This window comes from Streptomyces sp. NPDC056527 (assembly GCF_042794475.1).
Classification (GTDB): Bacteria; Actinomycetota; Actinomycetes; order Streptomycetales; family Streptomycetaceae; genus Streptomyces.
The window spans coordinates 1-110,278 of record NZ_JBHTTQ010000013.1 but is presented as its reverse complement, the minus strand read 5'-3'; the positions used below and the strand labels follow the sequence as shown (position 1 = coordinate 110,278).

108 protein-coding genes, 1 pseudogene and 1 riboswitch (1 of these 110 cut by a window edge) are annotated in these 110,278 nt (G+C 72.0%); of the genes and pseudogenes, 56 read left to right on the top strand and 53 right to left on the bottom strand.

Annotated elements, in window-relative coordinates; all coding sequences use genetic code 11:
* The 3 genes in view from zwf to tkt are tightly spaced (at most 32 nt apart) and all read right to left on the bottom strand, a layout consistent with a single transcriptional unit that may run on beyond the window.
* A protein-coding gene (zwf, locus tag ACFQ7Q_RS10340) for a glucose-6-phosphate dehydrogenase (protein WP_383552037.1) crosses the window boundary here: on the bottom strand, nt 1–87 show its 5' portion. Its footprint begins 1,446 nt before the window's first position; the window shows 87 of its 1,533 coding nt (coding positions 1–87); its start codon is at nt 85–87; its stop codon lies beyond the left edge, outside the window.
* A gap of 5 nt (nt 88–92) precedes the next feature.
* Nucleotides 93–1,211, bottom strand: coding sequence for a transaldolase (gene tal, locus ACFQ7Q_RS10335; RefSeq protein ID WP_383552035.1), 1,119 nt, complete (start codon nt 1,209–1,211; stop codon nt 93–95).
* Between the two features lie 32 nt (nt 1,212–1,243).
* On the bottom strand, nt 1,244–3,331 hold the full coding sequence (gene tkt, locus ACFQ7Q_RS10330) for a transketolase (protein WP_383552033.1): 2,088 nt from the start codon (nt 3,329–3,331) through the stop codon (nt 1,244–1,246).
* 317 nt (nt 3,332–3,648) lie between these two features.
* On the opposite strand from tkt, the gene ACFQ7Q_RS10325 reads away from it, so the two are divergent.
* From ACFQ7Q_RS10325 to ACFQ7Q_RS10315, 3 genes are all read left to right on the top strand, one after another.
* Nucleotides 3,649–4,596 carry a heme o synthase gene (locus ACFQ7Q_RS10325; RefSeq protein ID WP_383552030.1) on the top strand — a complete coding sequence of 316 codons (948 nt, stop codon included), beginning with the start codon at nt 3,649–3,651 and terminating at the stop codon, nt 4,594–4,596.
* A gap of 93 nt (nt 4,597–4,689) precedes the next feature.
* Nucleotides 4,690–5,022, top strand: a complete 333-nt coding sequence (locus ACFQ7Q_RS10320; RefSeq protein ID WP_383552028.1) for a hypothetical protein — start codon at nt 4,690–4,692, stop codon at nt 5,020–5,022.
* Nucleotides 5,023–5,091: 69 nt separating this feature from the next.
* Nucleotides 5,092–6,171: an amidohydrolase family protein gene (locus ACFQ7Q_RS10315; RefSeq protein ID WP_383552026.1), complete on the top strand. Its 1,080-nt coding sequence runs from the start codon at nt 5,092–5,094 to the stop codon at nt 6,169–6,171.
* A 46-nt stretch (nt 6,172–6,217) separates the two neighbouring features.
* On the opposite strand, the gene ACFQ7Q_RS10310 is transcribed toward ACFQ7Q_RS10315, so the two are convergent.
* From ACFQ7Q_RS10310 to ACFQ7Q_RS10300, 3 genes are all read right to left on the bottom strand, one after another.
* The gene (locus tag ACFQ7Q_RS10310) at nt 6,218–7,177 is read right to left on the bottom strand and encodes a heme A synthase (protein WP_383552024.1); all 960 of its coding nucleotides are present in this window, start codon (nt 7,175–7,177) and stop codon (nt 6,218–6,220) included.
* 84 nt (nt 7,178–7,261) lie between these two features.
* A complete protein-coding gene (locus tag ACFQ7Q_RS10305; RefSeq protein ID WP_383552022.1) occupies nt 7,262–8,029 on the bottom strand; it encodes an ABC transporter permease in 768 nt (255 codons plus the stop codon).
* Nucleotides 8,030–8,117: 88 nt separating this feature from the next.
* A complete protein-coding gene (locus tag ACFQ7Q_RS10300; protein WP_383552020.1) occupies nt 8,118–9,044 on the bottom strand; it encodes an ABC transporter ATP-binding protein in 927 nt (308 codons plus the stop codon).
* Nucleotides 9,045–9,224: 180 nt separating this feature from the next.
* Between ACFQ7Q_RS10300 and ACFQ7Q_RS10295 the strand changes: the two genes are divergently transcribed.
* The 9 genes from ACFQ7Q_RS10295 (at nt 9,225) to ACFQ7Q_RS10255 (ending at nt 16,345) form a co-directional block, all read left to right on the top strand.
* Nucleotides 9,225–9,953 (top strand): helix-turn-helix transcriptional regulator, encoded by a 729-nt coding sequence (locus ACFQ7Q_RS10295; protein WP_383552018.1) that lies wholly within the window; start codon nt 9,225–9,227, stop codon nt 9,951–9,953.
* Complete coding sequence (sufB, locus tag ACFQ7Q_RS10290) at nt 9,950–11,365, top strand: Fe-S cluster assembly protein SufB (protein WP_383552016.1); 1,416 nt, start codon at nt 9,950–9,952, stop codon at nt 11,363–11,365. The genes ACFQ7Q_RS10295 and sufB overlap by 4 nt, the downstream gene beginning before the upstream one ends.
* Before the next feature lie 225 nt (nt 11,366–11,590).
* Nucleotides 11,591–12,772, top strand: coding sequence for a Fe-S cluster assembly protein SufD (gene sufD / locus ACFQ7Q_RS10285; RefSeq protein ID WP_383552014.1), 1,182 nt, complete (start codon nt 11,591–11,593; stop codon nt 12,770–12,772).
* Entirely contained in the window at nt 12,772–13,089 is a 318-nt protein-coding gene (locus ACFQ7Q_RS10280; RefSeq protein ID WP_329121971.1) for a bifunctional 3-phenylpropionate/cinnamic acid dioxygenase ferredoxin subunit, read from the top strand. Before sufD ends, ACFQ7Q_RS10280 begins: the two co-directional genes overlap by 1 nt.
* Before the next feature lie 7 nt (nt 13,090–13,096).
* Complete coding sequence (gene sufC / locus ACFQ7Q_RS10275) at nt 13,097–13,861, top strand: Fe-S cluster assembly ATPase SufC (protein ID WP_383552011.1); 765 nt, start codon at nt 13,097–13,099, stop codon at nt 13,859–13,861.
* Nucleotides 13,858–15,126, top strand: a complete 1,269-nt coding sequence (locus tag ACFQ7Q_RS10270; protein WP_329121975.1) for a cysteine desulfurase — start codon at nt 13,858–13,860, stop codon at nt 15,124–15,126. Before sufC ends, ACFQ7Q_RS10270 begins: the two co-directional genes overlap by 4 nt.
* An 8-nt stretch (nt 15,127–15,134) precedes the next feature.
* Nucleotides 15,135–15,596 (top strand): Fe-S cluster assembly sulfur transfer protein SufU, encoded by a 462-nt coding sequence (gene sufU / locus ACFQ7Q_RS10265; protein ID WP_017238621.1) that lies wholly within the window; start codon nt 15,135–15,137, stop codon nt 15,594–15,596.
* On the top strand, nt 15,593–15,931 hold the full coding sequence (locus ACFQ7Q_RS10260) for a metal-sulfur cluster assembly factor (RefSeq protein WP_362367104.1): 339 nt from the start codon (nt 15,593–15,595) through the stop codon (nt 15,929–15,931). Before sufU ends, ACFQ7Q_RS10260 begins: the two co-directional genes overlap by 4 nt.
* Before the next feature lie 48 nt (nt 15,932–15,979).
* A complete protein-coding gene (locus ACFQ7Q_RS10255) occupies nt 15,980–16,345 on the top strand; it encodes a VOC family protein (RefSeq protein WP_383552008.1) in 366 nt (121 codons plus the stop codon).
* Here the strand turns inward: ACFQ7Q_RS10255 and ACFQ7Q_RS10250 are convergent.
* A complete protein-coding gene (locus ACFQ7Q_RS10250; RefSeq protein WP_383552006.1) occupies nt 16,335–17,399 on the bottom strand; it encodes an oxidoreductase in 1,065 nt (354 codons plus the stop codon). The genes ACFQ7Q_RS10255 and ACFQ7Q_RS10250 overlap by 11 nt on opposite strands.
* Before the next feature lie 63 nt (nt 17,400–17,462).
* On the opposite strand from ACFQ7Q_RS10250, the gene ACFQ7Q_RS10245 reads away from it, so the two are divergent.
* The 4 genes from ACFQ7Q_RS10245 (at nt 17,463) to ACFQ7Q_RS10230 (ending at nt 19,807) form a co-directional block, all read left to right on the top strand.
* Complete coding sequence (locus ACFQ7Q_RS10245) at nt 17,463–17,783, top strand: DMT family transporter (protein ID WP_383552004.1); 321 nt, start codon at nt 17,463–17,465, stop codon at nt 17,781–17,783.
* A complete protein-coding gene (locus ACFQ7Q_RS10240; protein ID WP_383552002.1) occupies nt 17,783–18,376 on the top strand; it encodes a TetR/AcrR family transcriptional regulator in 594 nt (197 codons plus the stop codon). Before ACFQ7Q_RS10245 ends, ACFQ7Q_RS10240 begins: the two co-directional genes overlap by 1 nt.
* Before the next feature lie 152 nt (nt 18,377–18,528).
* The gene (dapD, locus tag ACFQ7Q_RS10235; protein ID WP_352186255.1) at nt 18,529–19,512 is read left to right on the top strand and encodes a 2,3,4,5-tetrahydropyridine-2,6-dicarboxylate N-succinyltransferase; all 984 of its coding nucleotides are present in this window, start codon (nt 18,529–18,531) and stop codon (nt 19,510–19,512) included.
* A 76-nt stretch (nt 19,513–19,588) separates the two neighbouring features.
* Complete coding sequence (locus ACFQ7Q_RS10230; protein ID WP_383552000.1) at nt 19,589–19,807, top strand: hypothetical protein; 219 nt, start codon at nt 19,589–19,591, stop codon at nt 19,805–19,807.
* On the opposite strand, the gene dapA is transcribed toward ACFQ7Q_RS10230, so the two are convergent.
* The gene (gene dapA, locus ACFQ7Q_RS10225) at nt 19,792–20,670 is read right to left on the bottom strand and encodes a 4-hydroxy-tetrahydrodipicolinate synthase (RefSeq protein WP_383551998.1); all 879 of its coding nucleotides are present in this window, start codon (nt 20,668–20,670) and stop codon (nt 19,792–19,794) included. The two genes, ACFQ7Q_RS10230 and dapA, sit on opposite strands and share 16 nt — an antisense overlap.
* A 131-nt stretch (nt 20,671–20,801) precedes the next feature.
* Here dapA and ACFQ7Q_RS10220 point away from each other — a divergent pair, with 131 nt between their 5' ends.
* A complete protein-coding gene (locus ACFQ7Q_RS10220) occupies nt 20,802–21,542 on the top strand; it encodes an SDR family NAD(P)-dependent oxidoreductase (RefSeq protein WP_383551996.1) in 741 nt (246 codons plus the stop codon).
* On the opposite strand, the gene ACFQ7Q_RS10215 is transcribed toward ACFQ7Q_RS10220, so the two are convergent.
* Both ACFQ7Q_RS10215 and ACFQ7Q_RS10210 read right to left on the bottom strand, forming a co-directional pair.
* Nucleotides 21,539–21,982, bottom strand: coding sequence for a GNAT family N-acetyltransferase (locus ACFQ7Q_RS10215; protein ID WP_383551994.1), 444 nt, complete (start codon nt 21,980–21,982; stop codon nt 21,539–21,541). The two genes, ACFQ7Q_RS10220 and ACFQ7Q_RS10215, sit on opposite strands and share 4 nt — an antisense overlap.
* 104 nt (nt 21,983–22,086) lie before the next feature.
* Entirely contained in the window at nt 22,087–23,931 is a 1,845-nt protein-coding gene (locus ACFQ7Q_RS10210; protein ID WP_383551992.1) for an endonuclease/exonuclease/phosphatase family protein, read from the bottom strand.
* Nucleotides 23,932–24,138: 207 nt separating this feature from the next.
* On the opposite strand from ACFQ7Q_RS10210, the gene ACFQ7Q_RS10205 reads away from it, so the two are divergent.
* Entirely contained in the window at nt 24,139–25,590 is a 1,452-nt protein-coding gene (locus ACFQ7Q_RS10205; protein ID WP_383551990.1) for a hypothetical protein, read from the top strand.
* Between the two features lie 251 nt (nt 25,591–25,841).
* On the opposite strand, the pseudogene ACFQ7Q_RS10200 reads toward ACFQ7Q_RS10205, so the two are convergent.
* Nucleotides 25,842–26,608: pseudogene (locus ACFQ7Q_RS10200) on the bottom strand (SDR family NAD(P)-dependent oxidoreductase).
* Nucleotides 26,609–26,696: 88 nt separating this feature from the next.
* Here ACFQ7Q_RS10200 and ACFQ7Q_RS10195 point away from each other — a divergent pair.
* Both ACFQ7Q_RS10195 and ACFQ7Q_RS10190 read left to right on the top strand, forming a co-directional pair.
* On the top strand, nt 26,697–28,112 hold the full coding sequence (locus tag ACFQ7Q_RS10195) for an alkaline phosphatase PhoX (protein ID WP_383551987.1): 1,416 nt from the start codon (nt 26,697–26,699) through the stop codon (nt 28,110–28,112).
* 352 nt (nt 28,113–28,464) lie between these two features.
* A complete protein-coding gene (locus tag ACFQ7Q_RS10190; protein WP_383551985.1) occupies nt 28,465–30,042 on the top strand; it encodes a TROVE domain-containing protein in 1,578 nt (525 codons plus the stop codon).
* Between the two features lie 49 nt (nt 30,043–30,091).
* Here the strand turns inward: ACFQ7Q_RS10190 and ACFQ7Q_RS10185 are convergent, their stop codons facing one another.
* Nucleotides 30,092–31,315 (bottom strand): TerD family protein, encoded by a 1,224-nt coding sequence (locus ACFQ7Q_RS10185; RefSeq protein WP_383551983.1) that lies wholly within the window; start codon nt 31,313–31,315, stop codon nt 30,092–30,094.
* A gap of 45 nt (nt 31,316–31,360) precedes the next feature.
* Entirely contained in the window at nt 31,361–31,591 is a 231-nt protein-coding gene (locus ACFQ7Q_RS10180; protein ID WP_383551981.1) for a hypothetical protein, read from the bottom strand.
* 100 nt (nt 31,592–31,691) lie between these two features.
* On the opposite strand from ACFQ7Q_RS10180, the gene ACFQ7Q_RS10175 reads away from it, so the two are divergent.
* Nucleotides 31,692–32,630, top strand: coding sequence for an AraC family transcriptional regulator (locus ACFQ7Q_RS10175; protein ID WP_383551980.1), 939 nt, complete (start codon nt 31,692–31,694; stop codon nt 32,628–32,630).
* A 201-nt stretch (nt 32,631–32,831) separates the two neighbouring features.
* On the opposite strand, the gene ACFQ7Q_RS10170 is transcribed toward ACFQ7Q_RS10175, so the two are convergent.
* On the bottom strand, nt 32,832–33,641 hold the full coding sequence (locus tag ACFQ7Q_RS10170) for an NAD-dependent epimerase/dehydratase family protein (RefSeq protein WP_383551978.1): 810 nt from the start codon (nt 33,639–33,641) through the stop codon (nt 32,832–32,834).
* Nucleotides 33,642–33,864: 223 nt separating this feature from the next.
* On the opposite strand from ACFQ7Q_RS10170, the gene ACFQ7Q_RS10165 reads away from it, so the two are divergent.
* On the top strand, nt 33,865–34,794 hold the full coding sequence (locus ACFQ7Q_RS10165) for a 5-dehydro-4-deoxyglucarate dehydratase (protein WP_383551976.1): 930 nt from the start codon (nt 33,865–33,867) through the stop codon (nt 34,792–34,794).
* Nucleotides 34,791–35,921 carry a hypothetical protein gene (locus ACFQ7Q_RS10160; RefSeq protein WP_383551974.1) on the top strand — a complete coding sequence of 377 codons (1,131 nt, stop codon included), beginning with the start codon at nt 34,791–34,793 and terminating at the stop codon, nt 35,919–35,921. The genes ACFQ7Q_RS10165 and ACFQ7Q_RS10160 overlap by 4 nt, the downstream gene beginning before the upstream one ends.
* 16 nt (nt 35,922–35,937) lie before the next feature.
* Here the strand turns inward: ACFQ7Q_RS10160 and ACFQ7Q_RS10155 are convergent, their stop codons facing one another.
* A complete protein-coding gene (locus ACFQ7Q_RS10155) occupies nt 35,938–37,170 on the bottom strand; it encodes an MFS transporter (RefSeq protein WP_383551972.1) in 1,233 nt (410 codons plus the stop codon).
* Between the two features lie 160 nt (nt 37,171–37,330).
* Between ACFQ7Q_RS10155 and ACFQ7Q_RS10150 the strand changes: the two genes are divergently transcribed.
* On the top strand, nt 37,331–38,749 hold the full coding sequence (locus ACFQ7Q_RS10150; protein ID WP_383551970.1) for an NCS2 family permease: 1,419 nt from the start codon (nt 37,331–37,333) through the stop codon (nt 38,747–38,749).
* On the opposite strand, the gene ACFQ7Q_RS10145 is transcribed toward ACFQ7Q_RS10150, so the two are convergent.
* The 3 genes from ACFQ7Q_RS10145 to ACFQ7Q_RS10135 are packed head-to-tail and all read right to left on the bottom strand — an operon-like array spanning nt 38,742 to nt 41,820.
* A complete protein-coding gene (locus tag ACFQ7Q_RS10145) occupies nt 38,742–40,742 on the bottom strand; it encodes a hypothetical protein (RefSeq protein ID WP_383551968.1) in 2,001 nt (666 codons plus the stop codon). The two genes, ACFQ7Q_RS10150 and ACFQ7Q_RS10145, sit on opposite strands and share 8 nt — an antisense overlap.
* The gene (locus ACFQ7Q_RS10140; RefSeq protein ID WP_383551966.1) at nt 40,742–41,434 is read right to left on the bottom strand and encodes a hypothetical protein; all 693 of its coding nucleotides are present in this window, start codon (nt 41,432–41,434) and stop codon (nt 40,742–40,744) included. Before ACFQ7Q_RS10140 ends, ACFQ7Q_RS10145 begins: the two co-directional genes overlap by 1 nt.
* A complete protein-coding gene (locus ACFQ7Q_RS10135) occupies nt 41,431–41,820 on the bottom strand; it encodes a hypothetical protein (RefSeq protein ID WP_383552063.1) in 390 nt (129 codons plus the stop codon). Before ACFQ7Q_RS10135 ends, ACFQ7Q_RS10140 begins: the two co-directional genes overlap by 4 nt.
* Nucleotides 41,821–41,889: 69 nt before the next feature.
* Here ACFQ7Q_RS10135 and ACFQ7Q_RS10130 point away from each other — a divergent pair, with 69 nt between their 5' ends.
* Nucleotides 41,890–42,441, top strand: a complete 552-nt coding sequence (locus ACFQ7Q_RS10130) for a GNAT family N-acetyltransferase (protein WP_383551964.1) — start codon at nt 41,890–41,892, stop codon at nt 42,439–42,441.
* 1 nt (nt 42,442) lies between these two features.
* On the opposite strand, the gene ACFQ7Q_RS10125 is transcribed toward ACFQ7Q_RS10130, so the two are convergent.
* The 4 genes from ACFQ7Q_RS10125 to ACFQ7Q_RS10110 form a co-directional block, all read right to left on the bottom strand.
* Nucleotides 42,443–43,891 carry a peptidoglycan D,D-transpeptidase FtsI family protein gene (locus tag ACFQ7Q_RS10125; RefSeq protein ID WP_383551962.1) on the bottom strand — a complete coding sequence of 483 codons (1,449 nt, stop codon included), beginning with the start codon at nt 43,889–43,891 and terminating at the stop codon, nt 42,443–42,445.
* A gap of 173 nt (nt 43,892–44,064) precedes the next feature.
* A complete protein-coding gene (locus tag ACFQ7Q_RS10120; RefSeq protein ID WP_383552061.1) occupies nt 44,065–44,682 on the bottom strand; it encodes a response regulator in 618 nt (205 codons plus the stop codon).
* Between the two features lie 29 nt (nt 44,683–44,711).
* Nucleotides 44,712–45,953, bottom strand: a complete 1,242-nt coding sequence (locus ACFQ7Q_RS10115) for a sensor histidine kinase (RefSeq protein WP_383551960.1) — start codon at nt 45,951–45,953, stop codon at nt 44,712–44,714.
* Nucleotides 45,950–46,936 carry a hypothetical protein gene (locus ACFQ7Q_RS10110; protein ID WP_383551958.1) on the bottom strand — a complete coding sequence of 329 codons (987 nt, stop codon included), beginning with the start codon at nt 46,934–46,936 and terminating at the stop codon, nt 45,950–45,952. The genes ACFQ7Q_RS10115 and ACFQ7Q_RS10110 overlap by 4 nt, the downstream gene beginning before the upstream one ends.
* A gap of 163 nt (nt 46,937–47,099) precedes the next feature.
* On the opposite strand from ACFQ7Q_RS10110, the gene ACFQ7Q_RS10105 reads away from it, so the two are divergent.
* Nucleotides 47,100–47,597: a cupin domain-containing protein gene (locus tag ACFQ7Q_RS10105; RefSeq protein ID WP_383551956.1), complete on the top strand. Its 498-nt coding sequence runs from the start codon at nt 47,100–47,102 to the stop codon at nt 47,595–47,597.
* Here ACFQ7Q_RS10105 and ACFQ7Q_RS10100 read toward each other — a convergent pair whose 3' ends face one another.
* Nucleotides 47,598–48,368, bottom strand: coding sequence for an IclR family transcriptional regulator (locus tag ACFQ7Q_RS10100; RefSeq protein WP_329122037.1), 771 nt, complete (start codon nt 48,366–48,368; stop codon nt 47,598–47,600).
* A gap of 120 nt (nt 48,369–48,488) precedes the next feature.
* On the opposite strand from ACFQ7Q_RS10100, the gene ACFQ7Q_RS10095 reads away from it, so the two are divergent.
* On the top strand, nt 48,489–49,982 hold the full coding sequence (locus tag ACFQ7Q_RS10095) for an aldehyde dehydrogenase (NADP(+)) (protein WP_383551954.1): 1,494 nt from the start codon (nt 48,489–48,491) through the stop codon (nt 49,980–49,982).
* Nucleotides 49,983–49,997: 15 nt separating this feature from the next.
* Here the strand turns inward: ACFQ7Q_RS10095 and ACFQ7Q_RS10090 are convergent, their stop codons facing one another.
* Nucleotides 49,998–51,020 (bottom strand): zinc-dependent alcohol dehydrogenase family protein, encoded by a 1,023-nt coding sequence (locus tag ACFQ7Q_RS10090; RefSeq protein ID WP_383551952.1) that lies wholly within the window; start codon nt 51,018–51,020, stop codon nt 49,998–50,000.
* Nucleotides 51,021–51,107: 87 nt separating this feature from the next.
* On the opposite strand from ACFQ7Q_RS10090, the gene ACFQ7Q_RS10085 reads away from it, so the two are divergent.
* Nucleotides 51,108–52,022 (top strand): AraC family transcriptional regulator, encoded by a 915-nt coding sequence (locus ACFQ7Q_RS10085; RefSeq protein ID WP_383551950.1) that lies wholly within the window; start codon nt 51,108–51,110, stop codon nt 52,020–52,022.
* Between the two features lie 43 nt (nt 52,023–52,065).
* Here ACFQ7Q_RS10085 and ACFQ7Q_RS10080 read toward each other — a convergent pair whose 3' ends face one another.
* The gene (locus ACFQ7Q_RS10080; RefSeq protein WP_383551948.1) at nt 52,066–53,436 is read right to left on the bottom strand and encodes a (2,3-dihydroxybenzoyl)adenylate synthase; all 1,371 of its coding nucleotides are present in this window, start codon (nt 53,434–53,436) and stop codon (nt 52,066–52,068) included.
* A 227-nt stretch (nt 53,437–53,663) separates the two neighbouring features.
* Here ACFQ7Q_RS10080 and ACFQ7Q_RS10075 point away from each other — a divergent pair, with 227 nt between their 5' ends.
* The 3 genes from ACFQ7Q_RS10075 to ACFQ7Q_RS10065 all read left to right on the top strand — a co-directional run bounded on the left by ACFQ7Q_RS10075 (nt 53,664) and on the right by ACFQ7Q_RS10065 (nt 56,182).
* The gene (locus tag ACFQ7Q_RS10075) at nt 53,664–54,140 is read left to right on the top strand and encodes a GNAT family N-acetyltransferase (RefSeq protein WP_383551946.1); all 477 of its coding nucleotides are present in this window, start codon (nt 53,664–53,666) and stop codon (nt 54,138–54,140) included.
* 61 nt (nt 54,141–54,201) lie between these two features.
* Nucleotides 54,202–54,900 (top strand): DsbA family oxidoreductase, encoded by a 699-nt coding sequence (locus ACFQ7Q_RS10070; protein ID WP_383551944.1) that lies wholly within the window; start codon nt 54,202–54,204, stop codon nt 54,898–54,900.
* Nucleotides 54,901–55,126: 226 nt separating this feature from the next.
* Nucleotides 55,127–56,182 (top strand): aminotransferase class V-fold PLP-dependent enzyme, encoded by a 1,056-nt coding sequence (locus tag ACFQ7Q_RS10065; protein WP_383551942.1) that lies wholly within the window; start codon nt 55,127–55,129, stop codon nt 56,180–56,182.
* A gap of 85 nt (nt 56,183–56,267) precedes the next feature.
* On the opposite strand, the gene ACFQ7Q_RS10060 is transcribed toward ACFQ7Q_RS10065, so the two are convergent.
* The gene (locus tag ACFQ7Q_RS10060) at nt 56,268–56,807 is read right to left on the bottom strand and encodes a MarR family winged helix-turn-helix transcriptional regulator (RefSeq protein ID WP_383551940.1); all 540 of its coding nucleotides are present in this window, start codon (nt 56,805–56,807) and stop codon (nt 56,268–56,270) included.
* A 126-nt stretch (nt 56,808–56,933) separates the two neighbouring features.
* On the opposite strand from ACFQ7Q_RS10060, the gene ACFQ7Q_RS10055 reads away from it, so the two are divergent.
* Nucleotides 56,934–58,001: an alkene reductase gene (locus ACFQ7Q_RS10055; protein ID WP_383551938.1), complete on the top strand. Its 1,068-nt coding sequence runs from the start codon at nt 56,934–56,936 to the stop codon at nt 57,999–58,001.
* Nucleotides 58,002–58,058: 57 nt separating this feature from the next.
* Here the strand turns inward: ACFQ7Q_RS10055 and thpD are convergent, their stop codons facing one another.
* From thpD to ACFQ7Q_RS10030, 5 genes are all read right to left on the bottom strand, one after another.
* Nucleotides 58,059–58,931 (bottom strand): ectoine hydroxylase, encoded by an 873-nt coding sequence (gene thpD / locus ACFQ7Q_RS10050; protein WP_383551936.1) that lies wholly within the window; start codon nt 58,929–58,931, stop codon nt 58,059–58,061.
* Nucleotides 58,932–58,934: 3 nt separating this feature from the next.
* A complete protein-coding gene (locus ACFQ7Q_RS10045; protein ID WP_362366991.1) occupies nt 58,935–59,333 on the bottom strand; it encodes an ectoine synthase in 399 nt (132 codons plus the stop codon).
* Between the two features lie 41 nt (nt 59,334–59,374).
* Nucleotides 59,375–60,643 (bottom strand): diaminobutyrate--2-oxoglutarate transaminase, encoded by a 1,269-nt coding sequence (gene ectB / locus ACFQ7Q_RS10040; RefSeq protein ID WP_383551934.1) that lies wholly within the window; start codon nt 60,641–60,643, stop codon nt 59,375–59,377.
* The gene (ectA, locus tag ACFQ7Q_RS10035) at nt 60,640–61,167 is read right to left on the bottom strand and encodes a diaminobutyrate acetyltransferase (RefSeq protein ID WP_383551932.1); all 528 of its coding nucleotides are present in this window, start codon (nt 61,165–61,167) and stop codon (nt 60,640–60,642) included. The genes ectB and ectA overlap by 4 nt, the downstream gene beginning before the upstream one ends.
* 423 nt (nt 61,168–61,590) lie before the next feature.
* Nucleotides 61,591–62,697 (bottom strand): pyridoxal-phosphate-dependent aminotransferase family protein, encoded by a 1,107-nt coding sequence (locus ACFQ7Q_RS10030; RefSeq protein ID WP_383552059.1) that lies wholly within the window; start codon nt 62,695–62,697, stop codon nt 61,591–61,593.
* Nucleotides 62,698–62,851: 154 nt separating this feature from the next.
* Between ACFQ7Q_RS10030 and ACFQ7Q_RS10025 the strand changes: the two genes are divergently transcribed.
* On the top strand, nt 62,852–63,937 hold the full coding sequence (locus ACFQ7Q_RS10025; protein ID WP_383551930.1) for an amidohydrolase family protein: 1,086 nt from the start codon (nt 62,852–62,854) through the stop codon (nt 63,935–63,937).
* A gap of 58 nt (nt 63,938–63,995) precedes the next feature.
* On the opposite strand, the gene ACFQ7Q_RS10020 is transcribed toward ACFQ7Q_RS10025, so the two are convergent.
* Nucleotides 63,996–64,580 carry a GNAT family N-acetyltransferase gene (locus tag ACFQ7Q_RS10020; RefSeq protein ID WP_383551928.1) on the bottom strand — a complete coding sequence of 195 codons (585 nt, stop codon included), beginning with the start codon at nt 64,578–64,580 and terminating at the stop codon, nt 63,996–63,998.
* A complete protein-coding gene (locus tag ACFQ7Q_RS10015) occupies nt 64,567–66,807 on the bottom strand; it encodes a penicillin acylase family protein (protein ID WP_383551926.1) in 2,241 nt (746 codons plus the stop codon). Before ACFQ7Q_RS10015 ends, ACFQ7Q_RS10020 begins: the two co-directional genes overlap by 14 nt.
* A 79-nt stretch (nt 66,808–66,886) precedes the next feature.
* On the opposite strand from ACFQ7Q_RS10015, the gene ACFQ7Q_RS10010 reads away from it, so the two are divergent.
* Nucleotides 66,887–67,606 (top strand): siderophore-interacting protein, encoded by a 720-nt coding sequence (locus ACFQ7Q_RS10010; protein WP_383551925.1) that lies wholly within the window; start codon nt 66,887–66,889, stop codon nt 67,604–67,606.
* Between the two features lie 301 nt (nt 67,607–67,907).
* Nucleotides 67,908–68,891: an SCO1860 family LAETG-anchored protein gene (locus ACFQ7Q_RS10005; protein WP_383551923.1), complete on the top strand. Its 984-nt coding sequence runs from the start codon at nt 67,908–67,910 to the stop codon at nt 68,889–68,891.
* A 70-nt stretch (nt 68,892–68,961) separates the two neighbouring features.
* Here ACFQ7Q_RS10005 and cobC read toward each other — a convergent pair whose 3' ends face one another.
* Nucleotides 68,962–70,509 carry an Rv2231c family pyridoxal phosphate-dependent protein CobC gene (gene cobC, locus ACFQ7Q_RS10000; RefSeq protein WP_383551921.1) on the bottom strand — a complete coding sequence of 516 codons (1,548 nt, stop codon included), beginning with the start codon at nt 70,507–70,509 and terminating at the stop codon, nt 68,962–68,964.
* Nucleotides 70,506–71,687 (bottom strand): precorrin-6Y C5,15-methyltransferase (decarboxylating) subunit CbiT, encoded by a 1,182-nt coding sequence (locus ACFQ7Q_RS09995; RefSeq protein WP_383551918.1) that lies wholly within the window; start codon nt 71,685–71,687, stop codon nt 70,506–70,508. Before ACFQ7Q_RS09995 ends, cobC begins: the two co-directional genes overlap by 4 nt.
* A gap of 68 nt (nt 71,688–71,755) precedes the next feature.
* Here ACFQ7Q_RS09995 and ACFQ7Q_RS09990 point away from each other — a divergent pair, with 68 nt between their 5' ends.
* On the top strand, nt 71,756–72,484 hold the full coding sequence (locus ACFQ7Q_RS09990) for a ZIP family metal transporter (RefSeq protein ID WP_383551916.1): 729 nt from the start codon (nt 71,756–71,758) through the stop codon (nt 72,482–72,484).
* Nucleotides 72,485–72,486: 2 nt separating this feature from the next.
* Here the strand turns inward: ACFQ7Q_RS09990 and ACFQ7Q_RS09985 are convergent, their stop codons facing one another.
* The 7 genes from ACFQ7Q_RS09985 to ACFQ7Q_RS09955 all read right to left on the bottom strand — a co-directional run bounded on the left by ACFQ7Q_RS09985 (nt 72,487) and on the right by ACFQ7Q_RS09955 (nt 80,873).
* Nucleotides 72,487–73,920 (bottom strand): cobyrinate a,c-diamide synthase, encoded by a 1,434-nt coding sequence (locus ACFQ7Q_RS09985; protein WP_383551914.1) that lies wholly within the window; start codon nt 73,918–73,920, stop codon nt 72,487–72,489.
* Nucleotides 73,914–74,522: a cob(I)yrinic acid a,c-diamide adenosyltransferase gene (gene cobO, locus ACFQ7Q_RS09980; protein ID WP_158986079.1), complete on the bottom strand. Its 609-nt coding sequence runs from the start codon at nt 74,520–74,522 to the stop codon at nt 73,914–73,916. Before cobO ends, ACFQ7Q_RS09985 begins: the two co-directional genes overlap by 7 nt.
* Nucleotides 74,522–76,558 (bottom strand): putative cobaltochelatase, encoded by a 2,037-nt coding sequence (locus ACFQ7Q_RS09975; RefSeq protein WP_383551912.1) that lies wholly within the window; start codon nt 76,556–76,558, stop codon nt 74,522–74,524. Before ACFQ7Q_RS09975 ends, cobO begins: the two co-directional genes overlap by 1 nt.
* Before the next feature lie 58 nt (nt 76,559–76,616).
* Nucleotides 76,617–78,125, bottom strand: coding sequence for a cobyric acid synthase (locus tag ACFQ7Q_RS09970; protein ID WP_383551910.1), 1,509 nt, complete (start codon nt 78,123–78,125; stop codon nt 76,617–76,619).
* Nucleotides 78,122–79,084: a cobalamin biosynthesis protein gene (locus tag ACFQ7Q_RS09965; protein ID WP_383551908.1), complete on the bottom strand. Its 963-nt coding sequence runs from the start codon at nt 79,082–79,084 to the stop codon at nt 78,122–78,124. Before ACFQ7Q_RS09965 ends, ACFQ7Q_RS09970 begins: the two co-directional genes overlap by 4 nt.
* 31 nt (nt 79,085–79,115) lie before the next feature.
* Nucleotides 79,116–79,260: riboswitch (cobalamin riboswitch) on the bottom strand.
* 113 nt (nt 79,261–79,373) lie between these two features.
* Complete coding sequence (locus ACFQ7Q_RS09960) at nt 79,374–79,595, bottom strand: hypothetical protein (RefSeq protein ID WP_383551906.1); 222 nt, start codon at nt 79,593–79,595, stop codon at nt 79,374–79,376.
* A gap of 12 nt (nt 79,596–79,607) precedes the next feature.
* Nucleotides 79,608–80,873 carry an anion permease gene (locus tag ACFQ7Q_RS09955; protein WP_383551904.1) on the bottom strand — a complete coding sequence of 422 codons (1,266 nt, stop codon included), beginning with the start codon at nt 80,871–80,873 and terminating at the stop codon, nt 79,608–79,610.
* 396 nt (nt 80,874–81,269) lie between these two features.
* Here ACFQ7Q_RS09955 and ACFQ7Q_RS09950 point away from each other — a divergent pair, with 396 nt between their 5' ends.
* Nucleotides 81,270–82,394 (top strand): alpha/beta hydrolase, encoded by a 1,125-nt coding sequence (locus tag ACFQ7Q_RS09950; RefSeq protein WP_383551902.1) that lies wholly within the window; start codon nt 81,270–81,272, stop codon nt 82,392–82,394.
* A 77-nt stretch (nt 82,395–82,471) separates the two neighbouring features.
* Complete coding sequence (locus ACFQ7Q_RS09945; protein WP_383551900.1) at nt 82,472–83,890, top strand: hypothetical protein; 1,419 nt, start codon at nt 82,472–82,474, stop codon at nt 83,888–83,890.
* Nucleotides 83,891–83,908: 18 nt separating this feature from the next.
* On the opposite strand, the gene ACFQ7Q_RS09940 is transcribed toward ACFQ7Q_RS09945, so the two are convergent.
* Both ACFQ7Q_RS09940 and ACFQ7Q_RS09935 read right to left on the bottom strand, forming a co-directional pair.
* Nucleotides 83,909–84,307, bottom strand: coding sequence for a VOC family protein (locus ACFQ7Q_RS09940; RefSeq protein WP_383551898.1), 399 nt, complete (start codon nt 84,305–84,307; stop codon nt 83,909–83,911).
* 90 nt (nt 84,308–84,397) lie between these two features.
* Nucleotides 84,398–85,288, bottom strand: a complete 891-nt coding sequence (locus ACFQ7Q_RS09935; RefSeq protein ID WP_383551896.1) for a neutral zinc metallopeptidase — start codon at nt 85,286–85,288, stop codon at nt 84,398–84,400.
* A 253-nt stretch (nt 85,289–85,541) separates the two neighbouring features.
* Here ACFQ7Q_RS09935 and ACFQ7Q_RS09930 point away from each other — a divergent pair, with 253 nt between their 5' ends.
* From ACFQ7Q_RS09930 to ACFQ7Q_RS09920, 3 genes are all read left to right on the top strand, one after another.
* Nucleotides 85,542–87,140, top strand: coding sequence for an ABC-F family ATP-binding cassette domain-containing protein (locus ACFQ7Q_RS09930; RefSeq protein WP_383551894.1), 1,599 nt, complete (start codon nt 85,542–85,544; stop codon nt 87,138–87,140).
* 323 nt (nt 87,141–87,463) lie between these two features.
* A complete protein-coding gene (locus tag ACFQ7Q_RS09925) occupies nt 87,464–87,685 on the top strand; it encodes a helix-turn-helix domain-containing protein (protein WP_006123601.1) in 222 nt (73 codons plus the stop codon).
* Nucleotides 87,686–87,821: 136 nt separating this feature from the next.
* Nucleotides 87,822–88,619, top strand: a complete 798-nt coding sequence (locus tag ACFQ7Q_RS09920) for an enoyl-CoA hydratase/isomerase family protein (protein WP_383551892.1) — start codon at nt 87,822–87,824, stop codon at nt 88,617–88,619.
* A 30-nt stretch (nt 88,620–88,649) separates the two neighbouring features.
* Here the strand turns inward: ACFQ7Q_RS09920 and ACFQ7Q_RS09915 are convergent, their stop codons facing one another.
* On the bottom strand, nt 88,650–89,345 hold the full coding sequence (locus tag ACFQ7Q_RS09915) for a hypothetical protein (RefSeq protein WP_383551890.1): 696 nt from the start codon (nt 89,343–89,345) through the stop codon (nt 88,650–88,652).
* A gap of 93 nt (nt 89,346–89,438) precedes the next feature.
* Here ACFQ7Q_RS09915 and ACFQ7Q_RS09910 point away from each other — a divergent pair, with 93 nt between their 5' ends.
* From ACFQ7Q_RS09910 to amaP, 5 genes are read left to right on the top strand one after another with little or no spacing between them, the layout of a single operon-like run.
* Nucleotides 89,439–89,891 (top strand): Asp23/Gls24 family envelope stress response protein, encoded by a 453-nt coding sequence (locus tag ACFQ7Q_RS09910; protein WP_383551888.1) that lies wholly within the window; start codon nt 89,439–89,441, stop codon nt 89,889–89,891.
* Nucleotides 89,892–89,921: 30 nt separating this feature from the next.
* Entirely contained in the window at nt 89,922–90,113 is a 192-nt protein-coding gene (locus ACFQ7Q_RS09905; RefSeq protein WP_383551886.1) for a hypothetical protein, read from the top strand.
* Between the two features lie 6 nt (nt 90,114–90,119).
* Nucleotides 90,120–90,470 carry an Asp23/Gls24 family envelope stress response protein gene (locus tag ACFQ7Q_RS09900; protein WP_383551884.1) on the top strand — a complete coding sequence of 117 codons (351 nt, stop codon included), beginning with the start codon at nt 90,120–90,122 and terminating at the stop codon, nt 90,468–90,470.
* Nucleotides 90,467–91,069 carry a DUF6286 domain-containing protein gene (locus tag ACFQ7Q_RS09895; RefSeq protein WP_383551882.1) on the top strand — a complete coding sequence of 201 codons (603 nt, stop codon included), beginning with the start codon at nt 90,467–90,469 and terminating at the stop codon, nt 91,067–91,069. Before ACFQ7Q_RS09900 ends, ACFQ7Q_RS09895 begins: the two co-directional genes overlap by 4 nt.
* 4 nt (nt 91,070–91,073) lie before the next feature.
* Complete coding sequence (amaP, locus tag ACFQ7Q_RS09890; protein ID WP_383551880.1) at nt 91,074–91,661, top strand: alkaline shock response membrane anchor protein AmaP; 588 nt, start codon at nt 91,074–91,076, stop codon at nt 91,659–91,661.
* A gap of 37 nt (nt 91,662–91,698) precedes the next feature.
* Here the strand turns inward: amaP and ACFQ7Q_RS09885 are convergent, their stop codons facing one another.
* From ACFQ7Q_RS09885 to ACFQ7Q_RS09860, 6 genes are all read right to left on the bottom strand, one after another.
* Nucleotides 91,699–92,454 (bottom strand): SDR family oxidoreductase, encoded by a 756-nt coding sequence (locus ACFQ7Q_RS09885; protein ID WP_383551878.1) that lies wholly within the window; start codon nt 92,452–92,454, stop codon nt 91,699–91,701.
* 4 nt (nt 92,455–92,458) lie between these two features.
* Complete coding sequence (locus tag ACFQ7Q_RS09880) at nt 92,459–94,243, bottom strand: glycoside hydrolase family 15 protein (RefSeq protein WP_383551876.1); 1,785 nt, start codon at nt 94,241–94,243, stop codon at nt 92,459–92,461.
* 86 nt (nt 94,244–94,329) lie between these two features.
* Entirely contained in the window at nt 94,330–95,130 is an 801-nt protein-coding gene (locus ACFQ7Q_RS09875) for an SURF1 family protein (RefSeq protein ID WP_383551874.1), read from the bottom strand.
* A gap of 69 nt (nt 95,131–95,199) precedes the next feature.
* Nucleotides 95,200–95,433: a hypothetical protein gene (locus tag ACFQ7Q_RS09870; RefSeq protein WP_383551872.1), complete on the bottom strand. Its 234-nt coding sequence runs from the start codon at nt 95,431–95,433 to the stop codon at nt 95,200–95,202.
* A gap of 54 nt (nt 95,434–95,487) precedes the next feature.
* Nucleotides 95,488–96,462, bottom strand: coding sequence for a DEDDh family exonuclease (locus ACFQ7Q_RS09865; RefSeq protein ID WP_383551870.1), 975 nt, complete (start codon nt 96,460–96,462; stop codon nt 95,488–95,490).
* A 62-nt stretch (nt 96,463–96,524) separates the two neighbouring features.
* Entirely contained in the window at nt 96,525–97,202 is a 678-nt protein-coding gene (locus tag ACFQ7Q_RS09860) for a TetR/AcrR family transcriptional regulator (RefSeq protein WP_383551868.1), read from the bottom strand.
* A gap of 98 nt (nt 97,203–97,300) precedes the next feature.
* Between ACFQ7Q_RS09860 and ACFQ7Q_RS09855 the strand changes: the two genes are divergently transcribed.
* The 8 genes from ACFQ7Q_RS09855 (at nt 97,301) to ACFQ7Q_RS09820 (ending at nt 104,982) form a co-directional block, all read left to right on the top strand.
* Nucleotides 97,301–98,098: an acetoacetate decarboxylase family protein gene (locus ACFQ7Q_RS09855; protein ID WP_383551866.1), complete on the top strand. Its 798-nt coding sequence runs from the start codon at nt 97,301–97,303 to the stop codon at nt 98,096–98,098.
* Entirely contained in the window at nt 98,098–98,982 is an 885-nt protein-coding gene (locus tag ACFQ7Q_RS09850; RefSeq protein WP_383551864.1) for an SDR family NAD(P)-dependent oxidoreductase, read from the top strand. The genes ACFQ7Q_RS09855 and ACFQ7Q_RS09850 overlap by 1 nt, the downstream gene beginning before the upstream one ends.
* A gap of 10 nt (nt 98,983–98,992) precedes the next feature.
* A complete protein-coding gene (locus tag ACFQ7Q_RS09845) occupies nt 98,993–100,273 on the top strand; it encodes an amidohydrolase family protein (protein WP_383551862.1) in 1,281 nt (426 codons plus the stop codon).
* Nucleotides 100,273–101,496: an amidohydrolase family protein gene (locus ACFQ7Q_RS09840; RefSeq protein ID WP_383551860.1), complete on the top strand. Its 1,224-nt coding sequence runs from the start codon at nt 100,273–100,275 to the stop codon at nt 101,494–101,496. Before ACFQ7Q_RS09845 ends, ACFQ7Q_RS09840 begins: the two co-directional genes overlap by 1 nt.
* A gap of 24 nt (nt 101,497–101,520) precedes the next feature.
* Nucleotides 101,521–102,234 carry a VIT family protein gene (locus ACFQ7Q_RS09835; RefSeq protein ID WP_383551858.1) on the top strand — a complete coding sequence of 238 codons (714 nt, stop codon included), beginning with the start codon at nt 101,521–101,523 and terminating at the stop codon, nt 102,232–102,234.
* 118 nt (nt 102,235–102,352) lie between these two features.
* Nucleotides 102,353–103,243: a sterol desaturase family protein gene (locus tag ACFQ7Q_RS09830; RefSeq protein WP_383551856.1), complete on the top strand. Its 891-nt coding sequence runs from the start codon at nt 102,353–102,355 to the stop codon at nt 103,241–103,243.
* Nucleotides 103,240–103,920 carry a lysoplasmalogenase gene (locus ACFQ7Q_RS09825; RefSeq protein ID WP_383551854.1) on the top strand — a complete coding sequence of 227 codons (681 nt, stop codon included), beginning with the start codon at nt 103,240–103,242 and terminating at the stop codon, nt 103,918–103,920. Before ACFQ7Q_RS09830 ends, ACFQ7Q_RS09825 begins: the two co-directional genes overlap by 4 nt.
* A gap of 18 nt (nt 103,921–103,938) precedes the next feature.
* Nucleotides 103,939–104,982, top strand: a complete 1,044-nt coding sequence (locus tag ACFQ7Q_RS09820; RefSeq protein WP_383551852.1) for a zinc-dependent alcohol dehydrogenase family protein — start codon at nt 103,939–103,941, stop codon at nt 104,980–104,982.
* A 15-nt stretch (nt 104,983–104,997) separates the two neighbouring features.
* Here the strand turns inward: ACFQ7Q_RS09820 and ACFQ7Q_RS09815 are convergent, their stop codons facing one another.
* Nucleotides 104,998–106,299, bottom strand: a complete 1,302-nt coding sequence (locus ACFQ7Q_RS09815; protein ID WP_383551850.1) for a CoA transferase — start codon at nt 106,297–106,299, stop codon at nt 104,998–105,000.
* 93 nt (nt 106,300–106,392) lie between these two features.
* Nucleotides 106,393–107,934 carry a S8 family serine peptidase gene (locus ACFQ7Q_RS09810; RefSeq protein WP_383551848.1) on the bottom strand — a complete coding sequence of 514 codons (1,542 nt, stop codon included), beginning with the start codon at nt 107,932–107,934 and terminating at the stop codon, nt 106,393–106,395.
* 286 nt (nt 107,935–108,220) lie between these two features.
* On the opposite strand from ACFQ7Q_RS09810, the gene ACFQ7Q_RS09805 reads away from it, so the two are divergent.
* Together ACFQ7Q_RS09805 and ACFQ7Q_RS09800 are read left to right on the top strand one after the other, a co-directional pair.
* Entirely contained in the window at nt 108,221–108,604 is a 384-nt protein-coding gene (locus ACFQ7Q_RS09805; protein ID WP_383551846.1) for a DUF485 domain-containing protein, read from the top strand.
* The gene (locus tag ACFQ7Q_RS09800) at nt 108,601–110,226 is read left to right on the top strand and encodes a cation acetate symporter (protein WP_383551844.1); all 1,626 of its coding nucleotides are present in this window, start codon (nt 108,601–108,603) and stop codon (nt 110,224–110,226) included. The genes ACFQ7Q_RS09805 and ACFQ7Q_RS09800 overlap by 4 nt, the downstream gene beginning before the upstream one ends.
* Nucleotides 110,227–110,278 lie beyond the last annotated feature (52 nt).

The window sequence follows — 110,278 nt, the reverse complement described above, 5'->3', positions numbered from 1 at the left end:
GATCACCAGACCCGACGGCCCCGCGATACGCGGGAGCCGTCGGTCTGCGGCGTCACGGAGCGGGTTGGCTCCGTGGACTGCGCTCAAGGTGGTTACGCCTCCGAAGGTGCGAGGCGCTCAAGCTCCGCCTCGGTCGACTTGAGCAGGTCGTTCCAGGACGCCTCGAACTTCTCGACGCCCTCGTCCTCGAGCAGCTGCACCACGTCGTCGTACGAGATGCCGAGCTTCTCGACGGCGTCCAGTTCGGCGCGGGACTGCTCGTAGGTGCCGCGCACGGTGTCACCGGAGACCTCGCCGTGGTCGGCGGTGGCCTCCAGGGTGGCCTCCGGCATCGTGTTGACCGTGCCGGGGGCGACCAGGTCCACGACGTACAGGGTGTCCTTGTACGCCGGGTCCTTCACGCCGGTCGAGGCCCACAGCGGACGCTGCTTGTTGGCCTGCGCCTTGTCGAGGGCGGCCCAGCGGTCCGAGGAGAAGACCTCCTCGAACGCCTCGTAGGCCAGACGGGCGTTGGCCAGGGCGGCCTTGCCCTTGAGTGCCTTGGCCTCGTCCGTGCCGATGGCGGTCAGGCGCTTGTCGATCTCCGAGTCCACGCGGGAGACGAAGAAGGAGGCCACGGAGTGGATCAGGGAGATGTCCAGGCCGCGCTCGCGGGCCTTCTCCAGACCGGCCAGGTAGGCGTCCATGACCGCGCGGTAGCGCTCCAGCGAGAAGATCAGCGTCACGTTGACGCTGATGCCGAGGCCGATGACCTCGGTGATCGCCGGCAGACCCGCCTTGGTGGCCGGGATCTTGATGAGCGTGTTGGGACGGTCCACCAGCCAGGCCAGCTGCTTGGCCTCGGCGATCGTGGCCGCCGTGTTGTGGGCCAGACGGGGGTCCACCTCGATGGAGACCCGGCCGTCCTGGCCGTCGGTCGCGTCGAAGACCGGGCGCAGGATGTCGGCGGCGTCCCTCACGTCAGCCGTCGTGATCATGCGGATGGCCTCGTCCACGGTGACCTTCCGGGCGGCGAGGTCGGCGAGCTGCTGGTCGTAACCGTGGCCCTCCGAGATCGCCTTCTGGAAGATGGACGGGTTGGTGGTGACACCGACCACGTGCTGCTGGTCGATCAGCTCGGCCAGGTTTCCGGATGTGATCCGCTGACGCGAGAGGTCGTCCAGCCAGATCGCGACGCCTTCGTCGGAGAGGCGCTTGAGAGCGTCTGTCATGAGAGGTTCTCCAAAAGTCGTGTCTAAGGGCGTCAGCGCGCCGCGGCGGCGAGAGATTCCCGCGCGGCGGCGGCGACGGCTTCCGGCGTGAAGCCGAACTCGCGGAAGAGGACCTTCGCGTCGGCCGAGGCACCGAAGTGCTCCAGCGAGACGATCCGGCCGGCGTCGCCGACGTACTTGTGCCAGGTCAGACCGATACCGGCCTCGACCGCGACCCGAGCCTTCACCGACGGCGGCAGGACGGAGTCCTTGTACGCCTGGTCCTGCTCCTCGAACCACTCGACGGACGGCATCGAGACCACACGGGTCGGGACACCGGCGGCCTGGAGCTGCTCACGGGCCTCGACGGCCAGGTGCACCTCGGAGCCCGTGCCGATCAGCACGACCTGGGCGTCACCGCCCTCGGCGTCGGCCAGAACGTAGCCACCCTTGGCGGCGTCCTCGTTCCAGTCGTACGTCGGCACACCCTGACGGGTCAGGGCAAGACCGTGCGGGGCGCCCTTCCCGAACTCGCGGGTGTGACGCCTGACGATCTCGCGCCAGGCGATGGAGGTCTCGTTGGCGTCCGCGGGGCGGACGACGTTCAGACCGGGGATCGCGCGCAGCGACGCCAGGTGCTCCACCGGCTGGTGGGTCGGGCCGTCCTCGCCCAGACCGATCGAGTCGTGGGTCCAGACGTACGTCACCGGCAGGTGCATCAGGGCGGACAGACGGACCGCGTTGCGCATGTAGTCGGAGAACACCAGGAAGGTGCCGCCGTAGATGCGGGTGTTGCCGTGCAGCGCGATGCCGTTCATCTCCGCGGCCATGGAGTGCTCGCGGATGCCGAAGTGGATCGTGCGGCCGTACTTGTCGGCCTCCGGCAGCGGGTTGCCCTCGGGCAGGAACGACGAGGTCTTGTCGATCGTCGTGTTGTTCGAGCCGGCGAGGTCGGCCGAGCCGCCCCACAGCTCGGGGATGACCGCGCCGAGCGACTGCAGGACCTTGCCGGACGCCGCGCGGGTGGCGATGCCCCCGCCCGCTTCGAACACCGGGAGCTTCGACTCCCAGCCCTCGGGCAGCTCGTTCGCCTGGATGCGGTCGAACTCCGCGGCCCGCTCCGGGTTGGCCGTACGCCACTCGGCGAGCGACTTCTCCCACGCGGCGCGAGCCTCGCGGCCACGGTCGCCCAGGGCGCGCGTGTGGGCGATGACCTCGTCGGTGACCTCGAAGGTCTGCTCCGGGTCGAAGCCGAGGACACGCTTGGTGGCCGCGATCTCCTCGTCACCCAGCGCCGAGCCGTGCGCGGCCTCGGTGTTCTGGGCGTTCGGGGCGGGCCAGGCGATGATCGAGCGCATCGCGATGAACGACGGACGCTCGGTCTCGGCCTCGGCGGCCTTGATCGCCGCGAACAGGGCGGCCGGGTCCAGGTCGCCGTTGGCCTGCGGCTCGACGCGCTGGACGTGCCAGCCGTACGCCTCGTACCGCTTCATCGTGTCCTCGGACACGGCGGTCTCGGTGTCGCCCTCGATCGAGATGTGGTTGTCGTCCCACAGCAGGACGAGGTTGCCCAGCTTCTGGTGACCCGCCAGGGAGGACGCCTCGGCGGAGATGCCCTCCTGGAGGCAGCCGTCACCGGCGATCACGTAGATGTTGTGGTCGAACGGGGAGGTGCCGGGGGCCGCCTCCGGGTCGAACAGGCCGCGCTCGTAGCGGGCGGCCATCGCCATGCCCACGGCGTTGGCGACGCCCTGGCCCAGCGGGCCGGTCGTCGTCTCCACACCCGCGGTGTGCCCGTACTCCGGGTGACCCGGGGTCTTCGAGCCCCAGGTGCGGAATGCCTTCAGGTCGTCCAGCTCGAGCCCGAAGCCACCCAGGTACAGCTGGGTGTAGAGCGTGAGGGACGAGTGGCCGGCAGAGAGCACGAAACGGTCGCGCCCCACCCACTCCGGATCGGCCGGGTCGTGTCGCATCACCTTCTGGAAGAGGGTGTACGCGGCGGGCGCCAGGCTCATGGCCGTACCGGGATGGCCGTTGCCGACCTTCTGTACGGCGTCCGCGGCCAGGACGCGGGCGGTGTCAACGGCCCGCTGGTCCGATTCGGTCCACTCGAGGTCTGTGGTGGTCGGCTTAGTGCTCACCCTGAGTCAGGGCTCCTCTCCACATGTACTGGAAAGCCGGTGACTGAGGGTGTACCGGCGGTGTCGAGCCTACCCCCGACAACACGCCCATCCTTTCGAGTCCGCAGGCCTCACATGAGCGGATACGGCAAGAGTGCCGCTCACTGTGTCACTTCGCCTCCCGAGCGGCGTCCAACCCTTGGGACAAGCCCCCTCAACACGACCCCACCCCCGCGAAGATCGGCGTATGGGCAACGTCTACAGTGGCGTGGTACGCGCAAGTCTTCACCCCGTCTTCATCCGGGGAGCTTGCTGGGATTTCTCTGTCAGGGGTGTGCGTGACGGCCGTCGAGTCCCGACCCGCAGGGGTCGTCTTGACTCCCAGCCCGGGGGGCCATCGGCCGTTCGGGGCCCGCGTCAAGGCATACGTGGCGCTGACGAAGCCGCGGATCATCGAGCTTCTGCTCATCACCACCGTTCCGGTGATGTTCCTCGCCGAGCAGGGCGTGCCGAACATGTGGCTGGTACTCGCCACCTGCTTCGGCGGCTATCTGTCGGCGGGCGGCGCGAACGCGCTGAACATGTACATCGACCGCGACATCGACGCCCTGATGGACCGCACGTCCCAGCGCCCGCTGGTCACCGGAGTGCTCACCCCGCGTGAGGGCCTGGTCTTCGGCCTCACCCTCGCCGTGGTCTCCACGCTCTGGTTCGGCTTCCTGGTCAACTGGCTGTCCGCCGCGCTCTCGCTCGGCGCGCTCCTCTTCTACGTCGTGGTCTACACGATGATCCTCAAGAGGCGGACCGCGCAGAACATCGTCTGGGGCGGCATCGCCGGCTGTCTGCCCGTGCTGATCGGCTGGTCGGCCGTCACCAACTCGATGTCCTGGGCCGCGATCATCCTCTTCATGGTCATCTTCTTCTGGACGCCGCCGCACTACTGGCCGCTGTCGATGAAGGTGAAGGACGACTACGCCCGCGCGGGCGTCCCCATGCTGCCGGTCCTCGCCTCCAACAAGGTCGTCGCCAAGCAGATCGTCGCGTACAGCTGGGTGATGGTCGCCGTCTCCCTGCTGCTGACCCCGCTCGGCTACACCGGCTGGTTCTACACCGCCGTGGCGCTGCTCACCGGCGGCTGGTGGCTCTGGGAGGCGCATGCGCTGCTCAACCGCGCGAAGAACGGCGCGACCGGCGCGAAGCTCAAGGAGATGCGCCTCTTCCACTGGTCGATCACCTATGTCTCGCTGCTCTTCGTGGCGGTCGCGGTCGACCCCTTCCTGAGGTAGCTCCTCGGACTCCGATCAACGGCCGGGATACGTGGGCAAGACCACGTACCCCGGCCGTCGCCAGTCGATCTACCTGTCAGTAGCATCCTTGGCATGGCAGACACCAAGCAGGCGGACACCAAGGCGGAGCGCAAGGCGGCCAAGCTCGCCAAGCAGATCCAGGCGTTCTCCAAGAAGCACGGCGGCGCCGAGGGGCAGCTCGCCTACATCGGTCAGATGGGCACCCGTATCGTCCTCGTCGGCGAGGACGGCGGCTGGGGCGACCTGGTGGCCCCGACGTTCCCCGTCGCCCAGCAGGCCGCGGAGAAGGCCGGGCTGACCCTCCACGACGAGTTCGACGGCGAGTTCGCCGCCAAGGTCGTGACCGGCCCGTACGAGTGGACCCGGATGGCCGGTATCCAGATCGGCGGCCCGTCGAACGGCTGAGGCAACAACCTCGGGTGGGGCTCACCCGTTAGGACGGGTGGAAGCACGTCCACGCAGGGAGCCCCCCGAATGATCGAGACCCCGAGCCTGGTGGACCAGTACTGCCACGGGGTGCTCCGCAAGGAGCTCGGCCTCGGCACCTTTGAGGCACACCTCGGCAGAACAGGCGGGCCGCCCGCGCCCGGCACCACCTTCTTCGACACCCAGACCGGCTTCGCGGTGCGCCGCTGGTGCCCGCCGCTGCTCGGCCTGGAACCGCACTGCCCACCGGCCCGCTATCTCGCCCGCCGCAGGGAACTGGGCGTCCTGGAGTCGGGGCGCAGGCTGCTCCGGGCCTCCGGGATCTCCACCTACCTGGTGGACACGGGACTGCCCGGCGACCTGACGGGCCCCGCCGAGATCGCGTCCGCCGGGGCCGCCGACGCCCACGAGATCGTCCGTCTGGAGCTGCTCGCCGAGCAGGTCGCCGACACCTCGGGGACGGTCGAGGGGCTCCTGGCCAACCTCTCGGAGGCCGTCCACGGCGCCGCCGCGACCGCCGTCGCCTTCACCTCCGTGGCGGGGGTGTCCCGGGGGCTCGCCTACGCGCCCGAACCACCGGGCCCCGGCGAGGTGCGCGGGGCCGCCGACCGCTGGCTGGCCGGGCGGGCGGCCGGCGGCCGGCTCACCGACCCCGTCCTGCTGCGCCATCTCCTGTGGATCGCCGTCGCCTCAGGGCGGCCGCTCCAGCTGCACGTGGGGACCGAGGACCCGGACGGACTGGCCGGCTTCGCCGCCTCCACCAGCGGGCTCGGCGTCGACCTGGTGCTCCTGCACGGCTACCCGTACCACCGGCAGACGGCCCAGCTGACCGCTGTCTTCCCGCATGTGTACGCCGACCTCGGCTCCGTCCTCGGCAGGACCGGCGCCCGGGCCGCGGCCGTCCTCGCCGAACTCCTGGAGCTGGCCCCCTTCGGCAAGCTGCTCTTCTCCAGCGGAGCCCACGCGCTGCCCGAGCTGCACGTCGTCGCGGCCAGCGTCTTCCGCGGCGCGCTCGGCCGTGTGCTGGGCGAATGGGTGGGCGACGGCGCCTGGTCCCTCAACGACGCGCAGCGCGTCGCCACGATGATCGCGGCGGGCAATGCGCGGCGGGTCTACGAGCTCATCTGAGCGCGTACCCGATTTCGGATATCGCGCGGATTCGTTCCGCGCGGCCCTACGCCGTGGCCAGCGCGGAGTCGGCCTGGGCCGGGATCTCCGGGCCGGCCACGGGGCGCTCGCGCAGGCTCAGGGCGAGGCGCAGGACCGCGATCCACATCAGCGCGGAGCCGAGCATGTGCGCCCCGACCAGAAGCTCGGGGACCCCGGTGAAGTACTGGACGTACCCGATCCCGCCCTGTGCGAGCAGCACGATCAGCAGGTCGCGGGCGCGGGCCCGGGTGTCGTCGGGAGCGTCCACGACCCGCAGCACCAGCCACATGGCGAGCGCCAGCGCGCAGACGACCCACGCGGCGATGGCGTGGAGGTGGGCGGCGGCGGTCCAGTCCCACGGCATCCGCGGGACGTCGCTGCTGTCACCGGCATGCTTGCCCGAACCGGTCACCCCGGTACCGAGGACGATCAGCAGCACCGAGGCGGTGACGATGGCCCAGGACAGCTTGCGGACCGGGCCGGGGACGCGCGGCCGGGGCGTCGTGTCGCCCTCGCGGGCGCGCTGCCAGGTGATCACGGCGACGGTGAGGAGCGCGTTGGCGGCGATGAAGTGGCCGGCGACCGTCCACGGGTTCAGGCCCATCCACACGGTGATGCCGCCCAGGACCGCGTTGCTCGCGACGATCCAGAACTGCAGCCAGCCGAGCCGGGTCAGCCCGCGGCGCCACGGCTTGGTGGACCGCGCGGCGATGATGGCCCAGCCGACCGCTGCCGACAGGACGTACGTCAGCATCCGGTTGCCGAACTCGATCGCCCCGCGATAGCCCTGCTCGGGCGTCACGATGAGGCTGTCGTCCGTGCACTTGGGCCACGTGTCGCAGCCGAGGCCGGAGCCGGTCAGCCGGACCGCGCCTCCCGTGACGATGATGAGGACGCTCATCACGACGGCGGAGAGCGCGGCGCGCCGGAGGGTCCGGGGGGACGGGGTCCAGCGCTTGGCGATGAGGGCGAGGGGGGTCAACACGCGCCCTATCGTAGGACGGGGCTTGTGCACGCTTTCACGAGGGGTGCGTTACGGGTGAAGTCACCCCGGAACGTCACCCTTCCGCTACTCCCAGCGGAAGAACCTCGCCGCCGCCCCGAGCCCGAGGACCGCCCACACGGCGAGCGTGAGCGCCTGTCCCCACGGCATTCCGGCGCCGCCCTGGAGCACGTCCCGCAGCCCGTCCGAGAGCGCCGAGATCGGCAGCAGATCCAGGACGCCGCGGGCCGCGTCCGGGAACTTGTCGAGGGGCACGATCACCCCGCCGCCGACCAGGAGCAGCAGGAAGACCAGGTTCGCGGCCGCCAGCGTCGCCTCCGCCCGCAGCGTGCCGGCCATGAGCAGGCCGAGGCCCGAGAAGGCGGCCGTGCCGAGGACGAGCAGCAGCAGGACGGAGAACGGATCGCCCTGGGGCGACCAGCCGAGCCCCAGCGCGATCGCCGTCAGGAGCGCGACCTGGAGCACCTCGGTGACCAGGACGGAGAGCGTCTTGGCGGTCATCAGCGCCCAGCGGGGCAGCGGTGACGCGCCGAGCCGCTTGAGCACCCCGTAGCGGCGCTCGAAGCCGGTCGCGATGGCCTGGCCGGTGAAGGCGGTGGACATCACGGCGAGCGCGAGGACGCCGGGGGCGAGGAAGTCGACGGCCTTGTCCGTGCCCGTGTCGATGATGTCGACGGTGGAGAAGAGCACGAGAAGCAGCGACGGGATGATCACCGTCAGGAGCAGCTGCTCGCCGTTGCGCAGCAGCATCTTCGTCTCCAGGACGGTCTGCGCCGCGATCATCCGGCCGACGGGCGCGGCTCCCGGCTTCGGGGTGTACGTACCGGCGCTCATGACCGCAGCTCCTTGCCCGTCAGCTCCAGGCTGTGCCTGCCCGGGGGGCGACCCCCGGACCCCCGGCTGATCTTGGTGTCGACGTGCATCATGACCGCAGCTCCTTGCCCGTCAGCTCCAGGAAGACGTCTTCGAGGGTGTGGCGCTCCACCGAGATGCCGGACGGCATCACGCCGTGCTGGGCGCACCAGCTGGTGACCGTGGCGAGCAGTTGCGGGCCCACCTCGCCGCTGATCCGGTACGCGCCGGGGGTGAGTTCCGCGGCCGCCGTGCCGTCCGGCAGGGCCTTGAGCAGCGACCCGAGGTCGAGCCCGGGGCGGCCGGTGAAGCGCAGGGTGTTCTCGGCGCCGCCGCGGCAGAGCTGATCGGGGCTGCCCTGGGCGGCGACCCGGCCGCCGTCGATGATGGCGACGTCGTCCGCGAGCTCCTCGGCCTCGTTCATGAAGTGCGTGGTGAGCACGACGGTGGCGCCGTCGGCGCGCAGCTCGCGGACGAGGTCCCAGGTGGCGTGGCGGGCCTGCGGATCGAGTCCGGCGGTCGGCTCGTCGAGGAAGACCAGCTCGGGGCGGCCGACGACGGCCATGGCGAGCGCGAGGCGCTGCTGCTGGCCGCCGGAGAGCCGGCGGTAGGCGGTCCGGCCGCAGGAGCCGAGCCCGAGGCGCTCGATCACCGCGTCCACGTCCAGCGGGTGGGCATGGAGCTTCGCCATGTGGCGGAGCATCTCGTCGGCGCGTGCGCCGGAGTAGACGCCACCCGATTGGAGCATCACGCCGATCCGGGGACGCAGCAGGCCCGCGTCGGTGACCGGGTCGAGGCCGAGAACCCGGACGGTGCCCGCGTCGGCCTTCCGATAGCCCTCGCAGGTCTCGATCGTGGTGGTCTTCCCGGCCCCGTTGGGGCCGAGGACGGCGGTCACGGTGCCGGCCCGGACGTCGAGGTCGAGGCCGTCGACGGCGGTCTTCGTCCCGTACCGCTTGACCAGGCCGCGGACCTGGACGACGGACTCGTTTCGCATGGCGGGAAGTCTAGAGAGGTCGCCGGGGTGCATCCGGCGCGGGGCCCGAATCCAGCCCGTATTCGTCCTACGAATGATCATTTTCGCAGGTCAGGTAAGCCTTACCTGAGTGATGCACGGCACCGTCGTCCGCGCGGGCGGCGCTTGTCACTCTCGAAGGAATTACGCAACAATGGCGTTGTGAAAAACGTCGACGAGGCTCCCGTGGAGGAACTCGCGACCGGTGAGCGCTCCACACGCAACCGGGTCGCGCGGTCCATCCTGGACCACGGGCCGTCGACGGTCTCCGACCTCGCGCAGCGCCTCCGCCTCACCCAGGCGGCCGTGCGCCGCCATCTCGACTCCCTCGTCGCCGACAATGTCGTCGAGGCCCGCGAGAAGCGCGTGTACGGAGCCCGCACCCGCGGCCGCCCCGCCAAGGTCTTCGCGCTCACCGACTGCGGCCGGGACGCCTTCGACCAGTCGTACGACTCGCTGGCCGTCGACGCCCTGCGCTGGATCGAGAAGAACGCCGGTGGAGAGGCCGCCGTGGCGGCGTTCGCCCGCGACCGTCTCGAGCACCAGGCCGAGGCGTACCGCGAGGCCGTCGAGTCGGCGGACCCCGAGCAGCGCACCGAGGCGCTTGCCAAGGCGCTGAGCGCGGACGGGTACGCTGCCACTGCGCGGAACGCGCCGGTCGGCGAGCAGCTCTGCCAGCACCACTGCCCGGTCGCCCATGTCGCCGAGCAGTACCCCCAGCTGTGCGAGGCGGAGACGGAGATCTTCTCCCGCCTCTTGGGAACGCACGTCCAGCGTCTCGCCACCATCGCGCATGGTGACGGCGTCTGCACGACGTTCATCCCGCACAGCGCCCCACAGACCACCCCATCAGAAGCATCCGCAAGCACGGCCGGGAGGAACCCCGCATGACCACCGAGATCAGCCACCCCGAGCTCGAGGGCCTGGGTCGGTACGAGTACGGCTGGGCCGACTCCGACGCCGCCGGTGCCACCGCGAAGCGCGGTCTGAACGAGGACGTCGTCCGCGACATCTCCGCGAAGAAGAACGAGCCCGAGTGGATGCTGAAGCTGCGGCTCAAGGGTCTGCGCCTCTTCGACAAGAAGCCCATGCCGAGCTGGGGCTCCGACCTGTCGGGCATCGACTTCGACAACATCAAGTACTTCGTCCGGTCCACCGAGAAGCAGGCCGAGTCCTGGGAGGACCTGCCGGAGGACATCAAGAACACGTACGACAAGCTCGGCATCCCCGAGGCGGAGAAGCAGCGCCTCGTCGCCGGTGTCGCGGCCCAGTACGAGTCCGAGGTCGTCTACCACCAGATCCGTGAGGACCTGGAGGAGCAGGGCGTCGTCTTCGTCGACACCGACACCGCGCTGAAGGAGCACGAGGAGCTCTTCCGCGAGTACTTCGGCACGGTCATCCCGGTCGGCGACAACAAGTTCGCCTCGCTGAACACGGCCGTCTGGTCCGGCGGATCGTTCATCTACGTGCCGAAGGGCGTGCACGTCGAGATCCCGCTGCAGGCCTACTTCCGTATCAACACGGAGAACATGGGCCAGTTCGAGCGGACGCTGATCGTCGTCGACGAGGACGCCTACGTCCACTACGTCGAGGGCTGCACCGCCCCGATCTACTCCTCCGACTCGCTGCACTCCGCGGTCGTCGAGATCATCGTGAAGAAGGGCGGCCGCTGCCGCTACACGACGATCCAGAACTGGTCGAACAACGTCTACAACCTGGTCACCAAGCGCGCCGTGGCCTACGAGGGCGCGACCATGGAGTGGGTCGACGGCAACATCGGCTCCAAGGTCACCATGAAGTACCCGGCCGTCTACCTGATGGGCGAGCACGCCAAGGGCGAGACCCTGTCCATCGCCTTCGCGGGCGAGGGCCAGCACCAGGACGCCGGCGCCAAGATGGTCCACATGGCCCCGAACACCTCCTCCAACATCGTCTCCAAGTCGGTGGCGCGAGGCGGCGGCCGCACCTCCTACCGCGGTCTCATCGAGATCGGCGAGGGTGCCCCGGGCGCCAAGTCGAACGTGCTCTGCGACGCGCTGCTCGTCGACACGATCTCCCGCTCGGACACGTACCCCTACGTGGACGTCCGCGAGGACGACGTCTCCATGGGCCACGAGGCCACCGTCTCCAAGGTCTCCGAGGACCAGCTCTTCTACCTGATGAGCCGCGGTCTGACCGAGTTCGAGGCGATGGCGATGATCGTGCGCGGCTTCGTCGAGCCCATCGCCAAGGAGCTGCCGATGGAGTACGCCCTCGAGCTCAACCGGCTGATCGAGCTGCAGATGGAAGGCGCGGTGGGCTAAGGCGCCCCGCGGACCGGCCGGGCGCGTCCCGGCCGGATCGGCCCCGTCCGGACGACCCGTCCGGACACGGACCGGCAAACGACGACCCCCGGGCTCAGCCGCTGAGCCCCGCGAGCACGCCGCTGGGCGGCGCGGCCGCGGACGGTGCCCCAGGCGCCGCCGCCACCGGCCGCCCGGCACAGGCGGGCAAGCACGACGAGGCAGGAAGAGAGCAAGACGACAGCCATGGCTGAGGCTCAGAACATCCCGGCGGGCTCCACCACCGCCGGCTCGATCGCGGTGGCCGCCGAGTCCACCGTCGCCACGCGCATGAGCGCGCCCCCGTCCTTCGACGTCGCGGACTTCCCCGTCCCGCACGGTCGCGAGGAGGAGTGGCGGTTCACGCCGCTGGAGCGGCTGCGCGGTCTGCACGACGGCACCGCGATCGCGTCCGGCGAGGGCGTCAAGGTCGAGATCGAGGCCCCCGAGGGCGTCACCGTGGAGACCGTCGGCCGTGACGACGCGCGGCTCGGCAAGGCCGGCACGCCCGTCGACCGTGTCGCCGCCCAGGCGTACACCTCCTTCGAGAAGGCCTCGGTCGTCACCGTCGCCAAGGAGGCCGTCCTCAGCGAGCCGATCCGGATCGCCGTGCACGGCGAGGGCGGCGTCGCCTTCGGACACCAGGTGATCGAGCTCGGCGCGTTCGCCGAGGCCGTCGTGGTCATCGACCACACCGGCGACGCGGTGCTCGCCGCCAACGTCGACTACCTCCTCGGCGACGGCGCCAAGCTCACCGTCGTCTCCGTCCAGGACTGGGACGAGAAGGCCGTCCACGTCGCCCAGCACAACGCGCTGGTCGGCCGTGACGCCTCCTTCAAGTCCGTCGTGGTCACCTTCGGCGGCGACGTCGTCCGTATCCACCCGCGCGTGCAGTACGCGGCCCCGGGCGGCGAGGCCGAGCTCTTCGGTCTGTACTTCACCGACGCCGGCCAGCACCAGGAGCACCGCCTCCTGGTCGACCACAACACGCCGCACTGCAAGTCCAACGTGGCCTACAAGGGCGCGCTGCAGGGCCAGGACGCCCACGCCGTCTGGATCGGTGACGTCCTCATCCAGGCCGCCGCAGAGGGCACCGACACGTACGAGCTCAACCGGAACCTGGTCCTGACGGACGGCGCCCGCGTCGACTCCGTGCCGAACCTGGAGATCGAGACCGGCGAGATCGCCGGCGCCGGTCACGCCTCGGCCACCGGTCGCTTCGACGACGAGCAGCTCTTCTACCTGATGTCCCGCGGCATCCCGGAGACCGAGGCCCGCCGCCTCGTCGTCCGCGGCTTCTTCGCCGAGCTGGTCCAGCAGATCGGTCTGCCGGACGTCCAGGAGCGCCTCATCACCAAGATCGAGGCCGAGCTGGAGGCGTCCGTCTGATGGCCTTCGTCCGAGTCTGCGCGCTGAGCGAGCTGGAGACCGACACCCCGAAGCGGGTCGAGGTCGACGGCACGCCGGTGTCGGTCGTGCACACCGAGGGCGAGGTGTTCGCGATCAACGACATCTGCTCGCACGCCAACGTCTCCCTCTCGGAGGGCGAGGTCGAGGACTGCTCCATCGAGTGCTGGCTGCACGGCTCCAGCTTCGACCTCCGCACCGGCAAGCCGTCCGGCCTTCCCGCGACGCGCCCCGTCCCCGTATACCCCGTAAAGATCGAAGGGGACGATGTGCTCGTCTCCGTCACCCAGGAGTCCTGAGTCACCCATGGCAACGCTTGAAATCCGCGACCTGCACGTCTCCGTCGAGGCCGAGAACGGCCCCCGTGAGATCCTCAAGGGCGTCGACCTGACCGTGAAGCAGGGCGAGACCCACGCCATCATGGGCCCCAACGGCTCCGGCAAGTCGACCCTGGCGTACTCCCTCGCCGGCCACCCGAAGTACACGATCACCGGTGGCAGCGTGACCCTGGACGGCGAGGACGTCCTGGAGATGTCGGTCGACGAGCGCGCCCGCGCCGGTGTCTTCCTGGCCATGCAGTACCCGGTCGAGGTCCCCGGTGTCTCGGTCTCCAACTTCCTGCGCACCTCCGCCACCGCCGTCCGCGGCGAGGCCCCCAAGCTGCGTACCTGGGTGAAGGAGGTCAAGGAGGCCATGGAGAAGCTCCAGATGGACCCGGCCTTCGCCGAGCGCAACGTCAACGAGGGCTTCTCCGGCGGTGAGAAGAAGCGCCACGAGATCCTGCAGCTGGAGCTTCTGAAGCCGAAGATCGCGATCCTCGACGAGACCGACTCCGGCCTCGACGTCGACGCGCTCCGCATCGTCTCCGAGGGCGTCAACCGGGTCCGTGAGTCCGGCGAGGTCGGCACCCTGCTCATCACCCACTACACGCGCATCCTGCGCTACATCAAGCCCGACTTCGTGCACGTGTTCGCGAACGGCCGCATCGCCGAGTCCGGCGGCGCCGAGCTCGCCGACCAGCTGGAGGCCGAGGGCTACGACAAGTACGTGAAGGGTGGCGCATCCGCGTGACATCTGCCCATCAGGGGCTCTCCGGCCTCCTCGACACCGAGGCGATCCGCAAGGACTTCCCGCTCCTGGATCGCGTGGTCCACGACGGCAAGAAGATCGTGTACCTGGACTCCGCGGCGACCTCGCAGAAGCCGCGCCAGGTGCTCGACGCGCTCAACACCTACTACGAGCGCCACAACGCCAATGTCCACCGCGGCGTCTACACGGTCGCCGAGGAGGCGACGGCGCTGTACGAGGGCGCCCGTGACAAGGTCGCGGCCTTCATCAACGCGCCGAGCCGCGACGAGGTGATCTTCACCAAGAACGCCTCCGAGTCGCTCAACCTCGTGGCCAACATGCTGGGCTGGGCCGACGAGCCCTACCGCGTGGACCACGAGACCGAGATCGCCATCACGGAGATGGAGCACCACTCCAACATCGTGCCGTGGCAGCTGCTCTCGCAGCGCACCGGCGCGAAGCTGAAGTGGTTCGGCCTCACCGACGACGGTCGTCTCGACCTCTCGAACATCGAAGAGGTCATCACCGAGAAGACCAAGATCGTCTCGTTCACGCTGGTCTCGAACCTGCTGGGCACGATCAACCCGGTCGAGACGATCATCCGGCGTGCGCAGGAGGTCGGTGCGCTGGTCTGCATCGACGCCTCGCAGGCGGCCCCGCACATGGTTCTCGACGTGCAGGCGCTGCAGGCCGACTTCGTGGCCTTCACCGGCCACAAGATGGTCGGCCCGACCGGCATCGGCGTGCTGTGGGGACGGCAGGAGCTCCTGGAGGACCTGCCTCCGTTCCTCGGCGGCGGCGAGATGATCGAGACCGTCTCGATGCACTCGTCGACGTACGCGCCGGCTCCGCACAAGTTCGAGGCGGGTACGCCCCCGATCGCCCAGGCCGTCGGCCTCGGCGCGGCCGTGGACTACCTGTCGGCGATCGGCATGGAGAACATCGCGCGCCACGAGCACGCGATCACCGAGTACGCCGTCCGTCGCCTCCAGGAGGTTCCGGACCTGCGGATCATCGGCCCCACCACGGCCGAGGACCGCGGCGCGGCGATCTCCTTCGTGCTCGGCGACATCCACCCGCACGACGTGGGCCAGGTTCTCGACGAGCAGGGCATCGCGGTCCGTGTCGGCCACCACTGCGCGCGGCCGGTCTGCCTGCGGTACGGAATTCCTGCGACCACGCGGGCGTCGTTCTATCTGTACTCCACCCCGGCCGAGGTCGACGCCCTGGTCGAGGGTCTGGAGCACGTACGGAACTTCTTCGGCTAGGGGATCTCGTGAAGCTCGATTCGATGTACCAGGACGTCATCCTGGACCATTACAAGCACCCGCACGGGCGCGGTCTTCGGGACGGCGACGCCGAGGTGCACCACGTGAACCCGACGTGCGGCGACGAGATCACGCTCCGGGTGAAGTACGACGGCTCGCGCATCGAGGACGTCTCGTACGAGGGTCAGGGCTGCTCGATCAGCCAGGCTTCGGCCTCGGTCCTGAACGAGCTGCTCGTCGGCAAGGAGCTGGCCGAGGCGCAGAAGATCCAGGGCACGTTCCTGGAGCTGATGCAGTCCAAGGGCCAGATCGAGCCGGACGACGCGATGGAGGAGATCCTGGAGGACGCGGTCGCGTTCGCGGGTGTCTCCAAGTACCCGGCCCGGGTGAAGTGCGCGCTGCTCAGCTGGATGGCGTGGAAGGACGCGACGGCCCAGGCTCTGGGTGACGCGGAGAGGAAGTCGGCATGACCGAGAACGCCGAGGCCACGATGAAGCCGGCCTCCGAAGAAGAGATCCGCGAGGCGCTGTACGACGTCGTCGACCCCGAGCTGGGCATCGACGTGGTCAACCTCGGCCTGATCTACGGCATCCACATCGACGACACCAACGTCGTCACGCTGGACATGACCCTGACGTCGGCGGCCTGTCCGCTGACCGATGTGATCGAGGACCAGGCGAAGGCCGCCACCGACGGCATCGCCAGCGAGCTGAAGATCAACTGGGTCTGGATGCCGCCGTGGGGTCCGGACAAGATCACGGACGACGGTCGCGAGCAGCTGCGCGCTCTCGGTTTCAACGTCTGACCGTTTCGCGCTTTCGAACGGCCATGCCTGCCAGGCAGACTGGCGGGCATGGCCGTTCGCATGTATCAGCTCGCCGTCGACGCCCACGACCTGCCGGCCCAGGCCCGGTTCTGGTCGCGGGTGCTGGACTGGAAGATCCTCTTCGAGGCCGAGGACGAGATCGTCATCGGTGCCGACGCCTCCGCCCTGCCGGGGATGTGCTTCCTTCCCGTCCCCGAGTCCAAGACCGTCAAGAACCGGCTGCACATCGATCTGACGCCCGACGACCAGGACGCCGAGGTCGAGAGGATCCTGGCCCTCGGGGCCCGGCGGATCGACGTGGGTCAGGGCGAGGACGCGACCTGGGTCACGCTCGCCGACCCCGAGGGGAACGAGTTCTGCGTGCTGCGTCCGAAGCGGTCTCTCACCGACTGAACGGAGGCGCCTCGGCCGCCGCCTCGACGAGGGCCGGGGCGAGGTTCTCCTTGCGGATGCGCTGGTCGACGTAGACGAGGCCGGTGACCAGGGGCGGGAAGACCGAGCAGACGGCCTGCGCCACCATCGAGCCGAGGACGGCGAACACCGCGAGCGGTACGAAGGCCAGCATCACCTCGCTCGCGGACTCGGTGCCGGACGGTTCCGTGAACGAGGCCGGGAGCGAGATCAGCACGCTGAGGACCTGCTGGATCAGCCAGTTCGCCATCGCGGCCATGAGGCCCGCGACCAGCAGCGCGCCGAAGACCCGCCACCACGAGCCGCTGACCAGCCGGCTGGAGCGGCGCATCGAGGCCGTCGCGCCCTGCCCCTCGAACACGGCCGCCGGCGCCGCCAGGCTGAACTTCACCCAGAGCCACGCGGCGAGCGGGGCGGTCAGCAGGGTGGCCAGCATGGCGCCCCCGAACGACAGGAACACCCAAGCCACCGGGCCCGACCCTTCGAGGGCCACCATCAGACCGGCGAACGCCGCCACGAACACGATGAGCGGGACCGGTACGGTCAGCAGCATCGTCAGGAAGACCGTGCCCACGACCGCGGGCATCCGCGACCAGGCACGGCGCCAGACCGCGCCGAAGGTCGTCCGGCGGCCGAGGACGGCCTCCTGGAGGACCACGGGGCATGCCGCGTAGACGACGGCGCTCGCGAGCAGCATCCCGACCATGGCGATCAGCCACACACAGCCGAAGGCGATGAGCAGCGGCCGGCCGTCCTCCCAGCTGGGCTCCTGCCCGCGGGGCAGATCGAAGACTCCGGGCAGATGGTCGGAGACCAGGGCGTACGCGATGCCGAGGGCCGCGGCGGCCAGCAGCGTCGCCCCGCCGAACGCGGCCGCGGCGACTCCGAACAGCTGCTTCCAGTAGCGGCCGATGGTGGTGAAGGCGCCGGTCAGGAGCTGGCTGAGACCCAGCGGCGCCAGGGGTATCACGCCGGGCTGCGGCGGAGGTGGCGGGGGAGCGTAGCCGTAGCCGTACGGCCCCGAGGGATGCGTCATGCGGGACACCGTATCGGCAGGCGTTGTGTACGGCCGTACATATCGTTGTGTACGCTTGTACGCATGGGATACGGACTGCTGGCGGGGGCCATCACCGCGGAGATCGTGGCCACGATCTCCATGAAGTACAGCGAGGGCTTCTCGAAGACCTGGCCGTCGATCGTCACGGCCACCGGCTATGTGATCGCCTTCGCGTTGCTCGCTCAGGCGCTCAAGACCCTCCAGGTCGGCACGGCGTACGCGATCTGGTCCGGCGTGGGCACCGCGGCGGTCGCCGTCATCGGCATCCTCTTCATGAACGAGACCTTCAGCGTCGCCAAGGTCGCCGGGGTGCTCCTGATCATCGCGGGGGTCCTCGTGCTCAACATGGGCGGAGCGCACTGATGGCCCGCCCCCGCCGCCACGACCCCGAGCGGCGGCAGCGGATCGTCGACGCCGCGCTGCGCGTGGTGGGCACCCGGGGCATCGAGGGGCTGAGCCACCGGACGGTCGCCGCGGAGGCCGACGTCCCGCTCGGCTCCACGACGTACCACTTCGCCTCCCTCGACGAACTGCTCGTCGCCGCGCTCCGCCAGGCCAACGAGGGGTTCGGGCGGGAGCTGCGCGAGAGCGGCGCGCTCGCCGACCCCGGGACCGATCTCGCGGCCGAGCTCGCCCGGCACATGGGGGAGTGGATCGCGGGCGAGCGGACCGGGGTGGAGCTGGAGTACGAGCTCTACCTCGCCGCCCTGCGCCGACCCGCGCTGCGACCGGTCGCGGCGGAGTGGACGGACGCCGTCGCCGAGGTCCTCTCCCGGCGCACGGACCCGGTCACCGCCCGGGCCCTGGTCGCCCTCATGGACGGCATCTGCCTCCAGGTCCTGCTGACCGGCACGGAGTACGACGAGGGGTACGCCCGCGAGATGCTGTCGCGCGTCCTCGCGGTACGACCCGAACCGGGCGCCGCGCCCGGCGGCGAAGCCCGGGGAGTCGGCTGACGGCGAGGCCCGGGGTGCGCCGGACGGTCTCCGACCCGGCCCGGGCGATCCGACGAGCGCCCCGGCGTGGCGGTTGTCGCTTCCGCCAGGCGGCTCGACCGACACCTGAGACCGGTTGGCCCGGGCGGGGCCCCGACCGTTAGGTTTTCCGCATGACCACTGCTCCTCGCACCACCGGCGCCGTCGCCGCCGGCCTCGCCACCATCGCCGGTGACGGCACCGTTCTCGACACCTGGTTCCCCGCCCCCGAGCTGACCGACGCGCCCGGGCCCGCCGGAACCGAGCGGCTCACCCCCGACGCCGCCGTCAACGCGCTCGGTGAGGGCGCGGCCAAGGCCCTCGGCGTGGACGCCCGTCGTGGCGTCGAGGTGGTCGCCGTCCGCACCGTCATCTCCTCGCTCGACGACAAGCCGCTCGACGCCCACGACGCGTACCTGCGCCTGCACCTGCTGAGCCACCGGCTGGTCAAGCCGCACGGCCAGAGCCTCGACGGCGTCTTCGGCCTGCTGGCCAACGTCGCGTGGACCTCGCTCGGCCCGGTGGCCGTCGACGACATCGAGAAGGTGCGCCTCAACGCGCGCGCCGAGGGCCTGCACCTCCAGGTGACCTCGATCGACAAGTTCCCGCGGATGACCGACTACGTCGTCCCCGCCGGCGTCCGCATCGCCGACGCCGACCGCGTCCGGCTCGGCGCGCACCTCGCCGCCGGTACGACCGTCATGCACGAGGGCTTCGTCAACTTCAACGCCGGCACGCTGGGCACCTCGATGGTCGAGGGCCGCATCTCCGCGGGCGTCGTCGTCGGCGACGGCTCCGACATCGGCGGCGGCGCCTCCACCATGGGCACCCTCTCGGGCGGTGGCAACGTCATCATCTCCATCGGCGAGCGCTGCCTGATCGGTGCCGAGGCGGGCGTCGGCATCGCGCTCGGCGACGAGTGCGTCGTCGAGGCCGGTCTGTACGTCACCGCCGGCACCCGCGTCACGATGCCCGACGGCGAGATCGTCAAGGCCCGCGACCTCTCCGGGGGCGACAACATCCTCTTCCGCCGCAACTCGGTGACCGGAGCCGTCGAGGCCCGCCCGAACAACGCGGTGTGGGGCGGGCTCAACGAGATCCTCCACAGCCACAACTGAGCCGTGACCTGCTCGTGTGACTCTCCGTTAACGGTACGACGTTGAGTCACACGAGCAGACAAGGCGAGGAGTCGACATGAGGACGAGGCCCACCATCGTCGGAGCGCTGACCGTGGCGGCGGTGCTCCTTCCGGCCACGGCCGCCTCCGCGGACGAGACGCACACCCGGACCCACAACGGTCCGTACGTCTCGAACGGACCCAGCCTCACCCTCCACACCGGTCAGATCGACGACCCGCTGGAGGACGTCCTGGAGCACGCCGCGCTCTTCGGTACGACCTACGTGTTCGACTGAACCAGATCCTCGTACGCCGCCCGCAGCCCGTCGACCGTCTCCAGGTCGGCGGGCTGCAGCGGTTCCCGGACGAAGTCGCCGAGGAGCGCCTTCGCGGTCACCGTGCCCGGCAGGCCGGAGGCCATCATCAGCTCCGAGAGCGGCATGGTCAGCGCGTTGAGCCGGGTGGCCCCGGCCGTGTCCCCCGCGTCGAAGGCGTCGAGGACGGCGCGCATCTGACGCGGCGCCACGTTGGCCACCGTGCTGACGAAGCCGGCGCCGCCCACCGCGTACAGCGGGAGGTTCAGCTCCTCGGAGCCGGAGTAGTACGCCAGCGAGGTGCGGGCGATCACCTTGGTGGAGCCGAGCAGGTCGTAGGAGCAGTCCTTGACCGCGACGATCCTCGGGTGCGCGGCGAGCCGCAGCATCGTCTCGGGCTCGATCCGGGTGCCGGTGCGGCCGGGGATGTCGTACAGCATCACCGGCAGACCGGTCGCGTCCGCGACCTTGCGGAAGTGCGCCTCGACGGCGTCCTGCGGGGGCCGGCTGTAGTACGGGGTGACGACCAGCAGCCCGTCCGCGCCCGCCTTCTCGGCCTGGCGTGCCAGCTCGACCGTGTGCCGGGTGTCGGAGGTGCCGACGCCCGCGAGGACCGAGGGGCCGGGGCCGACGGCCTCGCGTACGGCCTCGATCAGGGCCGCCTTCTCGGCGTCGGTGGTGGTCGGGGACTCGCCGGTGGTGCCGTTGAGGACGAGACCGTCGCAGCCCTCGGACACCAGATGGGCGGCGTGCTCGCGGGCGACGTCGAGATCCAGCTCGCCGGAGGCGGTGAAGGGCGTGATCATCGCGCAGAGGGCCCGGCCGAAGGGGCGTTCAGTGCTCATCGGGAAAGTCTGTGGGGCGCAATGCTGAAGGTCCACTTAGTTCTTCTTGGGGTGAGGGGTAAGCATCCCTGAAGCATGGGGGCTCTGGCATGATCTCTCTGCGCGACAGGAGGACATGGAGAGAGAACCGCATGAGCGAACAACGTGTCGCCCTGGTCACCGGCTCGTCCTCGGGCATCGGCGCCGCAGTCGCCCGCCGCCTCGCCGCCGCGGGCATCCGGGTCGTCGTCAACTCCGCGCGGTCCGTGGAGGCGGGCAAGGCCCTCGCCGCCGAACTGCCGGACGCCGTCTACGTCCAGGCCGACGTCTCCGACGAGGCCCAGGCGACGGCCCTCGTCGCCGCGGCGGTGGAGGCGTACGGGCGCCTGGACATCCTGGTCAACTGCGCGGGCACCACGCGGTTCATCCCGCACGACGACCTCGACGCGGCCTCGCCCGACGTCTGGCGGCACCTCTACGACGTCAACGTCATCGGCGTCTGGCAGACCATCACCGCCGCCGTCCCGCACCTGCGGGCGCACGGCGCGGGCAGCGTCGTGACGATCTCCTCGCAGGCCGGTGTCCGCCCCGGCGGCAGCTCCATCCCGTACGCGGTCTCCAAGGCGGCCGTCAACCACATGACGAAGCTGCTGGCCAAGACCCTCGGCCCGGAGGTCCGGGTCAACGCGGTCGCACCGGGCTTCATCGACACCCCCTGGTTCGACGGGGTCGAGGGCGCGGACGAGGCCAAGGCCCATGTGGCGGGGGCGGTACCGCTCCGCAGGGTGGGACGCCCCGAGGACATCGCCGGGGCCGTCTTCGACCTCACCCACGCCTCGTACATCACGGGCGAGGTCCTGCTCGTCGACGGCGGAGGGCACCTGCTCGGCTAGAGCACGAGCTTGAACCCGTCGTGGCTGCGCGCGAAGCCCAGCGAGGCGTAGAAACGGTGGGCATCGGTCCGCTGCTTGTCGCTGGTCAGCCGGACGAGCGCGCAGCCGCGTGCGCGCGCACGCTCCACCGCCCGCGCCATCAGCTCCCGGCCGAGCCCACCGCCACGCCGGTCCGCCCGGACCCGCACGGCTTCGATCAGGGCCCGCTCGGCCCCGCCCTTGCCGAGACCGGGGATGTACGTCGCCTGCAGACACCCCACGACCAGCTCCCCGTCGACCAGCACCAGCATCTCGTTGCGCGGATCGCCCTCGATGTCCGCGAAGGCCCGCTCGTACGCCGGTGTGACGACGACCGATCCGGGGTCCACGACCTTCTCCTCGTCGGCGAGGAGCGCGAGGACGGCGGGCAGTTCGGCGCGGGTGGCGGGGCGAAGGATCACGCGGCGGAGTCTCCCACGGGCCGCCGGGCCGCTGTCGACGGAGGGGCCGACCACGACGGCGCACGCCCGCGCCGGGTCTCGGCGCGGGCGTGCGGCGTGCGGTGCTACGGGCGGAAGCGCAGCACCTGCGGGTCGTGGTCGCTGTTCTGGTCCGCGAACTCCGCGTTGATGTGGACGCTGTCGTACTCGAAGTGACGGATCCCCGGGCTGGTCAGGATCTGGTCGAGAACCTGGCTGTTGCCCTGGAAGACGTACGAGTAGCGCTCGCTGCGCGGCAGCGACTTCACGGCCGGGTAGAGCGCCCCGCCGTCCGTCAGTGCCTTCGTCGTCTCCGAGAACTCGAAGTCGTTGATGTCGCCGAGGACGACGACATCGGCGTTCTTCTCGATGGCGAGGACGTCCTTGACGAAGGCGTTGACGGCCTGCGCCTGGAGGAGCCGCTTGGCCTCGGAGGAACGGTTCGGCGGCTGGCGGTGCGCGACCAGCGACTCGTCACCGCCCTTGGAGCCGAAGTGGTTGGCGATCACGAAGACCGTGCGGCCACGGAAGGTGAACTCGCCCGCCAGCGGCTTGCGGCTGTTCTCCCAGGCGGTGTTCGCCGGGTCGATACGGCCGGGGGAGCGGGTCAGCGCGGCGCGGTCCTTGTCGGCGCGGACCACGTCCGTCGCGGTCGCCGCGTCGCCGCCCGCGCGGTCGGTGAAGGAGACCCGCTCCGGGTTGAAGAGGAAGGCCTGACGGATGTTTCCGCCGGGCTCGCCGCCGTCCTTGTTGTTCTCCGGGTCGACCGAGCGCCACTCGTACGCCGGACCGCCCGCGGCCACGATCGCGTCCGTGAACTTCTTCAGCGTCTGGTCGGCCGCGACCGTGCCGTCGTTCTTGGCGCCGTTGTTGTCCTGGATCTCCTCCAGGGCCAGGATGTCGGGCGAGGCGAGGTTCTCCACCACGGCCGCGGCCAGCGCGTCGAACTTCTCCTGCGGGTCGGACGGGTCGAGGTTCTCGACGTTGTACGTCGCGACCGCCAGCTCGTTCTTGTGCTGCTTCTCCGTGATCTCGCGCTCCAGGCCGCGGTCGACGACCGTGCCCAGGGTGCGCGCGGTCAGCGTGTAGCCGCCGAACTGGTTGAAGTCCAGCGGGCCCTCGGTCGTGCCGGAGAGCACGTCGCCGACGTTCGCCTTGGGGAAGGGCTGCTGGGCGATCGGCGTCAGCGACTGGATCTGGAGCCGGCCGGTGTTCTGCGAGGTGTACGAGCCGTAGACCGTACCGCCGCGCCAGTTGGGGTTCTCCCAGGGCTTCACCGTGACCCACAGCTCGGAGTACGGGTCGGTGGCGCCCACGACGCGCGAGGCGCCTACGCGGACGTTGGTGCCCTCCAGGGACTCGTAGTAGTCCAGGGCGTACCGCTTGGGCTCCAGAGTGAGGCCGTTGACGGAGCCGCCGGCCGCCGGGTCGCCCTCGGGGGCGTACGCGGAGGGCACGGACCAGGCCGAGATCGTCACGGGGGCCGGGACGGGGTTGCCCGTCGAGACCACGGTGACGGTGGGCTTGGAGAGCTGCGTCAGCGACTGGTTGCCGGAGTTCAGGCCGCCGGGGACGTACTCGCCGACCGTACCGTTCACGCTGACCGCGTCGCCGACGGCGACGGTCGGGACGGAGCTCGTGAAGACGAAGAGACCCTCGCTGGTGGCCGGGTTGTCGTCGGCCTGCGGGTCCTGGATCCAGAAGCCGCGCGAACCGTAGGTCCGGACGCCGGTCACGATGCCCGTGACGCCGGTGACCTGCTGGCCGACGAGGGGCGAGACCCGGGTGGTGCCCTGGATGTCGTGGACGCGGACGGCGGCTGTGTCCGCGGTGGTCTCCGCCGAGGCGGAGGAGCCCGCGAGGAGTCCGGCCGCGAGCGCGGCCGTTACGACGGCGGCCACAGCCGCGGATCTCGGTATGGAGGAAGGCATCAAGGAACTCCGGAGATGCTTGGAGAAACGGTCGAATTATCTACGCGCGTCAATCTCTTGGCTGAGCGGTGGACTTGTCAAGGGTCGACGGGTGTACGAAGGCTGACGGCTCCGTGAACCGGCGGCCCGCCCGGGAAATACGTCTACCCTGAAGGCCGTTCGCCAGCACCGTCGACCCCGACGCGCCCTTCGAGGAGAAGACCCCAGATGGCACCGGACCGTCCCACCCTGCCCCCCGTTCAGCTGCACTCGGACGCGGAGCTGGCACGGGCCGCCCTGGCCGCCCCCCTCCTGGCCCGGGCCGCGCGCCTCGCCCGCTGGGCGGGTCCGGAGACCCTGGTCGGCGCGGGCGGGGAACTCGTCGACGAGCAACTGCCGTCCGCCGCCGAGGTGCTGGGGCTGGAAGCGGACGAGGACGGCGCCGCGTACGCGAGCGAGGCGTGGCGGCTGGCCGTCGACACGGGACTCGTGGACGTCGAGGACGGCGACGACGACACCCCCGGCACCGTGAGCACCGGAGCGAACCTCGCCGTCCTCACCGGCGGTGCGCCGCTCGACATCCTGGGGATCTGGCTCGACGGTCTGGACGTGGTGTTCGCCGACGCCACCGCGCCCGTGCTCGACGACCTGGCGGAGGTCATCGGCGAGGACGGCGAGATCGACTTCGAGCTCCTCGACTGGAACCCGGAGGAGGAGGCGGAGTTCCTGGAGGGCGTGCTCGGCAATCTGTACCTGCTGACGGTCGGCGAGGGCGGACCGGGCGAGGGCGCGGTGCCGCTGCCGGCGCTCGCCGCGTCGATGATCGTCCCGGAGGACATGGGCGAGCCCACCGACGACGTACTGGAGCAGGTCTCCGAGGCGATGATGCGTCTCGACGACCAGTTCCGGCTGCTCGAGCCGATCGGGCTCGTCGAGTACCAGCCCGTCGACGAGGCGCTGATGGTCGAGGAGGGCGAGGAGCCCGCCCCGCAGATCGACGAGGCCGACGACGAGGACGTCACCCGGTACGGGATGGTCAGGCTGACCCCGCTCGGGCTCTACGGCGTACGGGCCCGGATGCTGGAGGCGGGCGTGGACGCGCCGGCCGTCGGCGAACTGGCCGACAAGGGTGCGGACGTGCTCCTCGACGGACTGGCCGTGTACCCCGAGGCCGCGGCGCGCGCCGAGACGGTGGGCTGGCTGGCCGGCCGGGACGAGGTGACCGCCGCACGCGAGCTGCTCGGCGCGGCGCGCGGCGTGGACGCCGCTTCGCCGCTGCGCCGCCTCCACTGCCAGCAGGCGCTCTCGCTGGTGGGCGTCGCGGCGGAGCCCGCGGTACGCGAGGTGCTGGACGACGCGGAGCTGGGCGGGCTCGCCCGGGTGTGGCTGGCGGAGCGCGGCGCGACGGACATCCCGGCGCCGCCGGAGTCGATGATCTTCTGGCTGGCGATCGACACGATCGCGGCGCAGCTGGACGCGGAAGGCGACCTGGAGGAGCTCCGGGACCTGATCGAGGGCCTGACGGGCCGGCACAGCGGCTTCTTCGACGCGGCGTGGCGGGTCGAGCACCCGGCGACGGCCGAGGTCCTGGAGGCGATGGGCCGTCTGCACCGCGACAAGAGCGCGGCGAAGGAGGCCCGCAAGGCGGCGTTCAAGGCGAGGTCGCGGGCGGGCGGCTGACCCAGGGGAGCGCGGCCCGTCGCCCGGGGGCGGTCGGCTACGCCCTGGGCGCGGTCCGGGTCTTCCCCGGCCCCGCCCGCCCCGACACCCTCACGGGTCGGGGGGCCTGGAGCCAGTGAGCGTCGGCATGCACCGCCGCACGGGGGATCAGCTCCGACCGGTCCCTTCCCGGAACCCCGACGGGATCGGGGGCTCGGCCCTCCGGCGCGGCGCCCATGTGCGGTGGGTCCGGCCCGCCGCAGCCGGCGGTCTCATGTGCGCAGGTAGGAGGCGCCGTTGAGGTCCAGGATCGTGCCCGAGGACCATTCGGCCTCCGGGGAGGCGAGCCAGAGGACCGCCTTCGCGATCTCCTCGGGGGTGGCCACGCGCTGAAACGGGCTCTGCGCGCGGATCGCGTCCCCCTCGGGGCCCGTGAGACGCGGAGCCACCCGTTCGGTGGCGAAGAAGCCCGGGGCCACCGAGGCCACCCCGATGCCGTGCGGCGCCAGGGAGACCGCCAGGGACTGGCCCAGCGCGTGGACGGCTGCCTTCGTCGCCCCGTAGGCCGGGTGGTCCGGCTCGCCGCGGAACGCGCCTCGCGAGCCGATGTTGACGATCCTTCCGCCCCCGCCCTGGTCGATCATCCGCCGCGCGGCCAGATGGCTCAGGTTCGCCGTCGCCAGCAGATTGACCGCCACATGGCGCTGCCACACCGCCACCCACTCCTCGTAGGGGGTTTCCGGCAGCGGGTGGCGGACGTTGACCGCCGCGTTGTTCACCAGCACGTCGATCCCGCCCAGCGCGTCCGCCGCCGCGTCCGCCACGCCCGCCGCGCCCGCCGGATCCGCGAGGTCGCCGCCGGTCAGGGCATGGCCGGAGCCGGCGAGGGAGTCCAGGTCTCGCGGGCCTCGTCGGCCCGGGAGCCGTAATGGACCGCGACCCGGTCGCCGTTGGCGGCGAACGCCTGGGCGACGGCGCGGCCGAGCCCTCGGGAGGCACCGCTGACGAGGACGCGCCGCCCTGTGGTCGGCAGGTTCATGGAAGACCGCCTCTCTGTTCAACTCTCGTTTATACGCGGGCGAGAACGTGTGCCCCGACACCGGGTGACCGCAGGGAGACGAATCGCCATGCCGCTCGACCGCAGAGAGTTCGCCAAGAAGTCCGCCGCCACCGGCGCCGGGCTCGTCCTGACCGGCGCCGTCGGCGCGCTGGCCACCGCGCCCGAGGCGCTGGCGGCCTCGGAGGAGCCGGAGACGTGGGGCCACGGGCACCGCCTCGGATACGGCCCCCTCGTCGAGGACCCCGCCGGCGTCCTGGCCCTGCCCGCCGGGTTCTCGTACCGCGTCATCACCCACAGCGGCCGCACCAAGCTGGAGTCCGGCGAGTTCACGCCGGAGAAGCACGACGGCACCGCCACGTTCGCCGGCCCCCGCGGCACCACGCTCCTGGTGAACAACCACGAGCTCAAGGGCCCCCGGTCCAAATGGGACCACCCCGTCCCGCTCACCGAGGGCCTCGTCTACGACCCCGCCGCGGCCGGCGGCTGCACGGTCGTCGAGATCCACCGCGACGGCACCGTCGCCGAGTGGGTCGGCATCGCCGGCACCTCCACCAACTGCGCGGGCGGCCGTACCTCCTGGGGCACGTGGCTCACCTGCGAGGAGAACTCCGACCTCGCCGGCGAGAACGGCATGACCAAGGACCACGGCTACGTCTTCGAGGTCGACCCGCGCGACCGCCGCGCCAACCGCGACCCCAAGCCCATCAAGGCGTTCGGCCGCTACGACCACGAGGCCGTCGTCATCGACCCCAAGCGCGGCCACGCCTACCTCACCGAGGACGCCTCCGAGCCCAACGGCCTCTTCTTCCGCTGGGTGCCGCCGCACGGCTTCCAGCACGGCCGGGGCAAGCTCCGCACCCTCGCCGACGACGCCGGTGTGCTCCAGGCGCCCCGCTGCATCGACTCGGGCGGCCGGTTCGTCGACGACCTCTCGCGTGCCACCCGGATCGGCACGGTCTACGGCGTCGACTGGCTGGACGTCCCCGACCGCGACGGCCGCGAGGTCGAGGTCCGCGAGCAGTTCGGCCCCGACGAGGTCACCCGCGCCCGCAAGCTGGAGGGCATGTGGTGGGCCGACGGAGGCGCCTACATCGTCTCCTCCTACGCCCGCGAGGAGAGCCCCGGCGCCCCGCACGACGGCCAGGTCTGGTTCTACGACCCCAAGCGGCGCACCCTCACCCTCCAGGTCCTCCTCGGCGTCAACGCCGACCCGGACAAGGACGGTGCCTACGACGGTCCGGACAACATCACGGTCTCCCCGTACGGCGGCCTCGTCATCGCCGAGGACGGCGAGGGCGTCCAGCACCTCTTTGGAGCGACCGAGCGCGGCCGTACATACCCCATCGCGCGCAACGACCTGAACGACAGCGAGTTCACCGGCGTCGTCTTCTCGCCCGACGGCGACACCCTCTACGCCAACATCCAGGAGCCGGGCATCATGGTCGCCATCACCGGTCCGTGGCGCCGCCAGCCCCGCCGCTGACCCTCCCCCGACGACACCCGAAAACCCTTGGCGGGTGGGCGTGCCACCCGCCTAAGGTCTTCCTCATGCACCTCCCGGTGCGCCGGCCGCGGCTACTTCCTCCACGAAATCACGCCGCTGCCCCTCTTGATCTCGGGAGGCACAGCATGGACACGAGGGTGCCCGGTGCGCAGGCGACGGATACTTCCTTGGATCAGCAGGTTGCGGGTTCGAGTCCCGTCGCCCTCCTCGGGGGGTGTAGCTCAATCGGATAGAGCGGCCGACTAGCACCGTCGCCGACTCCTGATCTCGGGCGCCCTCGTCGTCCCTGAGCCTGTGTCTCTCCCGCACGCTCGAATTCGGGGGAATTCACATGGCACGGTTCAACATCCGTACCACCAAGGCCCGCACGACCTCGCCGGTGGTCTCCACCGCCCCCGCCCGCACCCATCAGGGCGGCGCCGGAGTCCTGCGCGAGCCCAAGTCGGAGCTCTTCCTGCTCGCGGTCGCCAACTTCGTCACGCAGCAGACCTTCTACGAGAGCGGCGAGGACCGCGACGACCGCTTCACCGCCCTGGTGCGGAAGCTCGCCGTCGAGGACCCGGAGTGGACCGCCGCCCTGCTCGGCTGGCTGCGCCGCGACGCCCACATGCGCACGGCCTCCCTCGTCGGCGCCGCCGAGTACGTCAAGGCGCGCCTCGACGCGGGCGTGGAGACCGGTCCCGCCAACCGGCAGGTCGTCGCCTCCGTCCTGCTCCGCGCGGACGAGCCCGGCGAACTGCTCGGCTACTGGACCTCGGCGTACGGCCGGAACATCCCGAAGCCCGTCAAGCGCGGTGTCGCCGATGCCGTACGCCGGCTGTACTCCGCGAAGTCCCTGCTGAAGTACGACACCGACTCCAAGGGCTTCCGCTTCGGCGACGTCCTCAACCTGGTGCATGCCACTCCCGACCCGGCGAAGCCGTGGCAGGGCGAGCTGTTCCGGTACGCGCTCGACCGGCGCCACCACCCCGAGACCGCCGTCCCGCCCGCGTCGAGCAGCACCCTCACCGCACACCGGGCGCTCATGGCGCTGCCGGTCGAGGAGCGGCGTGCCGTGGTCGTCGGGCCCGACGGGGCGCGGCGGCTGGCCGAGGCCGGGATGACGTGGGAGGCGCTGGCGGGCTGGTTGCAGGGGCCGATGGACGCGGCGGCCTGGGAGGCCGTCATTCCGTCCATGGGCGCCATGGCGCTGCTCCGGAACCTGCGGAACTTCGACCAGGCCGGGGTCTCCGACGAGGTCGCCGCCCGGGTGGCGGCGGGGATCTCGGACCCCGAGGTGGTCGCGGCCGCGCGCCAGTTCCCGTTCCGCTATCTCGCCGCGTACCGGCACGCGCCGTCCCTGCGCTGGGCGTACCCGCTGGAGCAGGCGCTCGGCCACTCGCTGGCGAACGTGCCCGCGCTGCCCGGCCGGACGCTGATCCTGGTCGACCGTTCGGGATCCATGTGGTCGCGGCTCTCGGACCGCTCCGAGCTCAACCGGGCCGACGCGGCGGCCGTGTTCGGCACGGCCGTGGCGATGCGGGCCGCGGACGCGGACCTGGTGGAGTTCGGCACGGGCAGCGCCCCGATCACGTACCAGGCGGGCGAGTCCGTGCTGAAGGTCCTCGGCCGCTTCGGAAGTCTCGGCGGCACCGACACCACCGAGGCCGTGCGCAGGCACTACCGGGGTCACGACCGGGTCCTGATCGTCACCGACGAGCAGGCGGCGTACAGCCACCAGGGGGACCCGACGCAGCAGGTTCCGGACCGGATCCCGGTCTACACCTGGAACCTGGCGGGCTACCGGGTCGGCCACGCGCCGTCGGGAACCGGTCGGCGCCACACCTTCGCCGGGCTCACCGACGCCGCGTTCCGGATGGTGCCGCTGCTGGAAGCCGGCCGGAACGCCGACTGGCCGTGGACGGAGTGACGAAGGGGCCCGCCGGTGCGTGACCGGCGGGCCCCCTCCGTACGATCGGTCAGAGGGCCTGGGCGGCCGGCTTCACCATGCCGCGGACCGTCCGTGACTTCACGAAGTCGCCCATCGCCGTCATCTCCCACTCACCGGTGAACTGCTTGATGAGCTTGGCCATCATCACGCCGGTCTGCGGCTCGGCGGTGGTCAGGTCGAAGCGGACCAGCTCCTCACCGGTCGCCGCGTCCATCAGCCGGCAGTACGCCTTGGCGACCTCGGTGAACTTCTGGCCGGAGAAGGAGTTGACCGTGAAGACCAGCCCCGTGGCGTCGGCGGGGAGGCGGCCGAGGTCGACGACGATGACCTCGTCGTCGCCCGCGCCCTCACCGGTCAGGTTGTCGCCGGAGTGCTTGATGGCGCCGTTGAGGATGGAGAGCTTGCCGAAGTAGCAGCTGTCCAGGTGGTTGCGCTGGGGGCCGTACGCGATGACCGAGGCGTCGAGGTCGATGTCCTTGCCGCGGTACGCGGGCTCCCAGCCGAGGCCCATCTTGACCTGGGAGAGCAGCGGACGGCCGCCCTTGACCAGGGACACGGTCTGGTTCTTCTGGAGGCTGACGCGTCCCTTGTCCAGGTTGATCTTTCCGGTGGAGACCGGGGCGGCGGCCGGGGGAGCGGGCGGGGCGGCCGGCGGGGGAGGCGTCTGCGCGGTGATCCGCGGGTCCACGGGGGCTGCCACCGGGGGCGCGGCCGGCGCGACGGGCGTCGGGGGCGCCGCGGCGGCGGGTTCCTCGTCGACCGAGACGCCGAAGTCGGTGGCGATGCCGGCGAGGCCGTTCGCGTACCCCTGGCCGACGGCGCGAGCCTTCCAGGCGCCGTTGCGGAGATAGATCTCCACGATCACCAGCGCCGTCTCCGTGCCGAGCTGCGGCGGGGTGAACGTGGCGAGGACGCTGCCGTCGTCCGCGTTGCGGATCGTCGCCGTGGGTTCGATGCCCTGGAAGGTCTGGCCCGCGGCGTCGGGGCTCGCCGTGACCACGATCTTCTCGATGCCGGGCGGCACCGCGCCGGTGTCCACCAGGATCGCGTCCGGGGCCGAGCCGCCGCCGGAGCGGTAGGTCACGCCGGGGCCGGACGGCTGGTTGTAGAAGATGAAGTCGTCGTCCGAGCGCACCTTGCCGTCGGCGCTGAGCAGGAGGCCCGAGACGTCGAGCCGCACCGGGGCGGCCACGTCCACCGCCACGCGCGCGGCGGAGAGAGGGATGTTCGAGCCGGGGGTCATAGCGGTCATGCCAGGGGTAACGAGCGAGAACGCTTTGCCGTTCCCTTACCTTCGCTACCTTCGGCCACCCTGATTACGCGGGTGGCTCCGGGCCATGCGCTCGTTGCCGAACTTGTACGCGCCCGTCCAGCGGGCCATGACGAGCTGGGCGTCCCCCGACACCACCTCCGCCAGGAACTTCTCCGCGCGTCCCCCGCGCAGGGTGGAGGCGGTGCGTCCGTGGTGGGTGATGACGACAGAGCCGTCGGCACGCTGCTCGTAGCTGAATCCATGAGGCTGTGGCATGACGGGCATACTGCCGTTCCCGGGCAGGTCCGTCATACGGATTTTCGAGCGGCTCGTATCCTTTTCGCTCGTGGGTGGGAGCTCTTTCAGAACGCGGGACGTGGACGAGGCGCGGCAGGAGATCGACGCGCGGTACTACGCCAACTTCATGGACGTCATCGAGCCGGGGGAGCGTCCCTTCGCCGCCCGGTTCGACACCGTCGACCTGGGGGACCTGGTCATCGGCGACCTGGCCTGCGGGGCCGATGTGCGGATGCGCTTCGGCGAGCTCGGAGCCTTCCACGTCAACGCCCCGCTGAGCGGCAGCATGGAGATGCGCCAGGGCGGCCGGGCGCCGGTGGTCGCGACGTCGACCGACGCGGTGGTGCTCGACCCCTCGGGGGACACCTTCCTCGACCGCTGGAGCGGGGACTGTCGGACCGTCTCGGTCAAGATCGGAGCGGCCGCGCTGCACGACCGGCTGGAGCGGCTCCTCGGGCGTCCGCCGCGGGGCGCCCTGGCCTTCGAGCCGCGTCTGGACATCTCGCGCGGTCCCGGGCTGAGCTGGGCGCGCTTCGCCCGGCAGGTGGCGAGCGAGGCGCTCGCCGGGGACAGCCTGGCCCATCACGCGCTGGTCGCCGCGCCCCTTCAGGAGGCGCTGCTGAACGGACTGCTGCTGGCCGCCGAGCATCCCTGGCGCGAGGAGCTGGACCGCCCCGCGGGGCCGCTGCGGCCGGCACCCGTCAAGCGCGCGATGGACGCCGTACGGGACCGTCCCGAGCACCCCTTCACCACCACCGAACTGGCCGGCCTGGCCAGGGTCGGGGTGCGCCGGCTCCAGGAGTCGTTCCGGGAGTACGTGGGCATGTCGCCGATGGCGTACGTCCGCGAGGTGCGGCTGGAGCGGGTCCACGAGGAGCTGCGGGGCGCGGAGCCGGGTGAGCTGAGCGTGAGCGAGGTGGCCTGGCGCTGGGGCTTCGCCCACCACGGGCGGTTCGCGGCGCAGTACCGGGCCCGGTTCGGCGAGACGCCCTCGCAGACCCTGCGCGGGGAGAGGTGACCGGCCTTCGCGGTCGGAGGGCGACGGCGGGCTCGCCGCGTTCCGCGGACAGTCGCCGCGCTGAGCGGATCGCGAGGGTCCGTATCGCCGCCGTAACGTTCCTTCTGTCGCGTGTGCCAACGCACGCCGTGACCCGGGCCCCGGCCGGCGCCCCCGCATAAGTCCGGCCGGGCCTGAGATCTTCCGTCGGCGCTCGCGCCCCTAGTAGGGCCAGCGCGGCGGGTCGGTGCAGAAGTGCCCGCCCAGATTCACCTCCGCCGGATCACCCTCCACGGGCAGTCCCTGCTCGGCGATGATCCGTTCCGCGAACAGCTCCGAGTCGTCCTGAGGCTCGTAACCGAGCGCCCTGGCCGAGGAGAGGTCCCACCACAGCCGGGTGTTGGCGGACGATCCGTACACCACGGTGTGGCCCACGTGCTCGGCGGTGAGCGCCGCGTGGAACAGGCGCGCGCAGTCGGCGGGGCTCAGCCACGTCGACAGGCTCCGCACCGAGGTCGGCTCGGGGAAGCACGATCCGATCCGTACGGAGACGGTCTCCAGACCGTGCAGGTCCCAGTGGAACTGGGCGAGGTCCTCGCCGAAGCACTTGGACAGTCCGTAGAAGGTGTCCGGCCGGTGCGGGGTGTCGACGGGGACCAGCGGCTCGTCCCCGCGCGGGTGCGGGGTGAAGCCGACGGCGTGGTTGCTGGAGGCGAAGACGATCCGTCCCACGCCCTCCTCGCGCGCGGCCTCGTAGAGGTGGTGCAGGCCGGTGATGTTCGCGGCGAGGATCTTCTCGAAGGTCGACTCCAGGGAGATGCCCGCGAGATGGATGATCGCGTCGACCCCTCGGACGGCCTCGCGCAGGGCCTTGCGGTCCGTCACATCGGCGACGATCGCGTCCGGTGCGCCGTCGACGGGCGCCAGGTCGAGCAGGCGGAGCTCGTAACCGTACGCGGGCAGCAGCTCGCGCATCAGCGTGCCGACGCCCCCGGCGGCGCCGGTGAGCAGGACGGTACGGGGTGTGGGCATCGAAGAGGTCTCCGTCCGTGGATCAGATTCACAAACGTGGACACGGTAGGGAGAGGGCTCGTCAAGCGTCAAGAGTGCACACGGACCGTCAAGACTGAACGCCGGAGAGGTGTTTGTGCCTTGACCGCCCCTTCGGGGCTGCTCTAGCGTGAGTCGTTCAAGAATATGGACAGTAATCAGAACTGTGCACGACGGTGCACGACGGACTTCTCTGGGAGCGCCCGTGACCTCAGCCCCGCTCGCCGCCCGGCTGGACGGCCTGCTGTTCTTCCCCGTCACCGCCTTCGGACCGGACGGCACCGTCGACCTCGACACCTTCCGCGCCCATGTCCGCGAGGGCATCGAGGCGGGCGCGGGCGCTGTCTTCGCCTGCTGCGGCACCGGTGAGTTCCACGCCCTCACCCCCGAGGAGTTCGGCGCCTGTGTCGCCGCCGCCGTCGAGGAGTCCGCCGGCCGGGTCCCCGTCCTCGCCGGCGCCGGCTACGGCACCGCGCTCGCGATCCGGTACGCGCGGATCGCCGAGGAGGCGGGCGCCGACGGGCTCCTCGCCATGCCCCCGTACCTCGTCGTCGCCGACCAGGCGGGGCTCCTGCGCCACTACACCGAACTCGCGGCCGCCACCTCGCTCGACGTCATCGTCTACCAGCGTGACAACGCGATCCTCACCCCCGAGACCGCCGTGGCTCTCGCCCGCGCCGAGGGGATCATCGGCCTCAAGGACGGCCTGGGCGACCTCGACCTGATGCAGCGGATCGTCAGCGCCGTCCGCGCCGAGGGCCTCGACCTGCTCTACTTCAACGGCCTGCCCACCGCCGAACTCACCGGTCTCGCCTACCGGGGCATCGGCGTCACGCTCTACTCCTCCGCCGTCTTCTGCTTCGCCCCCGACATCGCCCTCGCCTTCCACCAGGCCCTCACGACCGGCGACGACGCGACCGTGGAGCGCCTCATCGACGGCTTCTACCGGCCCCTCGTCGAACTGCGGGCGAAGGGACGGGGGTACGCCGTCTCCCTGGTCAAGGCCGCGGTCCGCATGGGCGGACTGGACGTCGGCGAGGTGCGGCCGCCGCTGAGCGAGCCCGCGCCCGAGCATCTGAAGGAACTCGCCACGATCGTCGAGCGCGGGCGGGCGCTGCTGGGGAGCGACGCGTGAGGGCCGGGACCTTCGTCTACCCCTGGGACGTCGTCGGCGACCCGGCCGCGCCGGGCCGCCTCGCGGACCTCGGCGTCGCGAGCGTCACGCTGGCCTCCGCGTACCACTCCACCCGGGCCCTGACCCCCCGGCACCCGAGGCACCGGATCGTCACCGCGGAGCATGCCGCCGTGCTCTACCCGCCGGACGGAGCCCGCTGGTCGGGGCGCCCCCTGCGGCCGTACGAGGCGGGGGAGTGGGCGCCCGGCGACGCGTACGGCGAGGCGGCGGGCGTGCTCGCGGACGCGGGCCTGGAGGTGCACAGCTGGGTGGTCCTCGCCCACAACTCCCGCCTGGGGGCCGGTCATCCGGCGACCTCGGTCGTCAACGCCCACGGCGACCGCTACCCCTGGGCGCCCTGCATCGCCCGGCCGGACGTGCGCGCCTACCTGGTGGACCTGGCCGTGGAGGCGGCGGTACGGCCCGGAGCGGCCGGCACCGAGCTGGAGTCCTGCGGCTGGTACGGCTTCGCGCATCTGCACGCCCACGACAAGACCGCCGGGGTCGCGCTCGGCGACCGGGAGCAGTACCTGATGTCCCTCTGCTTCTGCCCCTCCTGCCGTGAGGGGTACGGGGAGGAGGGCGTCGACCCCGACGCGCTGGCGGCCGCCGTGCGGGGCGCGCTGGAGCCGGTGTGGACCGGGGGCGCCTGCGGGCCGCTGGACGGCTTCGAGGCACCGGTCCTGGCATGGCGGACACGGACCGCCCGCACACTCCAGGAGTCCGCGGTGGCCGCGGTCCGGGCGGCCGCCCCGTCCGGCTTCCGTGTCCTGCTCCACGCGGACCCGCACCCGTACCGCTGCGGCGCGAACGTCGGCACCGACCCGGCCCGCGTTCTCACGGTCGCGGACGGTGTCGTCACCCCGTCCGCGACCGTGGCACCCTTCGCGCCCCACGCGGCCCCGGACACCGTCCTCGCGGCCAACTTCGGTGTGGTCACCGGCATGGGCGGCTCGCCCGCCACGCTCGCCGAGGACGCGCGGCGGGTGGCGGCCGAAGGCGCCACCGAACTCCGCCTCTACCACGCGGGTCTGGCCTCCGACGCCGACCTGGCCCTGGTGGCGGAGGCACTGCGGAAGCTCGGCTGAGCGGCGGGCGGACGTCTCACGCGTCCGCCCTCGCCGGGGCCCCGACGCGCGAGCGCGCGCGCCGGGTGGCCAGCACGATCGCCCCGGCCAGGCCGGCGACGGTCAGCAGCGGCAGCAGCAGCCGGATGTCGACGACGGCCACCAGGCCCGCGCCCGCCGCCAGGGCGACGGCGTTCGGGACGAAGACCAGGGTGTGGGCCGCCGCCGCCGCGCGACCCACCGCGGCCGGCGGGGCCTCCCGCTGGACCGCCGTCATCGCGGCGACCAGGACGCAGGGCAGCCCCACCCCGATCAGCGCGCTCGCCACCAGCGCCACCCCGTCGTGGGGGACGGCCCGGGCGCCCACGGCCACCGCGAACAGGGCCAGTCCGGCCGCGGACAGCAGCCGTTCGGGAACCCGGCGCAGCAGCGGTCCGGCCGCCAGGCCCGCGACGACCGAGCCCGCGCCCTGGACGGCGTACAGCACGCCCGCGTACGCGGGTGAGTGGCCGAGCCCCTGGTCCACGACCGCGTAGATCGCCGCCCCGTTGACCCCGGCGAGCAGCATCGTGAACGAGCCCGCCAGGACCAGTGGACGCAGCCCGGGCGACGAGCGGAGCGAGAGGGGGGTCTCCCCGGCCGGAGGCTGGGAGAGGACCGTCCGCAGGCCCTCCGTCGTGTCCCGCAGCCAGTGCGCCGACGCCGGGCGCACCGGCTTCTCCTCCCGTACCCGCATCAGCGCGAACACGCCCGCGGCCAGGGCGAACGTCGCCGCGTCGAGCAGCGCCACCGGGCCGCCGCCGTACCGGGCGAAGAGACCGGCCGCCGCGAGCGGGGCGATGAGCTTCACGCTCTCGTTCACCGTCATCCGCAGCCCGTTGAAGTCCCCGAGCAGCCGTCGGTCGAGCGCGCTCGCGGCCAGCGCGACCTCCGCGGCCTCATGGACGGTGCCCTGGATCCCGTACAGCACGAGCACGGCGAAGAGCAGCCACACCCGGTCCGCGCCGTCGACCCACAGCAGGGTCGGCAGCAGCGCCGCCATGGCCAGGTTCGACCACACCATCAGCGGTCGCCGTCGCACCCGGTCGACGACCGTGCCGAGCAGCGGACCGACGAGGGCCGGGGCCCACAGGGCGAACACCGTCAGCGCCGCCAGACTGTCCGAGCCGGTCAGGGACTTGACCCAGATCCCTGACGCCAGCCACAGCGCGGTCGTGCCGAACCCGGACACCAGGACGCCGGTCAGATAGAGACCGGCCGTGCCTCTCACGCTCGTTGTTCCTCCCATCCCGGCAGCGTGGCCTCTGAGGTGGCCGACGCGGATCGGGCAGATGCCCTAGAGGGGGCGCGGGGACCGACGCCGTTACACCGGGGACACCTGAAAGGGCGCTCGGCTGGGCACAATCCAGCCAGCCGTCCCGAGGAGAGTCATGTTCGACATCAGAACCAGCCCGGTCGACCGGTACTTCGAGATCAGCGCCAGGGGATCGACCCTCGGCCGGGAGATACGCGGCGGCCTCGCCACGTTCTTCACCATGGCCTACATCCTCGTGCTCAACCCGATCATCCTGGGCAGCGCGGAGGACAAGTTCGGCCACCAGCTCAGCGGAGCCCAACTGGCGACCGTCACCGCCCTGGTGGCCGCCGTCATGACCGTCGTGATGGGCGTCGGCGGGAACCTGCCGCTCGCCGTCGCCGCCGGACTCGGACTGAACGCCGTCGTCGCCTTCCAGCTCGCACCCCTCATGAGCTGGCCGGACGCGATGGGGCTCGTCGTCCTCGAAGGCATCCTGATCTGCGTCCTGGTCGTCACCGGGCTCCGCGAAGCCGTCATGCACGCCATCCCGCAGGCGCTCAAACAGGCCATCAGCGTCGGCATCGGTCTCTTCATCGCCTTCATCGGCTTCATCGATGCCGGCTTCGTGACCCGCATCCCCGGCGAGACCGGCACCGTCCCCGTCCAACTCGGCGCCGGCGGGCACCTCTCGGGCTGGCCGATGCTCGTCTTCTGTCTCGGCGTCCTGCTCACCGTCGCGCTCATGGCCCGCAAGGTGAAGGGCGCGATCCTCCTCTCCATCGTGGCCATGACCCTCGTCGCGATCGTGATCAACGAGATCGCCGACATCCCGGCGGCCGCCTGGGGCCTGACCGTCCCCGCGGTTCCCGAGGACATCGTCGCCGCGCCCGACTTCGGGCTCGTCGGCTCGTTCAGCCTCCTCGGCGCCTTCGAGCAGATCGGTGTCGTCACCCTCGTCCTGCTCGTCTTCACGCTGCTGCTCAGCGACTTCTTCGACACCATGGGCACCGTCGTCGGAGTCTCCAGCGAGGCCGGGCTCCTCGACGAGAACGGCAAGGTCCCGCACCTCGGCCGCGTCCTGCTCATCGACGGTGTCGCCGCCGCCGCGGGCGGCGCCGCCTCCGCCTCCTCGAACACCTCCTACATCGAGTCGGCGGCCGGCGTCGGCGAGGGCGCCCGCACCGGCTTCGCCTCGGTGGTCACCGGCGGCCTGTTCGCCCTCGCCCTCTTCCTCACCCCACTGGCCACCGTCGTCCCCGCCCAGGCCGCCGCGCCCGCCCTGGTCGCCGTCGGCTTCCTGCTGATGGCCCAGGTCCGGCACATCGACTGGACCAGCTACGAGATCGCCATCCCGGCCTTCCTGACGATCGCCGTCATGCCCTTCACCTACTCGATCACCAACGGCATCGGCGCCGGATTCCTCGCCTACGTCGTCATCAAGGCCGTCCTCGGCAAGGCGCGCGAGGTGCACTGGCTGCTGTGGGGGACGGCCGCGCTGTTCGCCGTCTACTTCGCGATCGACCCGATCGAGCAGCTGCTCGGCGTCAGGTAGCGCCTTCCGTGCGGGAGACGGCGAGCAGCGCGGCGCACGCGGCGTCGCGCAGCTCGTCGTCGTCCGGCACCGAGCGCCATGTCCCGTGCTTGACCGGACGCTCGTCGGCGTCGAGGAACCGGCGCAGGAAGGGTGCGGCCTCGGCGGCGGGCGGGCCGATCTCGCCGAGCAGCCTGATGGTCTCGGTGACCGCGCGGGTGGCTTTCCCGCTCTCCCCGGCGAAGGGCTCGATCGCCGCGACGAGAACGGGGACGACCTCGTCCGTCTCTCCGGTGATCCGCCACAGCGCCGCGCCGACGCGCAGCGGTAGCCAGCTCGTCCTGTGCCGGGTGAGGAGTGCCTGCAGCTGCTGGACGTACGGCGCTCCCGAGGGCCCCAGTTCCCCGAGCAGCGTGACGGCGTTGTCCCGGCCGTAAGGCTCGCCCATCTGGGGAAGCAGCAGGGCGAGCGCCGGCTCCCGGTCGCCGGTGAGCCGTCCGTACGCGAGCGCGAGGGCGGGTCCCGCGAACGACCAGCCCTCGGAAGGGGCTGGGAGCAGAGCCCGCAGTCGCTCCCGGGGCACGGCCTCCGCAGCCCTGGGGCCGATCGCGGCGAGCGCGTCCAGAGCCCACACGGCGCAGTCGGTGTCCAGGAGAGGCAGCAGTTCGGGGATCGCGGGAACCGCCGCGGGACCCCAGCGCTCCAGGAGTCGGCAGAGCGCCCGGCGCTCGCCGAGGGTCGAGGCGGCCGCGAGCCGGGATCGCAGGGGCGGCAGCAGGACGTCGGCGTGGGCGGCGAGACCGCCCGCGGTCTCGACCAGGCTCAGCTCGTACGTCCACCAGCCGTCGGCATGGGTCTCGTGATCCGCGAATCCCAGCCGCTGCCCGGCGAGACGCTCCACGAGCGGGGGTACGCACCGGGCGTCCCCGAGCCGGGACAGGGCCCAGACGGCGTGGTCCTGAGCGGGCAGGTGAGGCTCGCCCTCGTCCGTGACCATGACCGCCAGCGCGTCGGCCCAGGGGCGGGCCGAGCGACCGCACATGCCGAGGACCCGGGCGGCGAAGAGACGGTGGCCGGGCTCGGGGTCGGACAGCAGAGGGGCGACGGTCGGCAGCAGCGCGGGTACTGCGGAGCGCCGCCGGGCCATCGCGTCGGCCGCCGCTTTCAGCGCACCTGTCCGCACGGCCGCGTCCGGATGTGCCAGCAGGCTCCGGATCGCGGTGATCTGCTCCGTCGGGTCGGTGTCCAGCAGGCCGATCGTGCGCGCCACGGTCCACTCGACGTGCGCGGTGTCCGGCTGCCAGGTGGCCGGATCGCCGCCCAGCAGGACCTCGGACACGGTCCGCGCGTACGCGTCGTCGACCTGCCCCCGCAGCGCGGTGTGCAGCGCCTTCACGGCGGCGAGGCGGACACCCGCCGGCTCGCCGCCGTCCGTCAGCCCGCGCAGCCAGCCGAGGGACGCGTCCCGCTGCTCCTCGGAGTGAGGCGTCAACGAGCCTACGGAGTCGACGAGTTGGTTCCGGGCGTCCGCGTCCGGCTCCGCGGCCCACCGGGTCCGCAACGCCGTGAGCACCTCGTCGGCCCGGTGACGGGCCTCGGCGAGGGCGTCCGCCGCCGCCAGGCGGATCGCGGCCTCCGGCGCGTCGAGCAGAGGGAGGAGTCCCGTCACCGCCAAGTCCCAGGCGGCGGGCCAGGCCCGGTCGACGAACCGGGCCTGGGCGGTGTTGCCCGAGTAGGCGATGGCGCCGAGCAGTTCGACCAGCTCCTGGCGGACCGCCGGCTCGATGCCCGGTTCGGCCGCGGCCCGGAGCACGTACGGCACGGCAGGCGCGGCGGAGGTCTCGACGCAGCCGCCCTGGTGGTGGACATGGGTCAACAGGTCGTCGGAGGCCCGGGCCGCCTTCTCCGGCAGGTACAGGTCCCGCAGCATTCCGGGCACGTCCTCGGCCGATCCGTAGGCGTGCCGCAGCCCCGCCCAGCCGATGGCGTCCAGCCCCGCGAGTGGATCGCGCATCAGTACCTCTCCTCGACCTGGTCCGACACTGTGAACTCGCCCTCGCAGTCCGGGCAGACGGCCCGTCCGAAGAGATGGGTCAGTCCTCGTGCCACCTCCTCGTGGCCCGCTTCCAGAGCCATGTGGCGCAGGCGCGCGGGGAGCGGGTCGAGGTCGGCCGGGGCCGTGGGCAGCAGGTCGGACGTGACCGGGTCCGCACTCACGTAGTCGCCGGCCGAGGCGAAGGTGCCGTGCTCGCCGAAGGCGATGAAGAGGTCCGAGGAGCAGTGCGGGCAGTCCACCTCGTACTCCTCCTCCATCAGCCCCTCCAGGCGCGCCGCGCTCCACACCCGCTCGCCCTCGAGGGCCAGCACGCACTGGAGCATGTACACGAAGGCGGAGACGTCGTCCGTCGCGTCGAGCAGGCCGCGGGACACGGGGAGGAGTTCGGCGATCTCCCGCGCGTACCGATCCGTGTGCTCCTCGTCCGCCGCCGAGACGATCAGGCCCGCCATCAGCACGGCCTCCGTCGGCTCACCGGCAGCGCGGCCCGTCGCGATCGCCGTCAGGAACGGCAGGGCGGGGAAGCTGTCCTCGTAGACGGACCCCTGGTGACACAGGTCGTCCCACAGCTCGCTCCAGACCTTTTGGTCCTCCTCGCCGCCGAGTCGGGCGAAGGTCGCGGTCAGATCGTCGGAAGAGCGCGGGTTCACGCCACCGCGCTCTTCCCGGCCCGGTTCTCGTACCGCAGGGCGGCCCCCGTCACCAGTGCGCCCAGACCCTCCCACAGACCGACGCCGAGGAAGCCGGCCGGTGCGCGGCCGGTGACGACCGCGAGGGTGAAGACGGCGCAGGTGAGGAGCCGGAACGGGACCGTCCATCGGAAGAAGGGCTTCCAGTCCGCGAGCGCGGCCAGGACGTAGTAGACGCCCATGTTGAGCGCGGCCATCGAGGACGCGGTGAGGAAGACGAGCGTGTGATCCCCGTCCGCGCGGCTCGCGTCGGGTACGGGCTCGAAGCCCATGACGGTGAGCAGGGCGTCGGGGGCCACGAGGCCCACCACTCCCAGCGTCGCGGCGAGGAGTCCGAAGACGGCCATGGTCCAGCCGGACAGGGAACGGGGCAATCGCACGGCGGTCCTCCGCGAGGTCGAAACTATGCTCGGTTCATGAATGACCTTGCATACCGTGTCGCGGGGCCCGCCGACCAATCGGCCCTCGCCGTCCTCGACGACTCCTTCACCACGGAGCACGTCTACGAAGTCGCGGCCGGGGACGTCGGTTTCGGGCTGCGGCTCGTCGCCGTCGAACCGCCGCTCGTCAAGGTCTTCCCGGTGGAGGACGAGGAGGGCCCGGGCGAGGAGGGCGCGGAGGCGGACGTGCACGAGATCGTGGCCGTCGACGCCGCCGGGACGCCCGTCGGCTTCATCGCCGTCGGTGTGGAGGAGTGGAACCGGCGCCTCGTCGTCCACCAGGTCACCGTCGACCCCGCCCACCGCGGCCGGGGGATCGGCGGCGAGCTGATGCGCCGCGCCCTGGACCACGGCCGCGAGCGCGGCGCCCGTACCGCCTGGCTGGAGGTCACCAGCGTCAACGTCCCGGCGGTACGGGCCTACCGGCGCATGGGGTTCCGGCTCTGCGGCCTGGACACCACGCTCTACACCGGCACTGAGTCCGAGGGCGAGACCGCCCTGTTCATGGCGAGGCCCCTGGACCGGTAGGTCACTTCAGCGCGGCCTTCATCATCTTCTGCGCCACCGGGGCCGCGAGCCTGTTGCCGCTGACCTCCGAGCGTGCGGCCCCGGCGTCCTCGATCAGTACGGCGACCGCGACCTCCTTGCCGGTGTCCGAGTCCTTGGCGTAGGAGGTGAACCAGGCGTACGGCGTCTTGCTGTTGTTCTCGCCGTGCTGGGCGGTGCCCGTCTTGCCGCCCACCTCGGCGCCGGGGATCGCCGCGTTCGTGCCGGTGCCCTTGTCGACCACGGTCACCATCGCGCTGCGCAGCTGTTGTGCCGTCTCGGACGAGACGATCCGCTCGGTGTCCCCGTCCTCGAAGGACTCCAGGGTGTCGCCGTCGGAGTCGACGACCTTCGACACCATGTGGGGCGCCGCCATGAGCCCGTCGTTGGCGATCGCCGCGGACACCATGGCGATCTGGAGCGGCGTCGCCGTCACATCGAACTGGCCGATGCCGGTGAGCGCGGTCTGCGGCTTGTCCATGCCGGACGGGTACACGCTCGCGTAGGCACGGACGGGCACGTCCTGCTCGGCGTCGTTGAAGCCGAACTTCTCCGCCATCGCCTTCACCTCGTCCTGGCCGAGATCGACGGCGATCTTGGCGAAGACGTTGTTGCAGGAGTACTGGAGCGCGGTGCGGATCGTGGCGTTCTCGCAGGGAGCGGAGGGGTTCTCGTTCTCCAGGTAGCGGGTGGAATCGGGCAGCTTGTACGGGTTGGGGCTGTCGGTCGGTGTGTCCACGGAACCGTAGAGACCGTTCTCCAGCGCGGCCGCCGCCACGACCAGCTTGAAGGTGGAGCCCGGCGGCAGCGGCTGCCGCAGCGCCCGGTTGACGAGCGGCTTGTCCTTGTCCGTGGTCAGCTCCTGCCAGGTGGAGCCGTCGGTCAGGCCGGCGATCTTCGAGGGGTCGTACGAGGGTGTGGAGACCATGCCCAGGATCCGGCCGGTCTTCGGGTCGATGGCGACGGCCGCGCCCTTCTTGTCGCCGAGCGCCTCGTAGGCGGCCTTCTGCACGGCCGGGTCGATGGTCGTGAGCACATCACCGGGCTCCTGCTGCTTGCCGGTGAGGGCGTCCAGCGGATTCTTCAGCCGGGTGTCGGTGCCGTCCAGGACATCGGAGTAGATGCCCTCCAGCTGGGTGGCGCCGTAGGCCTGCGAGCTGTAGCCGGTGACGGCCGAGTAGAGCTCGCCGTCGGTGTAGCTGCGCTTGTACGCGAGATCGCTGCCCTCCGTCTCCTTCGATCCGGTGACCGGCGAACCGGCCACGATGATGTTCCCGAGCGGCTGCGCGTACTGCGCCATCACGTTCCGCCGGTTCTTCTTGTCGTCCGCGAGGGCCTTGGCTTCGTACGCCTGCACCCAGGTCGCCCGCCCCAGCAGGGCGAGCACCAGGAGCAGCGAGAAGACCGAGGCGCGCCTGATCGTCTTGTTCATCCCATATGCGGGACGAGTGGGAGGGGGCGCGGCGTTCCGGATGTGTCCCGTTTCTCAGGAAACGTTCATGCGCGCCGAGACTCTGTCCAGGCCCGACGACCGGCCTCGGCCCCGGCGACCGGGCCGGCCCGCCCCACCCGGCCCCGCCCGGTCGGCCGGGCCCGTAGGTGTCGTCAGCCCGGGCTGATGAATCCCGATTCGTACGCCAGGATCACCGCCTGGGTTCGGTCCCGGGCGCCCGTCTTCGCCAGGACCGCCGCCACGTGGGACTTCACCGTCGCCGGGCCCACGCCCATCCGGCCGGCGATCTCCGCGTTCGTCAGGCCCTTCGCCACCTGGCGCAGCACCTCCGCCTCCCGCTCGGTCAGCCGGGCCACCCAGGGCGGTGCCGCCGGGGGACGGCGGCGGGCGTGTTCGGCGGCGAGGCCGCGGACCGCCGCCGGGTAGAGCAGGGAGTCGCTGCGCGCGACCAGCCGGACCGCGTCCACCAGCTCCTCGGCCGCCGCCCGCTTCAGCAGGAACCCCGCCGCGCCCACCCGCAGCGCGTCGTACACGTACGAGTCGTTCTCGAAGGTCGTCACCACCACGATCCGCGGCGGCTCCGCCATCCCCGCGAGGATCTTCTCGGTCGCCCGGATCCCGTCGATCTCCGGCATCCGCACATCCATCAGGACCACGTCCGGCCGCCGCTCACGCACCACCGACACCGCCTCGGCGCCCGTCGACGCCTCGCCCACCACCTCCAGGTCGGGCTCCGCGTCGAGGATCACCCGCAGCGCGGTCCGAACCATCCGCTCGTCGTCCGCCAGCACCACGCTGATCACCGGCCACCTCCGAGCGGCAGCCGCACCGCGAGGCGCCAGGCGTCCTCCACCGGGCCGGCCTCCGACGTACCGCCCAGGAGGCGGGCACGCTCCCCGATGCCGAGGAGACCGCGGCCGCCGTCGGGGCGGGCGATCGGCGCGTGGGCGGGCAGGGGGTTCTCCATCGTGATCTCCAACTCGTCGTCGTGCAGGGCGAGCCGCGCGGTCACGCGCCCGCCGCCCGCGTACCGTGCCGCGTTCGTCAGCCCCTCCTGGACGATCCGGTACGCCTCCCTCGACACCGCCTCCGGCACCCGGTCGAGGTCTCCGGACACCGACAGCTCCACCCCCGGCCCCGCGCCCTTCACCAGCGAGTCCAGGGCGTCGAGCGGCAGCCCGGGCAACTCCCCGTCGTCCTCGCCCTGACGCAGCAGCCCGAGGACGGAGTCCAGCTCGCCGACCGTGCGCCGGGTGGTCTCCTCGATCGCCGCGAGCGCCTCCCGTACGAACTCCGGATCGCTGTCCAGCACCCGCCGCGCCGCCCCCGCCTGGAGCGTCACGGCGCTCAGGGCGTGGCCGACCGAGTCGTGCAGCTCGCGGGCGAGCCGGTTGCGCACGGCCAGCTCCGCGGCGCGCCGCTCGGCCGCCGCGAGCCGGTCCGCCGGGCTGGGCCCGAGCAGCCTCGGGGCCTGCCGTGCCAGCAACTCCCCGACGGCCGCCACGACGGCGGCGAGCGCGATGAGCATCGCGAGTCCGGCCGGGAAACCGAACCACTGCACCCACGGCCGGTCCAGACCCCAGAGCGTGGTCAGCTCCGACTCCCGCAGCGACGCCGAGAACGACAGCGCCATCACCGAGACCGCGAACGGCGGCAGGGCCAGCGTCGCCCCGCTGATCAGCGCGCCCACTCCCAGATGGAGCGTGAACCAGCCCGCCGTCCGTGCCTTGGCGCTCCGGCCGCGCGCCGGACCGTCCGCGAGCCGGTCCGCCGGGATCCCGCACAGCGCCCGCGCCGCCGCCACCGACATCGGCCGGGTCAGCGGGAAGAGCGAGGTGACCGCGGCGAGCGGCAGACCGACCCCGTACGCCCCGAACTGCATGCTCAGGCTCGCCGTGAACATCGAGCCCCCGTCGCCGAACCAGCCCACGACCACGGTGCCGACGAGCCAGTACGGCATGAACACGGCGCCGCCCAGGATCAGATGGACCCAGCGGAACCTGGCCCGCTGCCCCAGGAGCAGCCCGAACGGACGTCTCACGCGCTCGTACTCCGCTGCCGGAGGAAGACGGCCAGGCAGCCGGCCAGCAGGAACCCGGTGATCATTTCCCCAGCGTAGGTCAGCTGTGCGAGGCGGGTGAACGGATCGGCCGGATCGGTGCTCGGCATGAGCGACACCAGGGTCATGTACGCGCCCCAGCACCCCACGCCGCCCGAGCCGACCCAGGCCAGGCCGAGGGTCGTACGGACGGACAGCGACCGGGCCCACCGAAGGACCAGCAGCAGCACGGCGACGACGGCGACCGCGATGAACAGTGCCCGCATCCACTCCAGGACGTAGAAGTCGCCGGTGCGCCGGGCGATCTGCGCCGGCGAGAGACCCCGGGTCGAGCCGAGCCCCCACATCAGATGGACGGCGACCGGTGCCAGGGCGAGCAGCGAGGCGACGACGGCCGTGGCGCGGGTGCCGGTGCCGCAGAGCCGGTCGGGCAGCTCGCCCAGGGCGCCGCGCCAGACGTGCGCCCAGCGGTCCCGTACGTACAGGACGAAGAGGATGCCGAGCGCGAGCCCCTGGGCGATGAAGCCGCCGTAGACGACCCCGAAGACCCACTCGTCGAGGAACGGTTCGCGGGACCCGGTCCGCTGCGGCCCGGTGAGGAGGGAGACCACGATCTGCGCGGGGAAGCCGATCATGATCGGGGCCAGCAGCCCGGTCGCGGCCCACAGCGGGAACGCGAGCAGCCAGGCGCGCACCCGCAGGCCCCACGGCCGGGTGAGCAGCAGGGCGAGGACGACCACCACGGCGTCCATCGCCACGGTGACCGCGTTGGCGACGATCAACAGCGTCCGGTGCTCCAGGAGCACGCTGCCGGCCGGGATGCCGACCTCGCTGCCCGCGATCCAGGCGATCTTGAGCGAGATGTACGGGAGGCAGGCGACGACGGCGAGGGCGCGCAGGATCCGGCGGGCGGTGCCCGGTCGGGAGGCCGGTGCGGGGGCAGGGAGGGAAGCGGTCCGTGTCATGGCCTCACGCTCTCCCGCGGGCCGGGCCCGCCACGTCCTTCCCACCGACGAACCGCCTCCGCCGCGCGGGGGAGACGATCTTCGGCCCATCTTGAATTGACCCATGATTTCTTGGCGGAAATGCACCCCTCACCCGGTCATCGGCCATCGTAAAGTGATCTTCATGAACACGACGCAGACCTTCGCCCCGCTCCTCACCCGCGCCGCCACCGCCGAGACCACCGCGGACCCGAGCAGCGTGATGACCCTCCTCGCCGACTCCGACACCACCGGCGGGCAGCTCACCAGCTACCGCTCGACCTTCGCGAAGGGTGCCGTCGGCGCCCCGGCGCACTTCCACACCAAGGCGTCGGAGATGTTCTACGTGCTCGGCGGCTCGCTCCAGGTGCTGCTCGGCGAGGAGCTGACAGTCCTGGAGCAGGGCGACTTCCTGCTCGTGCCGCCGCACACCCCGCATGCCTTCGCCGCGGCGCCGGGGGCCGAGGCCGACGTCCTGTTCGTCTTCACGCCCGGCATGGCCCGCTTCGACTACCTGCGGCTGCTCGGGCGCGTGATGCGCGGCGAGGCGAGCTTCGAGGAGATCAAGGAGTCCTCCGAGCGGTACGACAACCACTACGTCGACAGCCCGGTGTGGCAGCAGGCGCTCGCCGCCCGTTCCTGATCAGAGGCGGCGGGTCGCCAGCGTCAGCCGGTCGCGCGCGTCGAAGAGCGCGTCCTTGATCATCTGCTCGTGTCCGGGGGTCAGCCGGGCGACCGGCACCGAGCAGCTGATCGCGTCCCGCGCCGGGGTCCGGTAGGGGATCGCGATGCCGAAGCAGCGCAGCCCGAGGGTGTTCTCCTCGCGGTCCACGGCGTACCCCTGCTCGCGGATGAGGTGCAGCTCCTCGATGAGCTTCTCGCGGTCGGTGATCGTGTGCTCGGTCAGCGCCGGCAGCGTCTCCGGGAGCAGCTTGCGGACCTGTTCGTCGCTGTGGGTGGCGAGCAGGGCCTTGCCGAGCGAGGTCGAATGGGCGGGCAGCCGGCGCCCGACGCGGGTGAACGGCCGCAGGTAGTGCTGGGACTGACGGGTCGCCAGATAGACCACGTTGGTGCCGTCGAGTCGCGCCAGGTGGATGGTCTCGGTGGTGTCGTCGGAGAGTCGGTCCAGGGTGGGCCGGGCGGCGGCCACGACCTCGTCGCCGTCGATGTAAGAGGTGCCGACCAGCAGGGCCCGTACGCCGATGCCGTACCGCGTGCCCGTCGCGTCCGTCTCCACCCAGCCCAGCTCGACCAGGGTGCGCAGCAGCATGTACAGACTGGACTTGGGGTAGCCGACCGCCTCCTGGACGGCGGCGAGCGAGTGCATCCCAGGACGCCCGGCGAAGTACTCCAGCAGCTCCACCGTACGCACCGCGGACTTGACCTGGGCCCCACCCGTGTCGGCTGTCGACATTGCCCTCGCCCCTCTTGTTTGTGCCTCTTGTGGAGACGGCACGCCCGTCAATAGAGTCCTGATTCATCTACAGGAACTCTGTTCAGAATAGCGAACGGGGTGCGAGCGAGGGGCGTTGCGGTGGCAGCTCAACCAGTGTGGAGTGTGGACCCCCGGACGGGGAAGCCGCGTGAACAGGTTGCGGTGGAGGCCACGGCGGAGGAGATCGACCGGGCCGTCCGCGCCGCGGCGGCCACCCGCGAGGCGCTCGCCGACCGTACGACGCGGGCCGCCCTGCTCCGTACCGCCGCGGACCTCCTCGACGAGACCGGGCCGAACGTCATCGAGGCCGCCGACGCCGAGACCGCACTCGGCCCGGTCCGTCTCACCGGCGAACTCGCCCGCACCACCGCCCAGTTGCGGTCGTTCGCCGACGTCGTCGACGAGGGCTCCTTCCTCGACGTACGGATCGACCTGCCCGACCCGACGACGACCCCGCCCCGGCCCGACCTGCGCCGCTGGAAGATCCCGCTCGGGGTCGTCGCCGTCTACGCGGCCAGCAACTTCCCGCTCGCCTTCTCCGTCCCCGGCGGCGACACCGCCAGCGCCCTCGCGGCCGGCTGCCCCGTCGTGATCAAGGCCCACCCCGACCACCCGGCCACCTCCGAGCTCTGCGCCTCCATCCTGCGCCGGGCCGCGGTCAAGGTCGGGCTCCCGGAGGACGTGGTCGTCCTGGTCCACGGCTTCGACGCGGGCGTCGAGCTGGTGCGCCACCCGCTGGTCGCGGCGGCCGGCTTCACCGGTTCCGTACGGGGAGGGCGGGCGCTGTTCGACGCGGCGGCGGCCCGGCCCGTCCCCATCCCCTTCCACGGCGAGCTCGGCTCGATCAACCCGGTCGTGATCACCGCGGCCGCCGCCGAGGAGCGGGCCGCCGAGATCGGGGCAGGACTCGCGGCCTCCGTGACCATGGGCCAGGGGCAGTTCTGCACCAAGCCCGGCTTCGTCCTGGCGCCCACGGGCGAGGCGGGCGACCGCTTCGTGTCCGCCCTCACGGACGCCATCAGCGAGTCCGAGCCCGGAGTGATGCTCGACCACCGGATGCGGGGCCACTTCCTCACCGGAACCTACGAGCTCGCCCAGATCGCCGGCGTCACCGCGCCCGTCCACCCCGGCCCCGGCGGGCCGCACACCGTCAACGCGGGCTTCCTGACCTTCGACGCCGAGATCCTGCTCGGGGGCGACCACCGGGCGGTCCTGAACGAGTACTTCGGCCCGGTGACCCTGGTCGCCCGCTACACCACGCGGGAGGAGATCACCGCGGTCCTCGGCCTGCTCCCCGGCAACCTCACGGCCACGCTCCAGATGGCCGAGGAGGACCCGGAGGCCGCCTCCCTGCTCGCCGAACTGACCCCGCTGGCGGGCCGCGTGCTCGTCAACGGCTGGCCGACCGGCGTCGCGGTGGCGGGCGCCCAGCACCACGGCGGGCCCTACCCGGCCACCACCTCCACCTCCACCTCGGTCGGCGCGACGGCGATCGAGCGCTGGCTGCGTCCGGTCACCTACCAGTCGACGCCGCAGCACCTGCTCCCGCCGGAGCTGCGCGACGACAACCCGCTCGGCCTGCCGCGCCGCTGACCCGGCCCGGCACGGTCAGACACGCACGACGATCTTTCCGATGTGCGTGTCCGACTCCATCAGCCGATGGGCGTCGGTGATCCGCTCCAACCCCTCGAAGGTCCGGGCGATCACCGGCGCCAGCGAGCCGTCGCGCAGTCCGGAGCCGATGAACCCGGCGATCCGGCGCCGCCCCTCCTCGTCGCGCACCACCGCACCGTTGGCGTAACCCCGCACGGTGAGCGGCCAGTTCATCGGCATCGTGGCCGGCCGGGGATCAAGCCAGCCGTACAGCACCGCCGTGCCGCCCGGCCCCAGGGCGTTCCCGAGCTCCGCGAACCCCGGCCCGCCGACGGCGTCGAACACCAGACGCGCGCCCCGGCCCCCGGTGAACCGCCGCACCTCCTTCACCACGGACTCGCTCTCGGTCGTGATCACCCGTGCCGCGCCCAGGTCGAGCAGCCTCTGCCGCTTCCCCTCGCCCCGCGTCGTGGCGATCGGCACCGCGCCGATCCGCAGCGCCACCTGGATCGCGGCCGTCCCCACCCCGCTGGACGCCCCCGTGATCACCACCGGGTCGCCCGGGCGCAGCCCGCCCGCCTCCACCATGCCGCCGTACGCGGTCGAGTACGTCAGCCACGAAGCGGCAGCGGTCACCGCGTCCACGCCCTCGGGCCTGCGCACCACGTACTCCTCGGGCAGCACCACCCGCTCCGCGTAGACCCCGTGCACCCCGAAGTCGAAGTTGGCGGCCGCCATCACCGGATCGCCGACGGCGTACGCCGTGACGCCCGCGCCGACCGCCTCGACCACCCCCGCCGCCTCGTAGCCGAGCCGGGATCCGGGGAGCGTGGCCGGGTAGTAGTACGTGCCCGCGCGGAACAGGGCCTCGGCGCGGTTCAGGCCGATCGCCTCGACGCGGAGGAGCACCTCGCCGGGGCCGGGCGCGGGGAGCGGAACCTCCTCCACGGTCAGCACCTCGGGTCCCCCGAGCTCGTGGAACAGCACCGCGCGTGTCGTCTGCCGAGTCGTCGTGTCAGTCGTGATGTCGGTCGTCATGTCCTCGACCGTAGGCAGGCGCGGAGAGACGTTCCATGTTCCAGGACCTCCCCACCATGTCCGTCCGTCTCGCGGTACCGTGCGGCCATGGACGTACTGAGCGATGCCGTCGCGGCCATGCGCACCGGGCGCCCGCACTCCTCCCGTACCGTCAACTCCGGCTCCTGGGGCCTGCGTTTCCCGCCGAGCAAGGGCGCCGGCTTCCATGTGGTGGTCCAGGGCGCGGCCTGGCTCAGGCCGCCGGGCGACGGCGAGCCCGTCGAACTCCGCCCCGGTGACGTGGTCCTGCTCGCCCACGGCACCGGCCACGGGCTCGCCGGGCGGCCCGACGCCCCCCTCGTCGACGCCGTGCAGGCTCCCGACGGCTCCTGGCCGACCCCGCCCGACCGGGCACCCGCCCGCGAGGACCAGACCCTGCTGCTGTGCGGCGCGTACCAGGTGAGCAGGGCCCGGGCCCACCCCCTCTTCACCGAGCTGCCGCCGTACGTGCACATACCGGCCCGTGCCGGCGCCCACCCCCGGCTGCGCGCGGCGGTCGACCTGCTCGGCGCCGAACTCGCCGACCCGCAGCCCGGATCCGACGCGCTCGTGCCCGCCCTGCTCGACACCCTGCTCGTCCTGATGCTGCGCACCTGGTGGCTCACCGAACGCCCCGACCGCACCACCGGCTGGTCCGCCGCCCTGAGCGACCCGGTCGTCACCGCCGCCCTCCGTGCGATCCACGCCGACCCGGCCCGGCCGTGGACGGTGGAGGAACTCGGTGCGGAGGGCGGCCTCTCCCGCGCGGCCTTCGCCCGCCGCTTCACCACGCTGGTGGGCCGGCCGCCGCTGGCGTATCTGACGTGGTGGCGCATGACGACGGCGGGACGACTGCTCCGCTCCGACGACACCCCGCTCCGAACGGTGGCCCAACGCGCGGGCTATGCGTCGGAGTTCGCCTTCGCCAAGGCGTTCAAACGGGAGTACGGGGTGGCCCCGGGGCGATACCGCAGAGGCCCGTAGCCCGCATGCCGGGCGTCGCGGGCCGACGGGACTTCGCCCCGTCCTAGGCGGCGTTCTCGTCCGCGCTCTCCCGGAGCCCGCCGGTCACCACCAGGTCGCCGTCCGGAGTGCGTCGCGCGAGGGCGCCGGTGCGGAACCAGCCGTCGTGGGTGAAGGAACGTGCGTCGTCGTCGGGGGAGCGGAAGTAGCCGCGCGGGACGGACGGGCCGCGGGCGAGGAGTTCGCCGGGCTCCCCGTCGGGCACGTCCTCACCCGCGGCGTCGACCAGGCGGATCTCGTCGTCGGGCGAGAGCGGACGGCCCTGTGTGGTGAGCACCGACTCGTCCGGATCGGTGGGCCGGGTGAGGGTGAGCGGCCCCTCGGCCAGCGTGAAGACCTGCTGCAGACGGCAGCCCAGTTCGGGGCCCACGCGCTCGGCGTCCGCCCGCGGCAGGGGGGCGCCGCCGACCTGGAGAAGCCGCAGACTGCGCACGTCGGCTCCGGTGGCGGGAAACGCGTCGAGCCAGCTTCGGGCGACGGCGGGCTCCACCGATGTGAGGGTGACCCGCTCCCGTTCGACGAGCGGAAGGCATACGGCGGGGTCCGGGTCGTCGGCCAGGACGACGGTTCCGCCGGCGGAGAGGGTGCCGACGACACCGGGGCAGCCGAGGGCGAAGGCGGACCCGGTGGGCAGCGCGGCCAGATACACGTCGTCCTCGGTGAGCGACACCAGTTCGGCGGCGGCCCGCGCCTGGTAGGCGTAGTCGTTGTGGGTGCGTGGAACGAGCCTGGGCGTCCCGTCGGGTCCTCCGGAGAGCAGGAAGAAGGCCACCTGGTCGGCGCTCGGCGCGTGCGCCGGTGCCGGCGGGGCGTCGACGGAGCCCAGCGGGAAGTAGTGGCAGCCCGACGGGTCGGTCGTGAAGCCGCCGTACGGGGATGCGGCGCCAGGCTCCTCGTACGTGAACACCCTGCGCAGGAAGGGCCCCTGGGCCGCGATGCCGGCGGCCATCGCCGTGTGGTCGAAGCCCTCGTAGGTCGACGGGCCGACATAGCCGACGGCCTCCGAGACCCGCACGAGGTGGGACACCTCGGCCGTGCGGTACCGGACCGGGCAGAGCACGGGGGCGACACCGGCGCGCATCAGCGCGAACACGGTGACGACGAACTCGGGAACGTTGGGGAGCTGCACGACGGCCCGTTGCCCCGGCCGGAGGTCGAGCAGCCGGAATCCGGCCGCCATGCGGTCCACGCGCCGGTCGAGCTGCGCGTAGGTGACGCGGGTGGCGCCGTGCACGAGCGCGGTCCGCCGCCCGTACTGCAGAGCCCAGCCGCGCAGCAGGTTGTCCAGCGTGTTGCCACGCCAGTGCCCGGCCATCCAGTAGCGGTCGACGAACTCCTCGGGCCAGGCCGTGCGGCCGTCGGGCAGGGGTGACATGCGCTTCCTTCTGTACCGGCGACCTGTTACCGGCGATGCCGCCGTGTCGACCTTGGCAGTCCAGTGCTCCTGCCCACCCGTCCGCAAGGTGCCGTACCGACCAAGGCGCGCCGGCTCCGATCGGCGGAACGTCCAAGGGGCGGGCGCTGACCAGCGGGAGCGGCTTCGGCCGGCCCGGCGGCCTCCCCGCCGCAACCGCCGTGCGGCCCCCTCGCGTCCCCGTTGTCATGATCAGAATCGCGACCGCCGACGACCTCGACGCCATCGCCGCCCTGCACCTGGAGGCCCGGTCCACCTATTACCGCGGCCACATCCCCGACGTCGAGTTCGAGGGACCGGAGGAGCTCGCTCGTAGCAGGGAGGGCTGGAGCAGGGCCGTCGCGCGCGGCACCGTGCTCTGTGCCGAGCACGACGGACGGCCGGTGGGCGTCGCCGCCTACGGCCGCGTCGACGGGGTCATGACGCTCACCCAGCTCCATGTCCTGCCCACGCGGTGGCGCGCCGGGGTGGGCACCGCGCTCCACGGCGCCTGCGTGGAGATCTGGCGATCCATGGGCGTCGAGACCGCCCGGTTGGAGGTCTTCGAGCGGAACGAGCGGGCCCTGGCCTTCTACTCCGCCCACGGCTGGACACCGGACACCGACGCCCCGCGCTCCGGCAGCCACCTCGTGCTCCGCCTCACAGTGGGCCCCGCGACGGAATGATTCCGGCGCCCGACGGTGTTGCCGCCATGGAACATCCCCCGACCTGGAGAGAAGCAAGAACATGCGCGTCGAGATCTGGAGCGACATCGCCTGCCCGTGGTGCTACATCGGCAAGGCCCGCTTCGAGAAGGGGCTCGCGGACTTCGCCCACCGTGACGACATCGAGGTGGTGCACCGCTCCTTCGAGCTCGACCCGAACCGGCCCAAGGGCGACACCGCCCCGGTGATCGACATGCTGGCGAAGAAGTACGGCCGCACCCTGGACGAGGCCCGCGCCATGGAGGCCCATGTCGCCTCCAACGCGCACTCCGAGGGGCTCGAGTACCGCACCGAGGGCCGCGACCACGGCAACACCTTCGACATCCACCGCCTGCTGCACCTCGCCAAGGAGCGCGGTCGGCAGAACGAGCTGCTCGACCTCGCCTACCGCGCCAACTTCGCCGAGGAGCGCTCCGTCTTCGACGCCGAGACCCTCGTGCGGCTCGGGGTCGAGGCCGGTCTGGAGGAGGCCGAGGTCCGCTCCGTGCTCGCCGACGAGAGCGCCTACGCGGACGCGGTACGGGCGGACGAGCGCGAGGCGGCCGAACTCGGCGCGAACGGCGTGCCGTTCTTCGTCCTCGACCGCCGCTACGGAATCTCCGGCGGGCAGCCCGCCGAGGTCTTCACCCAGGCCCTGGAACAGGCGTGGCAGGGCCGTGCGCTGCAGCCCGTCGGCGGGGACGCCGCCGCCTGCGACGTCGACGGCGACTGCGAGGTCTGACCGGCCCCGCCCCTCCCTCGGAGCCCGGCCCCGGACGCGGACCGTCCGGGGCCGAGTCGTTCCCCCGGACGCCCGGGATGCGGTCCGGCCTCCGGAAGTCTTCGGCGGCACGTGCACCGACTCCGCGCCCCTACACGCCTCTGACCTGCGCGCATAAGCCGGGCTTGGCTTCTCCCCATGATCGAAGGCGATTGACGGCGGGTCGGGGGAACCCCAGGCTGAGGCCATGGATGCCATCGAACCCCTCGGCGGAGCCGAGTTCGCGCCGAAGCAGACGTATCTGAACACCTCCGCCTGCGCGCTGCTGCCGCGCCGCACCATCGAGGCGGTCACCCTGCTCGCCGAGGAGACGGCGGACGGCCGGCCGGCCGGCGCCGGCGACTTCGAGATCGTCGCGGAGGCCCGTGCCGCCTTCGCCCGGCTCATGTCCGTCCACCCGGACCGCGTGGCCGTCGGCAGCTCGGTCTCCGTACACATCGGGATGATCGCCCAGTCGATGCCCGCTGGGGCCGAGATCCTCTTCCCCGAGGGCGACTTCAGCTCCGTCATCACGCCGTTCACGGTCCGCGGCGACCTCAAGACCCGCTTCGTCCCGCTGGAGCGGCTCGCCGAGTCCATCGGCCCCGAGACCTATCTCGTCGCCTTCTCCGCCGTGCAGTCCGCGGACGGCCGGACGGCCGACTTCGCGGCGGTACGGGCCGCGGCGGCCGCGCACGGCACCCGTACGCTCGTCGACGCCACGCAGTCGGCGGGGTGGCTGCCGCTGCGGGCGGGGGAGTGGGACTACACCGTGGCCGGTGGCTACAAGTTCCTGCTCTGCCCGCGCGGGGCGTCCTTCCTCACCGTCACGGAGGAGGCGCAGGACACCCTGGTCCCGATCCACGCTGGGTGGGTGACGGGCGAGGAGCTGTGGGTCAACAGCTACGGACCGGTGCGCGAACTGGCCCGGTCGGCACGGCGGTTCGACGAGCCGCCGGCCTTCCTCTCGTACCACGGGGCGGCCCGTTCGCTCGCCCTGCTGGAGGAGATCGGCATCGAGCGGATCGAGGCGCACAACAAGGCCCTCGCGGCCCGCTTCCGGGCGGGGCTCGTGGAGCTGGGCCACGCGCCGGTGCCGGACGTCTCCGGCGTCGTCGGCGTGCCGGGCCTCGGTGACCGCCAGGCCGCGCTCCGGGAGGCGGGCGTCCTGATGTCCGCCCGCACGGGCTTCCTGCGGGCGTCCTTCCACCTCTACAACGGCGCGGCGGACGTGGACCGCGCGCTGGAGGTCCTCGCCGGCTGAGCCGGCGGCCCCAGGGCCTCTCGTTCGGATCCTGCCGGGCTCGCGTGCCCTGATGCCTGATCCGGCCTGATCCAAACGAAGGGCCCTAAGCCCCGCGTGCCGCCTTCGGCCCCGAGCAGTCGCCCATCTCCGCGTGTCCCGCCTCCGCGCCCAGGTTCCCCTCGACCTTCGCCAGGAGTCGTGAGAGGTCGGCGCGCTCGGCCGGGGTGAGACCGGCCAGGGTGTACTCCTCCAGGCCGGTCCAGACGTCCTCGACCCCCGACCGCAGCGCGCCGCCCCCGTCCGCCGCCGCGACGAGCACCGCGCGCCGGTCGGTCGGGTCGGGGCTGCGCCGCACATGGCCGCTCTGCTCCAGGCGCTGGAGCATCTTGGTGACCGTCGAGGGGTCGAGTCCCATCGCCTTGATCAGCTCCGACTGCCGGACCGGCCCGCAGTCCCACAGGCACATCATCAGGAACTCCTGGCCGGGGAAGAGCCCGACCTCCTTGAGCAGCCGGCCCGCGGCGATCCGGTGCAGCCGGGCCACACGGGCCAGGGCATGGCTCACCGGACCGCCCATTGCGGCTGTCGGCAGCGGCCCGCTACAGGCGGGGTCCGATGAGGGCGCGGACGGGGACTCGGGCATCACTTGCTCCTTGAGGCGGGCTCCTGCGGGGGAGGTGTCCCAGATTACCTTGGTCGGCCAAGTAATGCGTTACAGTGGCGTCAGGCCGAATACTTGGCCGACCACATAAATGGTTGGGAGACCGTCATGACCACCGCCTTCGACCCCATAGACCTCGCCGGCACACCGCTCGCCAACCGCATCGCCATGGCCCCGATGACCCGCAGCCGCGCCCGGAACGAGGGCCGGACCCCGACCGCGCTGGTTGCCGAGTACTACGCCCAGCGCGCCTCCGCCGGTCTGATCATCACCGAGGGCACCCAGCCCTCCGCCGTCGGCCAGGGCTACCCGGACACCCCCGGCCTGCACAGCCCCGAGCAGACGGCCGCCTGGCGCGAGGTCACCGACGCAGTCCACGAGCGCGGCGGCAGGATCTTCGCCCAGCTCATGCACACCGGCCGGATCGGCCACCCCGACCTCCTCGACGGCGACCTCCACCCGGTCGGCCCGTCCGCCGTCCGCCCCGAGGGACAGCTCTACACCCACGACGGCCTCAAGGACTTCGCCACCCCGCGTGAGCTGACCGCCGAGGAGGTACGGGCCACGGTCGCCGAGTTCGCGTCCGCGGCGCGCAACGCCGTCGCCGCCGGCTTCGACGGAGTCGAGATCCACGGGGCCAACGGCTACCTCGTCCACCAGTTCCTCGCCACCGGCTCCAACCACCGCACCGACGAGTGGGGCGGCTCCGTGGAGAACCGGATCAGGTTCGCCGTCGAGGTGGTCAAGGCCGTCGCCGCCGAGATCGGCCCCGAGCGCACCGGCCTGCGGATCTCCCCGGCCAACCCCTACAACGACATCACGGAGACCGGGTCGGAGGAGACGTACACCGCGCTTGTCGAGGCGATCGACCCGCTCGGCATCGCGTATCTGCACCTCACCGAGGCCGTCCCGGGCATCCGCGAGCTGACGCTCACGCTGCGCAAGCGATTCTCCGGCACCTTCGTCCTCAACCCGGCGACCGAGGGCCCGACCGGGGCCGAGTCGCTGGCCCTGATCGAGGACGGGACCGCGGACATGGTCGCGTACGGCCAGCTCTTCATCGCCAACCCCGACCTGCCGGCCCGGCTGAGGAACGACGGCCCGTACAACACCCCGGACCGCGCCTCCTTCTTCGGCGGCGACCACCGCGGCTACACGGACTACCCGGCGCTGTGAGGGACCCGCGGGGGCCCACCGGGCCCCCGCACCCCTCGGCTCTCACGGCGGCAGGGATCACCGCACCGGCGTGAAGTCCCGCGCCCCGATGAACTCCGGACGCCGCACCGGCGCCGCGAACGGTTCCACCGCCGCGTTCTCCACGCTGTTGAAGACGATGAAGACGTTGCTGCGCGGATAGGGCGTGATGTTGTCGCCCGAGCCGTGCATCGCGTTGCAGTCGAACCAGGTCGCCGAACCGGCCCGGCCCGTGAAGAGCCGGATGCCGTGCGCGTCCGCCAGCGAGGTCAGCGCCTCGTCCGACGGGGTGCCGGCGTCCTGCATCTGCAACGAGCGCTTGTAGTTGTCCTTCGGGGTGGCGCCCTCGCAGCCGAGGAACGTCCGGTGCGAGCCCGGCATGATCATCAGGCCGCCGTTGGTGTCGTGGTTCTCGGTCAGCGCGATCGACACCGACACCGCCCGCATCCGCGGCAGGCCGTCCTCCGCGTGCCAGGTCTCGAAGTCCGAGTGCCAGTAGAAGCCGGAGGCGCCGAAGCCGGGCTTCACATTGATCCGCGACTGGTGGACGTAGACGTCCGAGCCCAGGATCTCCCGGGCCCGGCCAACCACCCGCTCGTCGCGCACGAGCCGGGCGAAGACCTCGCTGATCCGGTGGACCTCGAAGACCGACCGTACGGAGGCCGTCTTCGGCTCGACGATCGCGCGCGGGTCGGCCCGGACGGCAGGATCGGCGATCAGCCGGTCCAGCTCGCGCTTGTACACCCCGACCTCGTCGGCGGTCAGCAGATCGGGCTGGGCGAGGAAGCCGTCGCGTTCGAAGGTCTCCAGGCCCGGGGCGTCGCTCCACACCACCGGGTCACGGCGGGGCGTGAGCACCTCGGAGGCGCCGCGGGTGGGGTACAGGTCGGTGCGCGTCGTCAGGTCGGTCATGGTTCAGCCCTCCTCCGTCAGCAGCGGGTAGACCCCGTTCTCGTCGTGGTCCTCCCGGCCCGTGACCGGCGGGTTGAAGACACAGACGCAGCGGAAGTCGGTCTTCGGGCGCAGGGTGTGCCGCTCGTGGCCGTCGAGCAGGTACATCGTGCCGGGCTCGATCCAGTGCGACTCGCCGGTCTCGTCGTTCGTCAGCTCGGCCTCGCCCTCGACGCACAGGACGGCCTCGATGTGGTTCGCGTACCACATGGAAGTCTCGGTGCCGGCGTACAGCACGGTCTCGTGGAGCGAGAAGCCGACGCGCTCCTTGGCGAGGACGATCCGCTTGCTCTCCCAGGTGCCGGACGCGGCCCGCACATGGCGTTCGGTGTTCTCGATGTCCTTGAACGATCGGACGATCACGGTGGTGCAACTCCCTTGTGTCTAGGGGTGGTACGGGTGGTTCAGACGGTCTCGCGGACCGCTCGGGACAGCGTGCGCAGCCCCTCGTCCAGCTCCTCGGGCGTGATGGTCAGCGGCGGGAGGAGCTTCACGACCTGGCTCTCCGGGCCGGAGGTCTCCACCAGCAGCCCCAGCTCGAAGGCGCGCGCGCAGACCTTCGACGCCCGCGCCCGGTCGGCGAACTCCAGGCCCCAGACCAGGCCGCGGCCGCGGTAGTGCGCGCCGTCGGCGGAGTTCTCCTCGCAGAGGGCCAGGAGCGCCTGCTCGACCTGCTCGCCGCGGGCGAGGGTCTGCTTCTCCATCTGCCCGTCGGCCCAGTACGTGTCGAGGGCGGCCGCCGCCGTGACGAAGGCCGGGTTGTTGCCGCGGAAGGTGCCGTTGTGCTCGCCCGGCTCCCAGACGTCCAGCTCGGGCCGGAACAGGCAGAGCGACATGGGCAGCCCGTACCCGCTGATCGACTTCGACAGCGTCACGATGTCCGGGGTGATGCCGGCCTCCTCGAAGGAGAAGAAGGCGCCCGTGCGGCCGCAGCCCATCTGGATGTCGTCGACGATCAGCAGCATGTCCTGCCGCCGGCACAGATCCGCGAGCGCCCGCAGCCACTCGGTCCGGGCCACGTTGATGCCGCCCTCGCCCTGCACCGTCTCCACGATCACGGCGGCCGGCTTGTTGAGACCGGAGCCCTGGTCCTCGAGCAGCCTCTCGAACCAGAGGAAGTCCGGCAGCTGGCCGTCGAGGTACTGGTCGAACGGCATCGGAGTGCCGTGCACCAGCGGAATGCCCGCACCGGCCCGCTTGAAGGCGTTGCCGGTGACGGCGAGCGAACCCAGCGACATTCCGTGGAAGGCGTTGGTGAAGGAGACGACCGACTCGCGGCCCTTCACCTTCCGGGCCAGTTTCAGCGCGGACTCCACGGCGTTGGTGCCGGTCGGCCCCGGGAACATCACCTTGTACGGCAGCGAGCGCGGCCGCAGCACGACCTCCTGGAAGGTCTCAAGGAAGGTCCGCTTGGCCGTGGTCGCCATGTCGAGACCGTGGGTGATCCCGTCGCGTTCCAGATAGTCGATCAGCGCCCGTTTCAGTACGGGGTTGTTGTGGCCGTAGTTGAGCGAGCCGGCACCCGCGAAGAAGTCCAGGTACGCATGGCCGTCCTCGTCGGTGAGGCGGGCGCCCTGCGCGCGGTCGAAGACGGTGGGCCAGCCGCGGCAGTAGCTGCGCACCTCCGACTCAAGGGTCTCGAAGACGCTCAGTTCGGGCGGGGTGATGGTCACAGCGAAGCTCCGGTGTGGGGGAAGGGGCCGATGCGGTGCAGTACTTCGGGCAGATGCCCGGCGCCGTCGGACGCGCCGGGGAAGAGGCCCCCGTCGAAGAGGACCTCGCGCTCCAGGGGGAGCCCGTGCCGTACGGCGTAGGCGGTGAAGAGCCGGCCTGAGGCCGTGTTGTCCGGGGTGACCGTCGTCTCGACCGTGGCGGGGGCGACCCGCGAGGTGAGCGCGTCGAGCAGCACGCCGGCCAGGCCCCGCCCGCGGTGGTCCGCGTCGACGGCGATCTGCCAGACGACGAGGGTGCCCGGGCGGTCCGGGCGCAGGTATCCGGTGACGAAGGCGACCGGGTCGCCGTCGGCGCCGCGCGCGACCAGCGAAGTCGCGGCGAAGTCGCGGCACCACAGCAGATAGCTGTACGGGGAGTTCAGGTCCAGGACCTCGGAATCGCGGGCGATGCGCCACATCGCCGCTCCGTCCTCCACGCGTGGGCTTTCCAGGGTCAGGGTCGTGGCTGCTTGTGCTGCGGTCATGGCGAGGAAATTTACCGAGCAATTTCTTGGATTGCACGGGGGAGTGGGGTGTGCCGGGGCTGCGTGATGTGTTATCCGCGCGGGCGTGAATCGCCGCCCTTTTGCCCGTATATATCTGAGCAAATCGGACGCGATGTGGAGTCGATCACAGGACCGGAATGCGAGAAGAACGCTGATGAAATCTTGGCGTTTGAGGTCGGGGAATCCGGGCAGAAGAACCAAGGAAGGTGTACGGGAATTCGCTTGGAGAATGTTCCGGAGAATGCGCGTCGAAATTCCCACGGCATTCACTGGAGTCGGGCCCGGAGGCCGAATGGCGCGGGCGACGGCGGATGGCGCGGGAAATGGCCGACGCCCGGTGCGGGCATACGAAACGGGCGGAACCCGAAGGCCCCGCCCGTCATTCGCGTATCGCCGGGAGCTCTAGCGGGCGCCCCACGCCTCCGTGACCGCCCGGCGGGCGGCCTCCGGATCCACCGGGCGGCCCGTCTCGCCGAGCGCGGCGCCCAGCGCCGCAAGCGACGACTGGACCGCCCCCGGAGTCGCGTCCACGCCGTAGTGGTTGACCCGGATCATCTCCTTCGACAGAGCCCCGCCGCCCGCGATCAGCGGCAGCGACGGATCGGCCGCCAGCGCCTTGGCGACCAGCTCCGAGGCGTCCACGCCCGCCGGGGAACGCAGCGTCGTCGCGACCGGGGCCGCGTCCTTCGCGTCCCGGACGTACGGCTCCAGACCGCCGCCCAGGGCCAGGACGCCCGCGCGGGTCGCGACGGCGGCGGCGGAGTGACGGGCCATCAGCGCGTCCAGGCCCTCCTCCTCGATGCGCTCCACGCATGCCTCCAGGGCCAGCATCTCCAGCTGGGCCGGAGCGTGCAGCAGCGCCTTGCGGCCGCCGTCGATCCAGCGCTCCTTCCAGTCCAGGAGGGAGAGGTACGAACGGCGCGGCGCCCGCGGGTTGGCGGCGAAACGCTCCCACGCGCGCTCGCTGACCGAGACCGCCGAGACGCCGGCGGGACCGCCCATCGCCTTCTGCGCGCCGATGATGCACATGTCGACGCCCCACGCGTCCGGCAGCACCGGCTCGGCGCCGATCGACGCCACGGCGTCCAGGTAGAACAGCGCGCCGTGCGCCCGCACGACCGCGCCGATCTCGGCGACCGGATTGGTGTTGCCGGTCGCCGCCTCCGCGTGCACCAGCGAGACGAAGTCGATCTCCGGGTGGTCCGCCAGCGCCTGCTCCACCTGCGCGGCCGTCACCGCCGTGTGGAAGGGCACCTCGAGGTCCACGACCGTGGCGCCGCAGTCCCGCAGCCAGTTTCCGAAGGTCTGGCCGTACGGCCCCGTGACGATGTTCAGCGCCGTCGAGCCGGGCCGTGCCCCGCTGCGGATGCACCCCTCCAGGGGCAGCAGCGCCTCGCCCTGGGTGATCACCACGTCCTGCTCGGTCGAGAGGAGGGCGGCGACCCGTCGCTCGATGGACGCGAAGTGCGCGGCGGTCAGCGGGGCCAGGTCCAGGAGCGGGTGTGTCACGGTCACTGCGGTGCCTTCTTCGGATCGGTTCGGTGCTGGTGGAGCGTCGGTTCAGGGTACCGAGCGGCCCTCCCGATCCTGGTCGCCGCTTCGGTGCGGCGATCGACGGACGACCACCCTTCGACGGGGCGCCCGCCCCTCGTAGAGTGCAGACATGAGCGATCACGTGGTGCTGCATGTGAAGGGGCGGGTGCTCGTCGGCCCCGAGGACGTCCGGGACGAGCTGTGGGCGGTCGACGGGCGGATCACCTACACCCGGCCATCCGGCGACGCCCTGACGGTGGAGGGCTGGGCCCTGCCGGGGCTCGTCGACGCGCACTGCCATGTCGGCCTGGACCAGCACGGCCCGGTCGACGACGTCACCAGCGAGAAGCAGGCGCTGACCGACCGTGACGCGGGCACGCTCCTGATCCGCGACGCCGGGTCGCCCTCCGACACCCGCTGGATCGACGACCGCGAGGACCTGCCGAAGATCATCCGCGCGGGCCGCCACATCGCCAGGACCCGCCGCTACATCCGTAACTACGCCCATGAGATCGAGCCCCCGGAGCTGGTCGCCTACGTGGCGCGGGAGGCGCGGCGCGGCGACGGCTGGGTCAAGCTCGTCGGGGACTGGCTCGACCGGGACGCGGGCGATCTGGGCGCCTGCTGGCCCCGCGCCGAGGTCGAGGCGGCGATCGCCGAGGCCCACCGGCTGGGAGCACGGGTCACCGCGCACTGTTTCGCGGAGGACTCGCTGCGGGACCTGGTGGAGGCGGGCATCGACTGCATCGAGCACGCCACCGGACTCACCGAGGAGACGATCCCGCTCTTCGCCGAGCGGGGCGTCGCGATCGTCCCGACGCTCGTCAACATCGCCACGTTCCCCAGGCTCGCCGAAGGCGGCGAGAAGAAGTTCCCGCGCTGGTCGGCGCATATGCGACGGCTGTACGAGCGCCGGTACGACACGGTCCGCTCGGCGTACGACGCGGGCGTGCCGGTCTTCGTCGGCACGGACGCGGGCGGCTCCCTGGCCCACGGCCTGGTCGCGGCCGAGGTCGAGGAACTGGTCAAGGCCGGCATCCCGCCGCTGGAGGCGCTCTCCGCGACGGCCTGGGCCGCCCGTGCCTGGCTGGGCCGGCCCTCCCTGGAGGAGGGCGCCCCGGCGGACCTCGTCGTCTACGAGCAGGATCCGCGGGCGGACGTCCGCGTGCTCGCGGCGCCGCGGCGGGTCATCGTGAACGGCCGCGTCATCGGCTGAGGGGGCGCCCTCCGGGTGTCCGCGGGCCCGGTGCCACCGGCGACCGGGCCCGTCCCCGTCAGCGGGTCAGGAACGCGAGCCGCGCCTTCTTCTCCGGGATGAAGACCTCCGGGAGGTCCACCTCCGGCAGCACGACCTCCGGGCCCAGCTCGAACCCGGCGCGCACCAGCCGGGCGATCGCCTTCTCGTTGTCGGCGTCCGGCTCGGCGACGGCACGGGTGCGGCCGGTCATCGCGAAGTCGTTCAGCGCGACGAACAGCCTGGCGGAGAAGCCGGGTTCGGGGGTGGCGGCCGGGGCGATCAGGATGTGCACCCCGATGTCGCCGGGCAGCACCTCGTAGCACTCGCTGACCCGGTCGGCCTCGGGCTCGTACGTCTGGAAGAGCGCGACCGGCTCGCCGTCGCGACGGACCAGGAAGCCGTGGTGGGTGGTGAGCGAGTCCAGGTGCGCGTAGATGTCCCGCACCTGGTCGACCGTCGTCCCACCCATGCCCCAGAACCGGGCGCGGTCCTGGTTGACCCAGCCGTGGATGAGGGCGGCGTCGCCGTCCGGGTCGACGGGGTCGATCCGGACGGTGCCGAAGCCCTCGACGGTCTGGAGGTGGGCCGGCTGTCTGGACTGTCTCGACTCAGTGGTCGTCACGGGGGAACTCCTTGGTGAGGTGGTGCCAGTCGGTGGTGACCGGGGCGAGTTCGCCCCGCAGCCACAGGGGGAGTTGGTCTCGGTGGTGGGCCTCCCCGGCGATGCCGGAGGCGCCGAACGGCACGACCCAGAGGCTGTTGTCGCGGTCGGCGAGGTCCCAGACGTAGCGGGCGGCCGAGGCCCGGCCGCTGCGGTCGGTGAACCCGGGCACGCTGGACGTGGACAGCACGCAGTCGTGGTCCCCGCCCAGACCGGGCCACTGCGCGTCGGTGGCCTCGGCGTCGGCGTCGGGGAGCGCCTGCCACGGCGCGAGCCGGTGGGTCACGCCCCAGGCGGGCGGCTCCTCGCCGGAGGCGACCTCTTCCAGGGCCGCCCGGACGATCTCCGCGATGTCCGCGGCCGGTACGGGACCGCTGGTGAGGAGCGTCTCCAGGGCGAAGGCCACGCGCGGCCCGAGCGCGAGCCACGGCTGGAACACCGCGGGGTGCGGGGCGGGCTCCCGCAGCGCCGCGAACGCCGGGTGCCCGGCGACCCGTCGCACGACGGCCCCGCGCACGGAGGCGTACAGCCCCGCGTCGACGCTGTCCGCGTCCATCCGCCGGTCCCAGCCGAGCAGGCGAGCGCGGACGGCGAGCGCGGCGGGGGAGAGCGGCGCGGGCGCGGGGTCGCCCTCCTCGCGGGCGCCCGACGCGCGGTCGGGGGCGCCCGACGCGCGTACCGCCTCCAGCAGGGGCGCCGCAGAGGGGTTGTCGGTGTCCGTGTGGACGGTGGTCATCGCCTCCGGGGTCCAGGTCTTCGAGCCGTCGAGCAGCGCGGCGATCCGCTCCGCCCGGTGCCGGGGGGCGAACTCCGCGCCCAGCGGGGCCGCGAGTCCCCGGGCATTGGCCATGACGGCGTGGCCCTGGACGTCCGCACGGGGCGTCGGGGCCGGTCCGCCGTCCCGCCAGGCGTGGGCGGCCTCCCAGGCCGGTACGACCCGGAGGGAGTTGGCGCGGTCGCGCACGGGGACGTACCCGGCGACCCGGTGCAGCAGGCCGCCGTCCACGTCCGCCGCCTGGAGGACGTTGACCGGTTCGACCCAGCCGTCGACCGCGCGGTCCACGTCCGCGACGGTGCGGGCGGCGAGCAGCGCCGGCAGGACACGGAAGCCCAGCTCGCCGGTCACCCTCGGCGGGTACCGCAGACTGATCGCGTCCCAGGAGCCGGAGTCCGCGTCCGGGCCGGAGCCCGCGCCGGAGTCCGAGTCCGAGCCGGAGTCCGCGCCGGAGTCCGCGTCCGGGCCCGCGCCCGAGCCCGAGTCCGAGTCGACGCGGCTCCCGTCCGTGCCGATGATCACCGGTCCGCGCGCCGTCTCGATCACCTCGATCTCGACCGGCTCCGCGCCCGCGACCTCCACCGTCTCGACATGCGCCGTCGCCGGTCGCCAGCCCTCCGGGCCGAGCGCCTCCACGCCGCCGTCCGCGGTCCGTCGCAGCCGCTCCCGGTACAGGTCCTGGTAGTCGGCCATCGCGTTGGTGATCGCCCAGGCCACCCGCCCCGCGTGCCCGAAGTGGGGCAGACCGGGGACGCCCGGCACGGCGAAGCCCACCACGTCGAACTCGGGGCAGGCCAGCCGGATCTGCTGGTACACGCCGGGGGCCTCGATGAAGCGGTGCGGATCGCCCGCCACGATCGCGGCGCCGCTCGCCGTGCGGTCGCCGGAGACCACCCAGCCGTTGGAGCCGGCCGTCCCCGGTCCGTCCGTGGCGAACAGCTCGGTCCACTCCTCGCCGAGCCGGTGCGCCACCTCCTCACGCCACAGCTTGGTGGGCATCCCCGCGAAGAGGATGTGGGTGGAGAGCCAGACAGCGAGCGGCGTCCACGGTTCCCAGCGGCCGGGAGTGAGCCCCGTCCGCGCGAACTCGGGTGCCCGGCGGGCGCCTTCCGGCAGCCCCTCGTTGACCCCGTCCACGTAGGCACGTACCCATCGCGCCGTCTCGGCGTCCAGTCGGTCGAAGCAGCGGCGCGCGGTGTCGGCGAGCCGGGCCCTCCGTACGAAGGTGTCCCAGCCGGTCTCGCCCGTGCCGAGGAAGGAGGCCGTGGTGCCCCGGGCCCGGTGCCGCTCGACCTCCAGCTGCCAGGCGCGGTCCACGGCGGTCACCCGCCCCTGGGCGAAGGACAATTCGTCGGGATCGGCTCCACGCAGGTGTGGAATGCCCCAGTTGTCCCGGTAGACCTCGGCGCTCAATCCGATCCCGATCCCATCCGTGCTTCTTAGGTTAGGCTGACCTAAATTAATCTACAGCTTCGCAGGGGAGGAGAGTGCGGTGGGGCATGGCTGGGAAGGTGTCGTTCTCAAGCTGTTCCGAGGTCGGGACTTCACATTCACGGTGACGGGGGCCGAGCAGGTCACCGAGCACTACCGCCGGGTGCGCATGGAGGACGGCGGGCTTCTCGCCGCCGCCGGCGTCCACCCGACGATGTGGGTACGGCTCTGGTTCGAGAACGCGGGCAAGCCGCACCAGCGCGCCTACACCCTGGTCGACCCGGACGTGGACGCCGGAACCTTCAGCCTGGAGTTCGCCCTCCACGAGGGCGTCGCCAGCGACTGGGCCCGCACCTGCGCTCCCGGCGACACCATCGAGGCGACCCTGCAGGGCACCGGCTTCACCGCCCCCGAACCGCGTCCCGAGCGGCTGCTCGTGATCGGCGACCCGGCCTCGCTGCCCGCCATCAACTCCCTCCTCGACTCGTCGCCCGACGTTCCGGCCACCCTCTGGTTCGAGACCTCCCACGATGCCGACGAGGAGCTCCCGCTGCGCCTCGACCTCGAGCGGCACGAGGTTCGCCGGGTGCCGCGGCGGGGCGGCGGCACGGCGCTCGTCGAGCGCGTGCGGGCCGAGCTGCCGGAGCTGCTCGGGGGTGACCCGTACGTCTGGATCGCCTGTGACACGGCGACCACCCGCACCCTCGCCACGTACGTGCGCAAGGAGCTCGCGCTCCCCAAGGAGCGGGTGCACTCCCTCGGCTACTGGCGGGCCACCTGAGCAGGACCCCTGATGTCGCGCCGGGTTGACGATCCGTTACCCGGCGACGGTGCGTCTCGTTGAAACTTCCCGCGTGCGCCCGCGCACTGTGCAACGCGCGGGGCGCGCGGGAACTCCTGTGCCGAAAGAATCGAATATGGACGCGGAAACCCCCCTTTGGAGTGAACTCACGCCAGGTGTCTGTCGGTTCACTCTCAGTGCGTAAAGATTCGGGTGTCTCAAGTCGCCGACGCCGCGTCGATCCCGTGTCCCCGTGGTGAGCGGCCGGCGGCGCCATGTCTCTTGTGGGGGTTCCACCATCTTGAACAGCAACACCTTCCGCGCGCCCGCACGCCGCACCGCGGCCGCCGCGACCGCCGCCGCACTGGCCGTCGGTCCCGTGCTCCTCCTGGCCCCCGCGGCGCACGCCACCGGCGGCGAAGGCCGCGCGACCGCCGTCGTCCTGCGGGCCGGTCTCGACGTCTCCCTGCTGAACAAGGCGGTGGACGTGCCGCTGCGAACCTCCCTCAACGAGGTCAAGGCGCCGGAGAGCGAGGACGAGACCGCGCTGGCCGTGAAGGTGGAGGGCGCCGAGAACGGCAAGCCGATCAGCATCCTGCGGGCGGACGTCGCCACCTCGAAGGCCACCGTGGAGAAGAACAAGGCCGAGGGGCACGTGAAGCTGGTCAAGGCCCGGGTCCACGTCCCCGGCATCCGGGCGCTCTCCCTGATCGAGGTCCAGAAGGTCACGGCCGACGCGGTCTGCGAGACGGGCAAGAAGCCCGTCGCCGAGGCCAACGTCCTCGGGCACGTGACGGTCTTCGGCAAGAAGACCACCCTGTCGACGGCCGGGCAGACCAAGGTCTCCGTGCCGGGCGTCGGTGACGTGACCCTCGACCTGTCCCGTACCTCCACCACCTCGCGCACCGCGGCCGCGACCGCCCTGGAGCTGAAGGTGGAGGTCAACCCGCTGAAGCTGGGTGTGGCCGAGGTCAACGGCGTGGTGACCCTCGCGGAGGCCACCTGCGAGACGCCGAAGGGCACGAAGCCGACGGAGAAGCCGACGGAGAAGCCGACCGAGAAGCCCACGGAGCAGCCGAGCGAGCAGCCTTCGAAGGAGCCCTCGGCCGAGCCCACCGACGCCGGCGGCGTGAAGACCCAGAACGGCGGCTCCGACCCGGCCGGCCAGAACCTCGCCGCGACCGGTGGCAGCTCGACGACCCCGTACCTGGCGGGCGGCGCCGTCGTCCTTCTCGGCCTGGGCGCCGGGGCCTTCGTCCTGGCACGCAGCCGCGCCCGCGGCTGACCGACCCGAGGGGGCCTCAGGGGGAACGAGTGCGGAGGGCGGTGGCGACGACACCGCCCTCCCCGCGCGCTCAGCCCGTGATCAGCAGGGCCTGGTCCAGGGCCTGCAGGAAGCGGTTGGTCGTGGCCCTGTCCCGGACCGCGAGCCGGAGCCAGTTCCTGTCCAGGCCCGGGAAGGTGTCGCCGCGCCGCGCCGCGAAGCCCAGGGCGCGCAGCCGCTCCCGTACCTCGTCCGCGCGATGGACCCGGATCAGGACGAACGGGCCCTCCGCCGCCGCGACCGCTCTGACCTCGTCGAACTCCGCGAGCCCCGCCAGCAGATGCGCGCGCTCCACCCCAATCCGGTGCGCCGCGAGCTCCGCCTCCGCGAGCGCCGCCCGCGACATGCACGCCTCCGCCGCCACCAGCGCCGGGGTGGACACCGGCCACAGCGGCTGCGCCGCGGCGAGGGTCTCGATCGTCTCCGGCTGCGCGAGTACGTAGCCGATCCGCAGGCCGGCGAGACCCCAGGTCTTCGTGAGGCTCCGCAGCACCACCAGGCCCGGCACATCCGTCCGCCCGGCCAGCGACTCCCGCTCGCCCGGCACCGCGTCCATGAACGCCTCGTCCACCACCAGCGTCCGGCCGGGGCGGGCCAGCGAGGCGATCGTCTCCGCGGGGTGCAGCACCGACGTGGGGTTCGTCGGGTTCCCGATCATGACCAGGTCCGCGTCCTCCGGGACCGTCGCGGGATCGAGCCGGAAGCCCTCCTCCTCGCGCAGCAGGACCCGGCCCACCTCGTGCCCGGCGTCCCGCAGCGCCGCCTCCGGCTCGGTGAACTGCGGATGCACCACCACCGGCCGCCGCACCGGCAGCGCCCGTGCGAGCAGCACGAACGCCTCCGCCGCCCCGGCCGTGAGCAGCACCCGCCCGGCCGGCACATCGTGCCGCTCGGCGACGGCGGCCCGCGCCGCCCGCCCGTCCGGGTAGAGCGCGAGACCGGTGAGGGAGTCGGCGATCCGCTCGCGCAGCCACTCCGGCGGCGTGTTCGTGCGGACGTTGACCGCGAGGTCGATCAGCTTCTCGTCCCGTACCTCCGCGTCACCGTGGTGGCGCAGATCGTGGACGTCTGTGTGCGCGTGGATATCCATGGCCGCCGTCGGGTGGTGAGTGGGGGGTGTACGGGGCTCCGTCTGACCAGCGATGTACCCCTGTCCCTGGGGCAACAACCGTGCGGCGGAGGCATCTTCGTTCGGGCGAAACGGGAGGGATCGGGCGATAGCGCACGTCGCGCGCCTCGATTTCCGCTTCGGTACGACAAGTTCGGCCCCCGGACCCGCCGCGAGCAGCGCCGCCGCCTCCGCCACCGACCCCGTCCCCGTCGCCTCCAGCGGAGCCCGCGACGGATGCGGTACGGAGACGGCGGCCAGCGCCTCCGCCCCGTACGCCCGCAGGGGCACGCCGAGCCGCCCGGCCGCGCCGACGATCCCCGGCTCCGCCGCCCGCGCCTCCAGCGTGGCGAGCGCCGTCACGTCCGAACCCGTGAGCCCCGCCTCCCGCAGCGCCTCCGCGACCAGGTCGAGGACCTCGTCCACCGGCACCCCCGAGCGCGCCCCGACTCCCACCGCGGCCCCGCTCATCGCGTACCCCACACCAGGAACACGGGCGCCGTCGGCGCCATCGTCGAGGAACCGTCCGGCAGCGCGAGCAGCCGCTGGGACTGCAGCAGCACCCCCTCCGCCTCGAAACCGCAGCACGCCAGCGCCGAACGGACCGGGGCGACCTGCTCCAGAGCGGTCACCGCCACCACCACCGCACGCCGAGCCCGCCGGGCCGCCGTCAGCACGACCGACTTCAGCTCGCTGCCGCCACCACCGATGAACACTCCGTCCGGATCGGCCAGATGGGACAGCACCGTCGGCGCCGCGCCGTGCACCGTCCGCACCTCCACGCCGTGCGCCGCGGTGTTCGCCCGGATCCGCTCGACACCGGACGTCGTCTGCTCCACCGCGACCACCGCCGCGCCGAGCCGGGCGCACTCGACCGCGACCGAGCCGCAGCCCGTACCGATGTCCCAGACCAGATCCCCGGCCCGCGGCCCCAGCCGCGCGAGCGCCAGCGCCCGCGCCTCGTACGGCAGCACCGAGCCGCCGTCGACGCCGCCCGCCCCGAACTCCCCGTCCGGCAGCGCCCAACGGCCGGGACCCGTGAGCGGCCCCGTCACCGTCGGAGGCGGCCCCTCCGCCCGTGACTCGTCGAGACACAGGACCAGGCTCACCCCCTCCCAGCTCCGGCACATCGCCTCCGCGGGCTCCACCCGCTCGAAGCGTTCGCGGAAGGGATCGCCCAGCGCCGAGAACACCACCAGCGTCCGCGACGCCACCCGGTGCACCAGCTCGGCTCCCAGCTCCGCCGGGCCCACCCCCGGCCCGGGCAGCACCGCCACCTTGGGATGGGCCCGGCACACGTTCACGGCCCGGTTCAGCGCATGGCCGCGCACCTCCGCGCCGTCCACCACGAAGGCGTCGTCCCACGGCAGGCCGAGGCGCGCGAACGCCAGCCCCACCGCCGTCGGCCCGGGCCGCACCTCGAGCTCCGCGGTCCCGAACCGCTCCTCCAACGTGCGTACGACCCCGAAGAATCCCGGGTCACCCAGCACCCGCACGACCACCCGCGTCCCGCCCCCGGACACATGCTTCTCGACCAGGTCGAGCTCCGTGTCCGTCAACTCGTCGCCCCGCACGTCCACCACCAGGGCCGCCTCGCCCGCCCAGGAGCCCGCGTCGGCTCCCGCACTGCTCCCGATCACCGTGATCATGCGACCAGCCTCCCCACACAGGCCCTTGTGATGTGCGCGAGACGCGCACGATCGGATAGCAAGGGCGCATGGCCGTATTCGTCGCGCTCGGCGCGTTCCTCATGACGCTCTTCGGCGGCTGGACGGCGCAACGCGTCACCGACCGGCGCCACCTCGTGCTCGGCCTCGCCGGCGGCCTGATGCTGGGCGTCGTCGGTCTCGACCTCCTGCCCGAGGCCATGGAGGCCTCGGGAGAGAAGGTCTTCGGCGTGCCGCAGGCGCTGCTCCTGTTCGTCGGCGGCTTTCTCCTCGCCCACGTCGTGGAACGGCTGCTGGCGGTCCGTCAGGCCGCGCACGGCGTCGCCGCCGACGAGCGGGTGCCGCAGGTCGGACTCACCGCGGCCGCCGCGATGGTCGCCCACAGCCTCATGGACGGCATCGCTCTCGGAGCCGCCTTCCAGGTCGGCGGCGGCATGGGCGCCACCGTCGCGCTCGCCGTCATCACCCACGACTTCGCCGACGGTTTCAACACGTACACGATCACCAGCCTGTACGGGAACGCCCGTCGCAAAGCGATCACGATGCTGGTCCTGGACGCGCTCGCACCGATCGTCGGCGCCGCGTCCACCCTGCTGTTCACCCTTCCGGAGGAACTGCTCGGCAGCTATCTCGGGTTCTTCGGCGGCGCCCTGCTCTACCTCGCCGCCGCCGAGATCCTTCCCGAGGCCCACCACGAACACCCGGCCCGCTCGACCCTGTTCTGCACGGTGGCGGGCGTGGCCTTCATCTGGCTCGTGGTGGGCGCCTCCAGCGGCTGATCTCACGTGTGGTGGCCCTTCGCGCAGTGCTCCACGAAGCGCACGGCGGCCTCAGGGGCGCCCGCCCAGTGGGTGTGCACATAACTCGCGTGCACCCCCTGCTGCACGAAGCCCTCGACCCTCCGCTCCGGCTGCCGCAGCCCCCAGGCCGCGTTCGCCCCCGCGCCCGGCTCGATCACGGTCCGGTGGAACTCGTGACCCCGCATCCGGGCCCCCGTCGCGGCGAGCGAACTGTCGCTCACCGCCACGGCGTCCCGGTATCCGAGCGTCAGCCGCTCCGACATCCGCGCGTCCGCGTCGAGCACCCCGCACATCGGCGTCCCGTCGAGCGACCGCGCGAGATACAGCAGTCCGGCACACTCGGCGGCGATCGGCGCCCCGGACACGGCGAGCTCGGCGACGGCCTTCCGCAACGGCTCGTTGGCGGACAGCTCGGCCCCGTACATCTCGGGGAATCCACCACCTATGACGAGCCCGCTGGTCCCCTCGGGGAGGGCCTCGTCCCGCAGCGGATCGAACGTGACGACGTCGGCGCCGGCGGCGGTCAGCAACTCGGCATGCTCGGCATAGGAGAACGTGAAAGCAGCCCCACCGGCTACGGCCACCACCGGCCGCGTTGTGGGCAACCGTTCCGCTGGGGCGGTGGGGGTACCCCCGGACGAAGCCTGGGGGAAGGTGGGCACAACCCACCCACCGGCGGTCAGCCGCACCGCTACGTCAGGCTCCCACGCCTCGGCGTGCAGTTCAGGCGCACTGCGCGCGAGAGCCAAGAGCGCATCCAGGTCGCACCCCTGGAGAACCTGCTCCCCCTGCGCCGCCACGGCGGCGACCGCCGCCGCCTGCCGCTCGGCGACCGGCACCAGACCCAGGTGCCGCGACGGCGTCGCCACGGCGGGCGCCCGCCGCAGAACACCCAGCACCGGCACCCCCGACCCGCCGAGCGCATCCCGCAGCAGATGCTCGTGCCGGTCCGTCGCGACCTTGTTCAGGATCACCCCGCCGATCCGCACCTCCGGATCCCACGAGGCGAACCCGTGCACCAGCGCGGCCACCGACCGCGACTGTGACGAGGCATCCACGACCAGCACCACCGGCGCCTTGAGCAGCTTCGCCACCTGCGCCGTGGACGCCAGCTCGCCCTCGTCGGCCGCGCCGTCGTAAAGACCCATGACGCCCTCGACGACCGCCAGGTCGCAGCCGCGCGCCCCGTGCTCGAAGAGCGGCGCGATCAGCCCCGTCCCGCACATGTACGCGTCGAGGTTGCGGCCCGGCCGGCCGGTGGCCAGGGCGTGGTAGCCCGGGTCGATGTAGTCGGGGCCGACCTTGTGCGGGGAGACCGCGAGACCACGGCCGGCGAACGCGGCCATCAGGCCGGTCGCGACCGTGGTCTTGCCCGCGCCGGAGGACGGCGCGGCGATGACGAGACGTGCTACCACTCGATGCCCCGCTGGCCCTTCTGACCCGCGTCCATCGGGTGCTTCACCTTCGACATGTCCGTGACCAGGTCCGCGAAGTCCACGAGCTCCTGCGGGGCGTTGCGGCCGGTGATGACGACATGCTGGTGACCGGGCCGGTCGCGCAGGACCTCCACGACCTCCTTGGTGTCGATCCAGCCCCAGTGCAGCAGGTAGGCGAACTCGTCGAGGACGTAGAACTTGTACTTCTCCTCGGCGAGGTCGCGCTTGACCTGCTCCCAGCCCTCGCGCGCCTTGTCCTCGTGGGACTGCTCGCCCTCGGCGACCTCGCGCTGGATCCAGGACCAGCCCTCGCCCATCTTGTTCCAGGTGACGGTCCCGCCCTTGCCGGTCTCGCCGAGCGCCTTGAGGGCGTTCTCCTCGCCGACCTTCCACTTGGCGGACTTGACGAACTGGAACACTCCGATCGGCCAGCCCTGGTTCCAGGCGCGCAGCGCCATGCCGAAGGCGGCGGTCGACTTCCCCTTGCCGACGCCCGTGTGCACCATCACCAGCGCACGGTTGCGGCGCTGACGGGTGGTGAGACCGTCGTCGGGAACGACGGTCGGCTGTCCCTGCGGCATTACGCGGCCCTCCTGGTTGTCTGTCCTGCCTGAACGTCTCTGACGAGCCCGGCGATCGAGTCGGCGCGCAGCTCGTCCAAGGTCACGGCGGTGCCGCCCAGTTCCCGGGCGAGCTCCGCGGCGAGCCCGAGCCGTACGGGCCCGGTCTCGCAGTCCACGACGACGGCCGCGGTGCCCTCGGAGGCGTGCAGCCGTGCCGCGCGGGCGGCGAGTGCCACCGGGTCCGCGCCGCCGCCGGTCGCCCGGCCGTCGGTCACGACGACGAGCAGCGGACGGCGCGAGGGGTCGCGCAACCGCTCGACGCGCAGCACGTCATGGGCCTTGAGGAGCCCCGCCGACAGGGGCGTGCGGCCGCCCGTCGGGAGCTGTTCGAGCCGCGCGGCGGCCGCGTCCACGGACGAGGTCGGCGGCAGCGCCACCTCGGCGTCCCGCCCCCGGAAGGTGACCAGGCCGACCTTGTCGCGTCGCTGGTAGGCGTCGAGCAGCAGCGAGAGCACGGCGCCCTTCACCGCGCTCATCCGCTGCCGGGCCGCCATCGAGCCGGAGGCGTCCACGGCGAAGAGCACGAGATTGCCCTCGCGGCCCTCACGGGTCGCCTGCCGCAGATCGTCCCGGCGGACCACCAGCCCGGGGCCGGTCCGTCCGCGCGCCTTCTGGTGCGGGGCGGCGGCGTGCACGGTCGCGGCCAGGTGGAGCTTGGTCAGCGCGCCCCGGGGCCGTACGGAACCGGTCGTCCTGCCGTGTTCGGTACGGGCACGGGAGCGGCGCCCGGCCGCCCCCTCGCCGAGTCCGGGCACGCTCAGCATCTTGGTGCGGAAGGGTTCGGCGGCCTTGACGGCGGCCCGCTCACCGGCGCCGGCCCCGCCCGGAGCGGGCGCCTCGTCCGGAGCGGGCGCGGGAGCCTCGTCCGAACCCACATCCCGGGGCGCGCCGTCGTCCGGCCCTTCACCCTGGGGCGGTACACCGCCGGGGCCTCCGCCCGGTCCACCGTCGGGCCCGGGGTCGGGATCGTCGTCCCCGTCCTCGCCCTTGAACTGCTCCAGCGTCTCGTCGAGCTTGTCCTCGTCGAGCCCCGGCGCGTCGAAGGGGTTCCGCCGCCTGCGGTGGGGGAGGGCGAGCAGCGCGGCCTGCCGTACGTCCTCGGAGGTCACCTCCGTCCGCCCGGCCCACGCGGCGAGCGCCGTCGCCGTCCGGGCCATCACGATGTCCGCGCGCATTCCGTCCACCTCGAACGCGGCGCAGGTCGCGGCGATCTGGAGCAGGGCCGCGTCGCCGAGCGCGACGCGGGGCAGCAGTTCGCGCGCGGCGACGACACGGTCCCGCAGAGCGGTCTCCTCGTCGGCCCAGCGGGCGGCGAAGGCGGTCGGGTCGTCGTCGAACGAGAGCCGGCGGCGCACGACCTCGACCCGCTGCTCGGGCTCGCGGGAGGCGGCGACCTCGACGGTGAGACCGAAGCGGTCGAGCAGCTGCGGCCGCAGCTCGCCCTCTTCGGGGTTCATCGTGCCGACGAGCAGGAAACGGGCGGCGTGCCGTACGGACACGCCTTCGCGCTCGACGTACGAGGAGCCCATGGCGGCCGCGTCGAGGAGCAGATCGATCAGGTGGTCGTGGAGGAGGTTGACCTCGTCGACGTAGAGGATCCCGCGGTGCGCGTCCGCGAGGAGCCCGGGCTCGAAGGCCTTCACGCCCTCGGCGAGCGCCCGCTCGATGTCCAGAGCACCGACGAGCCGGTCCTCGGAGGCGCCGACGGGAAGCTCGACCATCCGCGCGGGGCGGGCGGCCCCGGGCGTCTCGGTGTGCGGCCCGTCCGGGCACTGCGGATCGGGCCCGCCCGGGTCGCAGCTGAACCGGCACCCGGCGACCACCGCCACCGACGGCAGCAGATCAGCGAGCGCCCGCACGGCGGTCGACTTGGCGGTCCCCTTCTCGCCGCGTACGAGGACACCGCCCACCGCCGGGCTCACCGCGTTCAGCAGCAGCGCGAGCCGCAGGTCGTCCATGCCGACGACGGCGGTGAACGGATACCGGGTGCTCATCGGGTGGTCACTCCTTCAAGATCGGGTCGCTGACGTTCGCTCATGTACGGGCCCGCCCTCACGGCGCGCCCGGCGGGATGAACGGCAGCCCGTTCGGCGGGCCGTTCTCGATCAGGCGCAGCAGCGCCTCCGTGTCCGCGTGTTCCTCGATCAGGTCGCCGAGACGGTCCAGCTGCTCCTCGCGGAGCACGCCGAACGACGTGTCGGGGGCCGGGACGAAGCGCCGTCCGGCCGCGGCCGCGACCTCCCGCAGGAACGCCCGGCGGAAGCCGTCGCTCTCCAGGGAGCCGTGCCAGTGCGTGCCCCAGACGGCGCCGACCCGGCAGCCGTCCAGGAAGGGTTCCCCGCCCCGCACGTCCGCGACGCCGTGATGGATCTCGTACCCTTCCACCGGCTCGCCGAGCGCCTCGCCGACCGGCCGGGCCAGCGTCTTCTCGGGCGCGAACCGGATCCGTACGGGCAGCAGTCCGAGCCCGTCGACCGTGCCGGCCTTCGACTCGACCTCGTCCTCGATCCGCTCGCCGAGCGCCTGGAAGCCGCCGCAGATGCCGAGCACCGGGCGGCCCTCCGCGGCCCGTCGGGCGATCGCGTCCGCGAGGCCGCGCTCGCGCAGCCAGGCCAGCGCCTTGACCGTCCCGCGCGTCCCCGGCACGACCACCAGGTCCGCGTCGACGAGCTCTTCGGCACGGTCCACGAACCGCACCACCACGCCGGGCTCGGCGGCCAGCGCGTCCACGTCGGTGAAGTTGGACATCAGCGGCACGGCGCAGACGGCGACCCGCAGCACGTCCTCGCCGACCGGCGGCGCGACGACCGACTCGCGGACGGTGCCCCGCAGCGAGACCCGCAGGCCGTCCTCCTCGTCGATACCGAGGCCGTGCGCGTACGGCAGCACACCGAACGTCCGGCGCCCGGTCAGCCCGAGCAGCATGTCGAGGCCCGGCTCCAGCAGGGTCACGTCACCCCGGAACTTGTTCACGAGATAGCCCGCGATCAGCTCCTGGTCCTCGGGCGCGAGCAGCGCCGTCGTGCCGAAGAACTGGGCGAACACCCCGCCCCTGTCGATGTCGCCGACGACCAGCACCGGCAGCCGCGCCGCCCGCGCGATGCCCATGTTCACGATGTCCGTGCGCCGCAGGTTGATCTCGGCCGGACTGCCCGCCCCCTCGCAGATCACGGCGTCATACGTGCCCCGCAGCTCCTCCAGGCACGCCAGGACGGGCTCGAAGAGCGTCTGCTGCCGCCCTCCGTGGTAGCCCCTGGCGCTCATCTCGCCCACCGGCTTGCCCATCAGGACGACCTGGCTGGAGCGGTCGCTGCCCGGCTTCAGGAGCACGGGGTTCATCAGCGCGGTCGGCTCGACGCGGGCGGCCTGCGCCTGCATGGCCTGCGCCCGGCCGATCTCCGCGCCCTCGCGCGTCACGAAGGAGTTCAGGGACATGTTCTGGCCCTTGAACGGCGCGACCTTCACACCCTGCCGGACCAGCCAGCGGCAGATGCCCGCCGTGACGACGCTCTTGCCCGCGTCGGACGTGGTTCCCGCGACCAGCAGCCCCCCGCCTCTCATGCCTTCCTCCGCTTCATCGCGCCCGCCACGATCCGTCCACCCACACACACCGCCAGCGTCAGCGCGGTGACCCGGCGCGAGAGCCGCACCGCCCGTTCGATGTCCCCGACCTCCACGGCCCGGCCCTCCCCGTTCAGCACCGGCCGGTGCTCGACCCGTCCGCCGTACGAGAGCGTCCCGCCGAGCCGGACGCCGAGCGCCCCCGCGAAGGACGCCTCCACCGGACCGGCGTTGGGGCTCGGGTGCTTGGCGGCGTCCTGCCGCCATGCCTTCGCCGCCCCCTTGGGGTCGCCACCGGCGACCGTCGCGAGCGCGGCGGTCAGCCGGGCGCCCGGCCAGCCGGCCACGTCGTCGAGCCGGGCCGAGGCCCAGCCGAAGCGCCGGTACGTCGGGGACTTGTGGCCGACCATCGCGTCCAGCGTGTTCACGGCCCGGAAGCCGACCAGTCCCGGAACCCCGGCGACCGCGCCCCAGACCAGGGCGCCCACGACGGCGTCGGAGGTGTTCTCGGCGACGGACTCGACCACCGCGCGGGCCATCGCCGGACCGTCCAGGGAGTGCGGATCGCGTCCCACCAGATGCGGCAGCCGCTCGCGGGCCACCTCCAGGTCGCCGGCCGCCAGGGCGCCGCCGATGGCGCGGGCCTCCCGGCCCAGGGTCGTGCCGCCGACGACGGCCCAGACGGAGGCGGCGGTCAGCGCGACGGCGGCTCCGGGGCGGTCGCGTACGGCACGCGCGGCCAGCGCGGCGATCGCGGTGGCGCCACCGGCACAGACGGCGGTGTGCAGCGCGCCCCACCCGCGGTGGTCGCGCCGGAGAAGCTTCTCGACGGAGCCGGCGGCGCGCCCGAACGCGGCGACCGGATGGCCGCGGCGGGGGTCGCCGATGAGCAGGTCCGCGGCCAGACCGGCGGCGGCGCCGTACGCGAATACACCTGTGGCTGCACTGCGGCCGGGCATGGCGCTGTGTCCTCACTCAGGGTCCGCGCCCTGGCTCGACGTGACCGGCGGCGAGAGTTCCTGGCTCCCGGGGGATCGATTCCCCGGTCACAGTGGCGGGACCGCGCCGGATTCGCACCGGGCTTCCTCTGTTGCCGCCGTAATGGCCCCGGAAGTCCACCACGCTGTGCGAACACCCGTCAACTCACGCTTGACCTGCGGCGGGACAGTGTGCGGAGCACCACAGGAACGACGGACGGGCGGTCCCACCCGAAGGTGCGACCGCCCGTCCGTCGAAGCGGGACCGTCGTCAGACGACGATCAGATAGATGCCGTACGCGACGGCCGCCACGCACAGCGCGAAGCAGGCGTACGCGCCGGTGCGCGCCAGGGCGGCGGAGCCTCCCTGGGAGGCGGCCTGCTCCTGCTTGGAGAGGCCGACGATGCCGAGGGTGAACAGGCCCACGAGGGCGACGGTCGCCACGAGGCTGACTCCGAAGACGGAGCCGAGAGCTGCCCAGTCGATCTTCATGTCGTTCGTTCCTTACACCGCGGCCGCGGGGGCCGTGGGGGCTGCCGGGTCCGTGGGGGCCGGCGAGGGGATGGTGGTCTTGAGGTCCTCGTCCGCGACCGAGGCGACGGAACCGGTGGGCGGCGGGGTGACCGCGGCGATCGCGGTGGTGACGACACCCGCGGGCTCGGCGTCGATCTCGTCGGCCGTGACGTTGTTGTGGTCGACCGGCTGGCGGCGCGACAGGGACCAGATGACGGCGGAGCCGCCCACGAGGAGGACCGCGACGACGGCGACGCCCCAGCTGCCCTGCTTGGTGAGGAACTCGGCGCCGGCGCCGACCAGGCCAGCGGCGGGCAGGGTCAGACCCCAGGCGACGAACATCCGGGTCGCGGTCGACCAGCGGACGACACCGCCCTTGCGGCCGAGACCCGCGCCCATCACGGCGCCGGAGCAGGACTGCGTGGTGGAGAGCGAGAAGCCCAGGTTGGACGAGGCCAGGATGACCGTGGCGGCGCTGGTCTGGGCGGCGAAGCCCTGCTGCGGCTGCAGGTCGGTGAGGCCCTTGCCCATCGTGCGGATGATGCGCCAGCCACCGAGGTAGGTGCCGAGCGCGATCGCGACACCGGCGGAGACGACGACCCACATCGGGGGGTTGGAACCGGGGTCGACGACACCCTGGGTGACCAGGGCCAGGGTGATGATGCCCATGGTCTTCTGCGCGTCGTTGGTGCCGTGCGCGAGGGAGACGAGACCGGCGGAGGCGATCTGGCCGGCCCGGTAGCCCTTCGCCGTGGACTTCTGGTCGGTCCTGGAGGCGATCTTGTACGTCAGCCTCGTGGCCGCCATGGCGGCCAGGCCGGCGACGAGCGGCGCGGCGACCGCGGGGATGAGCACCTTGGTGACGATGGTGCCGCCGTTGACGGCCGACCAGCCGGCCGACATCACGGCCGCGCCGATGAGGCCGCCGAAGAGGGCGTGGGAGGAGCTGGAGGGCAGACCCATGAGCCAGGTCAGCAGATTCCAGAGGATGGCGCCGACGAGCGCCGCGAAGATCACTTCGGTACGAATGCCCTGTTCGTTGATGATCCCGCCGGAGATCGTCTTGGCGACCTCGACGGACAGGAACGCACCGACCAGGTTGAGCACGGCGGACATGGCCACCGCCGTCTTGGGCTTGAGGGCACCGGTCGAGATGGTCGTCGCCATCGCGTTGGCGGTGTCGTGGAAACCGTTCGTGAAATCGAACACGAGAGCTGTCACGACCACAATCGCGAGCAGCAGCGTGATGTGTTCCATTTACCCAGGCAATCGTTTGACGTCAGTGGCTGGACGAACGTAGGCAACCTGAGTGAACGGAAGGTGAACTGGGTCGGGCTGCATGGTGACTCTAACCGTGTTCGGGCATTCCGCTTAGCGTCTCCGGGCGCGGATCTGTCCACGATGTGGTCGCCCCGCAACCCCGGGTAAGCCGTGCCGTTGGGGGACACAAGGGACGTGTCCCACTTCCGCCCCTCTCGCCCCATGTCACCAGCCGGACACCCCAGGGGCCGTGTCAGTCGACCGGGGGACCCGTCGAAGAGATCCACGTCACTCCGGAGTGGCCCTCCGTGGGTCCGCTCGACGGTGGCCCGGTCGGGGCCCATGCGGGTCTGTCCGGTGGCAGCCCGTCCCCGCCCTGCCGACACTGGGAGCGTGCGCCCGGCTACAGCGACGGCAGCGGCCGTCACCACCCTGCTCGGTGTCGGCGCGGCCGCGATCGCGGCCGGCCGGTACGCCAGTGACGCCGCCCTCAAGGCGGCCGGACGGCCCCTGCCCCGCGACCCCCGCCTCACCGTGCATGCCACGGACCCCGGTCACGTCACCCTGACCCGCAGCCTCGCGTCGCTGCGCCCGGGTACGTACGGGATCGAGGGTCCCGGCATCCACGCCGTCGTCGGACCCGTGCTCGACCGGGTCCCGCACAGCGCGGACACCGTCGTCCGCCGCCTGGAACGGGTCGAGCTCGGGACCCTGGAACCCGGCGCCCGGGTCCGCTTCACCCCCGAGCTGCACAGCGGCGACCCGGGCACCGCGCTCGGCCTCGACCACGAGGACGCCGACATCCCCGGCGAACTCGGCACCCTGCCCGCCTGGCTCGTCCCCGGCGCCCGCTCCACCTGGGTGATCGCCCTGCACGGCATCGGCACGACCCGCCGGCACCCCCTCAACCTCGTCCCGTTCCTCTCCCGACGGCAGATCCCCGTCCTGTGCCTCGCGTACCGAGGGGACGAGGGCGCGCCCCGGTCCCCGGACGGCCTCGGCCACCTCGGCGCCTCCGAGTGGCGCGACGTCGACGCGGCCATCCGGTACGCCGTCCGCAAGGGCGCCCAGCACGTCGTCCTGCTCGGCTGGGGGCCCGGGGCCACCATGGCCCTGCACGCCGCCGCCGACTCCGGCGTACGGGACGTGATCCGCGGCCTCGTCCTGGACTCCCCGGTCCTCGACCACGAAGCCACCCTGCGCAACCTCGCCTCCGCCCGCCGCGTGCCCGGCCCGCTGCTTCCGCTCGCCGTCCGCGCCGCCCAGGACAGGACCGGCCTGGACGGCGGCCGTCTCCAGCAGGCCGCCGACCCGGCGGGTCTGCGGGTGCCGACGCTGGTCTTCCACGGCCCCGACGACACCATCGCCCCCTGGGAGCCCTCCCTCGAACTGGCCGCCCGCCGCCCGGAACTGGTCACCCTGCACACGGTCCGCGGCGCCCCGCATGCCTCGATGTGGAACGCCGACCCGGTCCGCTACGAAGAGGCCCTGCGCCGCTTCCTCACCCCCCTGCTCTGACCCCTCCTCGCGCGGTGTTCCACCGGCGCTGCCGATTCCGATTGGGCTTTCAGGCCGTCAGCGGGAAGACTGCCTCCGTGACGTCTCGAAAGCCTGATGAGCAATTGGCGCGCAACTCCAGACTCCGACTCGTCCGTCCGCGGGCACTCGCCACCGCCCGACGGGCCGTGACGACGCGGCGCACCCGGCCGGCGCCGCGGCCGCCCGAGGGCACTCCGCCCCGCGCGGAACTGGCCCGCCAGGCACGGACCGTCCTCGCCGACGCCGTACGGATCGCCCGCTGGGCAGCCGTCGACCGTGGGGCCGGGGGCGCCGCTCCGACCGACCCCGAGGCCTTCGCCGTCCAGGAACGCGCCGCCGCCGCACTGGACCTGACGCCCGACCAGATCCGGGCGGGCTGGGACCGGGCCCGGCTCGCCGGACTCGTCGAACTCCACGACGGCACCGCCCGCCCCGGCTGGCGGCTGCACGCCTGGGACCGCGACGACTCCGCCGTGCTGCGCGGCTGGGTCGCCCTGTTCGACGCCTGGTCGCTGGTGCACCCCGCCCCGGAGGACGTGGCGCCCAGCGCCGTGGCCGAGGTCGTCGAGGCCGTCCCGCAGCTGCTCTCCCTCCTCCAGCTCTCCGCCGGACCGGTCCTGGTCCCCGCCCTTCTCGACCTGCTCCAGCAGCGGGTCGAGGAGCTGCGCGAGGAGCGCTGCGAGGTCCCCGTCGAGGGCACCGACACCGACGCCGTGTGCGCGGCCGGACCCGACGGACTCTCCGCCCTGCTCGACTGGGCCCTGGAGGGGCTCGCCGCCGTGGGCGCCCTGACCCTCGGCGAAGGCCCCGAGAGCGCCGAAGACGCTCTCGCCACCCTGACCCCGCTCGGGAACTGGGCGGTCTGGGTCAAGCTGGAGCAGATCTGCGTCGCCGCCCAGAGCCCGGCGGGCAACATCGAGCAGTCGGCCGAGGACATGCTCCGCGGCTGCGCCCGGCTCACCCCCGGCCCCGCCCGCGACGAGTACCGCGCCTGGCTCGCGGCCCGCACCCTCTCCAGCGCGGTCACGGAGCTCCTCGCCGTCGCACGCGGCGAGGACGCCCTGCTGCGCGGTCTCGCCTTCGAGGCGCTCCGGGTCGTCGGAGCCCCCGCCGAGGCCGAGGTCCGGGCCGCCGCCGAGGAGGCGTCGCTGCGCCCCTACGCCCTGCTCTGGCTCGCCGAGTACGACGGCGCCGACCCCGACGACGCCCCGGACGTGCTCACCCGCGAGGAGGCCACCTGGCTCTGGGTGGACACCGCCGCGGCGGTGTCCGACCACGGCGAGAGCGCCCTGCTCGTCCGCCACCTCGACTCCGCCGTGCAGGGCACCGTCCCGGCCCTCCTCGACGAGGTCCGGGCCGTCGGCCATCCCCGAACGGTCCAGGTCCTGGTCGCCCTCGCCGCCGCCCACCCCGACCCGGCCCTCGCCAAGGCCGTCCGCCGGGCGGCCTTCCAGGTCCACACCGGGGGATCGTGAGGGAGCCGTGAGGGTCCGCTACTCCGCGGCCCCCGGGAGATAGGTACCGAAGCTCCAGATGTTGCCCTCGGCGTCGCGGGCGATGTAGTCCCGCGAGCCGTACTCCTGGTCCTTGATCGGCATGACGATCTCGATGCCGTGCTCCACCGCCCGCGCGTGGTGTGCGTCCACGTCGTCCACGTGGACGTACACCCCGGCGGGCCCGGCGGCCTCGACCAGCTTGTCGAACTCGCTGCCCGTCCCCTTGCTCCCGAGCATCACCATGCCGTTCCCGTACGTCAGCTCGGCATGCACGACCTTGCCGTCCTCCTCGTACACCGCGTGGCGGGAGAAGCCGAACCCCTCCGTGAGCTGCTTGATCGCGGCGTGCGCGTCGTCATAGGTCAGGGTCGGACAGATGTGGGGTCCCTCAGCCATCTCGCTCACTCCTTCTCGCCTGATGCGCCCTGAAAACCCGGAATGTGACCTGGGTCTCAGTCTGGCATTCGCCACCGACAACGCCGTGCGTCACCGGAAGGTGTTGCACCGCGCCATGTCACCCGTCGTGTAGCCGGTGTAGAACCACTGCCGGCGCTGAGCGGCCGAGCCGTGCGTCCAGTTCTCCGGGGTCACCCGGCCCTGGAACCTCTCCTGGATCCGGTCGTCGCCGACCGCGGCCGCCGCGTCCATGCCGTCGCGGATGTCGGCCTCCGTCAGCTTGGTCAGCAACGGCCGGCCCGTCTTCTCGTCCGGCGTGGTCGTCGCGTGGTGAGCCCAGACCCCCGCGTAGCAGTCCGCCTGCAGCTCCACCCGTACCGCGTTGGAGTTCGCGCCCGTGCGCCCGTCCTGGGCGCGGGCCAGGGTGCCCATCATGTTCTGCACGTGGTGGCCGTACTCGTGCGCCACGACGTAGGCCTGCGCGAACGGGCCGCCGCTCGATCCGAACTTCGTCCGCAGGTCGTCGAAGAACCCCAGGTCCAGATAGACCTGCCGGTCCCCGGGGCAGTAGAACGGCCCGACCGCCGAGGTGGCCGAGCCGCAGGCGGTGCCGACCTGGTTCGTGAACATCACCGTGCGCGCGTCCCCGTACCGTCCGCCGCGCCGGGCGTACTCCGCCCGCCAGAAGTCCTGGACGCTGTTGACGACCGCCACGGTCCGGCAGTCCTCGCGGGTGTTCGCGTCCGCGCCGGTCCGGCAGGCGCGCTCGACCTGGGCCACGGAGGAGGAGGTCGCGACCGGCTCCGGGTCGCCGGCGGAGAGCCCGAGCTGCTCGGGGCCCACCCCGAAGAGCAGTCCCAGGATCAGTGCGATGACGCCGACGATTCCGCCGCCGACGGTGGCCCTCCCGCCCGGGATGCGGCTGCCGCGGACGTCCTTCACCTCGGAGGTGTCCAGGTTGGCGTCGTCGTCGAACTGCATGGGCCACCACCTCTGCCGTGTCCGCCGCGGCAGTGGCCGCCGTCCTGCGGCCGAGTATCGGCGAATCCGACAGCGCCCGCCCCTTTTGCCCCACTTGACCGAAAGGGGTGAGATGCGTCTCGATGCTGGCCGTGGCCGAAAAGCAGTTGCAGGGGCCCGTTAGACTGGCCGCATGGCCATTCTCCTCGTGCACTAGCGGCGTCGAACCGCCCGAGAGCCCTTCCGCCGTCCACCCCCGCCCTGGAGTCTGTCCGTGATCACCGCTTCCGGCATCGAGCTGCGCGCCGGCGCCCGCATCCTCATCGAGTCCGCTTCCTTCCGTATCGCCAAGGGCGACCGCATCGGCCTGGTCGGCCGCAACGGAGCGGGCAAGACCACCCTCACCAAGTGCCTCGCGGGCGAGGGCATGCCCGCCGCCGGGCAGATCGCCCGCTCCGGCGAGGTCGGCTACCTCCCGCAGGACCCGCGCACCGGCGACCTCGACACGCTGGCCCGCGACCGCATCCTCTCCGCCCGCGGCCTGGACGTCCTCATCCGCAAGATGCGGATGAACGAGGAGCGCATCGCCACCGGCACCGGCGGCACGCGCGACAAGGCGATGAAGCAGTACGAGCGCCAGGAGACCGAGTTCCTCACCAAGGGCGGGTACGCCGCCGAGGCGGAGGCGTCCACGATCGCCGCCGCCCTCGGGCTCCCCGACCGGGTCCTCGGCCAGCCGCTGCACACCCTCTCCGGTGGTCAGCGCCGCCGCGTCGAGCTGGCCCGGATCCTCTTCTCCGACGCCGACACCCTGCTCCTCGACGAGCCCACCAACCACCTCGACGCCGACTCCATCGTCTGGCTGCGCGACTACCTCAAGACCTACCGGGGTGGCTTCATCGTCATCTCCCACGACGTCGACCTGGTCGAGACCGTCGTGAACAAGGTCTTCTACCTGGACGCCAACCGCTCCACGATCGACGTCTACAACATGGGCTGGAAGCTCTACCAGCAGCAGCGCGAGGCCGACGAGAAGCGCCGCAAGCGCGAGCGCCAGAACGCCGAGAAGAAGGCCGCCGCCCTCAACTCGCAGGCCGACAAGATGCGCGCCAAGGCCACCAAGACCGTCGCCGCCCAGAACATGGCCAAGCGCGCCGAGCGCCTGCTCTCCGGCCTTGAGGCGGTCCGGGTCAACGACAAGGTCGCCAAGCTCCGGTTCCCGGAGCCCGCACCCTGCGGCAAGACCCCGCTGACGGCGGAGGGCCTCTCCAAGTCGTACGGCTCGCTCGAAATCTTCACCGATGTGAACCTCGCCATCGACAAGGGCTCGCGCGTCGTCATCCTCGGCCTCAACGGCGCGGGCAAGACCACGCTGCTGCGCCTGCTCGCCGGGGCCGAGAACCCCGACACCGGCGAGGTGACCCCGGGCCACGGCCTCAAGCTCGGCTACTACGCCCAGGAGCACGAGACCCTCGACCCGGAGCGCACGGTCCTGGAGAACATGCGCTCCTCCGCGCCCGACCTCGACCTGGTCGAGGTGCGCAAGACGCTCGGTTCCTTCCTCTTCTCCGGCGACGACGTCGACAAGCCGGCCGGGGTGCTCTCCGGTGGTGAGAAGACCCGGCTGGCGCTGGCCACCCTGGTCGTCTCCTCGGCGAACGTGCTGCTTCTGGACGAGCCGACCAACAACCTCGACCCCGCCAGCCGCGAGGAGATCCTCGGCGCGCTGCGCACCTACAAGGGCGCGGTCGTCCTCGTCACCCACGACGAGGGCGCGGTCGACGCGCTCGAGCCGGAGCGGATCATCCTGCTCCCGGACGGCGTCGAGGACCTGTGGGGTCCGGACTACAAGGACCTGGTGGCGCTCGCCTGATCATCTCGGTATGGATCATTCGGCTCATGGGTGATCCTTCATCTGAGTGAGTGCGTCTCATACCCCCTGGCGCGGCCCCTGACGAATCCTTCCGTCAGGGGCCGCGCCGCGTTCTTCTGCCGGGTGCGGCGCTGACCTGGTACTTCCCGTCCCGATCGGTTGCCGGCCGTGCTCCGGGCGCACCGGAATCCAAGATTCCGGTCGTGATGCCACCTTCCGCTCCCGCGAACCTTGTGGCACGGACCTTGTCGAATGGGTGGCCAGGACGTCCGGAAGGGGTGATCATGAGAAGTCCAGAGCGCACTTCCCATGAGGAGGCACGGGTGGCCGAGACTCTGAAGAAGGGCAGCCGGGTGACCGGCGCCGCGCGCGACAAGCTCGCGGCAGACCTGAAGAAGAAGTACGACTCCGGTGCGAGCATCCGGGCGCTGGCCGAGGAAACCGGTCGCTCCTACGGATTCGTCCACCGGATGCTCAGTGAGTCCGGAGTCACGCTGCGTGGACGCGGCGGGGCGACACGGGGCAAGAAGGCCGCCTCGGCCTGACCCGGGCGCGGTTCGTCGGGTCCACCGATTCTCATGGTGGCCACCCGGTCGACCGGGTGGTCGGCCGGGTGGTTACTGTGCAGTCACTTACGCATCAGTATTGCTGTCAGTGCTGCACCGGAACCGGAGGCGCCCCATGACTTCGCTCGACTCTGTGCTCGTTTTCGACAAGGACGGTGTACGGCTCACCGTCGAGGACGCCGTTGCCACGGTGACCCTGACCAACCCGGCGAAGCGCAACGCCCAGTCTCCCGCTCTGTGGCGGGCGTTGACGGAAGCCGGACGGTCATTGCCCGGCAGCGTGCGGGTCGTGGTCCTGCGTGGTGAGGGCATGTCCTTCTCCGCCGGGCTCGACCGGCAGGCGTTCACGCCCGAGGGCTTCGACGGAGAGCCGTCCTTCCTCGACTTGGCGCGCGGTTCGGACGAGGACCTGGACGCGGTCATCGCCGAGTACCAGGAGGCGTTCACCTGGTGGCGCCGCAGCGACATCGTGTCGATCGCGGCCGTCCAGGGGCACGCCATCGGTGCCGGGTTCCAGCTCGCCCTCGCCTGCGACCTGCGGGTCGTCGCCGAGGACGTGCAGTTCGCCATGCGCGAGACCAGCCTGGGCCTCGTGCCGGACCTGACCGGCACGCATCCCCTGGTCTCCCTCGTCGGCTACGCCCGTGCGCTGGAGATCTGCGCCACGGGCCGCTTCGTCCACGCGGAGGAGGCCGAGCGCATCGGCCTCGCCAACATCGCCGTGCCCGGTGATGAACTCGACGCCGCGGTACGGGACTTGAGTGCCGCGCTGCTCGCCGCGCCGCGTGACGCGGTCATCGAGACCAAGGCGCTGCTCCAGGGCGTCTGCGGTCGCACCTACGAGCAGCAGCGCGCCGCCGAGCGCGCCGCCCAGGCGCGCCGTCTGCGCGACCTCGCGGGCCTCGGCGACTGACGTCCCGGGCCGTCGCGCGGAACCGCGCCGTCAGCCCACCGCCGAGACCAGCACCGTGACCGTCGTCGCCTCCGGGGCGGCGGCGGTCGCCGCCGTGCGGGCCGCGCGGGCCACGTCCAGCGCGCGATGGCCGGCGGAGACCGCCAGCTCCACACGGAGCAGACCGGGGGTACGGTGCAGCGGGCTGCCCAGGGTGCCGGTCAGCGCCGCCACGCCCGCGACCGCCAGCACCGCCCGGGCCGTCGGGTCCTCCGGCGCGGGTGGGATTCGCCCGGGTGGGTGAGTGGCGGCCGGTGAATCCGGGGCCTCCCGAGCGCCCTCGGCGAGGTCGGTCACGCGCAGATCCACCTCCACGACCGCCAGGCCCAGCGCCCCCATCGCCGAGCTGAACAGAGCCTCGCGCACCTCCGCCGCGAGCGTCGGCAGCGGCCTGCTCTCCTCGGTCCCGTACTCCGCCGCGAACTCGGCCGAGATCCCGAGAGTGCCCGGGGGCAGTCCGCCCGGCGGCACCGGGAACGGCTCGCCCCCGCCCGCCTCCACCAGCCCCACCCGGAGCGCCCCCGGAACCACCCCTCGTACGGACGCCGCCGCCCGCAGCAGCACCGCCCTCGCCGCCCGCTCCGTCAGCCACGCACCCTCCGCCGCTTCCCCGAGAGGCAGTAGCCGGCCCGGCCCGAGCCGCTCGCGCACCGCCGCCGCCCATCCCGTTCCCGCTGTCGTCGTCATGCCCCCAGCCTGCCGCATTCCCGGCGCGAGACCGGGCAAGCACACTTAATGTGGGCAAAGAGGTAGATAACGGAATGGAAGGGATGATCGGCGATGAACGACCCCGCACACCCCGATGAACCGTCCGTGACCAAGCGCGGCGGCGGCGCCCCGGCGACCCGTGGCCGCACCACCATCGCCGACGGCGTCGTGGAGAAGATCGCCGGCCTTGCCGCCCGTGATGTTCCCGGCGTCCACGCCATGGGCAGCGGTCTCTCCCGCACCTTCGGCGCCGTACGCGAACGCGTGCCCGGTGGAGGGGGGCAGAAAGCCGGCGTCACACGTGGCGTGAAGGCCGAGGTCGGCGAGGTGCAGACCGCACTCGATCTGGAGATCGTCGTCGACTACGGCGTCTCGATCGCCGATGTGGCCGGCGATGTGCGCGAGAACGTCATCGCCGCGGTGGAGCGGATGACCGGCCTGGAGGTCGTCGAGGTCAATATCGCGGTCAGCGACGTGAAGCTGCCGGACGAAGAGGACGAGGCGCCGGAGCCGCGGCTCCAGTAGCCGCCGGCAGCCCGACGGAAAGGGCTCAGCATGAGCATGGCGATGATCGGCCTGGTGGCCGGAATGGCCCTCGGCTTCGCCGGATACTTCGGCGGCTTCGGGGCGTTCGTGCTGGTCGCGGCATTGGGCGCGATCGGCTTCGTCGTCGGGCGGTTCCTGGAGGGGGACCTCGAACCCGGCGACTTCTTCCGGGGTCGCGAGCGCGGCGACCGGCGGCGGTGACCGGGGGTGGCAGCAGACCCGGCGGGCCCCGCCGGTCGCGGGGCGACGACGATCGCCGACCGGGTCGTCGCGAAGATCGCCGCGCGGGCCGCCCGGGAGGCGCTCGACAGCGTGCCCCCGGGCGGCTCGCCGCCGCACGCCTCGGTCGTCGTGCAACGTGACACGGCGCGCGTCTCGGTGAGTCTGGAGCTCGGGCATCCCATCGACCTCGGTCGCCAGTGCGGCGAGGTCCGCCGCCATGTGATCAGCCGGGTGCGGGAGTTGGTGGGCATGGAGGTGCCAGAGGTGGCCATCCACGTCGAGCGCCTGCACTCCCCGCGCACGGAGCGCGCGTCGGCAGGGCGGAGACTGGCATGACCACGGAGACCGACAACGACACCGGCACCGACTCCGTGCCCGTACACGAGGAGGTACGGGCCCGCCGCTTCTGGGCCGTCCGGCGGATCCCGGCGGCCCTGGTCGCCCTCCTCGTCCTCGGCGGCGCCGGGCTGCTGCTCTACGACGTGGCCGCGGTACGGGCCGACCACAGGGCCATGCACTGGCGACAGGTGCTCGCCGACGACCTGGCGACCCGGCACCTCGACAACACCTGGGTCCTGGCCGGCGCCTCCGTCGCCGTCGTCCTCGGCGCCTGGCTGCTGCTGCTCGCGTCCACCCCCGGGCTGCGCGCCGTCCTCCCGATGCGGCGCGACCACGCCGACGTACGGGCCGGACTCGACCGCGACGCCGCGGCGATGATCCTGCGGGACCGGGTCATGGAGGTCTCCGGCGTGCAGTCCGCACGGGTACGGATGGGACGCAAGAAGGTGGCCGTGCGCGCGGTCTCGCACTTCCGCGAACTCGACGAGGTACGCGCCGACATCGCGAGCGTGGTGACCACGGGAATCGACGAACTCGGGCTCGCCCGGCCACCGGCGCCGACCGTGCGGGTGGCCCGACCGCCGAGGAAGGGGTGAAGGGGTGACCGTCATTCTCCGGCGCGTCAACCGGATCGTGCTCGGACTCGTGGGACTGCTGCTCGTCGTCCTCGGCGGGGCGGTCCTCGCGGCCGGGTTCGATCTGCCGGTGCCCTCGTGGTGGCCGTGGTGGGGGTCCTCCGACGTCCTGCTGAGCAGGGCGGACCGGTACCGATGGCGCGACGAGGGCTGGTGGTGGCCGGTGGTCATCGCCGCTCTCGGGATCGTCGTGCTGCTCGCCCTGTGGTGGTTGATCGCCCAGTTCCGGCGTGCCCGGCTCGCGGAGGTCCTGGTCGACACCGGAGACGGCGAGGGCGCGACGGTACGGGGGCGGGCGCTGGAGACCGTCCTGGCGGCGGACGCGGCGGCGCAGGACGGCGTGGCCCGTGTCCGGGTCCTCCTGACGGGCCGCCGCACGGCGCCCCGTGCCCGCATCGCCCTGCTCCTGGAGCCCTACGCCTCGCCGGGCGAGGCCCTGACCTCACTGACCAACGAGGCCCTGGCCGATGTCCGCACCTCGGCGGGCCTGGCCGCTCTCCCCGCCGAGGCCCGCCTCCGCGCGACCAAACACGGTGCGCGGAGGGTCACCTGAGGCTCCGTGGCGGAGGCCGCCGCAGCGGCGCGGACCGTCAGAAGCCGTGCCTCGCCCCGCCGTCCACCGAGACCATCACGCCGGTCACGTACGAGGCCGCGGGGGAGAGCAGGAACGCCGCCGTGCGGCCGAACTCCTCCGGCGTGCCGTAACGGCGGAGCGGGATACGGGACTCGCTCGCCGCCCGCGCCGCGTCCGCGTCCCCGGACATCGCGTCGAGGGAACGCACCCGGTCCGTGTCGATGCGCCCCGGCAGCACGCCCACGACCCGGATGCCACGTGGCCCCAGGTCGCCCGCGAGGGACTTCGCGAAGCCGGCCAGGCCGGGGCGCAGCCCGTTGGAGATCGTCAGGCCGGGGATCGGCTCGTGGACGGAGCCGGAGAGCACGAAGCCGACGACCCCGCCCTCGGTCAGCGACTCGGCCGCCGCCCGGGCCATCCGTACCGCCCCCAGGAAGACCGTGTCGAACGCCGACGTCCACTGCTCGTCGCTGTTCTCCGCGCCGAAGCCCGGCGCCGGGCCGCCCACGCTGACGAGGATGCCGTCGAAGCCCCCGAAGCGGGACCGCGCCTCGGCGATCAGCCGGGCGGGCGCGTCCGGGTCGGCGTTGTCGGCGGCGAGGCCGGCCGCGTCCGGGCCCAGCTCCTCGGCCGCCTCGGCGACCGCCTTCTCCTCGCGCCCGGTGATCAGCACCTTCGCGCCCTCGGCGAGCAGCGCCTCGGCCGACGCCCGGCCGAGCCCACGCGTCGCGCCGGTCACCACGTACACACGGTCCTTCAGTCCAAGATCCATGGCCCTATCCTGCCGCCTCCTCCCAAGGCAGCGCGAGGGCGGTGCCCACCAGGCCGATGTGGCTGAACGCCTGCGGGAAGTTGCCCAGCTGCCGCCGCGCCACCGGGTCGTACTCCTCCGCGAGGAGCCCCACGTCGTTGCGGAGCGCCAGCAGACGCTCGAAGAGCTCCCGTGCCTCGTCCTCCCGTCCGATCATCCGCAGCGCGTCCGCGAGCCAGAAGGAGCAGGCGAGAAACGTTCCCTCGCCGCCGGGCAGGCCGTCGACCGAGACGCCTTTGGTGGTGTAGCGGCGGACGAACCCGCCGTGCGTCAGCTCCTCGCGGACCGCGTCGATCGTCCCCACGACCCGCGGATCGTCCGACGGCAGGAACCCGACCCGCGGGATCAGCAGCGTCGCCGCGTCCAGCTCCCGCGAGCCGTACGCCTGGGTGAACGTGTTGCGCACAGGGTCGTACCCCTTCGCGCACACCTCCGCGTGGATCTCGTCCCGCATCACCCGCCACCGCGCCACGTCCCCGCGCAGGGACGGATCCGCCTCAAACGCACGCACCGCGCGGTCGGCGGCGACCCAGGCCATCACCTTCGAGTGCACGAAGTGGCGGCGCGGCCCGCGCACCTCCCACAGCCCCTCGTCCGGATTCCGCCAGGTCGACTCCAGGAAGCCCAGCAGACTCAACTGCAGGTTCCAGGCGTGCGGCTCGGCGGGGATCCCCGCCGCCCGCGCCATGTCGAGCGAGTCCATGACCTCGCCGTACACATCGAGCTGGAACTGGTCCACCGCCGCGTTCCCGATCCGTACCGGCGCCGATTCCGCGTACCCGCGCAGCCAGGGCACCGACATCTCGGGCAGCCGCCGCTCACCGCCCGGTCCGTACATGATCTGGAGGTCGGCCGGATCGCCCGCCACCGCCCGCAGCAGCCAGTCGCGCCACGCCACCGCCTCGTCGACATAGCCGGCCGCCAGCAGCGCGCCGAGCGTGAGGGTCGAGTCGCGCAGCCAGCAGGAGCGGTAGTCCCAGTTCCGTACGCCGCCCAGCTCCTCCGGGAGCGAGGTGGTGGGGGCGGCCATGATGCCGCCCGTCGGCGCGTAGGTGAGGGCCTTGAGCGTGATCAGCGAGCGCAGCACCGCCTGCCGGTACGGCCCCTCGTACGTACAGCGAGCCGACCAGTCGCGCCAGTCCCGCAGACAGTCCTCGAGCGCGCCGTAGGGGTCGATCAGCTCGGGACGCGGCTCGTGCGAAGGGTGCCAGGTGAGCACGAACGCCACCTTCTCGCCCTCCTCGACCGTGAACGACGACCAGGTGGCGAACTGCTGCCCCCAGGTCTTCACCGGCGGGTCGCTGCGCAGCCAGACCGAGTCGGGCCCCGCCACGGCCACCCGATGGCCCTCGCTGCGCCGGACCCACGGCACGATCGAGCCGTAGTCGAAGCGCAGCCGCAGCGCCGCGGTCATCTCGACGCTGCCGCTGACGCCCTCCACGATCCGCATGACATCGGGCGCCTTGTCGCGCTGTGGCATGAAGTCGACGACCTTCACCGTGCCGGTGCGGGTCTCCCAGTACGTCTCCAGGACGAGGGAGTCGCCCGCGTAGCCCCGGCTGGTGCAGGTGGTGGCGCCCTTGGGGGCGATGCGCCAGTGACCGTTGTCCTCGTCGCCGAGCAGCGCGGCGAAGCAGGCGGCCGAGTCGAAGCGGGGCAGACACAGCCAGTCGATCGACCCGTCGCGGCCGACGAGCGCGGCCGTCTGCAGATCGCCGATGAGGGCGTAGTCGTCGATACTTTGCGTCACGCTTTGGCGTGTTCCCGGAAGAGACGACGGTCAATCAGGGGGGCGGCTGAGCCGAGGCCCTGGCCGGTCGATCGGAGGGTTCGGTCCTAGACGGCGGCCGGAGCGGGCTCCGGGACGTCCGCGCCTCCGTCGGTGTCGGCTGCGGCCTCCCGGTCACGCTTCTCACGACGCACCAGGATCACCCAGCCGACCGGCACGCCGAAGGCGAAGAGCCACCACTGCACGGCGTACGCCATGTGCGCGCCGATCGAGTCGTGGTCGGGCTCCGGGACCAGCTCGGGGGTGTTCCCCGCGGGCTCGGGCGCCGTCTGCTCCAGGTAGCCGCCGAGGACCTCGCGGCCGAGCAGCTCGGCCTGCTGTGCGCTGTTGATCAGCATCACCTGACGGTCCGGCAGCCCGCGCAGGTCCTTGATACCGCTGGCGTCGGTCGTCTCGTCCGCCTTCAGCCGGCCGATGACGGTGATCTCGCCCTTGGGCGCGGGCGGGACCTCGGGGTACGCCTTCTGGTCGGCGGCGGCCGGGACCCAGCCGCGGTTGACCAGGACGACCCGGCCGTCCCTCAGGACCAGCGGGGTGAGCACCATCACGCCCTGGCGGTCGTCGGCGTTGGTGCGGCGCCGGACGACGACCTCGTGCGCGGTGTCGAAGGTGCCGGTGGCGGTGGTCCGGCGCCAGTAGTCGGAGCGCGGGACGGTGTGACCGGGGGAGGTCAGCTCCTCGATGGGGAGCGGCTCCGCCTTCAGGTTCTCCGCGATCAGGCCGTTCTGGGCGACGCGGCGCTCGTGCCGGTGGAACTGCCAGAAGCCCAGCTCGACCATCGTCGGGACGAGGACGAGGGCGATGAGGGTGAGGATCACCCACTGCCGGGACAACAGGAAGCGGTACACCCCATGACCGTACAACTGTGGTCATGGGGTGCACGCACGGGGGTTCCGGTCGCCCTGGGCGGCCGTGGTTCAGACGTGATCGACGATGCCCACCTTTCCCTCCGCACGGGCGCAGTGCCCGCCGCAGAACCAGTTGCCCTCGACCTCGACGCCCTGGCCGATGATCTGCACCTTGCAGTGCTCACAGATGGGCGCCATGCGGTGAATGGCGCAGGAGAAGCAGTCGAAGACGTGCACCGCGCCCTGCGCGTGCACCTCGAAGGACATGCCGTAATCGTTTCCGCAGACCTCACAACGTGCCATGCGCCACAGGGTGCGACGCGCGCCCGGCGAAGCGTGGGCGGCACGCCCGGTGCGTCACCCGTCTGCCGGGGCCACGTCGCGGAGCAACTGGGTGAACGCCGCCTCGTCGACGATCGGCGTACCGAAGGACTTCGCCTTCACCGTCTTGGAGGTCGCGGCGTCCGGGTCGTTGGTGACCAGCAGGCTCGTCAGCCGGGAGACGCTGCCGGCGACATGGAGTCCCGCGTCGAACGCGCGGTCCTCCAGCAGCTCGCGGTCGATGGAGGTGTCGCCCGAGAACGCCACCCGCATTCCCTGCTTGAGCGGTTTGTCCGTTTCGTAACGCCCGGGATTGGGGTGCGGGCACGGCGGCCGCTTCCGTGAGGGGCGCCAGCTGTTCGAGTGGTACGAGGCCTGGTAGCCGATCCGTGGCGCGGCGGGCGTGGACGCCCACTCCGTCAGCGGCCGGCACTCCAGCAGCGGCAGCCGTACGTTCCGCTCGGCGGCCGTGTGCAGACTCGGCCGGAAAGCCTCGGCCAGCACGCGCGCGTCGTCCAGTGCGTTGTGCGCCCGCTGCTGGACCACGCCGAAGTGCGCGGCCAGCGACTCCAGCTTGTGGTTGGGCAGCGGAAGCGACAGCTCCTTGGAGAGGGCGATCGTGCACAGCCGCTGCCGCACCGGCGCGGTGCGCTCGGCCCGCGCGTACTCCCGGGCGATCATCTGCCAGTCGAAGATCGCGTTGTGCGCGACCAGGACCCGGCCGTCCAACCGGGCGGAGAACTCGGCGGCGATCTCGGGGAAGAGCGGCGCGCCCTCCAGCAGGTCGCTGGTCAGCCCGTGGATCCAGACAGGCCCCGGGTCCCGCTCGGGATTGACGAGCGTGTACCAGTGGTCCTCGACATTGCCCTGGGCGTCGAGTCGGTAGACGGCAGCCGACACTATCCGGTCGTCGCGGGCGAGTCCGGTGGTCTCCACGTCGACGACCGCGTACCCCTGTGGGTAGGCGGCCGGCCACGTCGCTGCTGTCGTACGGTCGTCGAGCATGGTCACTGAGAATACGGGCCGTCGCTGACAACGCCGCCCCCGGTGTCCACTCGGGCGCCGGATTCCGGTCACGCCGTTGACGCCTCACCCCGCTCGCCGGGGCCATGATCCGGGGTCCCGTCCTCTCGGGGCCTCAGCAGGCCGTCCACCAAGGCCCGTACGGACGTGGTGAAGAGTCGCTCCGGATCGACCGGGGCCGCCAGGGCGCGGGTGAGGGCGGGGTCGGGCGGGTCGGTCGTCTCCGACTGCCAGAGTTCCACCTCTCCGGGCGACTGGACCGGCGCCCGTTCGCGGTTGCGCTCGACCAGGACATGGCCGACGACCTGGACCTGTACGGCCCGCACCGCCTCCGCCGCCCGAGCCCCGCGCAGTCCCGCCGCGTGCACCTCATGGGCGAGCGCGCGCTGGGCGGGCAGGAACATCCGCTCCGTCAGACCCCGTTCGTGCACCATCGCCACCAGATGCGGACGCTCCCGCAGATCCCGTCGGAGCGTGCGGGCCACCGAGACGATCCGGGCGGCGGGAGTGCGGCCGCGCGGGGTGATCGCGGAGAGATCGGCGACCGTCCGCTCGACCAGCGCGTCCAGCAGGGACTCCCGGTTGCCGACGTGCCAGTAGATCGAGGTGACCGCGGTGGCGAGTTCGGCGGCGAGCCTGCGCATGGTCAGGGCGTCCGGGCCGTGCTGCTTCACCAGAGCGGCGGCGGTCTCCAGCACCTCCTCGCGGGTGAGTGCGGTGCGCGCCATTCGTTTCCCCCAACTCTGTTGCCTGCACGGCTCTTTACCCTTCATCGCCGCCGGTGTAACTGTGTTACAGACCCGACCCGCTGAAGGGTGGTACGTCCATGGCACGAGTACGGTACGGGGCACGCACCGACGCCGAGATCACGGCGGCCCGCACGAAGAGCGCGAAGCTCCCCGACATCTGGTCCACCGGAGTGGTCGCCGTATGGGAGACCGATCCGGACGTGGTGGCGGCCGTTCTGCCGCCCCCGCTGAAACCCACCGAACGTCCCCTCGTACGGGCCAACATCTCCCAGGTCGACCTGCCCGGCTACCCCCTGGGCGCCGGCTCCGTCGCCGTCGCCGCCGCCCACGGCGACCAGGAGGGCTGGTATCCGCTCGTCATGCCGATGACCCTGGAGCGCGCCCTCATCGGAGGCCGTGAGGTCTTCGGCGAACCGAAGAAGCTCGGCGAGGTCGTCGTCGAACGCGACGGGCTCGTCGTCCGCGCCGCGCTCGGGCGACACGGCATCGACTTCGTCGAGGTGCGCGGAGCGGTCTCCGGCCCGCTGCCGCTTCCCGAACCCGCCGAGAAGACCGACTTCTACTTCAAGTTCCTGCCGGGCGTGGACGGCACCGGCTTCGACGCCGACCCCGTCCTCGTCCACTGCGTCCGGGCCGAGAAGGTGCGCAAGCTGGAGCGGATCACCGGGGACGTCGTCCTGCGCGAGTCCATGTACGACCCCGTCGCCGACCTACCCGTCCGCCGGATCGTCGAGATCACCATCGGCGAGAAGACCACCGACCAGAAGGGCCGGGTCGCGGAACGGGTCAGCGCCCAGGCCCTCCTCCCGTACATCCACCAGCGGTACGACGACCCGCAGCAGATCCTCGACGGTCCGCCGGAAGGGAGCGTGTGATGGAGCTGCGTCAGGGGCAGGTCGCCGTCGTCACCGGCGCGGCGAGCGGCATCGGGCTCGCCATGGCGCGCCGCTTCGCCGCCGAGGGGCTCGCCGTCGTCCTCGGCGACGTGGAGGAGACCGCGCTCGCCAAGGCGGCCGGTGAACTGACGGAGGAGGGCGCCCGGATCCTCGCCCGTACCGTCGACGTCAGCGATCCGGGGTCCGTACGGGCCTTCGCGGACGCCGCGTACGACACCTTCGGAGCCGTCCACGTCCTCTGCAACAACGCCGGCGTCGGCTCCGGCGCCGAGGGCCGTATGTGGGAGCACGAGCCCAACGACTGGAAGTGGGCCTTCTCCGTCAACGTCTGGGGCGTCTTCCACGGCATCCAGGCCTTCGTCCCGCGCATGATCGCCGGCGGCGAGCCCGGGCACGTCGTCAACACCTCGTCCGGCGACGGCGGGATCGCTCCGCTGCCCACCGCCTCCGTCTACGCCGTCACCAAGGCGGCCGTCGTCACCATGACCGAGTCGCTCTACGCGCATCTGAGGGCGGAGCACGCGCGCGTGGGGGCGTCCGTGCTCTTCCCCGGCCCGCACATGCTGCGCACGGGCCTGTGGGAGTCGCACCGCAACAGGCCCGAGCGGTACGCCAAGGAGCGGCCGCGCAGGACCCCGTACCGCAGCCTCGACCAGTGGGAGGCGGCGATGAAGGACGCCGGGCACGAGGTCGCCTTCACCCCCGTCGAGGAGGTCGCCGAGCACGTCGTCGACGGCATCCGCGCCGACCGGTTCTGGATGCTCCCGGCGAGCGAGCACAGCGACCGGCAGATACGGGCGCGCTCGCAGTCGATGCTCGACCGCGCCAACCCGTCGTACCTGGAGAGCTTCATCCTCGACTGAGGGGTGCCCCATGAGTCATGAAGACCCGTACTTGATCATCTCCTCCGACTGCCACGCCGGTCTGCCCACCGAGCGCTACCGGCCCTATCTGGACGCCCGCTTCCACCGCGCCTTCGACGAGTTCCTCGCCGGGCGCGACGCCCGCCGCGAGGCCATGACCCGGCTCGGGGTGCGCAACGAGGCGTTCGCGAACAAGTGGTTCAGCGACAACGAGGAAGGGCTGCGGGGCGGCTGGGACGCAGCCCAGCGGCTCAAGGAGCTCGACGGGGACGGCGTGGCGGCCGAGGTCGTCTTCCCCGACGCGGACGCCGTCGACAGCCAGACCGCCGCACCCTTCGGGGTCGGCCTCGGGCTCTCCGGCGACCAGGATCCGGAGCTCGGCATGGCGGGCGCGCAGGCGCACAACCGCTGGCTGGCCGAGTTCGTCGGACAGAACCCCGAGCGGCACTGCGGAGTGGCGCTGCTGCCGATCACGGCCGAGCCGTCGAAGGTCGTCGCCGAGATCCACCGGGCCAAGGAGTCGGGGCTCGGGGCGCTGATGATCCCCTCCATGTGGGTGGACAAGGAGCCGTACCACGACCGGCGCTACGACCCGATCTGGGCGGCGGCCGCCGAGACGGGGATGCCGCTGGTCACCCACTCCGGCGCCGCGCCGCGCGAGGAGTACGGCGACCACCTCGGCATCTACGTCAGCGAGGTGACCTGGTGGCCGGCCAGGCCGCTGTGGTTCCTGCTCTGGTCCGGCGTCTTCGAGCGGCACCCCGGGCTGAGGTTCGGCGTCGCCGAGTCGGGCTGCTGGTGGCTGCCGAACCTGCTGTGGTTCATGGACCGGCTCTATCTCGGCGCGCACGGCGGCAAGAAGCTGTCCCCGTTCGCGGAGCTGAAGCGGCCGCCGAGCGAGTACCTGGACCGCCAGGTCTTCGTCTGCGCCACCAACACCAAGCGGCGCGAGCTGGCGCAGCGGTACGAGATCGGCGTGGACAACATCCTGTGGGGCTCCGACTTCCCGCACCCGGAGGGGACCTGGCCCAACACGCGCGCGTGGCTGCGGAACACGTTCCACGACATCCCGGTGGCGGAGACGCGCCGGATGCTGGGCCTCGCGGCCGCCGAGGTCTTCGGATTCGATGTCCGGAAGCTGGATCCCATCGCCCGCCGCATCGGCCCGACCCCCGCCGACCTCGGCCAGTCGCCCGACCAGACCGCGGTGGAGGCGTCCTGGGCGCGCTCCCGCGAGGTCGGCCGCCACTGGCTGACGGACCACGACTTCCCCGCCCTGGGGGTGAGCTGATGGAGCGCTACACCGTCATCTCGGCGGACTGTCACGCCGGAGCCGACCTGCTCGACTACAAGCAGTACCTGGAGAAGAAGCACCACGACGACTTCGACTCCTGGGCCGCCGGCTACGTCAACCCGTACGAGGACCTGCTCGCCGACACCGCCGACCGCAACTGGAACTCGGGGCGGCGGCTGCGCGAGCTGGAGGCGGACGGCATCGTCGCGGAGGTCGTCTTCCCCAACACCATCCCGCCCTTCTTCCCCTCCGCCTCCCTGATGGCCCCGGCCCCGAGCCGCGAGGAGTTCGAGCAGCGCTGGGCCGGGCTGCGCGCACACAACCGCTGGCTGGTCGAGTTCTGCGCGGATGCGCCCGGCCGCCGGGCGGGCGTGGCGCAGATCCTCCTCAACGACGTCGACGAGGCGGTACGGGAGATCCGCCGCACCAAGGAGGCGGGCCTCACCGGCGGGATCCTCCTGCCCGGCGCCCCGCCCGGCAGCGGGATACCCGAGCTGTACTCGCAGACGTACGACCCGATCTGGGCGGTCTGCGCGGAGCTGGACGTCCCCGTCAATCACCACGGCGGCTCCGCCTCGCCCCCGCTCGGCGACGAACCGGCAGCCCGGGCCGTGTTCATGGTGGAGACGACCTGGTTCTCGCACCGGGCGCTGTGGCACCTCGTCTTCGGCGGCGCCTTCCGCCGCCACCCCGAGCTGAAGCTCGTCCTGACCGAACAGGGCTCGGGCTGGATCCCCGGGGTCATGGACATGCTGGACTACTACCACGCGCGCCTGGTCGCGGCGGCCTCGCGGGCCGCCACCGCCGAGTCCAAGTTCGGAGCGGGCCTCGCGGAGTCCATGGGCAAGGGCCCCAGCGAGGTCTGGCGGGACAACTGCTTCGTCGGCGCGAGCTTCATGCGACCGCACGAGGTACCGCTGCGCGACCGGATCGGCCTCGACAAGATCATGTGGGGCAGCGACTACCCGCACGACGAGGGCACCACCCCCTACTCCCGCGAAGGTCTCCGCATCGCCTACGCGGGGCTGCCGAGGGAAGAGGTCGCGGCGATGGTCGGCGGCAACGCGGCCCGGGTCTACGGCTTCGACCTGCCGCTCCTGGACTCCCTCGCGGCCGTGCACGGCCCGACCGTCGAGGAGATCGCCGAGCCCCTGAAGGAGGTCCCCGCGGACGCCACGAGCCCCGCCTTCGCCCCGGGCGGGTCGGTCCGTGTCTGGTGACGGACCGGGTGAGAACCTCCCGAGGTGACTGAAGCACCCACCCACGACGAAGCCCACGGCGGCGGTCTCGGCACCCGACTCAACTGGCTCCGGGCCGCCGTGCTCGGAGCCAACGACGGTGTCGTCTCCACCGCGGGCCTCGTCGTCGGCGTCGCCGGAGCGACCGACTCCCGGGCCGCGCTCCTGACCGCCGGCCTGGCCGGACTGCTCGCCGGTTCGATGTCGATGGCGGCGGGGGAGTACGTCTCGGTCTCCACCCAGCGCGACTCGGAGAAGGCGGCCCTCGCCCAGGAGCGGCGCGAACTGCGCGAACAGCCCGAGGCCGAACTCGCCGAGCTGACGGACCTGCTGTCGGCCCGCGGCCTCTCCCCGGAGGTCGCCCGCGAGGCCGCGGAGCAGCTCACCGAACGCGACGCCCTGCGCGCCCACGCGCGCGTGGAGCTCGGCATCGATCCCGACCAGCTCACCAACCCCTGGCACGCGGCCGCCGCCAGCTTCCTCGCCTTCACGATCGGCGCCCTGCTCCCGCTCCTCGCGATCGTCCTCCCGCCCGCCTCGATCCGCCTCTGGGTCACGGTCCTCTCCGTCCTCGCCGCCCTCGCCCTCACCGGCTGGTGGAGCGCCCGCCTCGGCGCGGCCCCACCGCCCCGAGCGGTCCTGCGCAACATGGCCGGCGGCGCACTGGCGATGGGGGTGACGTACGGGGCGGGATCGCTGCTGGGGGCTGCCGGGGTCTGACGAGGCCCCGTGACGGGCGGCTTGTGAGAAGGTGCCAAAGCTTGCTGACAAGTCGTCTCGCATACTTGTTGGTAACGGCGTCTAGTCGCGGCCCGACCGCGCCTCTACCGTCATCGGCATGCCGAACCTGCCCGATGTCGTGCTCTGGTCCATACCGGCGTTCGTCCTGCTGACCGTCGTGGAGATGGTCAGCTACCGGCTCCATCCCGACGACGACGCCGCCGGGTACGAGGCCAAGGACGCCGCCACCAGCATCGGCATGGGGCTCGGGAGCCTCTTCTTCGACCTCGTGTGGAAGATCCCGATCGTCGCGATCTACACCGCGGTGTACGAGCTCACCCCGCTCCGCGTCCCCGTCCTGTGGTGGACGATCCCGCTGATGCTGCTCGCCCAGGACTTCTTCTACTACTGGTCGCACCGCGGTCACCACGTCATCCGGATCCTGTGGGCCTCCCACGTCGTGCACCACAGCAGCCGCAGGTTCAATCTCTCCACCGCGCTGCGCCAGCCCTGGACCGGCGCCACCTCGTGGCCGTTCTACCTGCCGATGATCGCGCTCGGCGTCCACCCGGCCGCCCTCGCCTTCTGCTCCTCGGCCAGCCTCGTCTACCAGTTCTGGATCCACACCGAGCGCATCGACAGGCTGCCCAGGCCGTTCGAGTACCTCCTCAACACGCCCTCGCACCACCGCGTCCACCACGCCTCGCAGGGCGGCTACCTGGACCGGAACTTCGGCGGCATCCTCATCGTCTGGGACCGGATGTTCGGCTCCTGGGTGGGGGAGACCGACAAGCCCGTCTTCGGGCTCACCAAGAACATCGAGACCTACAACCCGCTGCGCGTCGCCACCCACGAGTACGCCGCCATCGCCCGTGACCTACGGGCCGCGACCAGCTGGCGCGAGCGCGCCGGGCGGGTCCTCCGGGGGCCGGGGTGGCAGCCGGGTGCCACGCCCGGACCCGTCGCGGGCAATGCCGCGGGCCCCGCCGCCGCGGAGCCCGTCGCGTGAGCGCCCGTACCGCCGGAGCCGCGGCCGCGCCCCGGCCCGCCGTGGCGAGCGCGCTCTCCCGCGCGCTCCTCGTCGCCCTCGCACTCGCCGTCGCCGTCGACCTGGTCTCCCTCCTCGCCGGCGCCGAGCTCGGGCACCGGATCGCCAAGCCGCTGCTGATGCCGCTGCTCGCCGCGTACGCCGCCACCCGGGGCGCCCCGAAGCTCCTGCTCGCCGCGCTGCTCCTCGGCTGGGGCGGGGACGTCCTCCTGCTCTCCGACGCCGACTGGGCCTTCCTCGCCGGCATGGGCTCCTTCGCCGCCGGCCACGGCTGCTACCTCGCGCTCTTCGCACGACGACGTACGTCCGTCCCCCTCGGGATCGCGTACACCGTCGTCCTCGTCGGCACCGTCGTGCTCCTGTGGCCCGACCTCCCCGCCGAGCTGCGGATCCCCGTCGCCGGCTACTCGCTCCTGCTCACCGCCATGGCCTACAGGTCGAGCGCCCTGGGGCTCACCGCGGGCGCGGGCGGGGCGCTGTTCCTGCTGTCCGACACGCTCATCGCGACCGGGATCGCCGCATGGCCCCGGCTGCCCGCCCCCGACTTCTGGGTCATGGCCACCTACATCGCCGCGCAGTGCCTGCTGACCGCGGGAGCGCTGAAGGCGGAGTACGGTGAACGTCGTACTAACGACTGACAGCAAGGACCGTCCGCCATGCGCGCCACCACCATCCATGCCCCGTTCGAGATGCGCGTGGAGGACGTGCCCGACCCGGTGATCCAGGACACGACGGACGTCGTCGTGCGGGTCCTGCGCGCCTGCATCTGCGGCAGCGACCTCTGGGCCTACCGCGGCGAGTCCGACCGGCAGCCCGGTCAGCGCATCGGCCACGAGTTCCTGGGCATCGTCGAGGCGGCGGGCCCTGACGTCTCCGGCTTCTCGGCCGGCGACCTCGTCGTCGCCCCCTTCGTCTGGTCCGACGGCACCTGCGAGTACTGCGCCGAGGGCCTGCAGACCTCCTGCCCGAACGGCGGCTTCTGGGGCACCGTCGGCTCCGACGGCGGCCAGGGCGAGGCCGTGCGCGTCCCCTTCGCCGACGGCACCCTCGTCAAGCTGCCCGCCGAGGCCGCCTCCGACGACCACCTGCTGACCGCGCTCCTCGCCCTCTCCGACGTCATGGGCACCGGCCACCACGCCGCCCTCGGCGCCGGTGTCCGCAAGGGCTCGACCGTCGCCGTCGTCGGTGACGGCGCCGTCGGCCTGTGCGGAGTCCTCGCCGCCAAGCGTCTCGGCGCGGAGCGGATCATCGCCCTCGGCCGCCACACCGCCCGTACCGACATCGCCCGGACCTTCGGCGCCACCGACGTCGTCGCCGAACGCGGCGAGGCCGCCGAGGCCGCCGTCCGCGAACTCACCGGTGGCCAGGGCGCCCACGCCGTCATCGAGGCGGTCGGCACCGAGCAGTCGATGCGCACCGCCGTCGCGATCGCCCGCGACGGCGGCTCCATCGGCTACGTCGGCGTCCCGCACGGCAGCGGCACGGGGCTCGACCTCTCCGTCATGTTCGACCGGAACATCGCGCTCCGTGGCGGTGTGGCGCCGGTCCGCGCGTACATCCCCGAACTGCTCCCCGACATCCTCGACGGCACCATCGACCCGGCCCCGGTCTTCGACCTGACGGTCGGCCTCGACGGCGTCCCGGGCGGCTACAAGGCGATGGACGAGCGCACCGCGCTGAAGGTCCTCGTCAAGCCGTAGCCGTCACGGGGGCGCTCAGGCACCGAGCCACGAGGGATCGTCCCCGCCCTGCAGGCCCGGCGGACGCGACCAGCCCGCCGGGCCTCCCTCGTACGAGACGGGCGACAGCGCATGCCGCAGCCGGCCCAGCGGGCCGTCCGTCTCCGTGAGGTACCGCTCCGGCTCGTAGCGGGGGAGCGTGTGCGTCAGCCAGTGCCCCGTCTGCGCCAGCGCCATGCGGACGAGACGGGTGCCGCCGTCCCTGTCCTGCTCGGTCAGGGACCGCAGCACGGCCGCCGCGAGCAGATACCCGGAACCGTGGTCGAGCGCCTGCGCCGGCAGGACGCCCGGCTTCTCCTCCGAACCCTCGGCCACCGCGATCCCGGTCGCCGCCTGTACCAGGCTGTCGAAGCCGCGCCGCTCGCCCCAGGGGCCGTAGTCGCCCCACGCCGAGAGCCGCGCGACCACCAGACCGGGCCTGCGGAGCTCGAAGCGGTCCAGGGCGCCGGGGCGGTAGCCGGTGACCAGGACGTCGGCGGAGTCCAGGAGCTCGTCGAAGGTGCGCCGGTCCGAGGGCCGTTCCAGGTCGAGCGCGGCCGTCCGCTTGCCGACGTCCGTCTCCGCGTGCTGGTCGGGCAGCTCGGGGTTCCGCGGCGGGTCGATCCGCAGCACGTCCGCGCCGAGCAGCGCGAGCGTCCGGGTCGCGACAGGTCCCGCGATGACCCGGGTGAGGTCGAGCACCCGGAGGGGGCCCGAACGCCGCCGCGGGGGCGCCTCGTCCAGCCGCTCCCGCGTCAACAGGGGCCGTGCGGCGACCTCCCGGCCCTGCTCGGACGCCGCCCACCGCTCCGGCGTCCGTACGGCGATCGCCAGGCCCCCGGCCGCGTACACGGCCGCCTCCACCTCCTCGGCGCCACGCTGCCCGATCGCCGCCCCGACGGCCTCCGGCGACTCCTCCCGTACCTCCAGGGCGCGCACCAGCGCCGCCCGGTGGTGCGGATAGTTGGCGTGCGTACGGATCCATCCGTCGGCGGCCCGGAAGAAGCCGGACAGCGGCGCGAAGTTCACCGGCGCCCGTCCGTCCACGCGGAGATGACGCTCGCTCACGAACGCCGTGGCGACGGCCCCCTCGTCGACCCGGACCGTGCCGGGCGCCCCGGAACGCTCCACCGCGGCCAGACCCGCGACCGCGACCGTCGCCCGGGCCAGGTCCATCACCGGCAGCCGCGCGGGCAGCAGCCCCGACGTGCCGACGAACGACACCCGGTCGACCAGGGCGGGATCGCCGCCCAGGACCGACCACAACAACTCCGTACCCCTGCGCACTGTGTTGTCCATGCACGCATGATGGCACTCAGTGCCACGCGAAGGGGCCCTGGTGTGGCGCACCACACCAGGGCCCCTCCTCATGCTTGCCTGCCGGCTATGTGACTACCGGCGGCGGACCGCGTCGAGCGCGTCCACGAGACCGGCTCCGTAGAAGCCGTTCTTGTTCTTGCCGCCCTCGCACACGGCGTCGACGACGCCGTCACCCTCGATGTCGTACGGGTTGGTGCAGGCGCGGTCGTCGGCCTGCGCGTACAGCATGGCCTTCAGCGCGGCCGGGCTGGCCTTCGGGTGCGTCGACTTCAGCAGCGCGAGCACACCGGCGGCGTGCGGCGAGGCCATCGACGTACCGGCCTTGTAGTTGAAGCCGCCGTTGACCGTGGTGGACAGGATCCGGCCGTTGACGGCCGGGGCGTCCGGGGTCTGGTACTCGGTGCGGTCGCCGCCGGGCGCCGCGATGTCGACGATCCCGAGACCGTAGTTGGAGTACGAGGCCTTCAGGTCCTTGGCACCCGTGGCGGAGACCGTGACGACGCCCGGGAGCATCGACGGGTAGTCCAGGCACTCCTTCGGGTCGATGACCCGGCTCACCGGCGTGGTGTCGTTGGGGCTGGAGGTGTCCGTGATGGCGTCCGAGGCCAGGTCCATCTTGGAGTTGCCGGCCGCGGCCACATTGACCGTGCCCTTGCCCTCCGCGTAACGGGTGGCGCGCGTGACGGCCTCGATCAGCGCCTTCTGGTCGGCGTCGTTCTTGCACGCGAACAGCCACGGGTCGGTGTAGTAGCTGTTGTTGGTGATGTCGACGCCGTGCTCGGCCGCCCACACGAAGCCGCAGACGACGGCCTCGGTGTAGAAGAAGCCGTCGGGGGTGGACACCTTGATGCCCGAGACCTTCACACCCGGCGCGACACCGGTGATGCCCGTGCCGTTCTTGGCGGCGGCGATGGTGCCGGCGACGTGCGTGCCGTGGTCGCTCTCGCCCGGGTTCGGACGCCACGAGCCGGGCGTGATGTCCGGCTTGCCGGTCACGCAGTTCGCGGACGCCTTGGCGTCGAAGTTCGGCGCCAGGTCCGGGTGGGTGTCGTCGACACCCGTGTCGATGACGCCGACCGTGACGTTTCTGCTGCCGAGCGTCCTCTGGTGGGCCTTGTCCGCCTTGATGGCGGGCAGGTCCCACTGCAGCGGCTCGAGCGCGTCCTGGTCGTCCGTGGCACTGGCCGCGGCGGACGTGGCCTCGGACGCGGTGAGCGCCTGGCCGCCCTCGCCGACGGAGGTGTCGGTCTGGACGGAGAGCGGGGCGGTGCGCGTCGAACCGGCCGACACCACACCGCGGGCCTTGCGGATCGTCTTCGCGAACTCGGGGTTCTGCGAGTGGACGACTATGACGCCGATCTGGTCATAGGAGATGACCACCGTGCCACCGGCCGCGGCTATCGCCTTCTTCACCGACGCGGCCGTCCCGCGGCCCCCGTCGGTGTTCACGACGTACGACAGCTTGGGACCGTCCGTCGAGACGGCGGTCGTCGCCGGGGCGTCACTCACCACCGCGGCGGATGCGCCGGTCGGAAGGAAGCCGAGCGAGGCCGTGAGCGCGAGACCTGCGGGCAGAGCGAGTACTCGGCCGCGTCTCGATCCCAGATGAGCCATGGGTTCTCCACATCATCCGTATGTACTGCCCGCGCGCGGATTGCGGACGGGCAGGTGCATGACGAGTGAAGTTATCGCTGATCTTCCCGGCCCATCAATGAGTTGAGACGACTTCATGCAGATCCGGAGGAATATCCAGGAAGAAAGAAGTTTCGCGGTGAACCGCGTCGCCCCGCTCTCCGTGCCGTTGTGCAGGGGAGGCGCTCCGTCGGGAGCGCCGTTCCCCACACCCCCCAGCGAGGCCCCTTTGTCCATGCCCACCGCACCGATGTCGCGAGGAGAATCCGTGGCTACCGAAGCCCCGCCGCCGCCCCCAGGCGGCCCGGACGCCCACACCGGCCCTGCCCAGCCCCCGACAGCGGCCTTCGTCGAGGTGCAGGAGAGTGCGGAATTCGGCGAACTGCGCCGCACCTACCGCTCCTTCGCGTTCCCCCTGACGGTCGCCTTCATCGCCTGGTACCTGCTGTACGTGCTGCTCTCCAACTACGCGGGCGGCTTCATGGGGACCAAGCTCTTCGGCAACATCAACGTGGCGCTCGTCCTCGGCCTCGGCCAGTTCGCCACCACGTTCCTCATCGCCTGGCTCTACTCGCGGCACGCGGCGAACCGCCTCGACCCCAAGGCAGAGGCCATCAAGTCCCGTATGGAGCACCCGGAGGCCGACGCGTGAGCAGCACACTTCTCCTCGCGGCGGAAAGCGCCACCAGCGAGCACCGGACGCTGATCATCACCCTCTTCGGCGCCTTCGTCGTCGCCACGCTCTTCATCACCGTCTGGGCCGGCCGCCAGACCAAGAGCGCCGCCGACTTCTACGCCGGCGGCCGCCAGTTCACCGGCTTCCAGAACGGTCTCGCGATCTCCGGCGACTACATGTCCGCCGCGTCCTTCCTCGGCATCGCCGGCGCCATCGCGCTCTACGGCTACGACGGCTTCCTGTACTCGATCGGCTTCCTCGTCGCCTGGCTGGTCGCCCTGCTCCTGGTCGCCGAACCGCTGCGCAACTCCGGCCGGTTCACCATGGGCGACGTCCTCGCCTACCGGATGCGCCAGCGCCCCGTCCGTACCGCCGCCGGCACCTCCACCATCGTCGTCTCGATCTTCTACCTGCTCGCCCAGATGGCCGGCGCGGGCGTGCTCGTCTCGCTGCTGCTCGGCATCACCAGCGACGGCGGCAAGGTCGCCATCGTCGCCCTGGTCGGCGTGCTGATGATCGTGTACGTCACCATCGGCGGCATGAAGGGCACCACCTGGGTGCAGATGGTGAAGGCCGTCCTGCTCATCGCGGGCACGCTCCTGATCACCTTCCTCATCCTGTGGAAGTTCGACTTCAACCTCTCTGACCTGCTGGGCGCGGCCGCCACCAACAGCGGCAAGGGCTCGGCCTTCCTCGAGCCGGGGCTCAAGTACGGGGTCTCCGGCATCTCGAAGCTGGACTTCATCTCGCTCGGCATCGCGCTCGTCCTCGGCACCGCCGGCCTGCCGCACATCCTGATCCGCTTCTACACGGTGCCGACCGCCAAGGCCGCCCGTAAGTCCGTCAACTGGGCCATCGGCATCATCGGCGCCTTCTACCTGATGACGATCGTCCTCGGCTTCGGTGCCGCCGCCCTGCTGAAGAACAGCGACATCATCGCCTCCAACAAGGCCGGCAACACGGCCGCGCCGCTGGCGGCGCTGGAGATCGGCGGCGGCGCCGGCTCCACCGGCGGAGCGATCCTGCTCGCGGTCATCTCCGCCGTCGCCTTCGCCACCATCCTCGCGGTCGTCGCCGGACTGACCCTGGCCTCGTCGTCCTCCTTCGCGCACGACATCTACGCCAACGTCATCCGGCGCGGAAAGGCCACCGAGCAGGAGGAGGTCCGCGCGGCCCGCTGGGCGACCGTCCTCATCGGCATCGTCTCGATCGCGCTCGGCGCGCTCGCCCGCGACCTGAACGTCGCCGGCCTGGTCGCCCTCGCCTTCGCGGTCGCCGCCTCCGCCAACCTGCCGACGATCCTCTACAGCCTGTTCTGGAAGCGGTTCACGACCCAGGGCGCGCTCTGGTCGATCTACGGCGGCCTGATCTCCTCGGTCGTCCTGGTGCTGTTCTCGCCGGTCGTCTCCGGAAAGCCGACCTCGATGTTCAAGAGCGTGGACTTCTACTGGTTCCCGCTGGAGAACCCGGGCCTCGTCTCCATCCCGCTGGGCTTCCTGCTCGGCTGGCTCGGCTCCCTCCTCTCCAAGGAGGAGCCGGACAAGGGCAAGTACGCGGAGCTGGAGGTCAAGTCCCTCACCGGTGTCGGAGCGCATTGATCCGCGTACGGTGAGCGACCACGGAGCGGCCGCGTCGTAGGGTCCTACGACG

What these genes read in the sequence shown, in the direction of transcription:
- tal (WP_383552035.1), bottom strand. Translation starts at nt 1,211, where the DNA reads ATGACAGACGCTCTCAAGCGCCTCTCCGACGAAGGCGTCGCGATCTGG.
- ACFQ7Q_RS10320 (WP_383552028.1), top strand. Translation starts at nt 4,690, where the DNA reads ATGGCAGACACCAAGCAGGCGGACACCAAGGCGGAGCGCAAGGCGGCC.
- ACFQ7Q_RS10315 (WP_383552026.1), top strand. Translation starts at nt 5,092, where the DNA reads ATGATCGAGACCCCGAGCCTGGTGGACCAGTACTGCCACGGGGTGCTC.
- ACFQ7Q_RS10305 (WP_383552022.1), bottom strand. Translation starts at nt 8,029, where the DNA reads ATGAGCGCCGGTACGTACACCCCGAAGCCGGGAGCCGCGCCCGTCGGC.
- ACFQ7Q_RS10300 (WP_383552020.1), bottom strand. Translation starts at nt 9,044, where the DNA reads ATGCGAAACGAGTCCGTCGTCCAGGTCCGCGGCCTGGTCAAGCGGTAC.
- sufB (WP_383552016.1), top strand. Translation starts at nt 9,950, where the DNA reads ATGACCACCGAGATCAGCCACCCCGAGCTCGAGGGCCTGGGTCGGTAC.
- sufD (WP_383552014.1), top strand. Translation starts at nt 11,591, where the DNA reads ATGGCTGAGGCTCAGAACATCCCGGCGGGCTCCACCACCGCCGGCTCG.
- ACFQ7Q_RS10280 (WP_329121971.1), top strand. Translation starts at nt 12,772, where the DNA reads ATGGCCTTCGTCCGAGTCTGCGCGCTGAGCGAGCTGGAGACCGACACC.
- sufC (WP_383552011.1), top strand. Translation starts at nt 13,097, where the DNA reads ATGGCAACGCTTGAAATCCGCGACCTGCACGTCTCCGTCGAGGCCGAG.
- ACFQ7Q_RS10260 (WP_362367104.1), top strand. Translation starts at nt 15,593, where the DNA reads ATGACCGAGAACGCCGAGGCCACGATGAAGCCGGCCTCCGAAGAAGAG.
- ACFQ7Q_RS10255 (WP_383552008.1), top strand. Translation starts at nt 15,980, where the DNA reads ATGGCCGTTCGCATGTATCAGCTCGCCGTCGACGCCCACGACCTGCCG.
- ACFQ7Q_RS10250 (WP_383552006.1), bottom strand. Translation starts at nt 17,399, where the DNA reads ATGACGCATCCCTCGGGGCCGTACGGCTACGGCTACGCTCCCCCGCCA.
- ACFQ7Q_RS10245 (WP_383552004.1), top strand. Translation starts at nt 17,463, where the DNA reads ATGGGATACGGACTGCTGGCGGGGGCCATCACCGCGGAGATCGTGGCC.
- ACFQ7Q_RS10240 (WP_383552002.1), top strand. Translation starts at nt 17,783, where the DNA reads ATGGCCCGCCCCCGCCGCCACGACCCCGAGCGGCGGCAGCGGATCGTC.
- dapD (WP_352186255.1), top strand. Translation starts at nt 18,529, where the DNA reads ATGACCACTGCTCCTCGCACCACCGGCGCCGTCGCCGCCGGCCTCGCC.
- ACFQ7Q_RS10230 (WP_383552000.1), top strand. Translation starts at nt 19,589, where the DNA reads ATGAGGACGAGGCCCACCATCGTCGGAGCGCTGACCGTGGCGGCGGTG.
- dapA (WP_383551998.1), bottom strand. Translation starts at nt 20,670, where the DNA reads ATGAGCACTGAACGCCCCTTCGGCCGGGCCCTCTGCGCGATGATCACG.
- ACFQ7Q_RS10220 (WP_383551996.1), top strand. Translation starts at nt 20,802, where the DNA reads ATGAGCGAACAACGTGTCGCCCTGGTCACCGGCTCGTCCTCGGGCATC.
- ACFQ7Q_RS10210 (WP_383551992.1), bottom strand. Translation starts at nt 23,931, where the DNA reads ATGCCTTCCTCCATACCGAGATCCGCGGCTGTGGCCGCCGTCGTAACG.
- ACFQ7Q_RS10205 (WP_383551990.1), top strand. Translation starts at nt 24,139, where the DNA reads ATGGCACCGGACCGTCCCACCCTGCCCCCCGTTCAGCTGCACTCGGAC.
- ACFQ7Q_RS10195 (WP_383551987.1), top strand. Translation starts at nt 26,697, where the DNA reads ATGCCGCTCGACCGCAGAGAGTTCGCCAAGAAGTCCGCCGCCACCGGC.
- ACFQ7Q_RS10190 (WP_383551985.1), top strand. Translation starts at nt 28,465, where the DNA reads ATGGCACGGTTCAACATCCGTACCACCAAGGCCCGCACGACCTCGCCG.
- ACFQ7Q_RS10185 (WP_383551983.1), bottom strand. Translation starts at nt 31,315, where the DNA reads ATGACCGCTATGACCCCCGGCTCGAACATCCCTCTCTCCGCCGCGCGC.
- ACFQ7Q_RS10180 (WP_383551981.1), bottom strand. Translation starts at nt 31,591, where the DNA reads ATGCCACAGCCTCATGGATTCAGCTACGAGCAGCGTGCCGACGGCTCT.
- ACFQ7Q_RS10170 (WP_383551978.1), bottom strand. Translation starts at nt 33,641, where the DNA reads ATGCCCACACCCCGTACCGTCCTGCTCACCGGCGCCGCCGGGGGCGTC.
- ACFQ7Q_RS10150 (WP_383551970.1), top strand. Translation starts at nt 37,331, where the DNA reads ATGTTCGACATCAGAACCAGCCCGGTCGACCGGTACTTCGAGATCAGC.
- ACFQ7Q_RS10145 (WP_383551968.1), bottom strand. Translation starts at nt 40,742, where the DNA reads ATGCGCGATCCACTCGCGGGGCTGGACGCCATCGGCTGGGCGGGGCTG.
- ACFQ7Q_RS10135 (WP_383552063.1), bottom strand. Translation starts at nt 41,820, where the DNA reads ATGGCCGTCTTCGGACTCCTCGCCGCGACGCTGGGAGTGGTGGGCCTC.
- ACFQ7Q_RS10130 (WP_383551964.1), top strand. Translation starts at nt 41,890, where the DNA reads ATGAATGACCTTGCATACCGTGTCGCGGGGCCCGCCGACCAATCGGCC.
- ACFQ7Q_RS10125 (WP_383551962.1), bottom strand. Translation starts at nt 43,891, where the DNA reads ATGAACAAGACGATCAGGCGCGCCTCGGTCTTCTCGCTGCTCCTGGTG.
- ACFQ7Q_RS10120 (WP_383552061.1), bottom strand. Translation starts at nt 44,682, where the DNA reads ATGGTTCGGACCGCGCTGCGGGTGATCCTCGACGCGGAGCCCGACCTG.
- ACFQ7Q_RS10110 (WP_383551958.1), bottom strand. Translation starts at nt 46,936, where the DNA reads ATGACACGGACCGCTTCCCTCCCTGCCCCCGCACCGGCCTCCCGACCG.
- ACFQ7Q_RS10105 (WP_383551956.1), top strand. Translation starts at nt 47,100, where the DNA reads ATGAACACGACGCAGACCTTCGCCCCGCTCCTCACCCGCGCCGCCACC.
- ACFQ7Q_RS10100 (WP_329122037.1), bottom strand. Translation starts at nt 48,368, where the DNA reads ATGTCGACAGCCGACACGGGTGGGGCCCAGGTCAAGTCCGCGGTGCGT.
- ACFQ7Q_RS10090 (WP_383551952.1), bottom strand. Translation starts at nt 51,020, where the DNA reads ATGACGACCGACATCACGACTGACACGACGACTCGGCAGACGACACGC.
- ACFQ7Q_RS10085 (WP_383551950.1), top strand. Translation starts at nt 51,108, where the DNA reads ATGGACGTACTGAGCGATGCCGTCGCGGCCATGCGCACCGGGCGCCCG.
- ACFQ7Q_RS10080 (WP_383551948.1), bottom strand. Translation starts at nt 53,436, where the DNA reads ATGTCACCCCTGCCCGACGGCCGCACGGCCTGGCCCGAGGAGTTCGTC.
- ACFQ7Q_RS10075 (WP_383551946.1), top strand. Translation starts at nt 53,664, where the DNA reads ATGATCAGAATCGCGACCGCCGACGACCTCGACGCCATCGCCGCCCTG.
- ACFQ7Q_RS10070 (WP_383551944.1), top strand. Translation starts at nt 54,202, where the DNA reads ATGCGCGTCGAGATCTGGAGCGACATCGCCTGCCCGTGGTGCTACATC.
- ACFQ7Q_RS10065 (WP_383551942.1), top strand. Translation starts at nt 55,127, where the DNA reads ATGGATGCCATCGAACCCCTCGGCGGAGCCGAGTTCGCGCCGAAGCAG.
- ACFQ7Q_RS10060 (WP_383551940.1), bottom strand. Translation starts at nt 56,807, where the DNA reads ATGCCCGAGTCCCCGTCCGCGCCCTCATCGGACCCCGCCTGTAGCGGG.
- ACFQ7Q_RS10055 (WP_383551938.1), top strand. Translation starts at nt 56,934, where the DNA reads ATGACCACCGCCTTCGACCCCATAGACCTCGCCGGCACACCGCTCGCC.
- thpD (WP_383551936.1), bottom strand. Translation starts at nt 58,931, where the DNA reads ATGACCGACCTGACGACGCGCACCGACCTGTACCCCACCCGCGGCGCC.
- ectA (WP_383551932.1), bottom strand. Translation starts at nt 61,167, where the DNA reads ATGACCGCAGCACAAGCAGCCACGACCCTGACCCTGGAAAGCCCACGC.
- ACFQ7Q_RS10025 (WP_383551930.1), top strand. Translation starts at nt 62,852, where the DNA reads ATGAGCGATCACGTGGTGCTGCATGTGAAGGGGCGGGTGCTCGTCGGC.
- cobC (WP_383551921.1), bottom strand. Translation starts at nt 70,509, where the DNA reads ATGAGCGGGGCCGCGGTGGGAGTCGGGGCGCGCTCGGGGGTGCCGGTG.
- ACFQ7Q_RS09995 (WP_383551918.1), bottom strand. Translation starts at nt 71,687, where the DNA reads ATGATCACGGTGATCGGGAGCAGTGCGGGAGCCGACGCGGGCTCCTGG.
- ACFQ7Q_RS09990 (WP_383551916.1), top strand. Translation starts at nt 71,756, where the DNA reads ATGGCCGTATTCGTCGCGCTCGGCGCGTTCCTCATGACGCTCTTCGGC.
- cobO (WP_158986079.1), bottom strand. Translation starts at nt 74,522, where the DNA reads ATGCCGCAGGGACAGCCGACCGTCGTTCCCGACGACGGTCTCACCACC.
- ACFQ7Q_RS09975 (WP_383551912.1), bottom strand. Translation starts at nt 76,558, where the DNA reads ATGAGCACCCGGTATCCGTTCACCGCCGTCGTCGGCATGGACGACCTG.
- ACFQ7Q_RS09970 (WP_383551910.1), bottom strand. Translation starts at nt 78,125, where the DNA reads ATGAGAGGCGGGGGGCTGCTGGTCGCGGGAACCACGTCCGACGCGGGC.
- ACFQ7Q_RS09965 (WP_383551908.1), bottom strand. Translation starts at nt 79,084, where the DNA reads ATGCCCGGCCGCAGTGCAGCCACAGGTGTATTCGCGTACGGCGCCGCC.
- ACFQ7Q_RS09960 (WP_383551906.1), bottom strand. Translation starts at nt 79,595, where the DNA reads ATGAAGATCGACTGGGCAGCTCTCGGCTCCGTCTTCGGAGTCAGCCTC.
- ACFQ7Q_RS09955 (WP_383551904.1), bottom strand. Translation starts at nt 80,873, where the DNA reads ATGGAACACATCACGCTGCTGCTCGCGATTGTGGTCGTGACAGCTCTC.
- ACFQ7Q_RS09940 (WP_383551898.1), bottom strand. Translation starts at nt 84,307, where the DNA reads ATGGCTGAGGGACCCCACATCTGTCCGACCCTGACCTATGACGACGCG.
- ACFQ7Q_RS09935 (WP_383551896.1), bottom strand. Translation starts at nt 85,288, where the DNA reads ATGCAGTTCGACGACGACGCCAACCTGGACACCTCCGAGGTGAAGGAC.
- ACFQ7Q_RS09920 (WP_383551892.1), top strand. Translation starts at nt 87,822, where the DNA reads ATGACTTCGCTCGACTCTGTGCTCGTTTTCGACAAGGACGGTGTACGG.
- ACFQ7Q_RS09915 (WP_383551890.1), bottom strand. Translation starts at nt 89,345, where the DNA reads ATGACGACGACAGCGGGAACGGGATGGGCGGCGGCGGTGCGCGAGCGG.
- ACFQ7Q_RS09910 (WP_383551888.1), top strand. Translation starts at nt 89,439, where the DNA reads ATGAACGACCCCGCACACCCCGATGAACCGTCCGTGACCAAGCGCGGC.
- ACFQ7Q_RS09905 (WP_383551886.1), top strand. Translation starts at nt 89,922, where the DNA reads ATGAGCATGGCGATGATCGGCCTGGTGGCCGGAATGGCCCTCGGCTTC.
- ACFQ7Q_RS09895 (WP_383551882.1), top strand. Translation starts at nt 90,467, where the DNA reads ATGACCACGGAGACCGACAACGACACCGGCACCGACTCCGTGCCCGTA.
- ACFQ7Q_RS09885 (WP_383551878.1), bottom strand. Translation starts at nt 92,454, where the DNA reads ATGGATCTTGGACTGAAGGACCGTGTGTACGTGGTGACCGGCGCGACG.
- ACFQ7Q_RS09870 (WP_383551872.1), bottom strand. Translation starts at nt 95,433, where the DNA reads ATGGCACGTTGTGAGGTCTGCGGAAACGATTACGGCATGTCCTTCGAG.
- ACFQ7Q_RS09860 (WP_383551868.1), bottom strand. Translation starts at nt 97,202, where the DNA reads ATGGCGCGCACCGCACTCACCCGCGAGGAGGTGCTGGAGACCGCCGCC.
- ACFQ7Q_RS09855 (WP_383551866.1), top strand. Translation starts at nt 97,301, where the DNA reads ATGGCACGAGTACGGTACGGGGCACGCACCGACGCCGAGATCACGGCG.
- ACFQ7Q_RS09850 (WP_383551864.1), top strand. Translation starts at nt 98,098, where the DNA reads ATGGAGCTGCGTCAGGGGCAGGTCGCCGTCGTCACCGGCGCGGCGAGC.
- ACFQ7Q_RS09845 (WP_383551862.1), top strand. Translation starts at nt 98,993, where the DNA reads ATGAGTCATGAAGACCCGTACTTGATCATCTCCTCCGACTGCCACGCC.
- ACFQ7Q_RS09840 (WP_383551860.1), top strand. Translation starts at nt 100,273, where the DNA reads ATGGAGCGCTACACCGTCATCTCGGCGGACTGTCACGCCGGAGCCGAC.
- ACFQ7Q_RS09830 (WP_383551856.1), top strand. Translation starts at nt 102,353, where the DNA reads ATGCCGAACCTGCCCGATGTCGTGCTCTGGTCCATACCGGCGTTCGTC.
- ACFQ7Q_RS09820 (WP_383551852.1), top strand. Translation starts at nt 103,939, where the DNA reads ATGCGCGCCACCACCATCCATGCCCCGTTCGAGATGCGCGTGGAGGAC.
- ACFQ7Q_RS09815 (WP_383551850.1), bottom strand. Translation starts at nt 106,299, where the DNA reads ATGGACAACACAGTGCGCAGGGGTACGGAGTTGTTGTGGTCGGTCCTG.
- ACFQ7Q_RS09810 (WP_383551848.1), bottom strand. Translation starts at nt 107,934, where the DNA reads ATGGCTCATCTGGGATCGAGACGCGGCCGAGTACTCGCTCTGCCCGCA.